The sequence below is a fragment of the Hydrotalea lipotrueae genome, from assembly GCF_019249625.1.
GTDB classification, from domain to species: domain Bacteria; phylum Bacteroidota; class Bacteroidia; order Chitinophagales; family Chitinophagaceae; genus Hydrotalea; species Hydrotalea flava.
On sequence record NZ_JAESDL010000012.1, the window covers coordinates 1 to 106,919 of the forward strand.

79 protein-coding genes and 1 pseudogene are annotated in these 106,919 nt (G+C 37.6%); 66 read left to right on the forward strand and 14 right to left on the reverse strand.

All coding sequences use genetic code 11. The annotated features are described in order from the left end of the window. Positions 1-237 precede the first annotated feature (237 nt). The 5 genes and pseudogenes from JK139_RS08450 (at position 238) to JK139_RS15860 (ending at position 10,317) form a co-directional block, all read left to right on the forward strand. The gene (locus tag JK139_RS08450; protein WP_218331064.1) at positions 238-2,019 is read left to right on the forward strand and encodes a glycoside hydrolase family 71/99 protein; all 1,782 of its coding nucleotides are present in this window, start codon (positions 238-240) and stop codon (positions 2,017-2,019) included. Positions 2,020-2,270: 251 nt separating this feature from the next. Continuing rightward, positions 2,271-3,989 (forward strand): discoidin domain-containing protein, encoded by a 1,719-nt coding sequence (locus JK139_RS08455; protein WP_218331065.1) that lies wholly within the window; start codon positions 2,271-2,273, stop codon positions 3,987-3,989. A gap of 615 nt (positions 3,990-4,604) precedes the next feature. After that, positions 4,605-7,322, forward strand: a complete 2,718-nt coding sequence (locus JK139_RS08460; RefSeq protein WP_218331066.1) for a glycosyl hydrolase — start codon at positions 4,605-4,607, stop codon at positions 7,320-7,322. 288 nt (positions 7,323-7,610) lie between these two features. After that, positions 7,611-10,184: pseudogene (locus tag JK139_RS08465) on the forward strand (family 78 glycoside hydrolase catalytic domain); the annotation flags it as partial. 85 nt (positions 10,185-10,269) lie between these two features. Next, the gene (locus JK139_RS15860) at positions 10,270-10,317 is read left to right on the forward strand and encodes a hypothetical protein (RefSeq protein WP_394369753.1); all 48 of its coding nucleotides are present in this window, start codon (positions 10,270-10,272) and stop codon (positions 10,315-10,317) included. A 267-nt stretch (positions 10,318-10,584) separates the two neighbouring features. Here JK139_RS15860 and JK139_RS08470 read toward each other — a convergent pair whose 3' ends face one another. Further along, positions 10,585-11,610 carry a GntR family transcriptional regulator gene (locus tag JK139_RS08470; protein ID WP_218331068.1) on the reverse strand — a complete coding sequence of 342 codons (1,026 nt, stop codon included), beginning with the start codon at positions 11,608-11,610 and terminating at the stop codon, positions 10,585-10,587. 144 nt (positions 11,611-11,754) lie between these two features. Here JK139_RS08470 and rhaT point away from each other — a divergent pair, with 144 nt between their 5' ends. From rhaT to JK139_RS08500, 6 genes are all read left to right on the forward strand, one after another. Further along, a complete protein-coding gene (gene rhaT / locus JK139_RS08475) occupies positions 11,755-12,834 on the forward strand; it encodes an L-rhamnose/proton symporter RhaT (protein ID WP_074420948.1) in 1,080 nt (359 codons plus the stop codon). A gap of 23 nt (positions 12,835-12,857) precedes the next feature. After that, positions 12,858-14,978 carry a bifunctional aldolase/short-chain dehydrogenase gene (locus JK139_RS08480; RefSeq protein WP_218331069.1) on the forward strand — a complete coding sequence of 707 codons (2,121 nt, stop codon included), beginning with the start codon at positions 12,858-12,860 and terminating at the stop codon, positions 14,976-14,978. A 92-nt stretch (positions 14,979-15,070) separates the two neighbouring features. Further along, a complete protein-coding gene (gene rhaM / locus JK139_RS08485; protein WP_228733177.1) occupies positions 15,071-15,448 on the forward strand; it encodes an L-rhamnose mutarotase in 378 nt (125 codons plus the stop codon). Positions 15,449-15,482: 34 nt separating this feature from the next. Then, positions 15,483-16,757, forward strand: coding sequence for a sugar isomerase (locus JK139_RS08490; protein WP_074421249.1), 1,275 nt, complete (start codon positions 15,483-15,485; stop codon positions 16,755-16,757). A gap of 129 nt (positions 16,758-16,886) precedes the next feature. Beyond that, a complete protein-coding gene (locus JK139_RS08495) occupies positions 16,887-18,272 on the forward strand; it encodes an FGGY-family carbohydrate kinase (RefSeq protein ID WP_218331070.1) in 1,386 nt (461 codons plus the stop codon). Positions 18,273-18,359: 87 nt separating this feature from the next. Beyond that, positions 18,360-19,520, forward strand: a complete 1,161-nt coding sequence (locus JK139_RS08500) for an alpha-hydroxy acid oxidase (protein ID WP_074420472.1) — start codon at positions 18,360-18,362, stop codon at positions 19,518-19,520. 398 nt (positions 19,521-19,918) lie between these two features. Here JK139_RS08500 and JK139_RS08505 read toward each other — a convergent pair whose 3' ends face one another. Continuing rightward, positions 19,919-21,571 carry a SulP family inorganic anion transporter gene (locus JK139_RS08505; protein ID WP_074420471.1) on the reverse strand — a complete coding sequence of 551 codons (1,653 nt, stop codon included), beginning with the start codon at positions 21,569-21,571 and terminating at the stop codon, positions 19,919-19,921. A 180-nt stretch (positions 21,572-21,751) separates the two neighbouring features. Here JK139_RS08505 and JK139_RS08510 point away from each other — a divergent pair, with 180 nt between their 5' ends. Then, on the forward strand, positions 21,752-23,206 hold the full coding sequence (locus JK139_RS08510; protein WP_218331071.1) for a gluconokinase: 1,455 nt from the start codon (positions 21,752-21,754) through the stop codon (positions 23,204-23,206). Between the two features lie 27 nt (positions 23,207-23,233). On the opposite strand, the gene JK139_RS08515 is transcribed toward JK139_RS08510, so the two are convergent. The 3 genes from JK139_RS08515 to JK139_RS08525 all read right to left on the reverse strand — a co-directional run bounded on the left by JK139_RS08515 (position 23,234) and on the right by JK139_RS08525 (position 24,950). Continuing rightward, positions 23,234-23,542 carry a YHS domain-containing protein gene (locus JK139_RS08515; RefSeq protein WP_218331072.1) on the reverse strand — a complete coding sequence of 103 codons (309 nt, stop codon included), beginning with the start codon at positions 23,540-23,542 and terminating at the stop codon, positions 23,234-23,236. A 20-nt stretch (positions 23,543-23,562) separates the two neighbouring features. Further along, positions 23,563-24,474: a hypothetical protein gene (locus JK139_RS08520; protein WP_218331073.1), complete on the reverse strand. Its 912-nt coding sequence runs from the start codon at positions 24,472-24,474 to the stop codon at positions 23,563-23,565. A gap of 107 nt (positions 24,475-24,581) precedes the next feature. Continuing rightward, positions 24,582-24,950 carry a hypothetical protein gene (locus JK139_RS08525; RefSeq protein WP_218331074.1) on the reverse strand — a complete coding sequence of 123 codons (369 nt, stop codon included), beginning with the start codon at positions 24,948-24,950 and terminating at the stop codon, positions 24,582-24,584. A 161-nt stretch (positions 24,951-25,111) separates the two neighbouring features. Here JK139_RS08525 and JK139_RS08530 point away from each other — a divergent pair, with 161 nt between their 5' ends. The 24 genes from JK139_RS08530 to JK139_RS08645 all read left to right on the forward strand — a co-directional run bounded on the left by JK139_RS08530 (position 25,112) and on the right by JK139_RS08645 (position 55,016). Then, a complete protein-coding gene (locus JK139_RS08530) occupies positions 25,112-25,687 on the forward strand; it encodes a helix-turn-helix domain-containing protein (RefSeq protein WP_074418608.1) in 576 nt (191 codons plus the stop codon). A 167-nt stretch (positions 25,688-25,854) separates the two neighbouring features. Further along, positions 25,855-29,166, forward strand: coding sequence for a SusC/RagA family TonB-linked outer membrane protein (locus JK139_RS08535; RefSeq protein WP_074420516.1), 3,312 nt, complete (start codon positions 25,855-25,857; stop codon positions 29,164-29,166). 17 nt (positions 29,167-29,183) lie between these two features. Further along, a complete protein-coding gene (locus tag JK139_RS08540; protein ID WP_218331075.1) occupies positions 29,184-30,794 on the forward strand; it encodes a SusD/RagB family nutrient-binding outer membrane lipoprotein in 1,611 nt (536 codons plus the stop codon). 16 nt (positions 30,795-30,810) lie between these two features. Continuing rightward, positions 30,811-31,647, forward strand: coding sequence for a glycerophosphodiester phosphodiesterase family protein (locus JK139_RS08545; protein ID WP_081298711.1), 837 nt, complete (start codon positions 30,811-30,813; stop codon positions 31,645-31,647). A 46-nt stretch (positions 31,648-31,693) separates the two neighbouring features. Then, positions 31,694-32,779, forward strand: coding sequence for an alkaline phosphatase family protein (locus JK139_RS08550; protein ID WP_074419668.1), 1,086 nt, complete (start codon positions 31,694-31,696; stop codon positions 32,777-32,779). A 5-nt stretch (positions 32,780-32,784) separates the two neighbouring features. Further along, a complete protein-coding gene (locus JK139_RS08555; RefSeq protein WP_074419667.1) occupies positions 32,785-33,372 on the forward strand; it encodes an HD domain-containing protein in 588 nt (195 codons plus the stop codon). A gap of 1 nt (position 33,373) precedes the next feature. Beyond that, positions 33,374-34,060, forward strand: a complete 687-nt coding sequence (locus tag JK139_RS08560) for an HAD hydrolase-like protein (RefSeq protein WP_218331076.1) — start codon at positions 33,374-33,376, stop codon at positions 34,058-34,060. Further along, complete coding sequence (locus tag JK139_RS08565) at positions 34,054-35,334, forward strand: DUF5690 family protein (RefSeq protein WP_218331077.1); 1,281 nt, start codon at positions 34,054-34,056, stop codon at positions 35,332-35,334. Before JK139_RS08560 ends, JK139_RS08565 begins: the two co-directional genes overlap by 7 nt. Further along, entirely contained in the window at positions 35,327-36,457 is a 1,131-nt protein-coding gene (locus tag JK139_RS08570; RefSeq protein WP_074419615.1) for a TIGR03364 family FAD-dependent oxidoreductase, read from the forward strand. Before JK139_RS08565 ends, JK139_RS08570 begins: the two co-directional genes overlap by 8 nt. A gap of 214 nt (positions 36,458-36,671) precedes the next feature. Then, positions 36,672-37,718, forward strand: a complete 1,047-nt coding sequence (locus JK139_RS08575) for a DUF6588 family protein (protein ID WP_074419614.1) — start codon at positions 36,672-36,674, stop codon at positions 37,716-37,718. A gap of 148 nt (positions 37,719-37,866) precedes the next feature. Next, positions 37,867-38,472, forward strand: a complete 606-nt coding sequence (locus JK139_RS08580) for an RNA polymerase sigma factor (RefSeq protein ID WP_074419613.1) — start codon at positions 37,867-37,869, stop codon at positions 38,470-38,472. A gap of 55 nt (positions 38,473-38,527) precedes the next feature. Further along, positions 38,528-39,415: a FecR family protein gene (locus JK139_RS08585; RefSeq protein WP_218331078.1), complete on the forward strand. Its 888-nt coding sequence runs from the start codon at positions 38,528-38,530 to the stop codon at positions 39,413-39,415. Positions 39,416-39,443: 28 nt separating this feature from the next. Beyond that, the gene (locus tag JK139_RS08590; RefSeq protein ID WP_218331079.1) at positions 39,444-42,800 is read left to right on the forward strand and encodes a SusC/RagA family TonB-linked outer membrane protein; all 3,357 of its coding nucleotides are present in this window, start codon (positions 39,444-39,446) and stop codon (positions 42,798-42,800) included. 51 nt (positions 42,801-42,851) lie between these two features. Next, the gene (locus JK139_RS08595) at positions 42,852-44,315 is read left to right on the forward strand and encodes a RagB/SusD family nutrient uptake outer membrane protein (RefSeq protein ID WP_068243655.1); all 1,464 of its coding nucleotides are present in this window, start codon (positions 42,852-42,854) and stop codon (positions 44,313-44,315) included. Between the two features lie 129 nt (positions 44,316-44,444). After that, positions 44,445-45,890 (forward strand): glycoside hydrolase family 30 protein, encoded by a 1,446-nt coding sequence (locus JK139_RS08600; protein WP_218331080.1) that lies wholly within the window; start codon positions 44,445-44,447, stop codon positions 45,888-45,890. A 27-nt stretch (positions 45,891-45,917) separates the two neighbouring features. Further along, positions 45,918-46,577: a GDSL-type esterase/lipase family protein gene (locus JK139_RS08605; protein WP_218331081.1), complete on the forward strand. Its 660-nt coding sequence runs from the start codon at positions 45,918-45,920 to the stop codon at positions 46,575-46,577. Between the two features lie 97 nt (positions 46,578-46,674). Beyond that, positions 46,675-47,688, forward strand: a complete 1,014-nt coding sequence (locus JK139_RS08610) for a family 16 glycosylhydrolase (RefSeq protein ID WP_218331082.1) — start codon at positions 46,675-46,677, stop codon at positions 47,686-47,688. A gap of 115 nt (positions 47,689-47,803) precedes the next feature. Then, complete coding sequence (locus JK139_RS08615) at positions 47,804-48,631, forward strand: glycoside hydrolase family 16 protein (protein ID WP_218331083.1); 828 nt, start codon at positions 47,804-47,806, stop codon at positions 48,629-48,631. A 91-nt stretch (positions 48,632-48,722) separates the two neighbouring features. After that, on the forward strand, positions 48,723-49,262 hold the full coding sequence (locus JK139_RS08620; RefSeq protein WP_218331084.1) for a hypothetical protein: 540 nt from the start codon (positions 48,723-48,725) through the stop codon (positions 49,260-49,262). A 100-nt stretch (positions 49,263-49,362) separates the two neighbouring features. Next, positions 49,363-51,696, forward strand: coding sequence for a TonB-dependent receptor (locus JK139_RS08625; protein WP_218331085.1), 2,334 nt, complete (start codon positions 49,363-49,365; stop codon positions 51,694-51,696). 11 nt (positions 51,697-51,707) lie between these two features. Then, positions 51,708-52,601, forward strand: coding sequence for a heme/hemin ABC transporter substrate-binding protein (locus JK139_RS08630; RefSeq protein WP_218331086.1), 894 nt, complete (start codon positions 51,708-51,710; stop codon positions 52,599-52,601). After that, the gene (locus tag JK139_RS08635; RefSeq protein WP_081298662.1) at positions 52,585-53,634 is read left to right on the forward strand and encodes a FecCD family ABC transporter permease; all 1,050 of its coding nucleotides are present in this window, start codon (positions 52,585-52,587) and stop codon (positions 53,632-53,634) included. Before JK139_RS08630 ends, JK139_RS08635 begins: the two co-directional genes overlap by 17 nt. Beyond that, positions 53,627-54,412, forward strand: a complete 786-nt coding sequence (locus tag JK139_RS08640; protein WP_074419343.1) for an ATP-binding cassette domain-containing protein — start codon at positions 53,627-53,629, stop codon at positions 54,410-54,412. Before JK139_RS08635 ends, JK139_RS08640 begins: the two co-directional genes overlap by 8 nt. A gap of 28 nt (positions 54,413-54,440) precedes the next feature. Further along, entirely contained in the window at positions 54,441-55,016 is a 576-nt protein-coding gene (locus JK139_RS08645; RefSeq protein WP_074419344.1) for a ferric reductase-like transmembrane domain-containing protein, read from the forward strand. A 12-nt stretch (positions 55,017-55,028) separates the two neighbouring features. Here JK139_RS08645 and JK139_RS08650 read toward each other — a convergent pair whose 3' ends face one another. Next, positions 55,029-58,187, reverse strand: coding sequence for a WD40/YVTN/BNR-like repeat-containing protein (locus JK139_RS08650; RefSeq protein ID WP_074419345.1), 3,159 nt, complete (start codon positions 58,185-58,187; stop codon positions 55,029-55,031). 268 nt (positions 58,188-58,455) lie between these two features. Between JK139_RS08650 and JK139_RS08655 the strand changes: the two genes are divergently transcribed. From JK139_RS08655 to JK139_RS08685, 7 genes are all read left to right on the forward strand, one after another. Then, positions 58,456-61,479, forward strand: a complete 3,024-nt coding sequence (locus tag JK139_RS08655; RefSeq protein WP_074419346.1) for a VPS10 domain-containing protein — start codon at positions 58,456-58,458, stop codon at positions 61,477-61,479. 41 nt (positions 61,480-61,520) lie between these two features. Continuing rightward, complete coding sequence (locus JK139_RS08660; protein WP_218331087.1) at positions 61,521-64,673, forward strand: WD40/YVTN/BNR-like repeat-containing protein; 3,153 nt, start codon at positions 61,521-61,523, stop codon at positions 64,671-64,673. Between the two features lie 263 nt (positions 64,674-64,936). Next, the gene (locus JK139_RS08665; RefSeq protein WP_074419508.1) at positions 64,937-67,855 is read left to right on the forward strand and encodes an FAD-binding and (Fe-S)-binding domain-containing protein; all 2,919 of its coding nucleotides are present in this window, start codon (positions 64,937-64,939) and stop codon (positions 67,853-67,855) included. 35 nt (positions 67,856-67,890) lie between these two features. Further along, positions 67,891-68,517 carry a class I SAM-dependent methyltransferase gene (locus JK139_RS08670; protein ID WP_074419509.1) on the forward strand — a complete coding sequence of 209 codons (627 nt, stop codon included), beginning with the start codon at positions 67,891-67,893 and terminating at the stop codon, positions 68,515-68,517. Between the two features lie 120 nt (positions 68,518-68,637). Beyond that, the gene (locus tag JK139_RS08675) at positions 68,638-69,012 is read left to right on the forward strand and encodes a YccF domain-containing protein (protein WP_074419510.1); all 375 of its coding nucleotides are present in this window, start codon (positions 68,638-68,640) and stop codon (positions 69,010-69,012) included. A gap of 145 nt (positions 69,013-69,157) precedes the next feature. Beyond that, positions 69,158-72,571 carry a beta-galactosidase GalA gene (gene galA, locus JK139_RS08680; RefSeq protein WP_218331088.1) on the forward strand — a complete coding sequence of 1,138 codons (3,414 nt, stop codon included), beginning with the start codon at positions 69,158-69,160 and terminating at the stop codon, positions 72,569-72,571. A gap of 57 nt (positions 72,572-72,628) precedes the next feature. Beyond that, positions 72,629-73,213 carry a methyltransferase family protein gene (locus tag JK139_RS08685; RefSeq protein WP_074418559.1) on the forward strand — a complete coding sequence of 195 codons (585 nt, stop codon included), beginning with the start codon at positions 72,629-72,631 and terminating at the stop codon, positions 73,211-73,213. Positions 73,214-73,295: 82 nt separating this feature from the next. Here the strand turns inward: JK139_RS08685 and JK139_RS08690 are convergent, their stop codons facing one another. From JK139_RS08690 to JK139_RS08700, 3 genes are all read right to left on the reverse strand, one after another. Next, positions 73,296-74,576 (reverse strand): M24 family metallopeptidase, encoded by a 1,281-nt coding sequence (locus JK139_RS08690; protein WP_218331089.1) that lies wholly within the window; start codon positions 74,574-74,576, stop codon positions 73,296-73,298. A gap of 151 nt (positions 74,577-74,727) precedes the next feature. Then, on the reverse strand, positions 74,728-76,485 hold the full coding sequence (locus JK139_RS08695) for a glycoside hydrolase family 2 protein (RefSeq protein WP_218331090.1): 1,758 nt from the start codon (positions 76,483-76,485) through the stop codon (positions 74,728-74,730). 165 nt (positions 76,486-76,650) lie between these two features. Beyond that, positions 76,651-77,031, reverse strand: coding sequence for a YidH family protein (locus JK139_RS08700; protein WP_074420806.1), 381 nt, complete (start codon positions 77,029-77,031; stop codon positions 76,651-76,653). A 680-nt stretch (positions 77,032-77,711) separates the two neighbouring features. Here JK139_RS08700 and JK139_RS08705 point away from each other — a divergent pair. From JK139_RS08705 to JK139_RS08740, 8 genes are all read left to right on the forward strand, one after another. Beyond that, the gene (locus JK139_RS08705) at positions 77,712-77,876 is read left to right on the forward strand and encodes a hypothetical protein (protein ID WP_218331091.1); all 165 of its coding nucleotides are present in this window, start codon (positions 77,712-77,714) and stop codon (positions 77,874-77,876) included. Positions 77,877-77,988: 112 nt separating this feature from the next. After that, on the forward strand, positions 77,989-80,979 hold the full coding sequence (locus tag JK139_RS08710; protein ID WP_218331092.1) for a PAS domain S-box protein: 2,991 nt from the start codon (positions 77,989-77,991) through the stop codon (positions 80,977-80,979). A gap of 88 nt (positions 80,980-81,067) precedes the next feature. Then, positions 81,068-81,283, forward strand: a complete 216-nt coding sequence (locus JK139_RS08715; RefSeq protein ID WP_218331093.1) for a response regulator — start codon at positions 81,068-81,070, stop codon at positions 81,281-81,283. 44 nt (positions 81,284-81,327) lie between these two features. Next, a complete protein-coding gene (locus tag JK139_RS08720; protein WP_218331094.1) occupies positions 81,328-81,492 on the forward strand; it encodes a response regulator in 165 nt (54 codons plus the stop codon). Positions 81,493-81,644: 152 nt separating this feature from the next. Continuing rightward, positions 81,645-86,021 (forward strand): PAS domain-containing protein, encoded by a 4,377-nt coding sequence (locus tag JK139_RS08725; RefSeq protein WP_218331095.1) that lies wholly within the window; start codon positions 81,645-81,647, stop codon positions 86,019-86,021. Positions 86,022-86,200: 179 nt separating this feature from the next. Continuing rightward, positions 86,201-86,626, forward strand: coding sequence for a response regulator (locus JK139_RS08730; protein ID WP_074419084.1), 426 nt, complete (start codon positions 86,201-86,203; stop codon positions 86,624-86,626). 14 nt (positions 86,627-86,640) lie between these two features. Next, entirely contained in the window at positions 86,641-87,786 is a 1,146-nt protein-coding gene (locus JK139_RS08735; RefSeq protein WP_218331096.1) for a hybrid sensor histidine kinase/response regulator, read from the forward strand. 18 nt (positions 87,787-87,804) lie between these two features. Further along, on the forward strand, positions 87,805-88,083 hold the full coding sequence (locus JK139_RS08740) for a sensor histidine kinase (protein WP_317196301.1): 279 nt from the start codon (positions 87,805-87,807) through the stop codon (positions 88,081-88,083). A gap of 66 nt (positions 88,084-88,149) precedes the next feature. Here JK139_RS08740 and JK139_RS08745 read toward each other — a convergent pair whose 3' ends face one another. Both JK139_RS08745 and JK139_RS08750 read right to left on the reverse strand, forming a co-directional pair. Further along, positions 88,150-88,401 (reverse strand): CBU_0592 family membrane protein, encoded by a 252-nt coding sequence (locus tag JK139_RS08745; protein ID WP_218331097.1) that lies wholly within the window; start codon positions 88,399-88,401, stop codon positions 88,150-88,152. 5 nt (positions 88,402-88,406) lie between these two features. Beyond that, on the reverse strand, positions 88,407-89,177 hold the full coding sequence (locus JK139_RS08750) for a biotin--[acetyl-CoA-carboxylase] ligase (RefSeq protein WP_228733179.1): 771 nt from the start codon (positions 89,175-89,177) through the stop codon (positions 88,407-88,409). Between the two features lie 175 nt (positions 89,178-89,352). Between JK139_RS08750 and rsfS the strand changes: the two genes are divergently transcribed. The 4 genes from rsfS to JK139_RS08770 are packed head-to-tail and all read left to right on the forward strand — an operon-like array spanning position 89,353 to position 93,320. Further along, entirely contained in the window at positions 89,353-89,760 is a 408-nt protein-coding gene (gene rsfS / locus JK139_RS08755; RefSeq protein ID WP_218331098.1) for a ribosome silencing factor, read from the forward strand. 47 nt (positions 89,761-89,807) lie between these two features. Beyond that, on the forward strand, positions 89,808-91,895 hold the full coding sequence (gene ftsH, locus JK139_RS08760; RefSeq protein WP_074419080.1) for an ATP-dependent zinc metalloprotease FtsH: 2,088 nt from the start codon (positions 89,808-89,810) through the stop codon (positions 91,893-91,895). Beyond that, positions 91,895-92,536, forward strand: a complete 642-nt coding sequence (locus JK139_RS08765; protein WP_228733180.1) for a LutC/YkgG family protein — start codon at positions 91,895-91,897, stop codon at positions 92,534-92,536. Before ftsH ends, JK139_RS08765 begins: the two co-directional genes overlap by 1 nt. 28 nt (positions 92,537-92,564) lie before the next feature. Continuing rightward, the gene (locus tag JK139_RS08770; protein WP_074419090.1) at positions 92,565-93,320 is read left to right on the forward strand and encodes a UDP-2,3-diacylglucosamine diphosphatase; all 756 of its coding nucleotides are present in this window, start codon (positions 92,565-92,567) and stop codon (positions 93,318-93,320) included. 672 nt (positions 93,321-93,992) lie between these two features. Here JK139_RS08770 and JK139_RS08775 read toward each other — a convergent pair. Then, the gene (locus tag JK139_RS08775) at positions 93,993-94,616 is read right to left on the reverse strand and encodes a hypothetical protein (protein ID WP_218331099.1); all 624 of its coding nucleotides are present in this window, start codon (positions 94,614-94,616) and stop codon (positions 93,993-93,995) included. Positions 94,617-94,632: 16 nt separating this feature from the next. Then, a complete protein-coding gene (locus JK139_RS08780; RefSeq protein WP_218331100.1) occupies positions 94,633-95,886 on the reverse strand; it encodes a hypothetical protein in 1,254 nt (417 codons plus the stop codon). Positions 95,887-96,276: 390 nt separating this feature from the next. Here JK139_RS08780 and JK139_RS08785 point away from each other — a divergent pair, with 390 nt between their 5' ends. Further along, on the forward strand, positions 96,277-97,386 hold the full coding sequence (locus tag JK139_RS08785; RefSeq protein ID WP_218331101.1) for a mechanosensitive ion channel family protein: 1,110 nt from the start codon (positions 96,277-96,279) through the stop codon (positions 97,384-97,386). Here the strand turns inward: JK139_RS08785 and JK139_RS08790 are convergent. After that, on the reverse strand, positions 97,383-97,973 hold the full coding sequence (locus JK139_RS08790; protein ID WP_081298630.1) for a MerR family transcriptional regulator: 591 nt from the start codon (positions 97,971-97,973) through the stop codon (positions 97,383-97,385). The two genes, JK139_RS08785 and JK139_RS08790, sit on opposite strands and share 4 nt — an antisense overlap. 75 nt (positions 97,974-98,048) lie before the next feature. Here JK139_RS08790 and JK139_RS08795 point away from each other — a divergent pair, with 75 nt between their 5' ends. From JK139_RS08795 to porG, 10 genes are all read left to right on the forward strand, one after another. Beyond that, on the forward strand, positions 98,049-98,900 hold the full coding sequence (locus tag JK139_RS08795; protein WP_218331102.1) for a 3-hydroxyacyl-CoA dehydrogenase family protein: 852 nt from the start codon (positions 98,049-98,051) through the stop codon (positions 98,898-98,900). Positions 98,901-98,939: 39 nt separating this feature from the next. Continuing rightward, positions 98,940-100,070, forward strand: coding sequence for a glycosyltransferase family 4 protein (locus JK139_RS08800; RefSeq protein WP_074419077.1), 1,131 nt, complete (start codon positions 98,940-98,942; stop codon positions 100,068-100,070). Positions 100,071-100,167: 97 nt separating this feature from the next. Then, positions 100,168-100,518, forward strand: a complete 351-nt coding sequence (gldC, locus tag JK139_RS08805; protein WP_218331103.1) for a gliding motility protein GldC — start codon at positions 100,168-100,170, stop codon at positions 100,516-100,518. Between the two features lie 33 nt (positions 100,519-100,551). After that, a complete protein-coding gene (locus JK139_RS08810; protein ID WP_218331104.1) occupies positions 100,552-101,004 on the forward strand; it encodes a GatB/YqeY domain-containing protein in 453 nt (150 codons plus the stop codon). A gap of 111 nt (positions 101,005-101,115) precedes the next feature. Then, complete coding sequence (locus JK139_RS08815) at positions 101,116-101,625, forward strand: CvpA family protein (protein WP_218331105.1); 510 nt, start codon at positions 101,116-101,118, stop codon at positions 101,623-101,625. A gap of 204 nt (positions 101,626-101,829) precedes the next feature. Next, complete coding sequence (locus JK139_RS08820; protein WP_218331106.1) at positions 101,830-102,609, forward strand: alpha/beta fold hydrolase; 780 nt, start codon at positions 101,830-101,832, stop codon at positions 102,607-102,609. Positions 102,610-102,639: 30 nt separating this feature from the next. After that, the gene (locus JK139_RS08825) at positions 102,640-103,299 is read left to right on the forward strand and encodes a CBS domain-containing protein (RefSeq protein WP_218331107.1); all 660 of its coding nucleotides are present in this window, start codon (positions 102,640-102,642) and stop codon (positions 103,297-103,299) included. A gap of 126 nt (positions 103,300-103,425) precedes the next feature. Further along, positions 103,426-104,826, forward strand: a complete 1,401-nt coding sequence (locus JK139_RS08830) for a POTRA domain-containing protein (RefSeq protein WP_218331108.1) — start codon at positions 103,426-103,428, stop codon at positions 104,824-104,826. 178 nt (positions 104,827-105,004) lie between these two features. Further along, positions 105,005-105,883 carry an NAD kinase gene (locus JK139_RS08835; protein WP_068243529.1) on the forward strand — a complete coding sequence of 293 codons (879 nt, stop codon included), beginning with the start codon at positions 105,005-105,007 and terminating at the stop codon, positions 105,881-105,883. 71 nt (positions 105,884-105,954) lie between these two features. Further along, the gene (gene porG / locus JK139_RS08840) at positions 105,955-106,806 is read left to right on the forward strand and encodes a type IX secretion system protein PorG (protein WP_218331109.1); all 852 of its coding nucleotides are present in this window, start codon (positions 105,955-105,957) and stop codon (positions 106,804-106,806) included. The last annotated feature ends 113 nt before the right edge of the window (positions 106,807-106,919 follow it).

Below are 106,919 nucleotides of genomic sequence, written 5' to 3' on the forward strand. Positions count from 1 at the left end.
ACCAAAATGCCTAACGTAACACAAAATCCAGGCTGGTAACAAATGAAAATTTAGAGGTAGGTATATTTAATCATTTTTATTGTTTCATGCCAACAAATATAGAGAGTTTAAATTACCAATACGCTTAATAGTTAACTGTATTGGTTTGGAGTAAAGATGTCGTGAATGATTCAATCTTAATGATTTTGGCTGTAAGCATTTGAAGTTATGGGTCTAATAATATGTAAATTTTACATTATGAAATATATTTTGTTTTTGATCCTTATTGTTTATTGTTTGAGATCGTATACGCAATCTCCCGGCATCAATACTGTAGCTACAGATGCATTAGGTAGAAAATTGCCGGACTATGCAGAAGTAGGCGGCCCCAAAAAAGATAAATTCGTTGGCATATTTTATTGGACCTGGCATACCCGGCAAGGCAAAAACAATCCACCATTTAATGTCACTGAATACCTTGCTCGCGACCCAAAAGCCAAAGAAGATTATAAAAACCCTATCTGGCCCAAAACGAAAAGTCCATGGTTTTGGGGTGAACCTTTGTTTGGCTATTATCGGGACACGGATGAATGGGTACTACGCAAGCATGCAGAAATGCTGGCAGATGCCGGCGTGGATGTTATCATCTTCGATTGTACAAATGGAAATATGACCTGGAAAGAATCTTATATAAAATTATGTAAAGTATTTTCAAAAGCACGGAAAGATGGTGTAAAAACACCTCAAACAGCTTTTATGCTCCCGTTCGGGTTCTCATCTGGAGGTAAAGAAATTATTAGAAAATTATACAGAGAGCTTTACAAACCAGGTTTGTATAAAGACCTTTGGTTTATTTGGAAAGGCAAACCTCTAATTATGGCCATGCCTGAGTTGGTTGCAGATGTGAAAGGGGCTGCTGATAGTACTAAGTTGAATCGGGAAATACGTAATTTCTTCACATTCCGGCCTGGTCAACCTGTATATAATAAAGGACCCGAAAGACCGGATCAATGGGGATGGTTAGAAATTTACCCTCAACATGGCTTTGGGAAAAATGCTAATGGAGGATTTGAGCAGGTGACTGTAGGTGTAGCACAAAACTGGTCAAAGGAAAGAGGTTTAACTGCAATGAATGCTCCAGGTACTTTTGGCAGAAGTTATACCAGTAAGCGAGGACAGATTACAGAGCCTGGAGCAGTAAACAATGGTTATAATTTTCAGGAGCAGTGGTATAGGGCATTGGAAATAAATCCTGAATTTGTTTTTATTACCGGTTGGAATGAATGGATAGCAGGCAGATATGAAATGTGGCAGCAGCAAACAAATGCGTTCCCGGATGAGTTTAATGAAGAAGGTAGCAGAGATATTGAACCAATGAAAAATGGCCATGGTGATGATTATTATTATCAGATGGTAAGCAATATACGTCGCTTTAAAGGTATGCCTGTTCTAGAGGCTATATCAGCTCCGGTTACAATTTCAATTGATGGAAATTTTAAAGAATGGGAACACGTTATGCCAAGCTATAATTCGTATAAGGGAAATACTTTACATCGCAACAGTGATGGTTGGGGGAGTCTTCATTATGCCAATAATACAGGCCGCAATGATATTGTGCTGGCAAAAGTAGCAAGGGACGACCAATTTGTTTATTTCTATGTAGAAACAGCTGGAAACCTAACACCAAAAACGGACGCTGGCTGGATGCGACTTTTTGTAGATATTGACAGAAATAAAAACACAGGCTGGGAAGGTTATGATTTTGTAATCAATCGGATTAGTCCAAACCAAAAAGCAATTTTGGAAAAAAGTGCATATGGATGGCAATGGCAAAAAGTTGGCGATTTAGATTATGCCTTGAAGGATAATAAGCTTGAGATCAAAGTTCCCAGATCCATGCTCGGTGTAAAAGATGATCTTGATTTCGAATTTAAATGGTCAGACAATATGCAGCGGGAAAATGATGTGATGGATTTTTGGGTGAATGGAGATGTCGCTCCAGCTGGCAGGTCTAATTTTCATTATAAAACAATCAGATAGTTTAGCGTAAAAAATCCTCCTGTTTACCGGCAATGTACTTTAAACCAAAGTACACTAGGATTAAACTAAAAAGAAAAATGCCACAGAAGTTTTGTAAGAGTGATATGTTATAGTCGTTTTAAATCAGAATGTGATGGAGCATCATACAAATAATTCTAAAAGAAATCCAGGAAAGGGCAGGACAGGATAGATTGGAAATTATTAATCTCTATTTTTGATTTATATGTTCAAACAATTAAATCGATTGCTATATGACAATTTTAAATTACCAAACAGTTTTATTACTTTCCTTTATGTATTTAGTCGGTTGCACTAAGGATAATACCAGTTCCAATCTAAACCGGATAGGTACACTTTCAACCACGAATGACATTTCAATTTCCACCGATATTTCTATACAAAGTGTTTCGGCTTCATCAACAACTGCAACTTTTCCGGTATCAAATGCGATTGATACAAGTACTTCGACTTTTTGGAGTTCAAGTGCGCATACCACGGCTTCAAATACGGAATCAATCAATTTTCATTTCTCAGGGTTTAATAATGTAAATTATGTAAGGCTTTTGCCAAGATATGTTGGATCGTCAGCCACCTGTTTCCCTGTTGACTTTAAAATTTATTATTCAACAGGATCCACTTGGGTTCTATTATCTTCATTTACAAACTTCCCAACACCTTTGGGACTTGGTGTGACGATACCAATCTCTAGTACCGTTAACACAGATGGGATTCAAATCGTTGCCACAACTTTAAGTTCGGATGGATCAAATTTTTATTTTCAGTTAGCAAATGTAGCTGCTGGATACGATTCGGGCTTTAATCATTTTCAATTACTTACTAATAATGGCGCATTTCAAAGAAATACCATTAAAAATGTAGGATCCGGGAGTTTTGATCCTAACAGAATTTCAAATTGGAATCAAGATGATCGAGATCCGATCATTGCCGCAATTCCAGGTGGCAATAGTAATATTTATGCCCCGAATATTGTATATAATAACGGTGCTTGGAACATTTATTTTGGCGGCTGGGATGGCACTACAGATGGACATGATCGTGTTTCAATAACTGTTTCAGGTGATACATTTTCTACTTTTGGCACGCATACCCTAATGATTGATCATGGAGTGTTTGATCATGTGAATAATGAAACTGTTATTAAAAAATCAGACGGGACTTGGCATATGTATTACACTTCACTTGCTTATGGTGGTTTAAATAAACCGGGATACGCCACTTCCCCTGATGGTGTTGCTTGGACCCCCTCATCAGGATTAACGAGTTATCTAATCAATATGTCAGGGTATAATAATTTTACTAATGCTGATGTAAATGGCGCTAATGTAATATATTACGACGGAGCGCTTTATCACTTATTTTTTGATGATTTTAATTCTGTCTCCAATGGATACACCTTTAATATTCATCATGCTACTAGTACTGATGGAATTAATTTTACTTACACAGGAGATGCATTAAATGAAAAATTAATAGCACAAGATGTTAAGCAATTTAATTACAATGGAACATCCTATTATTTGATGGGTTTACAGCTTAATTCAAATTTCGTGAGATATAGCATAGGTACAAGTCTTACAAATTTTTCTGGCAGTAAATTACTTTTTAATAATGCGGATACTGGTGATCAGTATATTACTTCTATGGGCTTCGTAACAAATGCAAATAAGCTTTTAGGTGTGATTTATGGAGCGGGTAGCGTGAGTACTCTTGATCATAATTCTTTACATGCTAGGTGGCTTACCAAAAAAGTTATATTTATTAGTGACAGAACTCAGGCAAGATGGGGCGATGTTGAAAGAGCTCATGGACCAGATGAAATCTATTTATATATGAATACCAATATCGAAACCGGGCATTTTTATATATATGATTCTGATGGCACTACTTTGTTATATACAAGCCCGCAGGTAACTATGAAATCAGGCGACGTTTGGTCATATTTACCATGAAAAAACTCTAAATCATGCGGATATTCAATAATTATTATCTGATTTTTAATAGTCGAGATTTTAGACATTTATTGGTGTCGTAGTGGATTTTGGGATTCCAACAACGTATGAACATTTCCAACTTTAGGTAAATATTTTTCAGATGACCGGGCAATTATTAGAAAGCATGCGGAGTGGCTTGCTGATGCGGGAGTAGATTTTATTTGGATAGATTGGTCGAATGATTTGGATTATCATACTACAATGGATGAAGTAGTACTTACTGATACGGTTAGGCCTGATTTTGCTATGATTGAGCGATCTACCTTTATATATTTGAGATATATTTGAGGAATATAGTAAAATGAGGGCTGAAGGAAAGAAGACACCCAATATTTCCATTTTTATCGGTAACCCGGTGCCTGGTCAGGATTCTGCGGTTTCTAACAGTCTTCTTACAAGAAAAGCGAACTAGGTAGACCAGTGGTTTTTGAATAATCCGGCCCATCCGGAATTAAAGCGCTTATGGAGCAATACAACGGAAAGCCTTTACTCGGTTGTTATGTAGGAACGCCCTACACCTTGGGCAAATGAAACCCCGCCCCATGGAGCGACAGCCGCTTTACAGTCAGGTTTATGACTGGCTTTGTTATTGAACAAAACATAGTCTTTTTAACAATATGGCCTGGATGGAACGGAAGTGGCGGGCCTTGGGTTGCTCCTGACCAGTCGATGCAACATTTGGTTTCCAGTACAATTTATGTTTCAGGACCAGGTAACCATAAAATTAAACTCCCCGTACCATTACCCAAAAAGCCATATTTTGGTGAAGGAGTGTTTTCTCCGGAATTAAAAAAACAATGGAATGATTTCTATAAAGATGTTGCCGTGCTTGCCTTTCCAACTCCTGCGCTTAATAAAAAAATAGAAGACATTGATGAAAAAGCACTTTATTATCGTGCTCCATTTAGCTCAAAACCAGGCGTTAAACCGTTTTTAGCTTCATTTAGTGATTATGCGGATGCACCTGCTGCAGACATCAAAAAAAATCAGATTATTGACCTTACGGATAAACTTCGGCCTGATGGAACATTAAACTGGGTAGCTCCTGTTGGTAACTGGACGATCATGAGATTTGGAAGTCGCAACAATGGGGCTGTTACCCGCCCCGCACCTGTCCAGGGTTTAGGATTTGAAGCTGATAAATTTGACACAGTTGCTTTAAATGCTCATCTTGAAAAATACGTAGGTACCATTCTCAATAATATAGGAACTATTGATACAACAAAGTTCGGAGGGTTACATGTACTCCACATAGATAGCTGGGAAATGGGATCTCAAAATTGGACACCAAAATTCCGGCAGGAATTTATTAAAAGAAGAGGATATGATCCTTTGCCGTTTTTTCCCGTTTATGCTGGCAATATTGTAGAGAACCGGGAGGTAAGTGAACGGTTCTTATGGGATTTGCGGCAAACTAGTCAGGAATTAGTTTTAGCATATCATGCCTGGCAAGTAAAAAAATATGCGCACCGACACGGGTTGAGATTATCTATTGAACCCTATGATATGAACCCAACTGCAGACCTGGAACTTGGCTCAGTAGCAGATAATCCAATGTGCGAGTTTTGGAGCAAAGGGTATGGATTTAACTCTTCGTTTAGTTGTATAGAAGCCACTTCTGTTGCACACATTCAAGGAATCCCGGTCGTTCAGGCAGAAGCCTTTACCGCCGGAGGAAGCGAAGCGTGGAAACAATATCCCGGATCTATGAAGAACCAGGGAGACTGGGCTTTTGCAGCCGGTATTAATCGTTTTTTTTATCACACTTTTGAACACAAACCCTTAGCTGATTCATTACGTCCCGGCATGACGATGGGTCCGTATGGAGTTCGTTGGGATAGAAAACAGACATGGTGGCCGATGGTATCTGATTATCATACTTATATTTCCCGTTGTCAGTATATTTTACAACAAGGAAAATCAGTTGCTGACATTTTGTACTTAACACCAGAAAGCGCCCCGCAGGTTTTTCTTCCGCCATCATCGGCAATGGTGGGTGATTCTATTCTTCCCGACAGGCGTGGATATAATTTTGATGGATGTGCTCCCGGGCAACTATATTCTGCTTCGGTAAAGAATCATCAAATCATATTCCCAAGTGGTGCTACCTACAGATTAATGGTTTTGCCAGCTGTTGCAACTATGAGTCCAGCGTTGCTTGGAAAAGTTAAAGAACTTATTAAAGATGGCGCTGTTGCTATAGGCAATCCTCCCCGAAAATCACCAGGTTTATCTAATTATCCAGAATGTGACCACCAAGTAGGGGTAATGGCTAAAGAACTGTGGGGAAGTATGCAGGTTCCTGATGAAGTGTCTGATCGTATTTATGGAAAAGGGAAAATTATATGGGGTAAAAATCTTATCAATCAAAAGTTGGGGACGCTTTATCCTGATTATGATTTTACTTCCAACTTACTAAATAAAATGGATGTGAAAAAAGATTTTGAATCATCTGCATCGCTTCGTTATACACATCGAACCTCAAAAGACTGGGATATTTATTTTGTATCTAATCGTAGCAATCATCCTGTAAAAGCTAATTGTATTTTCCGTTCGAATAAGGGATATCCTGAACTTTGGGATCCTTTAACCGGCAAAACAAGGAGATTGCCTGAATTTTCTGTAAATGATGAACAAACCACCATGCCATTGCAATTTGATACTTACCAGAGTTACTTCATCGTATTTGCAAAAGGCTCAATAGGAGCAACAGTCCGGGGAAAGAATTTTCCTGAAATGGAAAAAATAGCAACATTAAATGGGCCTTGGATGTTAGCTTTCGATTCTAAATTGGGAGGACCTGAAAAAGTAAAATTTGATACCCTTATGGATTGGACTTGCCGCTCGGAAAATGGTATAAAATATTATTCGGGAATAGCAGTTTATCAAAAGAATTTTGATCTCCCTACAGCAGGCGATACCAGCAATCATAAACGGCTTTACCTTGATTTGGGAAATGTGAAAAACATGGCCCATGTAGTGATAAACGGACATGATTTGGGAGTGGTATGGACCGCCCCATGGAAAGTAGATATTACAGGAATAGTAAAACAAAAGAATAATCAGTTGGAGATATCAGTAGCTAATCTATGGCCAAACCGTTTGATTGGTGATGATCATTTGCCGTATGATGGTGTAAAAGATGGGCAATTTCCCGAATGGCTTTTAAAAGGTGAAAAACGAACAAGTGAAAGATATACATTTACAACTTATGACCCATATAACAAAAACTCCCCTTTATTAGAATCAGGATTGATTGGGCCGGTTATCATTCAAAGAGAGGTTTTTTAATGAATGTATTGGTGCGAAATAAAAACACGATTTTTTCATAATTAGATGATATGGTTTTAAAAGGGGTACTACTACTAAATTTAAAACAATTAATTTATTAGCTGTAATCCTTTATTGAAATGGGATACAGCTTAGTTAACCCCGATTTTAATCGGGCAACAATGATATTTTTATTTGCCAAATCTGAATTAATAAGCCGGATAGTGCAGGATGGTTATTATTAAATGTTAAACTAATTTCACTTTAGATTCATTATGTTTGATACTTCACTGTTAAATCTATTTTACGATGCTTAAAATATATTCACTTTTTCGGGTTTCTATTTTTCTGTTATTATTTTCTATTTTTCTTCTGTTAGTAAATACATCTGTGGCTCAGATAAAAGTTGAGAACCTGCTTACAGAAAACCTTACCAATCCTGTTGGCGTTGGTATTATACAACCACAATTGAGCTGGCAATTAAATTCCCCCAAAAGGAAGGTAATGCAAACAGCTTATGAAATAAGGGTGGGCGAAAACATATCCACATTGGAAAAAGGGAAAAAGTTGCAATGGAATAGCGGTAAAATCACTTCTGATCAATCAGTTCATGTAATGTATAATGGAGCAGCTTTGCAATCGGGGAAAAAATATTTCTGGCAGGTTCGGATTTGGGATAATGAAGGAAAATCTTCTGCATGGAGTGCCCCTGCATTTTTTCAAATGGCACTCTTAAATAATAATGAATGGAAAGCAAAATGGATTGCACCAGGTTATATAGAAGATTCCGTTCTGCGCCCAAGCCCCATGTTTAGAAAACAATTTAATGCCTCTAAAAAAATAAAATCGGCTACTGTCTATATTACAGCACATGGTTTATATGAAGCACAGATAAATGGCAAAAGGGTAGGAGATGCTTATTTTACACCCGGATGGACGAGCTACAACAAACGGCTTCAGTACCAGGTATATGATGTAACCGATTTGATAAAAAGAGGCGGTAATGTCATTGGTGTAACGCTGGGCAGTGGCTGGTACCGCGGGCATTTGGCATGGGAAAATAATAAGAATATTTATGGGAAAGACATTTCCCTTCTGCTCCAGTTTGAAATTGTTTATGCGGATGGATCTAAGCAAACCATACTTTCTGATGAAAGTTGGAAATGCTCCACAGGTAGTATTATCAGCTCCAGCATTTACAATGGGGAAACCATCGATGCCCGAAAAAATAAAGCAGGCTGGGAAATGCCCGGATATGATGATACAAAATGGAACGGCGTAAAAGTGGAGAATTTTTCCTACAGCAACCTCGTGGCTACTTATAACGAACCAGCAAAAAAACATGAAACTTTTAAACCCATCAAGGTTATCACTACACCCAAAGGAGAAAAAGTAATCGACTTCGGACAAAATCTTGTGGGTTGGGTAATGCTTCATGTGAAGGGGAATGCGGGTGATACGGTAGTGATACAGCATGCTGAGGTATTGGATAAGGCAGGCAACTTTTATACCGAAAACCTTCGGGCTGCCAAAGCCACTTCTACTTATATCCTTAATGGGAATGGGGATGAATTTTTTGAACCGCATTTTACCTATTATGGTTTCCGGTATATAAAAGTTGAAGGGATAAAAGGAGATCTGAATCCTGATGATTTTACGGCCGTTGCAATCTATGCAGACATGAAAGAAACTGGCACATTTACTACATCCAATCCCCTAATTAATCAATTGCAACATAATATTCAGTGGGGGCAAAAAGGAAACTTTTTAGATGTTCCAACTGATTGTCCACAGCGCGATGAACGACTTGGTTGGACAGGAGATGCCCAGGTATTTTCCAGAACGGCTGCTTTTAATATGGGGGTGTATAATTTTTTTGAAAAATGGATGAAAGATGTAGCAGCGGATCAATTGCCGGATGGTAGCGTTCCCTTTGTAATACCAAATGTGCTTGGCCCCAAATCAGCAGGCTCTGCCGGATGGTCTGATGTGGCTACAATTATACCTTGGAATATGTATTTAGCCTATGGCGATAAAAAAATACTGGATGATCAATACAACAGTATGAAAGCTTGGGTAGAATACATGCACAAAAAAAGTATTAATAATCTTTGGAATACCGGATTTAATTTTGGCGATTGGTTATTCTATCGTCCTGATGATGATAATGATGGCCGTGCTGCTGTTACTGATAAATATTTAATTGCACAATGCTTTTATGCACATTCCACACAATTATTAATAAATGCTGCAAATGTGTTAGGTAAAATTGAAGATGTTTCTTTTTATTCCGGCCTTTTGAAAAAAATAAAAGATGCCTTTATAAAAGAATACATGACCCCCAACGGGCGCCTTGTTTCCAGTACACAAACGGCCTATGTGCTGGCACTCAATTTTGATATGTTGCCAGAAAACCTGCGGGCACAGGCTGCAGAAAGACTGGCTGAAAATATTAAGAGTTACAATTTTCATCTTACAACAGGTTTCTTAGGCACGCCATACCTATGCCATGTGTTAACGCGTTTTGGTTATGATAGTATAGCCTATAAATTATTGTTGCAGGAAACCTATCCCTCCTGGTTATATCCTGTAAAGATGGGCGCTACCACTATTTGGGAAAGATGGGATGGAGAAAAACCTGGTGGAACTTTTGAAAACCCAGGCATGAATTCTTTTAATCATTATGCTTATGGTGCCATCGGCGATTGGATGTATCGCAAAATGGTGGGGCTGGATACGTATGAAGACGGAGTAGGGTATAAGCACATCAAAATAAAACCGCATATTGGTGGTGGTTTCAGTTTTGCATCAGCAAGCCTGATTACTTATTATGGAAAACTTAGTAATAGTTGGAAAATTGAAGGGGATAAAATAATCATGGATGTTGAAATACCAGCCAACACATCAGCAACAATATTTGTTCCCGCAAAAAATGGAACCACAATTTGGGAAGGCGACCTACCTGTTTCTGATTCAAAAGACCTTGAAATTATCAGCCAGAAAGGAGGATATATGATAATTAATGCAGGCTCCGGTCATTATCATTTTACATCTCAGCTAAAATAAATACTCCCTAATCCTATGAAAAGCAAGGGGGCTCATTAATCTTTTTTCCTTTAATTGTTAGGTTGTTGTAGTAGCCCCCTTTTTAAAATTTCAAAATTACATTCTGTTTAAATATTGCTGATAAAAGTTAATAGTTTTACCCCTACTACTAAATTAGGATGTTTACGCTAATATGCTTGTATTTCCATTTTGCTTACAATATTCAATTCATACAGTTTCACAAAGAATTTCTTAATGTTAATTGAAACGGAACGGCATAATGAGCTTGCTCTTTATTTAAAATAATCTCTGCCGCCTTTTCCCCCATCAACTTAAAATCTGTAGATATTGTAGTAATGCCGTTGAGAATAATTTTTTTTAAAGGTGTTTCATTGTATGATATAACGCCAACATCCTTTCCAATTACTTTTTCCCTGTCTATAATCTTTTCTATTAGCGTTACCAGATTATCTTCCATTAAACTAATATATACTATACCATCCTCAATATTTTCTTCCTCTATTTCATCAATAACATTGTGGTTAAAGGCATATTCGCTGCAAAACCTGGCAAATCCATTCAAAATTTCATTGGGGTGATAAGTGTAATTTGGGAATATTATTTTAATAGTGTGGTATTTATTGAGATGGGGAAGCGCCTCTTCCAATGCATTATAAATATCCTGTTCAAAATTTTCATAAACTGTACTGGCATTCCCACACATGCTGTCAATATTTTTATCTAATAAAATCAATTTCCCAGCTGGTATAAGTTTTAAAATTTCTGTAGATGTTTTATTGTCTTCTCTTAAATGAGGTATTATTACATAATGGGTATAATTATCAATACTTTTACTGAGTAATTCTTTAAATAAATTGAAATCATTGTTGTAAATATAAAAATCAACAGTAGCCGACTGGCCTAAGGTTTCAATGAAGGAGTCGTAAATGATCTTTTTATGGGTACTTAGTTTATTAAACAATAGGAAAATTTTATAAAACTGTAATAATTTTGAGTTTTTAATAAAATAGCCTTTACCTGCAATAGAAGCCAATATGCCAATTTTTTTTAGATAGCTGTAACCTTTTTCAATTGTATCCCGCGATACATCCATTTCACTACTAAACTCATTGATAGAGGGAAGAATATCATTGTCTTGTAATTTACCACTAATTACTGCTTTTATAATTGAATTAGCAATCTGCAAATATTTGGGTGTGGCAGATAAAGTATCTAATTCTATAAATTTAAAAAAGTAAGACATCTTTTGGTTAAAATAATATTTTAATACAATAATTAAACAAATATAAACTGTAAAAAGGGATGGATGCACGAATCAGCATAGTGCAGGACAGAGGTAAAAATGGATAGATTATTTTTACTTAAATTTAATATTCATATAGCTATTATGCAAATAATATTAGGCATTATTTTTCATTTTATTGGGGGTGGGGCATCGGGTAGTTTTTATGTGCCTTATACTAAAGTAAAAGGCTGGCATTGGGAAACTTTTTGGATAGTAGGTGGTTTGTTCTCATGGTTAATTATTCCACCCATTGCAGCCTGGCTTACCATTCCACATTTTGCAGAAATTATTTCACAATCATCGCTTTCTACTTTTAGTTGGACTTATTTTTGGGGAGTGCTTTGGGGTATCGGTGGCTTAATGTATGGTTTGGGTATGCGTTATTTGGGCATGTCATTGGGCAATTCTGTTTTACTTGGTTTTACTTCTGCTTTTGGCGCTTTGGCTCCATCTATTTATTATAACTTTTACCCGCAAGATGGCAAGACTACTTTCCATGACCTGCTAACTCAATCATGGGGGCAAGTTGTGCTGATAGGTGTAGTGCTTTGTTTAGTCGGTATTTTTATTTGTGGAAGAGCAGGTGTTTTAAAAGAACATGAATTATCAGAAGAAAAAAAGAAAGAAAGTGTAAAAGAATTCAACTTAGTAAAGGGATTAATTGTGTGCATCCTGGCAGGTATTCTTAGCGCTTGTTTTAATTATGGCATTGAAGCGGGTTCTAAAATGGCAGATGCTGCTAATGAGGCGTGGAAGGCATCCAATCCTTTAGAAACCGGTAATTTTTTATATCGCAATAATGTAATTTATATTGTTTTATTGTGGGGTGGACTTACCACTAACTTAATATGGACATTATTTTTAAATATTCGTAATAAAACTTTTGGTGATTACACCGATAAAAAAACGCCACTTATCAAAAATTATCTTTTCTGTGCATTAGCAGGCACACTTTGGTTTTTACAATTTTTCTTTTATGGCATGGGCGAAAGCAAGTTGGGTAACGGAGCCAGTTCATGGATTTTGCACATGTCGTTTATCATTTTAGTGGCTAATATGTGGGGTTTTGCATTGAAAGAATGGAAAGAAGTGAGTAAAAAAACCCAAACAACCATTATTGTTGGCATCATTACCATTATTGTTTCAGTTATTATGGTAGGTTATGGCAATTCAATCAAATAATTTAACGAAGAAAAAATAGTTTTATGGTAGAACCAACAATTGTATTTAAACATGTAAGTTATTTGTGGAATGATGAAGTGGCAGCTTCAATGAAAGACGATGAAGTGGCATTATTAATTTACCGGTCAAATTTATTAGGCGCAGATTTACGATTGACCAATTATGGCGGTGGCAATACCTCTTGCAAAACATTTGCAAAAGATCCGCTGACAGGCAACGAAACAGAAGTAATGTGGGTAAAGGGCAGTGGCGGAGATATTGGTACTTTAAAGAAAAGTGGTTTAGCTGCATTATATGTTGACCGCCTGCGTAACTTAAAAAAGGTATATCGTGGTATTGAGCACGAAGATGAAATGGTTGAGCTGTTTAATCATTGTATATTCGATTTAGCCTCTAAAGCGCCATCCATCGATACACCATTGCATGGCTTTCTTCCATTTAAACATATTGATCATTTACACCCCGATGCAGCTATTGCCATAGCAGCAGCCAAAGATGGTAAAAAAATTACCAAAGAATTATTCAGTGGAACAATTGGCTGGGTTGAATGGCAACGACCAGGATTTGATTTGGGCCTTAAATTAAAACAATGTTTAGATGAAAATCCTGGTATTAGAGGCATTATGCTCGGTTCACACGGTTTATTTACATGGGGCAATACGGCATACGAATGTTACTTAAATACATTAGATGTAGTAGAAAAATGTGCTTCCTATATCGAAGACCATTTAAAAAAGAACAAATCAATTTTTGGCGGGAAAAAATTAGAAGCCTTACCAAAAGAAAAACGGTTAATTCAGGCTGCACAATTAGCGCCGGTGTTACGCGGCTTTTGTTCATCACAAACCAATATGATTGGTCATTTTACAGATAATGAAAATGTGTTAGAATTTATTAATAGTAATGACCTTGACAGGCTGGCACCATTAGGCACTTCTTGCCCTGATCATTTTTTACGCACTAAAATCAGCCCCTTAGTACTGAATTTAGAACCAGGTGAAAAACTAAATGATGTAAAATCGGTCAAGGAAAAATTAGCCCCCTTATTTGATGCTTACCGGAAAATGTATGCAGATTATTATAATACTTGTAAGCACTCCAATAGCCCTGCTATGCGTGATGCCAATCCGGTTGTAATTTTATATCCGGGTGTGGGTATGTTCACCTTTGCAAAAGACAAACAAACCGCTCGGGTTGCCTCTGAATTTTATATTAATGCTATTAATGTAATGAAAGGTGCAGAGTCCATTTCTTCCTACACTTCATTGCCCCGGCAGGAAGCATTCAATATTGAATACTGGTTATTGGAAGAGGCGAAGCTGCAACGTATGCCAACCCCCAAAGCATTAACCGGCAAAATCGCACTGGTTACCGGCAGTGCCGGGGGAATAGGAAAAGCAATTGCAAAAAAGTTAGCAGAAGAAGGGGCCTGTATTATTCTGAATGATATTAATGATGAAAGATTATCCACTACTACAAAAAAGTTTCAAGAGCTTTTTGGAAAAGATAGTACCGCTTCGGTGATGTTGGATGTAACCAGCCAGCTATCAATATCGGAAGCATTGAAAATGGCCGCAATTACATTTGGCGGGATAGACATTGTAGTGAATAATGCAGGTATCAGTATTTCTAAACCCATTGAAGAACATAACACAGAAGATTGGGATAAATTATATGATATATTGGTGAAAGGCCAGTTTTTGGTTTCACAGTCATCAATCGACATGATGCGAAAACAAGGATTAGGTGGTGATATTATTAATATTGTTTCAAAAAATTCAATTGTTGCAGGTGCTAATAATGCCGCTTATGGTTCAGCAAAAGCGGCGCAGGCTCATTTATCCCGGTTAATGGCTGCTGAATTAGGAGGGGATAAAATACGGGTTAATATTGTGAATCCCGATGCTGTTATTAGCGATTCTAATATTTGGGCCAATGGATGGGCTGAAGGGCGGGCTAAAGCTTATGGAATTAAAGTAGAAGAACTTCCGGATTTTTATGCTAAAAGAACTCTGCTACATGAAACGATATTACCTGAAGATATTGCCAATGCCTGTTTTGCTTTTGTGAGCGGTCTTCTCAATAAATCCACCGGAAATATTTTAAATGTAGATGGAGGCGTTGCTATGGCATTTGTAAGATAATTTTTTTCGCATAAGCTAGTATCAAATCGTTGATGATTTTCTAATCTGTCAACCTTTTGATTCTTATGTATGCTTGTTTAATTAATTATAATATGCAAGTTAATAATGAAATACAAAATAATTCTACTCAAAAACAATCACCGGTGTATTCAGGAATCGTTAGGGTTGCTTTTAAAATGCAATTGAACAAAGGTTGTAAGGAAGAATATAAAAAAAGGCATGAAGCATTATGGCCGGAACTTTCGTTTCTGCTTAAATCTAACGGCATTAGCGATTATTCTATTTTTTTAGATGAAACAACTTATAACTTATTTGGGGTAATGAAAATGAATAATGCAGGAAAGCCGGATAATTTAGCATTGCACCCGGTTATGCAAAAATGGTGGAATTATATGAAAGATATAATGGAAACAAATACAGATAATTCTCCGGTTTCTGTCCCATTGCAGGAGGTTTTTTATTTGCCTTGATATTTTGAAAAAACGATAATGAAAAATTGCAGCCATGATAATCAACAAAACCTTAATACAGGAAAACAACAAAAACTACAGTCAAGTACATAAACGTAATTATGAATTTGTTGCAGCCGGCATATCCAACATAGACGAAATAATTAAAAAAATAATTGACTTTCAGATCGCTATTCCAAGTTGGGCATTAGGGACAGGAGGTACCCGGTTTGGTCGTTTCCCCGGAGGTGGAGAACCACGTAATCTCGAAGAAAAGATAGAAGATATCGGGTTGCTTCATGCACTAAATCAGTCAAGCGGTGCTATTTCCTTGCACATCCCCTGGGATATTCCCAAAAATGCATCCAATATTCAATTACTTGCAACACAGCATGGCCTAAAGTTCGATGCGATGAACTCCAATACCTTTCAGGATCAACCCCATCAAAAATTGAGCTATAAATTTGGTTCAATGCAACATGTTGATAAAGCTGTTCGCAAACAAGCCATTGATCACAACATAGAGGTAATACATCATGGCATTGAACTGGGTTCAAAATCGTTGACCGTTTGGCTAAGCGATGGCTCCTGTTTTCCAGGGCAGCTCAATTTTAGAAAAGCCTTCCAAAATACATTGGAAAGTTTACAGGAAGTTTATAGTGCTTTACCGGATGATTGGAAGATGTTTGTAGAATACAAAGCCTTTGAGCCTAATTTTTATTCAACTACTGTTGGTGATTGGGGACAATCGTTGCTATATACCTCAAAGCTGGGCAAAAAAGCATATACATTGGTTGATCTGGGCCATCATTTGCCCAATGCCAATATTGAACAAATTGTTGCACTATTATTAATGGAAGGAAAACTGGGGGGCTTTCATTTTAATGACTCAAAATATGGTGATGATGATCTTACTGTTGGAAGCATAAAACCTTATCAGTTATTTTTAATTTTTAATGAACTGATAGAAGGAATGGATGCAAATAAAATGAATCATGCTTCTGATTTAGCATGGATGATTGATGCATCACACAATGTTAAAGACCCATTAGAAGATTTATTGCAGTCAGTAGAAGCCATTATGATTGCTTATGCACAGGCATTATTGGTGGATAGAGAAAAATTAGTGGAAGCACAACAGTGCAATGATGTAGTAACCGCACAAGAAATTCTACAAAATGCATTTAGAACGGATGTTCGGCCATTGGTAGCAGAAGCAAGGGTACGGGCAGGTGGCGCCATAAATCCGATAGCATTGTACCGTAGCCAAAAGGTAAGGAAACAATTAATTAAGGAAAGAGGCATAAAAACTTTAGCAACAGGATTATAATAAGCTTTAAATATAAAGCCATTATAATGTAATAGTTTGTAAATTACAGAGAAGAATAGAACATTAATTTAAAGTTGTAATGCACTGAGAATACTTTTTAATATGATTTCTTAGATGACCCTAAACCATATGAACAAAAAAAATGTAATTGTAATTTTTGATGTGGGTAAAACTAATAAAAAACGATTGCTATTTGATGAACAATATAAACTGGTACAAGAAGAAAGTACCCAATTGAAAGAAATAAAAGATGAGGATGATTTTCCCTGCGAAGATGTAGAGGCGTTAACTAAATGGATTCAAATTTCTCGTAATGATATATTAAATGATAAAAAATATAAAATTAAGGGTATAAATATTTCAGGATATGGTGCCAGTTTTGTTTATCTGGATGTAGAATTAAAGATAATTCCTCCTTTATATAATTATCTGAAACCGTATCCTCCCAGCCTCAGAGAAAAATTTTATAAAACTTATGGTGGAGAAAATGCTCTGTCAAAACAAACTGCTTCGCCCATATTGGGAAATCTTAATTCTGGCATGCAGCTATACCGGATGAAATATGAAAAGCCGGAGGTGTTTGCCAATATAAAATATGCGTTGCACCTTCCCCAATATTTAAGTTTTATTTTTTCAGGCAATCTTGGCTCTGACATAACCAGTATTGGTTGCCATACCCATCTTTGGGATTTTCAAAATAATCAATACCATACCTGGGTAAAAGAAGAAGGCATTTTGCCTAAAATGGCACCTGTTATTGGTAGTAACAGTATTGCCGGATACATTAACAATACCATACCAGTTGGTATTGGTTTGCATGATAGCTCTGCGGCATTAATTCCTTATCTTATTTCGTTTAATGAACCATTCCTGCTTCTTTCAACCGGCACCTGGTGTATTACTTTAAACCCATTTAATCAAACTCCTTTAAGTGATCTTGAATTGCAACAAGATTGCCTTTGCTATCTTTCTTATAAAGGAATCCCTGTTAAAGCGTCTCGGTTATTCGCAGGATATGAACATGAGCAGCAAATAAAAACACTTGCGGAGCATTTTCATAAACCGTTGCATTATTATAAAACTGTTCAATTTGATTTGAACATATATAATAGTCTGAAAACTGTACATGGTTTTTCAGATAAGTTTACAGAGGAAGCGATGAGAGCTAAATCAGGATTTGATCAAAGAAACTTAAATGATTTTAGCAGTTATGAAGAAGCGTATCACCAGTTTGTGGCCGATTTAATTGTGCAACAAATAAAAAGTACCAATCTGGTATTAGAGAATTGTTTTGTAAAGCGATTGTTTGTAGATGGAGGGTTTAGTAAAAATCAGATTTACATGCATTTACTGGCAATGGCCTATCCTCAAATGGAGGTCTATAGTACCTGTTTGCCTCAGGCTTCAGCATTAGGCGCTGCCTTAGCCATACATCAACACTGGAATCCCAAACCCTTACCTACCGATATTTTTGATTTGAAATTATATTCCGGAATTCATGATGATAAAGTATAAAAGCAGTGCGATAATGCTTCAAAATAAATTGAATCAATTTTTTAATAATTGGGCAACAAATAAAATTTTAAAGTAAAATATTTTTAAATGAAATTTATTTATAATTCTAATTTTCCTTCCATTGAAGATTTAAGGGAAAAAGCAAAAAAAAGAATACCCCGGTTTGCCTTTGAATACCTCGATGGCGGATGTAATGAAGAAGTTAATCTTCAGAAAAATACCGCTGAAATCCGTGAGGTAGAGTTGCTGCCTGAATACCTTAAGAATTATGCAGGTATTAACATGAAAACAGAATTATTTGGGCATACCTATGATGCCCCTTTTGGAATTGCACCTATAGGATTACAAGGATTAATATGGCCCAATGCACCGGAAATATTGGCCAAAGCAGCTTTTGAACATAATATTCCATTTACATTAAGTACAGTAAGTACCAGTAGTATTGAGCGTATTGGTGAAATTACAGAAGGAAGAGCGTGGTTTCAGTTATACCATCCGGCAGAAAACAGTCTGCGGGATCAAATCATTAAAAGAGTTGAAGCTGCACAATATCCGGTTTTGGTTATTTTAAGTGATGTGCCCTCCTTTGGTTATCGTCCCAAAGAAATAAAAAATGGATTGGCCATGCCTCCGCGTATGACCTTAAACAATATACTTCAAATAATGGGCAAACCTAATTGGGCCATTAAAACACTGATACACGGCCAGCCTTCTTTTCAGGTGCTAAAACCATATATACCGAAAAAGATGAATATGCATCATCTGGGATTATTTATGAACAAGACTTTTGATGGTAGGTTGAATCAAGAAAAAGTAGCTGCCATTCGTGATCTGTGGAAGGGAAAGCTGGTTTTAAAAGGTATTGTAAGTGAAGCAGATACAGAAACAGCTATTAAACTGGGTATCGATGGTATCATTGTTTCTAATCATGGCGGCCGACAATTAGATGCAGGAGAGTCTTCTATTCATTCACTCAATAGAGTGGTTAAAATTTATGGAGATAAAATAAAAATTATGTTAGATAGTGGCTTGCGCTCAGGTCCCGATATTGCCAGAGCACTGGCTTCGGGCGCACAATTTACCTTTCTTGGAAGATCATTTATGTATGGTGTAGCAGCATTGGGCAAAGAGGGGGGCAATCATTCGATATCTATTCTAAAAACACAGTTGCAACAAGTAATGCAGCAAATTTGTTGTGAACGGGTAGAAGATTTCAGTAACTTCCTTGTTACAAAACGTTCATCTTAAAATAAAAAAATTCATTTGATAACCGTCCCTTTTTTCTCACTAATTTTATAGCAAACAATTGTATTTCTGGAAGCGATTTAAATTAACAATGCACCTGCCAAATAAATCTGTCTGGTTTTTCAACATATTCCAAAGCAAATACAAAAGTAGCAATTTCCCTGCCATTTTCGACACTGGTTCGATAGAACCTGCATAAATATTGGATTGTTTCGAAGATGTTTCGAATACCTGTCGAGGAAATTTAAAAAAAGCCCGAAAACACCGTCTTTGTCTTTCAGGAAAATGTGATTATGTTAAATAAAAGATGTGGGCGCCTTGTCAAAACGCAGGGTGCTTTGCATTTTGTATAGAAAATAAATCATTTTTGAACTTCGACACAGTTTTGTTTACAGCCTTATTTAGGACTGTAAAATTGTTCGACTTCTTTTTAGTGCTCCTTCAAAACTTTCAGTAACATTGGCTTTTCCAATTGCAAACAATAAACGGGCTGCTTTCATTTCTTGCATTACCTGTGCACTGGTTACTTCCGATAAAATGAGTTTTGTACCTCTGTGTTTCGATTCTTTATAAATTTCCTGTAATGTTTTAATGCCGGTAACATCAATCATGGGTACTTGCCGCATTCTAATAATAAGCACTTTAGGCGTTTTTTCTATGAATTTGATGGCATCTTTAAACTTATAAGTTGCGCCAAAAAATAAAGGCCCGGAAATTTCAAAAACCTCCACTTCTTTCGGTATGGAAAAATTACCAATGGAGGCATTGTCGGCATCAGTATTCTCCATTTCTTTTGGCAACAGATTTACTTCGCTAAACTGAATCATTTTGCGCATAAACAGAAAAGCAGCAAGTACCATCCCAATTTCAATGGCCACAGTTAAATCAATTAAAACCGTTAAGAAAAAAGTAGCCAATAAAACCAGCATATCGCTTTTAGGGCCTTTTAAAATAGATACAAAGTTTTCCCACTCACTCATGTTATAAGCAACAATTACCAAAATGCCGGCTAAGGCCGGCATAGGTATTAAAGCAGCCCATTTGCCCACCAGTACCAGAATTAAAAGAAGTGTAATGGAGTGAATAATACCCGCAATAGGTGTACGTCCGCCGTTCTTGATGTTGGTAGCTGTACGTGCAATGGCGCCGGTTACCGGAATACCACCAAAAATGGCTGAAAAGAGATTGGCGGTTCCCTGTGCAATTAATTCAGTATTGGAGCGATGGTTACCCCCTATCATGCCATCTGCTACCACAGCAGAAAGCAATGATTCTATTCCACCCAGTAAAGCAATGGTAAATGCAGGTTGAATTAATGCTTTAATAACGGAAAAGTTAATGGTAGGAATAATGGGTTCCGGTAAATGATTGGGGATAGCACCAAAACGACTACCAATGGTTTCAACCGGTAAATGAAAAAACTGCACTACAGTAGTAGTAAGAAGTATGGCAATTAGTGAGCCGGGTATTTTATGTGAAATACGCGGCCAGAAAATAATAATCAGTAGTGTTACTGCTCCAATCGCCAATGCATATACGTTAGTTGTGTTTATGTGTAAACTAAATTGATACCATTTCGATAAAAATCCTGCCGGTACGCTGCCCATGTTAAGGCCCAAAAAATCTTTTACTTCCGATGAAAAAATAATTAAAGCAATACCGCTGGTAAAGCCAACAATTAATGGGTAAGGTATAAATTTAATAACGGTACCCAAACGCACTAAGCCCATAATAATTAAAATAATGCCTGCTATAAAAGTTGCAATCACTAAGCCACTAATACCGTATTGCATTACAATGCCATATACAATTACAATAAAAGCGCCGGTAGGGCCTCCTATTTGCACTTTACTGCCACCTAAAGCAGAAACAATAAAACCACCAATAATAGCTGTATACAATCCTTTTTCCGGCGAAACTCCGGAAGCAATGGCAAAAGCTATTGCCAGGGGCAATGCTACAACGCCAACAATTAACCCCGCCAGTAAATCTTTTATAAATTGCTGTAATGTGTAATGTTGAAGCGTATCTAATATTTTTGGTTTAAAAAACATATTATAAAATTGATTTTAGAAATGATTTCCACAAAATTAGCACAGGCAGGCAGCTTTAGTGGTAAACCTTATCAATCAGTAAAGTGAGTTTTATCAATTTTTAAAACAGGGAGAACAACCATTTTGCCGGAATGCAATAACTTACTGTAAATTGTTTCCTGATTCATAAAGTTGGCAGATATGGAATATTTTTTAGGGATAGATATGGGCACCACCTCAATCAAGGCAGTTGCATTTTCAAAAAATGCTACAATGCTGTATCGTTATGCAATTGAAAATGAAACTTTATATCCTCAGCCCGGTTTTGCAGAACAGCATCCCGATAAAATTTTACAGGCCGTAATCAACTGTGTGTTGGAAGTGGCAGCTTATTTGCAACAGCCACCTTTGTGTATCAGTTTTAGTGCGGCACTGCATGGGCTCATTGCCATTGATGCCGCAGGTATACCCTTAACCAATTGCATTTTATGGAGTGATACAAGAGCTGCACAAGAAGCGCTGACCTTGCACCAAAACGGTATAGCAAGTGAAATTTATCAGAAAACAGGCGTTCCTGTACATGCCATGACACCGCTTTGCAAACTGTTTTGGCTTCAAAAAAACAATCCGGATGTTTTTAAAAAATCAGCCAGATTTATAGGAATGAAAGAATATGTACTGCATGCATTAACAGGTAAATATGCTATTGATACTTCATTGGCAACGGCAATGGGCTTGTGTAATATTTATTTGTTACAATGGGATGATAGTATTTTATCGCTGGCCAATATATCCAAACAACAACTTTCTGAAATTGTGCAAACAGATGCCGTTTTTTATGTAAAAAATGGAGTGCTCCCCAACTGGGCAAATGCCATTCCTTTGGTAATTGGTGCCGGAGATGGCCCGCTGGCTAATTTAGGAATGGGTATTATTGATGACCGGAATATAGCAGTTACTATTGGTACCAGTGCTGCGGCCAGAAGGACAATTCAATCTCCTCAGTTAGATGATGGCATGCAAACATTTTGTTACCATCTTCAACATACTACTTATGTAATGGGTGGTGCTTCTAATAATGGTGCCAGTGTTTTACAGTGGTTGAAAGAGGCAATATTGCAATCAAATAACACATATACTACACTTGTAGCAGAAACAGCAGCCATACCTGCGGGAAGCAATGGCTTATTGGTTTTACCTTTTATTGCCGGAGAAAGAGCCCCATTGTGGAATGCAAATGCTACAGCAGCTTTTTTAGGAATGACCCAACAGCATACCCGTGCTCATTGTATTAAAGCAGTAATGGAAGGGGTTTTATTGAATGTTTACACCATTATACTGGCTTTGCTAAAAACCAATAGCAATGTGGAAAGTATTTACGCCGGAGGTGGTTTTGCTGAAAGTGCTGAATGGGTGCAAATGCTGGCCGATATATGTGGATTACCCGTTCAATTACCTGCAACTGTTGAAACATCTGCCTTGGGTGCTGTTATGATAGGTGCCAAAGCTACCGGACATGCCAACGTAGCATCATCAAAAAATAATTTAACGGTCTATATGCCCAAAGCGGCTTCACATCAGATATACCAAAAAGTATTTTTGCAGTATAATGAAGCGCTGAAAAATTTGGGATTATTAAAAAAGCCGCTTGAATAAATGTTCAGCAGCTTTTATCCATACTATTTATTTTTTCTTTAAATCTGCTGCAGTTAAACCTTTTTCGGGGTCTTTCATAAATTCATCTTTACATTCCTTACTGCAAAAACCAATTATGTGGCCTTTATAATGCACGGTGTCTTCTAACCCTGCTCTGGCAGGCATGCCGCAAGAGGGGTCGCGCTGGTTATCTACCATATCTGCGGTAAACTTAGCCTGCATAGGCATGGGTGCCATGGCGGCGGCAGTATCTTTTTTCACTTCAGTTTTCTCGTTGTTGTTAGCACAAGCTGCTAAAAAAAGTAAAGCCGATGCTGCTACAATTAATTGCTTCATATTCATCGTTTTGGGTAAAGTTAAAAACTAAAACTTACATGTACATCACCTCTCCAATTTAATTTTGTTTGTCCTGCTGCATAATACTGGCTTACAGGGGCCATACAAGTAATGCCAACATTCATTTTTTTAATACCCACTTCTACTCCTGCCATGGCGCTGGTAATATAACCACCGGTAGCAGCTACGCTCATTTTACTGAGGGTATTGGCTGCAGTATTTTCGTACATCATACCGGCATTGGGCATTATGTTCATTTTCTTCAGCAAAATGTTGTAATAACCAATGGCGCTGCCGGTAAATTTGTTGCCAAACTGGTATTCGTTTTTTGCAGTATTTGCTTTGTAGGTTAGGGTGGAGTTAACGCCCCAGTTGCCAATACGAATATTGTACATGGTGTTCAACATAAAATCAATACTGCCGGTACCTAATTGTGCATTTACATCAGCTACGGTAATGTTTGGGTCTTTTAAATTTACATCCATTTTGCCGGTGGGTAGTTTTATACCTCCGCCAACCCACAACTGTTGCTCAATGCCAGCTCTGTGTTCGTAAGTTTTTATTTTATGAAACAACAAATAATTTGCCATGAGTGATGCATCGCCCAAACCATTTTTATTGGTAATACCATCATCATCTATTTGTTTGTTGAAATGAACTGGCACAATATATAATAATTGCCAACGCTTTGCTACATTAAACCCACCCCAAACCTGTATAGTATTGTAATAGTTATGACTGTACTGTGTAGGATCGTTTACCAATACCGTATTGTAGTTCATATACTGGTATCGGATGCCAATAAATTTGGTTCTGAAATGGGGCATTAACCCCAAATAAAAATTACTGCCGCCGCACCCGCAAATAGCGCATGCAAATGATGATGCAGTAATACATAAAAACAAAATTGTTGTAATGTATTTTTTGTACATAAATCTTTTTTTAGAAATTGAAATACAGGCAGTGTTGTAACTGTGTTGTACATCATTGCATGTAAAACAAACCATTACAAATATTGCTGAAAGAAAAAACAGAAAAATTATGCCCGCATTGCAGGTGGATGAAATAAAGGCACAGTAACGCCTTTATTGAGTGTTGCTGCATACAGAAAATATGAAGTTGCAGTATAAAAGGCGTGATTTATATGAAGCGGGTAATGCTGATAAGCAAATAAATCAATTGTTTTAAAACTTTTATTGCTATTAGTGGCAGGTTGTGCCGCTTTTTTAAGCTCTTTGGCCAAATGGCACTGGCCATTACAATGCATTTGTGGTTTATTTTTATTAACACAGTATTCCTGTGTAATGGCAGCAGTATTTAGTCTGTAATACAGTTCAATTAAGTTGGTTTGAAAGCTTTCTGCTCCAATACCAATTATCATGAAAACTATGATCAGGGGTTTCAACATCAGTGGCAAAATTATGATTAAACCTACCTAAAATTATGATGCTAAGCATAATTTAATAAGTAATGCAATAAAATAATGTGTGGTACAACTTGCGGAATACTGTTTAAAATGGATTAAATATATTACAGCCTTAAATTCAAACACAGGTTAAAATAATTGTCATGCAGGAAGATATTATTATCCAAATCAGTAACCGATTAAAAGAAATTAGAAAAGACAGAAATGTTACACTGCAGGAATTGGCCGAAAAAGCGGGTATCACTAAAAGTATGTTAAGTCAGGTTGAAAACAGCAGAAGTATTCCTTCGTTAAGTGTATTGCTGAATTTAATTAAAGGGCTTGAAGTTGACCTGAACGAATTTTTTAAGAATATCAATCTTCAATCCGGCAGTAAAGTAATTTTTAAAAAGAAATCAGCATATCAATATTTTGAAAAAGAAAACGCTGTAGGTTTTTACTACCAGCGCATATTCACAGCTACTTTTGAAGAGTATCATTTAGATTTTGTTTTGTTGCGTATAGAACCCGGTGCTCAGCGCCAGCCGGTGAGTACGCAGGCATTTGAATTTAAATATTTACTACAAGGCAATTTGTGTTATACCATTGGTGAAGATAATTATGATATGGAAGCCGGCGATTCGTTGTTTTTTGATGCCACAGAACTACATAATCCTGTAAATACCGGAAAGGAAGATGCATTGTTGCTGGTAGTGTATTTTTTTCTTCAAAAGGGATAATACCTGCCGATGTTGTTAACAATTAATTCATAAAAGTTTAATATTGGTTAACTGTATGCTTCATTTTGCTTCTTTTGTTAAATATTACTTTACTATTTGTTAATATTCCCGCAATAATTCCATAACATTGGCCGGATAGTTTTGCCTTATAACTAAACATATTGTTTATGAAGCAAATTGTCCCCAAATTTTTCAGGCTACTGTTGTTTGTAACAGTTGGTCTGCTCACTGCTTCTACCGTTCAGGCGCAGAGTATGGTGCTAAAAGGACGTGTTGTAGATGCGGTTTCACAAACACCTATTGAAGGTGTTTCCATTGCTGTTAAAAAAACCAATCGAGGCACTACTACCAATGCGGATGGTGATTTTAGCATTTCAGTTGAAAAAAATGATGTCATTGAGTTTTCTTATGTAGGGTTTGAAAGTAAAAGATTGGTAGTACACAATGGCGATGCCGTTGCCATTGCACTGAATCCGCAAAATGCCGATTTAAGTGCGGTAGTTGTTACTGCTACAGGTATTAAAAAAGAAGCCAAGCGTTTGGGTTATGCAGTACAAACTATTGATGCTACCAAACTTACCAAAGCAAGAGAGGCCGATCCTATTAATGCTTTAAAAGGCAACGCTGCAGGTCTTGCCATTAATATCAATTCAGAAATTGGCCATTCACCCGGTATTATTATACGTGGTGAGAATGGGGCCAACGATCAGCCTATGTATGTTGTTGACGGGGTACCATTTACGTCGGATACTTATAATATCAATCCCGATGATATTGAAACGATTACAATTTTAAAGGGTCCTAATGCCGCCTCTTTATATGGTTTTCAGGGAAAGAATGGCGCCATTATTATTACTACAAAAAAGGGTTCTAAAAACAAGGGCCTGCATGTAGATTTTAATTCAAGCACACAGATTAACAAAGGATTTATTGCTTTGCCGAAATACCAGGATTTATATGGCCCCGGTGATAATGGTAAATATGCATTTGGTGGTGGTGGTTCCGGTCCGGCTAACTATCGTGGCGGCGGTGCCATTGGCGTAGGTGTTAACGATTATGATTATGATGTTTGGGGTCCTCAATTCAGAGGGCAGTTATTGCCGCAGTACGATGGTACATACGATCCTACACAAAATTATACCACAACTTTTGCAGATGGCTCAACTTATATTGGCCATGTACAGCCTACACCATGGATTGCCCGTGGTAAAGATAACCTTCGAAAATTTATACAGGCAGGATTGCTTTCCAGTAACAGCGTTTCTATTTCTTCTTCTACCGAAAAAACAGATGTACGTTTCTCTGTAGGTAATACTTATCAAAAAGGGATTGTACCCAACACGCAGTTAAACAATTTTAATGTAACTGCAAGTGTTACACAACACTTCAATCCAAAATTAACATTGAGTAGTTACATTAACTACAGCCGACAATCTACTCCAAATATTCCGGATGTACAGTATGGTCCAAACAGCATTATTTATAATATTATTCTTTGGGGTGGTGCAGACTGGGCGATGAGTGATATGCGAAATTACTGGCAACCGGGTTTAGCAGGTATTCAACAAAAATACGAAGAGTTTTATCGATATAATAACCCTTACTTTATGTCGTATGAGTGGTTAAGAGGCCACTATCAAAACAACATGTATGGTTATGTTTCATTGAACTATAAACCCACCAAAAATCTTGAATTTCAATTAAGGCCCAGTGTTTCAACTTATGATATGTTCAATTCTGAAAAAATGCCTTATTCTGCCGGTGCTTATGGCAGAGAGTTGCGTATGGGCGATTACAGAGAAGACCGAAGAGGACAATACGATTCATATGTGGATGGTCAGGTACGTTATAAAAAGAATTTATTCGGATTTTTAGATGTGGAAGCTTTGGGTGGAGGAACAGTGCGTAGCTTTAATTTCAACTCCAACTTCACTTCTACCAACTATTTGAATGTTCCGGGTATTTACTCATTTTCAAACTCATTGTATCCTTTAACAGGAAGTACATTCCATTCGCAAATGAAAGTGTTGAGTGCTTATTATTCCGTTGATCTGGGTTATAAATCTTACCTCATAGCCAACGTAACAGGAAGGGTTGATAAATCATCTGCTTTACCTGCCAATAACAACAGCTATTTTTATCCATCATTTAACCTGGCATCAGTGTTATCTGATTACATTAAATTACCAAGAGCCATTTCCTTCTTAAAAGTAAGAGGTTCTTATGCTGAAAGTAAAAGTGGAGGCACTAATGCATTCTTTACTCCCGATATTAGTGCAACACCGGCAGCAGGTTATGGTTACAACTGGTATTCTCCCTATGGCGGCCCTAGTTATCAGTTCTCACAGCCTTATACTTTAAGCCCAACATTTACCAATCAGTTAAGCAATAGTGCCAGCTATACCAACCAAACAGTAAGTGCCAATATACAAACAGCTGAACGAAAAGCTACAGAATTTGGTGTAGACATTCGCTTCTTAGATAACAAATTAGGATTGGATGTAACCCATTATCACTATCTGAATACAGGTATTGTAAATCAGGGAACTTCAGCAGCATCCGGTTATTCTAGTTTCTTAACCAATGGTAATGCTTATACCAATGATGGATGGGAATTTACCATGAATGCCAACCCCATTAGCAATGCCAATGGTTTTAGTTGGAATGTAGTTGCCAATGTATCTACTTATGTAAAAAAATGGGTAAACAATTCTAATCCAAACAACTATTCAAAAAATGGTACCCGGGTTGATTTAGTTTACGGTAATGCCTTTGTGCGTACACCCGATGGTAAAATGGTGATTGATCCTGCATCAGGCCTTTATTTGCGTTTTTCAGATTTAGGTTCTTCTGCACAAAAAATTTATGGCCACTCTGATCCCAATTTTCAATGGGCAGCCATCAATACCTTCAGCTATAAAAACTTTGTCCTCCGCTTTCAGTTTGATGGAATGGTGGGAGGTGTAATGGAAGATTATGTTCGTAAAAAAACACTGCAGGGTGGAAGACATATTGAAAGTGCAACAGGTGCATTTGGTGTAGCCAGACCTTTTGATGAGGCCAACATAGCAGCCTATACCGGACAAGGCGTTAATTTAACCGGAGCACCAATTAGTTTAGACCCCATTACCGGGCAAATTAATAATATGAAAAGTTTAACCGAAACACAAAATACTACCAAAAGCCAGGTTCAGCCCTTTGTTACCCGTATGGCTTCTATCCCCGATTTAGATATTATTAAGAAAACGTATGCTAAATTAAGAGAGGTTACTTTAACTTATAACATTCCGGCAAACAAACTGAAACCTACTTCATTTATACGCGGAGCGAGTGTTTCACTGGTGGGTAGAAATTTACTGTACTTCTTCCCCAATCGGTATAAAGATTTAGATGTAGACCAGTATACACAAGACAGTGGTTCCGGTCTTCAAACACCTACCACCAGAAGTTATGGTTTTAATGTAAACCTATCCTTTTAATTCATAAAGCAAATTGTATGAAACAGATAAAAAATATTTCTCTTTTTTTATTGGGTGTTTTGCTGCTGGCTTCCTGTACTAAAAAAATTCAGGAACTTCAGGCCGACCCCAATAAACCTACCAGCGTTCCTGCGGGCTTAATTTTAGGAACGGTATTAACAGATATGGCCGGAAATGGCAGTGCCGGTTCTTTAGGTGGCCTCAATTCCTGGAATAATGTGCACAACTGGAACCAGTATTTCTGTAATAACTACGACTATTATGGAAATAATATTTACTCTTGGACCAATGGTTCGTTTGACCCCTACTTAGTTCTGAAAAATGTGGTACAAATGGAGCGTGAGGCTGTTGTAAAAGGCGCTTCATCTGTTAACCCTTATGAAGCAGTAGGCAGATTTATTCGTGCTTATTACTTTTACAATCTTACTTCTTTGTTTGGTGATGTTCCATTAACACAGGCTTTACAAGGTTCCGCAAATCCTACCCCGTCATATACCCAGCAACAACAGGTGTTTGCTTATATATTGAATCAGTTAGATACTGCCAATACACATTTTGCAACATTAATTGCCAATAACGATCAAACATTATCTGCCTCACAAGATTTGTTTTATCAGGGCAATTTATCAAAATGGCAAAAATTGGTCAATGCTTTTAAGTTAAGGGTGTTGATTCAGTTAAGTTCAAAAACATCAGATGCAACTTTAAATGTTGCTGCACAGTTTGCAAATATTGTCAATAATCCTTCCAAGTACCCCATCTTCACCAGTCAGGCAGATGATATGGCAGCAAAATATGATGCTACTTATTTGCAATATCCTTTCAATCCCAGCAATTTCGGTTCTATTGCACAGCGTAACAACATGGCCGATACTTATGTAAAAGCTTTAACCACTATCAACGATCCCCGTGTGTTTGTTACCTGCGAACCGGCATGGGCATTGGTTGGAAGCGATACCTTACAGCCTGCTAAATTTCAATATTTTGTGGGTGCCAGCACAGGTTTACCACTTTCAATTATGTATGGTAATGCTTCTGCCAATTTATACTCCTTTCCAAACCGTAAAAGATATTATTCAACTTTTACCGGTGAACCTGATGTATTGGTTGGTTTTAAAGAACAAAACTTCAATATTGCCGAAGGTATTGAAAGAGGTTGGGTTTCAGGAAATGCAGAAAGCTATTATAAAACAGGCATCATTGAGTCGATGAAATTTTATGGCATAGATGTAACACAGCCCGGCTTTAATGCTTACTTTCTTCCTCCGGGTAAAACATCAACCACACAGGTAACACCTTATAATGTTTCGTTCAACTTTGCCAATTATTATGCACAGCCTGCAGTACAACTTTCTTCAAATCCGGCAACTGCTATACAACAAATTGTATTGCAAAAATATATTGCCATGTTCCAAAATTCAGGCTATGAGGCATATTACAATTGGCGCAGAACAGGCGTTCCAGCTTTTGAAGGGGGCAGTGGTGTGGGTAACAATGGCATTATTCCAATCAGATGGGCTTACCCGGTTTCTGAACAGGCACAAAATGCCGCCAACTGGAAAACTGCACTACAAAGCCAGCAATTTTCAGCCGATGATTTGAACCAAAAAATGTGGTTGTTGAAATAACTTTTTTGATGCATTAATGATAAAAGTGAAAAATGTGTATCAATATATTGTACTGATTTTGGTAGTTGGTTTTAGTAGTAGTTTTTCTGTTCAAGCGCAGAAGAGGAATGGGGCACTACCTCATTCCTCAACTGCTTTTGTTGTAATAGCGCATAGAGGTAACCATGTGTTTTATCCTGAAAATACCATTTCCGCAATTCAAGCAGCTATAGAGGCAGGTGCGCAATATGTTGAAATAGATTTACGAGAAACCATTGATAGTGTAATGATACTCATGCACGATGCAACAGTTGACAGGACAACAAATGGTAAAGGTGCGGTGAGCAGTTTGGGTTATGCACAAATTAAAGCTTTACATACAACGGCTAAAGATGGGCAATTATATACTATCCCGTTATTTTCAGAAGTATTACAACTTTGTAAAAACAAAATCAATATTTACCTTGATTTTAAAAATGCCAATGTTGCAAAAGCATGGAACATGATACAACAGGCAGGCATGCAAAATCAAATTATTGTATATCCCAATACCTTACAACAATACCATGAATGGCAAAAGTTAGCACCACAAGTACCTATCATTACCAGCGTACCCAAAACAAGTTCAACAGAAAAAAAATTAAATAAATTTTTTATAACCATGCATGTAGCTGTTGTAGATAATTTGTATGATGAAAACTTAATTAAAATAGCCCATGTAAATCATGTAAAGGTTTGGTTAGATGTAGAAAGCCCACAAGAATCAACAGCAATTTGGGATAAATTTTTGAAAATGGGAGTGGATGGTTTACAAACCGACCACCCGCAACAACTATTGAAATACATAACTCAAAGGCAAATGGAGCTTGAATAAATTCAATGAACGAATAGCTAATATTTAATAACTTTAAAACGCATTTATGAAAAGAAGTATGATTTGTTTGGCAATTTTATTAGCGGTTTTTTGTACAAATCCGTTATTGGCACAACGTAAAACTGAAAATGTGGTTATTGTAACCTTAGACGGATTACGTTGGCAGGAAGTATTTAAAGGGGTAGATTCTTATTTATTGGCCGACAAAAACTATATGCACGACAGCGACTATATAGCTGAAAAGTTTACAGCGGTAACACCCGCTGAAAGCAGGGCTAAATTATTTCCTTTTCTTTGGTCTACTGTTGAACAACGGGGACGGCTTTATGGCAACCGTTTATATGAGAATGATATGAACGTAGCCAACCGCTACCATTTTTCATATCCGGGATACAATGAAATAATGACCGGTTATCCAGACACAACGGTTAATTCAAACGATAAAATCAAAAATAAAAACGAAAATGTTTTAGAGTTTTTGAATAAGCAGAAGGGATTCAACGGAAAAGTGGCTGCCTTTTCTACCTGGGATGTGTTTCCTTATATTTTAAATAAATGGCGGAGTGGCATTTATGTAAATTCAGATACAGATACCTTGCATTTTAAAAACAGTAACTTAGCATTAATTAATGATATGCAGTTTTTAACGGCACAGCCCTTGAGTGTGCGCCCGGATATTTTAACTTATATGGCAGCCCGCGAATATCTGAAAGCTTATCAGCCAAAGGTATTGTATATTGCTTTCGATGAAACCGATGATTTTGCACATGGCGGAATGTATGATCAGTATTTAAAAAGTGCACATGCCGAAGATGCCATGATACACGATTTGTGGAACTATCTGCAATCCAATCCTGTATATCGTAACAAAACCACTTTAATTGTTACCTGCGATCATGGAAGAGGTGATGTAAATAAAGATAACTGGCGCAGTCATGGTTCACGTATTCCGGAATCTTCACAAATTTGGATGGCGGTAATGGGGCCGGATATTACACCGGAAGGAGAAGTAAAAACACACATGCAATTGTATCAGGAACAAATTGCTGCTACTATTGCGGCTATGTTGGGATTTCATTTTACAGCCAATCATCCCGTTGCAAAACCAATTGAGCAACTGTTACAAAAATAAACGGCATGAACAAAGAACAAATTGAACAAATGGCCCATGAAATAATTGAGTTATATAAAAAATATGGGCATGAAGATTATATAGGTGAGCCGGTTTCACAATTAGAGCACATGTGCCAATGCGCTCAACTGGCTGAAGAAGGCGGGTATGATGATGAGGTAATATTGGCTGCTTTCTTTCATGATATTGGGCATTTATATGAACACATAATGCCCGAAGGGAGTGCTGCCGGCCATATGGATAATTTTGGATTGGTGGATCACGAAAAATTAGGTGCAGCCTATGTTTTGGAAATGGGTTTTTCTTTGAAAATTGCAAAACTGATTGAATCGCATGTAAATGCAAAAAGATACCTAACTTATAAAGATCCCGAATATTATGCACAATTATCTGAAGCCAGTAAACAAACCCTTCAATTTCAGGGAGGGGTAATGTTACCTGAAGAAGCTGCAGCTTTTGAAGCAGATCCCTTGTTTCCATTATATATAGCACTACGCCGTTGGGATGAACAGGCCAAAGTAACCAACAAATCATTACCCGATTTAGAAACTTATCAGCAGCGCATCATAGAACACTTAAAACAACAAAATTAATATGCCCATTCAATTAGTAGTTTTCGATATTGCAGGAACAACTGTAGCCGATCATGGCAACATCAATCAAACTTTTAGAGATGCTTTTCAGGCAGCAGGATTAAACGTGCAACCGGATGATGTAGATAAAGTAATGGGGTATAAGAAAATAGAAGCCATTGAAATTATTCTGCGCCAATATAAACAACCTTTATTGCCCGGCCATAGCATCGAATCTATTCATACCGATTTTACCAATCGTATGGTGCATTATTATGAAACAACACCATCCTTACAACCATTGCCTTTCGCAGAACAAATTTTTTCCTGGTTAAATAGTTTGGGTATTCAGGTTGCATTAGATACCGGATTTACCAGGCCTATTACGGATGCAATTTTAAACAGATTACATTGGAATCATCATCCCGATATTGCTTGTGTAGTTTGCAGCGATGAAGTGCCCGAAGGCAGGCCGGCACCCTATATGATACAATCTATTATGGAAAAAACCCGTGTGCAGGATGCTAAAAATATAGCAAAAGTAGGTGATACGAAGGTAGATGTATTAGAAGGGCGAAATGCAGAATGTGGTATTGTAATAGCCACTACAACAGGCACATATACCGAGTTGCAACTGCGTACCTATGCTCCCGATTATATCATTCATTCACTTAATGAACTTAAGGGAATTATACAACCGCAATGGTAGTAAATTATATTAAAAAGCATCGGGAGTTTTTTGTAGCCTTATATGCTGCCGTAATTACTTTTCTTACCTATGCAACGGTATACGCCTTCCGTAAGCCTTTTACAGCCGGTACATATCATGATATGCCTGCAATTTTTGGATTGGCGTATAAAGATGCATTAGTAATTAGTCAGGTATTAGGTTATATGTTCAGTAAGTTTTATGGTATTAAATTTATTGCCGAGCTTAAACATTTTGGAAGAGGCAAGTTAATATTAATGTTAGTAGGTGTTTCGTGGTTGGCACTTTTGCTATTTGCCATTGTGCCGGCACCATACAATATTCTTTTCTTATTCATCAATGGCTTCCCGTTAGGAATTATCTGGGGAATTGTTTTTTCCTTTGTTGAAGGAAGAAAGGCAACCGACTTTATTGGAGCAGCATTAGCAGTTAGTTTTATTTTCTCCTCCGGTTTTGTAAAATCGGTAGGTAAAACTTTGATGGTGCAATTTCACATTAAAGAATTATGGATGCCTTTTGTAACCGGATTGGTTTTTGCTATACCCATGATAATACTGTTATGGTTATTAGAAAAAATTCCGCCGCCAACAGAGGCAGATAAAGCACAACGCGTTATCAGGGCTTCATTAAACAAAGCAGAAAGAAAAATCTTTTTTAAAAATTTTAGTACCGGATTGGTGCTATTGGTATTAGTATATGTAATATTAACGGTGTTTCGTGATATCCGTGACAATTTTGCGGCAGATATGTTCCGCGAAATGGGTTTTGGTAAAAATGCTGCCGTATTTACTGAAACAGAAACGCCCATTTCAATTATTGTCCTGATTTTGATTAGCAGTATGATATTTATTAAAAACAATGCACGTGCTTTTTTTATAACGCATTATTTAATTATTGCCGGTTTTATGATAGTCGGTGTCAGTTCCTGGCTTTTCTTATATCAACATTTACCGCCATTGTATTGGATGACGCTGGTGGGTTTAGGTTTGTATGTGGGCTATATTCCCTTTAACTGTATATTATTTGATAGAATGATTGCCACTTATCGGTATATGGGTAATGTAGGTTTTTTAATGTATGTGGCCGATTCGTTCGGATATTTAGGAAGTGTAGGTGTAATTATACTCAAAACATTTTTTAGTGGACATATGGAATGGTCTGTTCTGTACGGAAACGGCGTTATTATTTTTTCTGTAATAGGTGTTGCAGTTACCGCCATTGCTTTGTACTATTTTAAATCGAAATATAATAAAATAAATATTGTGTATGCCTAATCAGTCTGCAATTGTAATTGGCGCCGGTATTGTTGGGTTGGCAACGGCAAGGGCTTTGAGTTTAAAAGGATATTCCGTTACTGTAATAGAACGTAGCGAAAAAGCAGTTGGTGCATCCATTCGTAATTTTGGAATGGTTTGGCCTGTAGGGCAACCCGATGGTGTATTGTATAACAGAGCCATGCGGAGTAAGGAAATTTGGAAAGAAGTGGCAGATAGTACCAATATATGGTATAGAGAATCCGGCAGTTTACATGTTGCTTATTATGAAGATGAAATGCAGGTGCTGGAAGAATTATTTGATACCTTTCATCAAAATGGGAGGCCGGTAGAGTTAATGCGTAAAAAAGATATTATTGAGGAATTTGAAGGCGTAGTTGAATTGGGTTTATTAGGTGGTTTATACAGTGCCACTGAAATGGTGGTTGATCCACGTAAAGCTATTGCAACCATACCTGTTTATTTATCAGAATATTTAGATGTTCAGTTTATTTGGAGCAAGGCCGTGAACCGGGTAGAATCGGGTAAAGTATGGATGGGGAATGAAACCCTGCAGGCCGATTTGGTGATGGTATGCAGTGGTGCCGATTTTGAAACTTTGTTTCCAGAGGCATTTGCGGCGTTGGCTATTACAAAGTGTAAGTTACAAATGCTTCGTTATAGTGCAGGTAATGATGGTATGCATATTGGTACTTCATTATGTGGCGGATTATCTTTAATTCATTACCAAAGCTTTAAAGCCGCCGCCTCTTTGCCACAATTAAAGGCAAGATATGAAAACGATATGCCCGAATATTTAAAATGGGGTATTCATGTAATGGTTTCACAAAATGATGAAGGTGAGCTTACTGTTGGTGATACACATGAGTATGGCTTAACACTCGATCCGTTTGATGCTGCACATTTAAACAATCTGGTAATACAATATTTACAACAGTTTGCTCATTGTACCAACTGGACATTATTGCAAAGCTGGAATGGCATTTATCCTAAAATGACCAATGGTGATACCGAAGTATTTTTTAAGGCCTTGCCGGGTGTATATGTTTTAAATGGATTGGGCGGAGCAGGAATGACCCTTTCGTTTGGTTTGGCTGAAGAGAAAATAAACGAAATTGTATAGCCTTAAGAAATTTTTATTGTTTTATAAAATATTTTTCTCTTTCAAGCAGCATAATACAGCTTGAATTTCTCTTTTTCATGTTATTTGCATAAAAAATATCAATAATCATCAATTTGTAGTATGTTTATCATGATATTTATTGCTGTTGAACTATTTTAGCGCTTTCATTTGCTGTATCAAATAAACACTATTTTTAAATTTTAAATGTGTTGATATGAAAAAGATAGCCCTGCTATTTATTACCGTTATTGCTATGTTGCCATCTCATGCACAAGGTGTTGCTGCGGCCATTGCCGATGCCAATAAATTTGTTGGCAATTATTTACAACCTTTTGGCGAAGGAGAAATTTACAATATGAATCGCGGCTGGTATAGTACGGCAAGGGCTCATAAACTATTGGGTTTTGATCTTTCCGTTAGTTTACAGGCTGCTGTAGTGCCAACCGATAAACAAAATTTTACATTTAATAATGCTGATTATTCAACCTTTAAATTAAATGGCGGTGCAACGAGCGCCAGTCTGCCCACGTTTATGGGAGGCAGCTCATCACAAAGCATTCATGTAAATGTTACCGAAAACGGACAGCAGGCGTACACCGATTTTACAACCCCAACCGGTATAGGAAACGATTTTAAAAAGAATATTTCATTTTTGCCGGTATCTGTTCCACTGCCGGTAGCACAGGTGGGCATTGGTATTTTTAAGCATACCGATTTAAAAGTGCGTTACTTCCCAAAAACAGATTTAAGTAATGTTTCAATGGGCATTTTTGGCATAGGCTTGCAGCATGAATTTTCTAATTACCTGCCATTTCTTAAAAAAGTGCCATTTCTGCATTTGTCGGCTTTGGCTGCCTATAACCACCTTTCAGCCGATTATTATCCTAATTTAACCAATTCCGGTTCTGTTCGAAGCAATAATGCAGATTTGAAGTATGATATCTCTGCCTATACTGTTCAGGCCATTGCATCTGTAAAATTTTCATTTTTAGAAATTTACACAGCTATAGGTTATAATTCGGGTAAATCTAATATCAATGTAAATGGTACGTATCAGGCTACACTAAATACCAATTTTCCACCGCCGAATAACACTGTTACCATTAATGCTACCGATCCATTGGCAATGTCGTATACAGCATCCGGTATTTCAAATACATGGGGGGTTCGTTTCAATTTATTTATTCTAAAAATTTATGCCGACTATACTTTTGCCAAATACAATGGTATTGGTGCAGGGGTGGCATTTGCATTTAGGTAATGAAAGCCGGTATTTATTTGTAAAATTTAAGTAGAGTTAAAATTTTTTGAAATTGAAATGGATGGGCTTGAATAATACAATGGCATTTAATATTGATTATACCCACGTATCGGTTTTATAAATAGAGAATAGTTACTTTTATCCTGTAATGCTGCAGGATAGTCATAATAACGAACAATTATTGCAATGGTGGAGGGCAGCCAGAGAAGGTGATGTGCATGCATTTAAAGCACTGCATCATCATTTGTTCGAAGGGTTGTATGCGTATGCCTTGAAGTTGCTGGATGATGAGACCCTTTCAAACGAAGCAGTGCAGGATTTGTTTGTGAAATTATGGGTCAAAAAAAAGTCACTTCATTCCATACAGCAGGTAAAGCCATATTTTTATGCTGCTTTGCGAAAGCAGATTTTAAATTATTTTCGCGATTTAAAATTAAAAAATATTAAAATACAATTCTTTCAACAACCCAATATTGAATTTTCTCCGGAAGAAATTATTGTAAAAAAAGAAAGTGATTTTATACTGCAACAAAAAATTTCAATTCTTTTAAATCAGCTGCCAAAAAGGCAAAAAGAGGTAATTTACCTTCGTTATTTCGAAAATATGGACAATCAGCAAATTGCTGAAATTATGGGAATTAATTATCAGTCCGTTTCAAATCTCACGCAAAAAGCACTGCATAAGCTTCGAGATGCTAAAATGTTATCTACCCTCATTTCATTATCTTTTCTTTTTCAGTTTGTGAAAAATTAATCCTAAAAAAAGGGTATAAAAAATAAAATCGAGTGTCTTACACTAAAAGATTGCTATGCCCGATAATTTTTGGGAAGAAAATAGTGGCGAAAATTTTCCTTTTCAATTCAGACACAAGCCTTCAACTGAAGCTCAGCGAAATGCCAACTGGTCATCTATCGAAAATAGAATAACCGGTCAGCAGCTTCGATCCATTTATCCTATGCTGAAGCACATTCTTATCGCTGCAAGTTTTTTTCTTTTAGTTACCCTTACTTATTTTTTTGTGAATCAAAATTTGCATAGTACTGAACAGTATGCTATTGTTCAAACCGGTTTTGGTGAAATGAAAAGAATTGTTTTGCCCGATAGTACTGAAGTAATGATGAATGCAAATTCAACTTTAAAAATTCCGGCAGTTTGGGCTGATGATGCGCAACGAGAGGTATGGATAAAAGGGGAAGCTTGGTTTCATGTTCGAAAAAAAACAGTAACAAAACAGAATTTTATTGTGCATACGCCACAAACCAATGTTGAGGTTTTGGGAACTATTTTTAATATAAAAGACCGCAGAGATAAATCAGTGATTTCATTAGAGGAAGGGTCTATACAATTAATTACCGACAAAAATAAAGTACTCACGAAAATTACTCCGGGACAGGTTGCTATTGTAACAAAAGATAAAAAAATGAGTGTAGCGTCTGATAATAATGTGCGCTTTAGAAGTAGCTGGCAATTTAATGAATATCATTTTGAGCATACCAGCATTACTGATATTGCCGAGATGATACAGGATAATTATGGATACCACACTGTGATTGATGCAAAACTTATTACAACAAAATTTTTAACCGGAGATCTTACAGCAAAAAGCATTCAGGATTTTATTAAGGTAATATCTGTTGCCATGAATGTAAATATTGAAATGAAAGGAAACACCATTTATATATATCCCAAACAATAAGCATTTTAATTTTTAAAACGATTGTATTATGAGAAAAAATGTAGGAAAACTACTGCTATTGCAGCTATTACTATTTTCCATGTCTATTGGCATTGCCTTTTCAGAAACGCCAGTTCCTTTTAAAAATGGTACACTTTACCATACAATCAGGAAAGATGATACCAATAATACTAAAATGTTGGTGGATGTTCTTTCGGAACTGCGAAAGGTTTATCAGGTTGATTTTGTGTATGAAAGTAATACATTGCCCGACACCAAAGTAGCTTTTTCAATTACTAAATTTAAAAATGTAGAACAGGCGTTGAACAGCATTTTAATACCATTGGGTATTCATTATAAAAAAGTTCTGGATCAAACCTATGTTTTATTTAGTAAAAACACTAAAATTGAAACGCTCAAAGATTTGATTAATAATCCACAAATTTTACAAGCCCTTTATCAGGATCCAAATTTTACAAATGCTTCGGTACAGGCCAATGTAATAACCGGTACCGTTACCGATGCAATTACACAACAACCTTTAATAGGGGTTAGTGTGGTTGTAAAAGGTACAAATAAGGGTACTTCTACCAACAATACAGGGCAGTTTACTATTACAGCCGAAAAAGGTGCTACCATTGTATTTTCTTATGTTGGTTATGCATCAAAAGAAATTGTAGTTGGCGCAACAAACACTATACAAGTACAGCTAACGCCCGTTGATGCTCAATTAGATCAGGTTGTAGTAGTAGGTTATGGTTCACAGCGTAAAAAAGACTTAACCGGAGCTGTTTCCGTAGTTACAGCAGCCGATATTGCCGACAGACCAATTGTTGATGCAGGAGAGGCATTACAGGGAAAGGCCGCCGGAGTACAGGTGGTTTCCAATTCAGGAAAACCCGGTGCTGGTTTATCTATCAGGATAAGAGGTTCTTCTTCCATCAGTGCAGGGAATGACCCATTATATGTTGTGGATGGTATTCCAATGACGGATATTTCTTCTTTCAGTCCGAGCGATATTGAATCTATTTCTGTTTTAAAAGATGCCGCATCGGCTTCTATTTATGGTACCCGGGCAGCAAATGGTGTAGTAGTCATTACTACTAAAAAAGGAGTAGCCGGCAAATCTAAAATTGAATTTAGTACTTATTATGGTACTACCTCTCCAACTAAAATGTTGTCAGTTTTAAATGCCAAGCAATATCAGGCTTACGCAAATGAACAGAAAGGGGCTACCGTTGTAACCGATTCAATGGTGAATGCAAATAACGTAAACTGGCCTAAAGAAATTTTTCAGGATGGCACACAGCAAAATTATCAATTGTCTATTTCTGGCGGTAACGATAAATCAACCCATTATATTTCTTTAAATTATACTGATCAGAAAGGGATGATTAAACCCGCAACTTATAACCGTTTAACCGGCAGGGTGAATTTAACAACCAAAGCTAGTAGTTGGCTTACCATCATATCCAGTACAGTTCTTTCACGTTCAAAAAGTAATGATGTTACCGATAACCAAAGTGTAGCAAGAGGCGGGGTTGTTTTATCTGCTTTGGAAACTCCATTTATTATACCAAAATTTAATGCAAATGGAACCATTGGATTTAATCCCCTAACAGGGTGGGAAAATCCATATGGCGCAATTTTGGGCAGATATAATAAATCAACTGCCGACCGATTATTAACGAACTTAGGTGCCGATGTTAAATTATTAAAAGGATTGGTATTTGAATCGAGATTTGGTATTGATTATGGGAACTATACCAGCACTTATTTTTTGGATCCTTTTCTTACCATTTATGGAAGACAAACCGGAGGTCAGCAATCCAGAACCAGAACCTATAATTTAACCTGGTTAAGTGAGCAAACTTTGCACTATAACAAAAATTGGGGTAAACATCATTTTTCTGCTCTGGCCGGCTGGACAGCCCAAAACTCACATACAGAGCAAACAACTATTTCCGGGTCATTCTTAAAACCGGAATACCGGTTACTGCCCTGGGATCAGGCGTATTTAAGAGATTCTATTAAGCAACCCGGAACCACCGGAATTGATGAATGGGCTTTGATTTCATATTTAGGAAGAATTAATTATGATTTTGATGGTAAATATCTGTTTCAGGCCAATATCCGTTCTGATAATTCTTCCAAGTTTGCACCAGGAAACAGAACAGCCGTATTCCCTTCTTTCTCTGCAGGATGGCGTTTGTCGAGAGAAGCATTTATGGAAAATGTACGTGCGGTTAACGATTTAAAATTAAGAGTAGCCTGGGGCCAAAATGGTAATCAGGAAGGAATTGGCAGCTATAGTTACCTGCCTTTGTCCAGTATCAATCCGGTTACGGGTGCAGTAACTCCTGTATCCATTGCGCCGGCCAGTTTAACATGGGAAACTACATCACAAACAGATGTAGGTGTTGATGCGAGCTTTTTAAATGGAAGAATTTCATTTACAGGAGATTTTTATGTGAAGAAAACCAAGAATGTATTGGTGAATTATCCTTTGCCCTCACAAGCAGGATTTGCAACTGCTCCACTCAATGCGGCAACCATGCAGAATATTGGAGAAGAGTTTCTTATTTCTACTAAAAATGTTGTAAAAGGCAATTGGAGGTGGAATTCAGATTTCAATATTTCATTCAATCAAAATAAAATATTAAATATTGGTGAAGGAGTAACCTTCCTGAATGCATTTGGCGGTGTTTATGCACGTGGTAACGCTATAGCATTGGCGCAAGGTTACGGACTCGGTGAATTTTATGGGTATGTAGCACAAGGCGTGGATCCAAATACCGGGCATGAATTGTATTTAACAAAAGATGGTAAAGCAACCGATAATCCCGCACCTACCGATAGAAGAATTTTAGGTAGTGCATTGCCCACTTTTATTTATGGGTTGAATAATACCGTTTCATTTAAAAATTTTACATTAACTGTATTTATTCAGGGTTCACAGGGCAACAAAATATTTAATGCAGGAAGGTTAGAAGCCGAGGCTATGGTAAACTCCGCTAATCAAAGTTCGGCTGTATTAAGAAGATGGCAAAAACCCGGCGATATTACTGATATTCCAGGCGTAAGTACCAATGCAACCATTAATAATTCGTTGATATCTACACGGTTTTTAGAAGATGGTTCTTATTTAAGAGTGAAAACAATTACACTCTCTTACGATATTCCAGCGAAAGTATTAAACCATATTGGTTTAAGCAGGGCTTCTGTTTATGTTTCAGGTAATAATTTGCTAACATTAACCAAATACAAAGGTTTTGATCCGGAAGTAAATTCTTATGGCAATCCCGGAAATTCAAACGACAATAGAAATATTTCATTAGGGTTAGATAATGGTGCTTATCCACAGGCAAAAATGTTCTTATTTGGTTTGAATGTTGCGTTGAAATAAAAATGATTTTCGTTGCTTATATGCCATTTTGAAAATTTAAAAATCAGGAATATGAAAAATAAAATAATAATAACATTAATTACTGGTTCGCTTGGTTGTTTCATGATTTTGCCAGGCTGCACCAAATTGTTAGATAAACAGCCCATTACACAAGTGGTAACAAATACAGGTACTAGTTCTATTACTGCTTCTCAAGCAGAAAATGCACTGTCTGGTGTTTATAATGCTGAAATTGGTTATAGTTATGGATTAGAGTTCAATGTGTTAGACAGAATTACCAATGCTGATGTTCAGTCTGATAATTGCTATGCAGGTGGTGATAATCCTGACAATATTGCCATCGATTTGTTTACAGCCAATGCAGCCAATGGCAATATCAATCGTGACTGGAAAGATGCATATGGTATTATAGCAACTGCTAATATTGCTATTGCACAGGTGCAGGCATGTACAGATCCTGCTTTGTCTGCAACCAGAAAAAATCAAATTTTGGGTGAAGCCAGATTTATGCGGGCATTTACTTATTTTGATTTGGTTCGTTTGTTTGGAAGGATACCTTTAATGTTAAAGCCGGTGGATCAAACCAATTCTGAAACACTAATTAAATCTACATTGGTGCCACAATCTTCTGCTGATACTGCATACCAGGCTATTTTACAGGATTTATGGTTTGCAAAAGATAATGTACAAAACGACAATACACCTCCCAATAAAATGGTGGTAACAAAAGGTGCTGTGAATGCAATTTTGGCAAAAGTATATGCCAGCATGCCTACTCCTAATTGGGATTCTGTTGCTTATTATTGCGACCAGGTGATACCCAATTATACATTAATGCCCAACTATACTTTTTTATGGGATAATAATCATAAAAACAATAGTGAATCTATCTGGGAATTTAATTATGTAGGCTGGAGTGTGATTGGCAATTGGATACCATCTCAATTTATCGGCAGCGGCTGGAAAAAATTTGAAACACCCACCAATGATTTGGTGAATACCTTTAGAACAGAGGGTGATTCTATTCGTTTACACGCTTCTATTACTTTTGTAAATTATGGATGGTCTGATCCATATTGGAAAGATGTCAACAATTATCCTATCCTGTCAAAATATAATGATCCAAACAATGGTACCAATGATTTTTATATGATTCGTTTGGCAGATATTATTTTACTGAGAGCTGAAGCTTACAATGCCAAAGGATTAACGACCAACGCAGGTGCATTGGTGAATTTAATTCGTGCCAGAGTTAATCTGCCTCCTACAACAGCAGTTTCGCAAGGTGATATGGCATTGGCAATTGAAAAAGAAAGAAGATTGGAGCTGGCATTTGAAGGCCATCGCTGGTTCGATTTAGTGAGAACCGGAAGAGCCATAACAGTGATGAATGCACAAAAAGATGGTGCAGGTAATAATTTAAATTACAATGTTAAACCTTATCAACTGGTATTTCCCATACCGCAAAATCAAATTGATAACAATGTTTTGTTGAAACAAAATTCGGGTTACTAGTCGTTTAGGTTACATACAAAAGCACCTGCAGATTTTTGTGGGTGCTTTTTTCAGTACATTACTCTATTTTTAGATAAAGCATTTTTCAGTAGGTTGATGCAATTTTTAAATTTTATATGAAATTATACAATGAAAAAACTTTGTAAATATTTTCTGCTTATCAATTGTATGATATTGGCCATGAGTTGTTCCTCGGCTCAAAAGTCGCCTGAAATGCCTAATAGGCCTCCAAATACGGTTGTTAATTTAAAAGATTCAATATCTGTATGGCTCACCAATGCCAATGGTTCTGTGCGTTTACAACAACAAACGCCATTATATTTCGATACTGTCAATAAAACCAATTTTATTATTGTGGTTGATAGCCTGCAGCGTTATCAAACCATGGATGGGTTTGGGTATACTTTAACCGGAGGTAGTGCAACTTTAATCAATCAATTACCCAGTACACAAAAAACTGCTTTATTAAAAGAGTTGTTTGGCAACGATAACAATAGTATCGGCATCAATTATTTACGCATTAGTATTGGTGCTTCTGATTTAAATAGCCATGTTTTTTCTTATGATGATATGCCTGTGGGGAAAACCGATACCACTTTATCTGCTTTTAGCTTAGGTGTTGATACGGTTGATTTAATTCCGGTATTAAAAGCCATATTGCAAATCAATCCCAACATTCAAATTTTAGGATCGCCATGGTCGGCACCTGCCTGGATGAAAGACAATGCCGGTACCGTTGGTGGCAGTTTGCTTCCCGCTTATTATATGGTATATGCAAAATACCTGGCAAAATATATCCAGGCCATGCAACAGCAAGGCATTACCATGCATGCTATTACCATTCAAAATGAACCACTCAATCCCAATAACAATCCCAGCATGGTTATGCAGTCTGCCGATCAGGCTAATTTTATTCAAAATGCATTGGGCCCCGTTTTTAAAAAAGAAAATATTACAACCAAAATATTGTTGTATGATCATAATTGCGACAGGCCCGATTATCCTATCGCCATATTAAATAATCCTGCAGCAGCACAATATGTAGATGGCTCAGCTTTTCATTTATATGCCGGAAATATTAATGTACTATCTCAGGTGCATGATGCCTTCCCTAATAAAAATGTATATTTTACGGAACAATGGGTAGGTGCTCCCGGTGATTTCCCATCTAATTTAACATGGCATGTAGAGAATTTAATTATTGGTGCGCCACGCAATTGGAGTAAAACCGTATTGGAATGGAACCTGGCTGCTGATGCACAATATGAACCACATACTCCCGGTGGTTGTACCCAATGTTTGGGTGCATTAACGATTCAGGATAATAGCATTACGCGAAATGTGGCTTATTACATTATTGCACATGCTGCTAAATTTGTACCTTACGGTTCGTATAGAATTGCTTCAAATATGGTAAATGGCTTACCCAATGTGGCTTTTCTTACACCGGCAGGGAAAAAAGTTTTAATCGTTTTAAATACCACTGCAACAACACAGGCATTTAGTATTCAGTTTAAAAATGTATATGCTTCATCAATATTAGCATCAGGCAGTGTTGCAACTTATGTTTGGTAATGATAATCGAACTTACAAAATATGTATATGAAAAAAATATTGTTTCAAACGCTTGTTTTTTGTTTATGGTGTTTTAGCGGTGCCATGGCGCAAGCACCACGCTTTTATCAGGAAATTCAGGTATTTAAACACCAGGATAGCTTGCATTTTCCTCCGGCCAATGCCATATTGTTTGTTGGTAGTTCTTCTTTTCAAAAATGGAAGGATGTTCAGGATTATTTTCCTGAACACACTATTATTAATCGGGGTTTTGGTGGTTCTACATTGCCGGATGTAATTCGGTATGCACCCGATATTATTTTGCCCTATCATCCCAAACAAATTGTAATTTATTGTGGTGAAAATGATATTGCGGAAGATACTTCCATAACCCCACAGCAGGTATTAAGCAGGGTAAAAACATTGTTACATATTATCCGGAAAAAATATAAAAATATACCTGTTGATTATATTTCTATTAAGCCCAGCCCAAGCCGCATACAATGGCAACAAAAAATGCTGGCATCTAATATATTGATTCAAAAATATTTACAAAAGCAACCCAATGCTCGTTTTATTGATGTGTATCATGCTATGTTAAACCCCAATGGCACCATTAACGAAACCATTTTTATACATGATGGCCTGCACATGAATGCAACGGGTTATCATATCTGGCAGAAAATATTAGAGCCTTATTTGTTATAGTTTAATTTTATTGATTTGTATCCTTGGTTTTGCAGTTAAATGAATGTATTATTTTCAGATAATAATTCTATTTGTAATTAATTTGTATATTACAAGCATGAATCGATTAAGCTTGCTTTTAGTAGTGATTACAATCACAAGTTGCCACAAAGCTTCAAATTCTACTCCTGCTATTGCACCTGGCAATGTGGTAATTAATGCTGTTGTTTCTACCGATAGTAGTGGCAATGTAAATTTTACTGCTTCAGCAAGCAATGCTGTATCTTATGATTTTGACTTTGGAAATGGCATTATTCAAACCATCCCTTCCGGAATAACAACTTACAAGTATACTGCTTCAGGAACCTATACCGTGAATGTAATTGCAAAAAGCGCATCGGGCCTTACTTCGTCTGCCAACATACAAATTACCGTAGCTGTAAAATTGAATTTGGTTTGGTCAGATGAATTCAATATACCCGGAAGTCCGGATCCTACAAAATGGACATACGATTTAGGAGCCGGTGGTTGGGGTAATAATGAATTGGAATATTATACTTCACGTATTGATAATGCTGTGGTATCAAACGGAACATTAAAGATTATTGCTAAGAAGGAAAGTTATTCAGGTAGCAATTATACTTCGGCTCGCTTACTCACCAAAGGTTTATATAGTTTTAAATATGGCCGGATAGATGTAAGCGCCAAACTGCCTGCTTCAACTGGTACCTGGCCGGCCATTTGGATGCTGGGTAATAATATTTCAACTGCAGGCTGGCCTGCTTGTGGAGAAATAGATATTATGGAACAGAATGGGAAAAATAAAAATATTATTTATGGCACATTGCATTATCCCGCACAGGTAAATCAATATGGTGATGGTGCTACTACCTCTATCACCAATGCAGCAACTACTTTTCATAAATATTCTGCTATTTGGTCGCCTGCAACGATTCAGTTGCTGGTAGATGATGTGGTTTATTATACCTTACCCAACAAAAGCAGTTTCCCTTTTAATCAAAATTTCTTCATTATTTTAAATGTAACAATGGGTGGTACATTGGGTGGAACCATAGACCCGGCATTTACCACCAACCAAATGGAAATTGATTATGTGAGGGTATACCAATAATTATTGAAATGCATTAACTTCCATTCATAAACATTGCTCTATACCAAACCTACATTCTCCCATTCAAAACCCCTTTCACCAACTTATGCAATCCTTATTTAAATGTATCGTTTTTGTGTTTTGTATACTGCATTCAGGAATAGCACAAACACAAAAAGCCCAGAAAGGAAAAGTAATTTTTTTTGATAATTTTAATACCAAACATTTAGATACGGCTAAGTGGAATATTGAAATTACCGGATTTCATGTAAACAATGAATTACAGGCCTATGTAGACTCTTTTAAAACATTGTACATAGAAAAAAACAAGCTGATATTGCAGCCATTGTATGCCCCGGGTTTTGTAACAAAAGATGGGCAACATTTTGATTTTATTTCGGCCCGAATAAATACCCGCAATAAATTTGAATTTGAATATGGCCGTGCAGAAGCCAGAATTAAATTAACCAACGGTGCCGGATTATGGCCTGCCTGGTGGATATTGGGTAATGGGCCTTGGCCGGCTACCGGCGAAATTGACATTATGGAAAATATTGGCGATGCTGCATGGGCAAGTGCTGCGGTGCACGGCCCCGGATACAGCGGTGAAACGCCATTTGTAGAACGTTACCATTTTCCAAAAAACAATGATGCTTCGCAGTGGCATGTATATGCTGTAAACTGGACGCCTGATGCAATGGTTTTTGAATATGACGGTAAACCCATGTACCGCGTTACAAAAGCCATGACAGATAAATATGGACAATGGGCTTTTAGCAATAAAAAGTTTTTGATTTTAAATTTTGCTTTGGGCGGTAATTATCCCGCAGGAGTGAATGGCGCAAAAGAGCCCTATTTTGGCCTGCCTGAAAAAACATTACAACAAATTAAGCAAAATAAGGCAAAAATGGTAGTTGATTGGGTAAAGGTTACCCAATTGGATGCACCAAAGCCTTCTGAATAAAAAAATGAGCAGTAGGAGTAGTATTCGATAAAGCGTTTATCTAAAATATTTGCACGGCATAAATGGTTTCACTAATTTTCATGCCTGCAACATGAGAAAATGCTTATCCATATTACTCCTAACTGTGCTCCTCACTTATATGGGTGGTTACCATTTGTGGTATGTGCTGTATAAAGTGCATTTAAAAACGGAGATGAAGTTGTTTATTGCTTCTCATCCCGATACAAAAGCTGCCTGTCATTTTCAATGGAGTATAGATGCAAACGGAAACATTACTGACCCCTCATTCTCCTGGGAAGAAAAAAATCATGAATTTAAATTGAATGGCTTATTGTATGATGTGGTTCATATTCAATATAACCAAACAACGGTAACCATTTGCGGTTTGCCCGATAATGCTGAAAACAGCACAGATTTGCAACACTTTGCCCTTCAAAAAAACAAACAGGATGCAGGCAAACAAAACCGGCTAAGTTTTTCTCAGATATTCTCATTCTTTTATCAACCAGAACTTTTTCAAATCTTATTTCCTGAACCCGTCAATATTTGCTGGTCTACTTTTCATTCATATTATTTGCATTACATCGCACTTTCTGTAGTGTTACCTCCTCCCCGATTTACAATCTGTTAGTCCTTCTTCATTAAAATGGCATTCGTTGTTGGAGTGCTATTGAATTCTATTTATTTAGGTAAATGAATTGTTCATTCCATTCATCATTATATATTACATTATGAAAAAAACTATAGTTATATTCCTTTTTCTGTTTTCATTGCAACAACTGCAGGCACAAAATATTCAGGGCCGTGTTGCCGATAATATCACCAATCAGCCATTAGTAGGTGCAGTAATTACATTACCAAACGGCCAAAAACTAATTACGGATGATAATGGTAAATTTCAATTACATCAGATAACAAATAATCTTGTTGTTACCGTTAGCAGCTTGGGCTATGAAACCCAACAGGTTACCATAAAACCTGCCAATAAAGAGTTGTTGATTTTATTAACTCCTACTACCGATAATTTAAATAAGGTGCAGGTTACGGGTTGGGCAACGGGTAAACGCGATAACCAATTAACCGAAGCACAATCGGTAGGTGTATTAACATATCACGATTTACAACGTGGCAATGGTTTATTTCCTGAAACCCAAATGAACACTATTCCGGGTGTATTTATGCAAACCAGAGGTATTTCCGGTGGCCAGCGTATCATCATCAGAGGATATGGCAATACCACTAATTTTAATGGCTTAGGCTATCAGTTTTTTTTAAATAATATTCCATTAACCGATGCCACCGGTGTAACCATATTAGATGATATTGATTTTTCTACCATTGGTAGAGTGGAGGTGTTTAAAGGGCCGGAATCCAGTTTGTATGGTTCGGGTATTGCCGGTGTGGTTAAATTGTATTCTATTCAACCCAAACCCAATACCACAAAAATTTTGGAAGAAAATACAGTAGGTAGTTACGGTTTGTATAGAAATAATACACGTATTGAATCGGCAGGCAGTAATTCTGTTTTGTTTTTTAATTACGGCCATCAAACGTCAAATGGTTACCGTAGCCATAGTGCATCAGCAAAAGATTACGCTTCCTTTAAAGGCGATTTTTATGTAGGCGATCAACAAACCATTTCAACCTATTTGTCATATAGCCGTTCTTATGAAGAACTGGCCGGCGAAATTCCAGGTGATACATTATACCGCCGTATCACCTGGAGCGATCCGAAATATGTTAATAACAATGCCCATGTATTAATTGAAAGTTTTAGAGCAGGTATTACAGATGATATTAAAATCAATCAGCACTTCAATAATCAAACCACCGTATTTACTTCAGGATATACATTGGATCAGCCATTTGCCGCAGGCCTTAACTCAAACGCAGTATTAACGTTTGGCGGCAGAACGGGATTTATTTATAATGGAAAGTCGGGTGCAGTGGGCATTCATGGTATTATTGGCGGACAATTTGAGAAAACGCTTTCTTTTAATAAAACCTATAATTTAACCAATGGTATAATGGGTGGCATTAGAGGCGATTTGCAAATACAGGCATCTACCTACAATCTATTTACCGAATGGAAGTTGAATTTGCCTGCTCAAATTATGCTCACAGCAGGAAGCAGTGTTAACTTTATTGAATACAGTATTCGCGATATGCTTACGAACAGTGCCAACCCAACACATGCCGACCAGTCGGGTTACAAACGGTTCACCCCCGTACTAAAACCACGCATTGCAGTTTTAAAAATGTTGAATAAAAACAGTTCGGTATATGTGGATGTAAGTACCGGCTATACACCGCCTACCACCAGTAATGTAGTGATACCGGCTATTGGAAAAGTAAACACAGGCCTGCAACCTGAATTGGGTATTCAATATGAATTGGGTACCAAGGGTAGCTTTTTCAATAATAAATTATCTTATCAAATGGCATTGTTTCAGTTAGATGTAAGCAATAAAATTGTGAATCAGTCGGTAGCTGCTACACAAACCACGCCTTTTTATACTTTTGCAGTAAACGTTGGCAAACAACGAAATAACGGGGTAGAATTGTCGTTAAACTATCTTGCCCTACAAAGTAACCAGGGTTTTTTCCGTTCTGTAAAACCATTTGTAACCTACACGTACTCTAATTTTAAATATGTAGATTTTAAGAGTGATAATAATAACAATGCCAACACCCTTAATTTTTCAGGTAATAAAGTTGCCGGTGTAGCACCTAATTTTTTAAATATTGGGTTGGATGTGGTAACAGCGCCTGGTATTTATTTCAACAGTACGTTTCAATATGTTGATAAAGTGCCTTATACTTTCGATAACTTGAATAATGCAGCAGCTTATCGTTTATTGGGTGCTAAGTTCGGTTATCGCCAAACGCTGCATCAACATTTTGATGTGGATGCGTTTATAGGTGCAGATAATCTGTTGAACAATACTTATTATACCTTTTTATTTTTATCACCTACATTAGCTTCACAAACCGATCCGCACTTTATACCCGGGCCATATACTGCCATATGGTATGGCGGATTAAAACTGGCTTATCATTTTTAAACAATTGATGTATGATTAGAAAAAATATAATTCGATGGCTGCCTGTAATAGTATGGCTGGCCATGTCATGTAAACAAGGTAAACAGGAAGAGATGAATCCTGCCAATGCCAAACGAATTGTTTCTGTTTCAAAACAATTAACAGAAATGATGTTTGCGTTGGGAAAAGGAAAAGATATAGTGGCCTGCGATTTAACCAGTAGTTATCCCAATAGCGCAAAATTATTGCCTAAAGTGGGTTACCATCGTTTGTTGAGTACAGAAGGAATTGTATCCATGCGGCCCGATATTGTAATTTATAGTCAGAATATTGGGCCTGCCACAGTCATTCCACAATTACAACAAGTGGGGGTACGTTGTAAAGAATTTTTTGAATCGAATACTTTGGATAGTGCACAGCTTTTATTAAAAGCATTGGGTACTTATTTTGGGGTATCTGCTGTGGCCGATTCACTCAGTCATCAACTACAACAACAAATGCAGGTAGTATATGCTGCACAAAAGCAATGCGTAGATACACCAAAAGTAATGGTAATTCAATTTGGCCAGGCCAACAATGTTTTCTTTGTGATGAGTGGGAGGAATGGTCCGGCAGATGCCATGATACGTATGGCAGTTGGAAAATCCGCAGTATACCAGGCAAAAGGAGCCACGCAGTTAAGTGCTGAAGCCATTGCTGCGGCCAATCCCGATATTATTATTGTTACTGATTTTGGATTTGATAAATTGGGTGGCATGGAAAGTGTGAAAAAATTACCGGGTGTTGCCTTAACCAATGCAGCCAAAAACAATAAAATATATCGGTTTAATGAACATGATATTGTATATTTTGGTCCGCGAAGCGCTAATAACATTTTATCACTCATGAAAATATTTCATCCCAATATTCATGCAACGCTACCCTAAACTGTACTTTAGTATTTTAATATTGTTATTGGTTGGTACCATCATCATGGCCATTGATTTTGGCGCTGTGCCTATTCATATACATGAAATGTACAGCGCATTACTACATGCAATAAAGAACGATGCTCCTTTAAATATTCATGAAGCTGTATTTCTTGAAATTAGGTTGCCACGTGTATTGCTCTGCGCCATTACAGGCGGTATTTTAGCAGCATCCGGAGTAATGATGCAGGGCTTATTTAGAAACCCAATTGTAGAGCCGGGCTTAATAGGAACCAGTGCCGGTGCTGCTTTTGGTGCTTCTTTTATATTTGTTTTATCAGATATTTTGCCCTTTTGGTTGCAGCGTTTTTCCGGCATACTGCTGGTTCCGGTATTTGCGTTTGTGGGTAGTGTTCTTGCAACGGTACTGGTATATACATTGGCTAAATCGGTTAATCGGGTTTCGGTAACCAATTTGTTATTAATTGGTATTGCTGTGAATGCTATTGCTTTAAGCGGAACCGGATTTTTAAGTTTTATTTCCAGAGATCCGCAGGCAAGAAGCATTACCTTTTGGAACCTCGGCAGTTTTGCCGGCGCATCCTGGCTGCAGATATTGATTACTGCTATTGTTACACTTCCGGTAATGATTCTTTTATTGCGCTATGCCAATCAGTTGAATGCATTGATGTTGGGCGATAAAGAAGCCGGCTATTTGGGCGTACATACAGAGCGTTTAAAATGGCAGATTTTATTGCTCAATACTGCCATGGTTGCTATTGCAACCGCATTTGTTGGTGTAATTGCTTTTGTGGGATTAATTGTACCGCACATGATGCGTTTATTGATAGGTGGAAATAACAGAACTTTATTACCGGCTGCTTTTTTATCTGGCGCAATTTTATTGACGGTAGCTGATATTGCTGCCCGGTTATTGATTGCTCCGGGAGAAATTCCTATTGGTATCATTACTTCATTGGTGGGGGCACCCGTATTCATTATTTTATTGAAACAAACGCAATTGCTGCAAAAAGGAGGGAGCTATGATTGAGGTAAAAAACTTAAGTTATGCCATCCACAATAAGCAATTGTTACAAGATGTAAATCTAACCATTCAAAAAAACAGTTTTACCGTTATTATGGGCGCAAACGGAGCCGGCAAAACAACACTCTTGCAGTTAATGGCCGGAAGTTTAATGCCATCTTCGGGAACAATTGCCATAGATGGTAGTAATATAGCTTCCTTATCGCCAGAGATGCTTGCAAAAAAAAGAGCCGTTTTATCACAACGATATCATTTGCCGTTTACATTAACTGTTCGTGAAGTGGTAATGATGGGTCGTTATCCTTTTTTTAGAAACCAGCCTCATGCTGTTGACGTTGCAATGGTAAATCATGCCATGCAACAAATGCATGTTACACATTTAGCCGATACACTCTATCAAAACTTATCAGGAGGTGAGGCACAAAAAGTACAAATGAGCCGGGTGTTGGCTCAAATTTTAGAAGCCTCTGAAACTCAGGAAAAATATTTGTTTTTAGATGAACCGGTTTCTCAATTAGATATTAAATATCAGTACCAGCTAATGCAAACAGCAAAATCGTTAACACGGCAACATGTAACCGTTGTGGCAGTATTGCACGATATGAATTTGGCTTTACAATTTGCAGATACCCTGCATTTTATGAAAAGTGGTCAGTTGCTATACTCATTACAGCAGCCTGTTGATATTGATGCTGCATTAATAAAAAATATTTTTGATGTGCATGCCATAAAATTGGAACAACAAAATTTAGATCATCCTTTCATTTATTTTCAACCCGAATAAATTTTCTATTTATAAAACAACCCTATTCGTGCAAACCATTGATATATCTGGAACCATTGGCCTTATAGCTACCGCTGTTTTAACTTTGAATATTTTGCTGGGTATGCTGCTTAGTTCAGCATATAAAAAATCTGTTTATTGGAAGTGCGTTCCTGCCTTTATTCAAAAGCTGAATATTACTGATATACATAATTATACCGCCTATTTGGCTTTGTTATTGGTGTTGGTGCATATTGTATTAATACCTATTGATTCTGCTTCTAAATTTTCGTGGTTGCAATTGCTATGGTCATTGAATGCTCAACACCAGCCATATATGGCTTTGTTGGGCAGTTTGTCATTCTATGCACTTATTCTGGTAATTATTACCACCCAAAAAATTATTAAAAATAAAATGAGATTTCGCTTTTGGAAGAATGTACATTTAATTTCATACGGTACTGCCTTGCTGTTTATAATACATGGCATTTGGATGGATCCGGAATTAAAAGACCGGCCTGTCGATTTCTTAGATGCAGAAAAGCTGCTATCAGAAATTTGTGGGTTGGTTCTGATAGCAGCTTCTGTAATCAGGTTTCGCTATTTTATACGAAAACAATGCTGAAATGGTAAAGTTTTATTCTTTGTCTTCTTCCTTTTTAAACAAATCTAATTTTGAGGACTCTACCAAATTACGGAAGGCTTTCCATTTACTGTTGAAGAAGTTATCTGCTTTTTGCAATACCTGGTCTACACTTTCTTCTGCAACCTTATACAGGGTTTCCTCCTGTTCTCCGGGAGCTGCATTTTTATATAATGCCGTAAAGCGGGCATTTGCAATATTGCCATTTACAGTTACCTGAGGTACAGTACCATAACCCTGCTTTTCCTGTGGTTTGCCATTTAAAGTTTCTCTAATGTCTTTAATCGATTGCTCCAATGCTTTCATACTATGCCGTATGCTGTCTCTTCTGCTACTATCTATGTTGGGCAGGTTTGCTTTTATATTGGCCATAATGGAATCTGCATCTGTTAATCGTTCTGTTAACTGGTTTACTTTTACGGTTAGTGAATCTAATCTTGCATTGAAAGCACGTTGTGCTTTTCTTACTTCCGGCGAAGTAGGTGCATTGGGATCATCATTCACCACAACGGTTGCAGAATCTTTTAATTTGCCCCATTGCAATACGACGGTATAGGTTCCGGGATCTACCAGTAAGCCACCGGGTTCAGCACTGCCACCTCCAAAATTTCTTCCTCTTCTGCCACCTGCACTACGGATGCCTTTTCCTTCTAAGCCCCAGAAAAACCGGTTAAAACCCGTATCGGCTTTTACTACTAAATTGCGTACATTGTTGTGCACCGCATCGTATATGTGCACATGCACAGAGTCGGGCGTTTTTGATTTGCCGGTATCGCCGGCGGTTTTTTCGGTAAAGAAACTAATAGAGGCGCCAGGCTTTCTGTTTTCTCCTTCATAAGTACCCCAAATGCTGTACTCAATTCCGGATGGATTTTTTATTTTAGCCTGATATGCGGTGGGTATGGGGAAAGTTATTAATTTTTGCGGAAATGCCTTACCGTTATTTGCGGCTAATTTACGCAATGGCCTTATATCGTCTAAAATCCAGATAGCTCTGCCGAAAGTAGCAATGGCTAAATCGGCTTCTCTTTCCTGAATGGCTAAATCGTAAGTTGAAACGGAAGGGTAATTGTTTTTGAATTGTTGAAAATGATTGCCATTATCAAAGCTTATCCAAAGCCCCTGTTCCGTTCCTACAAAAATTAAATTGGGTTCTACCGGATCCTGAATCATACACAAGGCATATCCCGTTACTTTCTTTTCATCTACTATTCTGGTCCATGTTTTTCCAAAATCTGTGGTTCGGAAAATATAAGGTTTAAAATCGCCCAGGCGGTAGTTGTTACATACTACAAAAGCTTCGCCTGCTTTGTATCTTGAGGCTCTGATTTGCGGTATCCAACTTCCTTCTGGCATTCCCGGAATTTTTCCTCTGAAATTGGTCCAGGTTTTACCGCCATCTTGTGTTAATTGTACATTACCATCATCGGTTCCTACCCAAATTACCCCCCGTTGTACATGTGAAGGTTCAATGCATAAAATGGTACAATAATTTTCTGCTCCGGTAATATCAATCGATAAGCCGCCATTGTTGCTTTGATCTTCTTTGGCGGTATCATTCGTAGTTAAGTCGGGCGATATAATGCTCCATGAAATACCTTTATTGGTGCTTTTATTAACAAACTGGCTACCAAAGTAAATGGTATTATTATCAAATGGGTCTTGCGCTATGGCTGCATTCCAATTAAACCGATGCCGTAGAGTGCTGCCTACATCAGGTGGTTTAATGCGCCATTGTTCGCCGGTAGCTACATTATAACGGCCCAGTTCGCCTTCCTGACTCATGGAATAAACCCAGTTGTAATTATCCGGATCGGGTAGTACATCAAAACCATCACCACCGCCCACTTCGGTCCAATAACTGTTGCGAATACCTGATTTTATCCAAACATAAGCAGGGCCATACCAACTGCCATTGTCTTGTAATCCTCCCATAACATGATAGGGTAATGCATTATCTACATTAATGTGGTAAAACTGCCCAACAGGCAATTTGCTTTCAAACTGCCATGTTTTTCCCTTATCTTTTGTTATGGCCAGCCCACCATCATCGCCATCAATAATCAATGAAGGATTGAAAGGATGAATCCACCAGGCATGGTGATCGGGATGAATGCCACTGTACGGGATCAATATGCGAAAAGTTTTGCCGCCATCTTCACTAACACTCACCATTTGGTTAATGTTGTATAACCGGTTTTCATTCTCCGGGTCAACGCGTATATCCTGAAAATAAAAGGCACGATTGGTAACTACAGCAGGGTCGCTGTTTACCAATTCCCATTTCATGCCACCATCATCCGATTTGTATAAACCATTTTTGGTAGCTTCTACTAATGCATATACACGGCTGGGTAAGCTTCGGCAAATGGTTAAACCAATACGTCCGTAATTGCCATCTGGCAGGCCATCTGCCTTACCTAATTTTTTAAAAGTTTTACCTGCATCGTAGGTTACGTATAATCCACTGCCGGAGCCGCCGCTGGTAAAGCTCCAGGGTGTTCGGTGGTGTTGCCACATGGCAACAAGTAGTTTGTTTGGGTTACTTGGGTCTATCATCATATCTGCCACACCGCTGGAATCGTTGGTATGTAAAATTAATTTCCAGGTTTGTCCGCCATCGGTTGTTTTATACAATCCTCTTTCTCCATGCACACCATAAGGGTTGCCAATGGCGCCTGCATATACAACATCTGGATTATTGGGGTCAATAATAATTCGATGAATATTTTTTGTTTTTTGCAAACCCATGCATTTCCAGGTTTGTCCGCCATCTAAACTTTTATAAATGCCATCTCCCAGGCTAACAGAATTTCTCGGATTGCCTTCGCCGGTGCCTGCCCAAATAACAGAAGGATTGCTTTGCGTAATGGCAATAGCACCAATATTTAAAATAGGTTCCTTGTCAAATATCGGCTTCCATGAAGCGCCGCCGTTTTCGGTTTTCCAAACACCGCCGCTGGCACTACCTGCATAAATAATATTGGGATCGCTCCAAAGCGCATCAATTGCAGTAATACGACCGCTCATACCTGCCGGACCAATTGTGCGGGGTTGTAAATTTTTAAACTGTGTGGCCAGATTGATTTCTTGTGCCTGTGCCGTAAAATAACAGCCTGCAAAAAGCAGAATGCTGAAGTAAAATTTTCTCATGTTGCCTGAATTTTTAGTTGCAGATTGTAAGGTAATAAATTTTTTAAACAGCGGATGAATTTATGGATGAATATGTATAGGTACACCACCGATGGAATTTATTTTGAGTGAATAAGCCTTCATCCGTACCTTTTACCTCCATATTAAGCAAATTAATTGCACTGTTTGTAGTTGAATGAAGCATTGAAATTCAGGGAATGCACATAAAATAGAGATGATTATGTTGAAATATCAAACGGTTTTTTTTCAATTCTAAATAAAAAATTTTATGAAATGGCGCTTTCGTTTTTTGATGGTGGTATTACTTTGTACAATCTTCCAAACCCTTCAGGCACAGGTTTCTGCTGCTTTGTTTCAAGAAATGCAGTGGCGGATGATTGGCCCGCACAGAGGCGGTAGAACAGTAGGCGCAGTGGGTGTGCCACAACAACCCAATGTGTTTTACATAGGTGTAAACAATGGTGGTGTTTGGAAAACAACCGATTATGGCAGAACCTGGTTTCCAATTTTTGATGACCAGCCAACAGGATCAATAGGTGATTTAGCAGTAGCGCCTTCCAATCCAGATATTATATATGTAGGCTCTGGTGAGGGTTTGCAACGGCCCGATTTGTCGGTAGGTAATGGCATGTACAAATCAACCGATGCCGGTAAAACATGGCAGCATCTTGGTTTAACAGATGTGCAGCAAATTGGTGCGGTAGCCATTGATCCCACAAATCCCAATCGGGTATTCGTAGCGGCAATGGGGCATCCGTATGGCCCCAATACAGAGCGTGGCGTATTCAGAACTTTAGATGGGGGTAAAACCTGGGAAAGGGTTTTGTATAAAGATGAAAATACAGGAGCGGTTCAAGTAGCTATTGATCCTAAAAATCCCAATATTATTTTCGCCGATTTATGGGCAGGCCGGCAAGGCCCTTGGGAAAATGGAGAATGGAATGGCCCACAAAGCGGGTTATATAAATCGGTGGATGGAGGTAAAACCTGGACAAAAATTACCCGTGGTTTACCAACGGTTGAACAGGGTTTGGGAAGAATTGGATTTTGCATTGCCCCCAGTAACCCCAAAAGAATGTATGCCACTGTTGATGCAGGTGAATATGGTGGTATGTACAGAAGTGATAATGCAGGAGAAAGTTGGTATAGCATTAGCAACGATGGCCGTTATTGGGGCCGGGGCAGCGATTTTGCAGAAGTAAAAGCCGATCCTCAAAATGAAGACATTGTATACACAGCGAATGTGGTGGTATGGCGTTCGGAAGATGGTGGGCATAGCTGGAAAGATTTTAGAGGGGCACCTGGTGGAGATGATTATCACCGTATTTGGATTAATCCTGATCATTCAAACATTATTTTAATTGCAGCCGATCAGGGTGCAATTATTACCGTAAATGGCGGAGAAACTTTTTCATCCTGGTACAACCAGCCCACTGCACAATTTTATCATGTTAGCACTGATAATGCCTTCCCTTACAATGTGTATGGCGGTCAACAGGAAAGCGGCTCCGTTGGTATTGCATCCAGAGGGAATGACGGGCAAATTACTTTTCGGGAATGGCATCCCGTTGGTGTAGAAGAATATGGTTATGTAGCGGCCGATCCCTTAAACCCGAATATTATTTATGGGGGTAAAATAACCAAATATGATAAGCGTACCGGTCAGGTACAAAACGTTGCACCGGAAGCCATTCGTAGCGGAAAATATCGTTTTATCAGAACCGCTCCGGTTTTATTTTCGCCCGTCAATCCACATACGTTATACTTTGCCGGTAATGTGTTGTTTAAAACCAATAATGGGGGCATGAACTGGCAGGTAATCAGTCCTGATTTAACACGCAGTGAATGGGATATTCCGGCCAGTGTTGGTATCTATACTACGCCTGCTTTAAAAACAATGCCACGAAGGGGTGTTATTTATACAATTGCGCCTTCTTATAAAGACAGCAATACCATTTGGTGTGGTACCGATGATGGTTATATTCAAATAACCCATGATGGGGGAAAAAGTTGGATAAATATTACCCCTGCAGCAATTACATCTTGGAGTAAAATTTCATTAATGGATTGCGGACATTTTGATAATAATACGGTGTATGCTGCGGTAAACCGTATCCGTTGTGATGATTTACACCCACATATTTTTGTTACACACGATGGAGGAAATATCTGGCAAGAAAAAGTAAATGGCCTTCCCGATAATGAACCTATTAATGTAGTGCGGGAAGACCCCAAGGTGAAAGGCCTGTTATTTGCCGGTTCGGAAAATGCGGTCTATGTTTCGTTTGATGATGGTAACCATTGGCAAAGCCTTCGGTTGAATATGCCTGCTACCTCAATTCGCGATTTAGTAATAAAAGATGATGATATAGTAGTTGGTACACATGGCCGCTCGTTTTGGATTTTAGATAATATTACGCCATTGCGGCAAATTGCACAGCAACGCATTTCCGTTAATAATGCCTACTTGTTCAAACCACAAAATGCACTCCGTATTCGTTGGGATATGAATACAGATACCCCATTACCACAGGAAGAACCTGCCGGACAAAATCCACCAGATGGGGCAATCATTGATTATTATTTACCCGATAATGATACCGGTATAGTTAAATTAACCATTAAAGATGTTAACGGCAACATAGTACGGCAATATGCCAGTACTGATACCCCCTATCATATACCTAAAGTAAACATTCCAAAATATTGGATACTACCTCAACAAATATTATCGGCAAAACCGGGTATGCACCGTTTTTTATGGGATGTGCATTATACCCCCTTACCACTTCCTCCTGTTTATCCTATTGCAGCAATTTACGGCAATACAGCACCGTTAGCTACTTCGCCTTGGGTAATGCCCGGAAAATATACCGCTTTATTAGAAGTAAACGGAAAAACAATGCAACAGCAGTTTAATGTTGTTATGGATCCAAGGGTTGCTACTACTTCTGCCGATTTGCAACGCCAGTTTAATTTAGCCAATCAGTGTTATGAAATAAGCAAAACATGTTTAGAGCGGCTACAAATCATTCAGCAAATGATTCAAAATACAGAATCTGCTTCAAAAATAAATTCATTAAATACAATAGCAGGTAATGCTTCAAATGGCAGAAGGGTTATTAGTAATAAGAATAGCTATCATGATATATTACAACAAAGCAGAAATTTAATGAGCATGTTGGAAGAAGCAGATATGCCGCCCACTCATACCATTGGCTTGGCTGTTCAGCAATTAGCCACTAATTTTAAGTCACTGGAAAATCAATGGCAAATAATTATATCTGAATAGTTATATTAAAAATGATTACCCAACTTTTAAAACCAAATAGCATGAGAAAATTGTATGGCTTTTTACCATTGCTGGCAGGTATGTTTTTTGCCACGCAGTTAAGTGCACAAAAAAACGTTAAGAAAAATGTAGTGCAACAGGATAATACCGATTCTGTTTATTTTTCTGCGTTGAAATTCAGAGAAATAGGGCCTTTCAGAGGGGGCAGGAGCGCAGCAGTAACAGGTAGTTTTGCCCATAAAACTACTTTCTATTTTGGTGCTACCGGTGGCGGTGTATGGAAAACAACCGACGGTGGCAGTAACTGGAAAAATATTACCGATAAATATTTTGGTGGAAGTATTGGCGCAGTGGCTGTGGCGCCAAGCGATGAATCCATTTTATATGTGGGTGAAGGCGAAAATTCATTACGTGGCAATGTATCAGAAGGGATGGGTGGTATGTGGCGCAGCGATGATGGCGGACGAAGCTGGAAAAATATTGGCCTGAAAGATGGTAGGCATATCATCCGGATTATTATTGATCCAAAAGATCCGAATACTGTATGGGCTGCTGTAATGGGCCATACATTTGGTCCTAATGAAGAACGGGGCGTATATAAAACTACCAATGGAGGTAAAACCTGGAAACGCGTATTGTATGTCAATAATTTGACTGCCTGTTCTGATTTAGTGATGGAGCCGGGTAACCCCAATGTATTGTATGCAGGTATGTGGCACGTTGAAAGAACACCGTATAGCATGATAAGTGGCGGCGAGGGCAGTGGCTTGTACAAAAGTAAAGATGGTGGAGAAACCTGGGTGAATTTAACCAGCAAAAAAGGATTACCGAAAGGTGTTTGGGGTATTGTTGGCGTTGCAGTAGCACCATCTAATACTGATAAAATTTATGCCATTATTGAAAATGCAAAAGGCGGTCTTTTTGTAAGTAATGATGGTGGGGAAACCTGGAGCTTACAAAGTGGCGATAATAATATTCGCCAACGGGCATGGTATTATTCCAAAGTGTTTATTGATCCTAAAAATGAAAATTTAGTTTATGTATTGAATGTGGAAATGATGCGTAGCCGTGATGGTGGTAAAACTTTTCAGGCAGTGAATACGCCACACAGCGATCACCACGATTTATGGATTGATCCCGAAGATGGCAATCGTATGATTGTTGCAGATGATGGTGGGGCGCAGGTTTCATTCAATGGTGGACAAACCTGGAGTTCACTTATGAACCAGCCTACTGCACAAATTTATCGGGTATCTACCGATAATTCTTTCCCCTACAGAATATTAGGAGCGCAACAAGATAATACTACATTGAGAATTAAAAGCCGAACCAACGGCCCGGGCATTGGAGAAGCAGATTGGCAACCCACGGCAGGTGCTGAAAGCGGTTATGTGGTAGCCGACCCGCTTAATCCCGATATTGTTTACGGAGGTAACTATGGCGGCTATCTTTCCCGTTTAGATCATCGTACCGGCGAAAACAGGGCCATTAATGTATGGCCCGATAATCCCATGGGTTCCGGAGCCGATGTGTTGAAATATCGCTTTCAATGGAATTTTCCTATTTTCTTTTCTCCTACCAATCCTAAAAAATTATATGCCGCAGGTAACCATTTATTTGTAACCGAGAATGAAGGCCGGAGTTGGCAAATGATTAGCCCCGATTTAACTACTAATGATAAATCGAAGCAGGCTTCAAGCGGCGGCCCCATTACCCAGGATAATACCTCGGTTGAATATTATTGTACCATTTTTACTGCTGCAGAGTCGGCTTTAGAACCTGATGTGTTATGGGCAGGAAGCGATGACGGATTAATACATGTAAGTAAGGATGGTGGTAAAAACTGGCAAAATGTTACCCCACCCGATGCCGGTAAATGGATGATGTGGAACTGTGTAGAAACCGATGCTAAACAAAAAGGGAAAGCCTATTTTGCAGGAACCAAATATAAAATGGATGATTATACGCCTTATTTGTATAAAACGGAAGATTATGGTAAAACCTGGAAACGCATCACCAATGGCATACCGTTAAATTATTTTACTCGTTGCATTCGCACCGATAAACAAAGGCCGGGTTTATTATATGCAGGTACTGAATATGGTTTGTTTATTAGTTATAACGATGGTGAAAGCTGGCACCCTTTTCAACTAAATTTACCCAAAGTTCCGGTTACTGATTTAACGATTAAAGACAATGATTTAATTGTGGCTACACAAGGCCGTGGTTTTTGGGTATTAGATGATTTGGGTTTGTTGCAACAAAAAGATGCAGCTGCATTACAACAACCGATACATGTATTTTCTGTTTCAGACGCTTATCGTTATGCAAGTGGCGGCCGGTTTAGAAGAAGTTTTACTACCCACAACAGCAATATAGGAGCAAATCCACCTAACGGCGTGGTATTTAGGTATTATCTTAAAAATGCCTCTGATACTTCAAAGGTAACTATTACCATTTTTGATAAACAGGGCAAACCCATTGAAACCTATGGTACCAAAAAATTACCGGTTGAAGTAAATGAGGGTATGAATGAATTTGTATGGGATATGAATTATCCCGGCGGTAAAAAAATTGATAACATGATTTTATGGAATGGTACCATTGGTAATGTAAAAGCTGCGCCGGGAAGATATACCGCGAAATTTAAATTCCTGAAAGATTCAGTGGAAGTGCCTTTTACTATTAAGGGGATACCCGATCAGCACATGAGTCAGGAAGATTATGATGCACAGGTAAACTTTTTATTGCAGATAAAAGATAAGTTTAATGAAGTGCAAATGGCAATAGTACATGTTCGTGAATTACGTGAACAAATAAATGGGTTTGTTGAAAGATTAGATACCGCAAAATCAAAATCTTTAAAAACGGTTACTGACAGCATCAATAAAAGGCTAACAAAAATTGAAGAAGCATTGTATCAAACCAAAGCGAAAAGCAGTCAGGATGTGTTAAATTACCCTATTCGCATTAATGATAAACTGGCCGGTTTGTTTAATGTGGTTGCCAGCGGATACACTGCGCCGAGCCAACAATCGAAAGAAGTGTATGCCGATTTAAGAGTACAGGCCGATCAACAGTTACTATTATTAGATGATATTTTGAAAAAAGATATACCTGCATTAAATGCGTTGATTAATAAAGAACAGTTGCCGGTAATAGGAATTAAAGAAAATGATTCATATCTGCAGTAGCAGATGGTGCATGAATAGTTGCCACACATGCCTTACTTTTATTAAGGGATGTGTGGTTTTTTGTGATGATTTATGATGAAATGTTGATGGGATACGGGATGGAAGCGGTAGCCCGCAACGCAGTGAGGACAACAAGCGAACAGCCCGAACAGTAGCCGAGTAGGCATTTCAGTTTAAAGCCCCCTCATTCTAAAACAAGAGATAAAGCGACAATCAGAAAACTTTAATTTTACAGTATTATTGAGTCACCAATTGAAACTAAAATGAACCAGCACTTAGCAGCTTTATCAGGGCAACTAACCGGCGAATTGTACTATGATACCACTATGCGTACTTTGTATGCTACCGATGCATCGGCCTATCGTGAAATGCCTTTGGCTGTCGCTATTCCCAAAAATGTAGCGGATATCAAAAAACTAATTGCATTTTCTTTGCAACACAACACTTCATTAATACCTCGTACCGCAGGCACATCGTTGGCGGGCCAGGTAGTTGGCAATGGTATTGTTGTAGATGTATCTAAATACTTTACAAAAATAATTGAAGTAAATGCTACTGAAAAATGGGTACGTGTTCAGCCAGGTGTTATTAGAGATGATTTAAATGTGTTTTTGAAGCCTTATGGATTGTTGTTTGGTCCTGAAACATCTACCGCAAATCGTGCCATGATTGGAGGAATGGTGGGCAACAACTCTTGTGGCTCTAATTCTGTGGTGTACAGAAGTACAAGAGAACATGTTATTGAAATAAAAGCTATTTTAAGCGATGGAACCGAGGCTGTGTTTGGTGAAACAGATATCGATAATTTTCACGCAAAATGCGAATTAAATACTTTAGAAGGAGCCATTTATAAAAATATTCGGCATTTATTGAGTAATGTTGATAATAGGATAGAGATAGAAAAAGAATTTCCTAAAAAATCTGTTGAACGGCGAAATACCGGTTATGCCATTGATTTGTTGATGCAAACTGCGCCATTTATGGCAGGCGGTCCAGATTTTAATTTTTGTACCCTCATTGCCGGCTCAGAAGGCACGCTGGCATTTATAACCGAAATTAAATTAAATCTGGTACCATTACCTCCTAAAGAAACAGGTTTGTTGTGTGTGCACTTTAATACCATTCATGAATCATTATTAGCGAATTTAATTGCTTTGCAATTTGGCCCTACTGCCAGTGAACTGATTGACCATTATATTTTAGAGTGCACCAAAGGCAATATTGAGCAGCAAAAAAACCGCTTTTTTGTGCAGGGCGATCCTGGTGCTATATTGGTAGTTGAATTTAAAAAAGATACTCGCGAAGCAATAATGGCCATTGCAAAAGAAGTAGAACTGGCTATGCGTGAAAAGGGTTTGGGCTATCATTTTCCTTTGTTGTTTGGAAATGACACTAAAAAAATATGGAACCTGCGAAAAGCCGGATTGGGGTTATTAGGTAATATGCCTGGCGATAATAAAGCCGTTCCCGTTATTGAAGATACTGCGGTTGATGTAAATGATTTACCTGTATATATTGAGGAGTTTAATGCCATATTGAAGAAGTACGATTTATATGCCGTGCACTATGCCCATGCAGGCTCTGGCGAATTGCACCTGCGGCCCATTATTAATTTAAAAACGGAAGAAGGGAATGCTTTGTTTAGAATCATTGCAACAGAAGTAGCTGCATTGGTAAAAAAATACAATGGCTCTTTAAGTGGCGAACATGGCGATGGTAGATTACGCGGCGAATTTATTCCGCAAATGATTGGTGCAAAAAATTATACGTTACTGCAGCAAATAAAAAATAGTTGGGATCCGCACCATATTTTCAACCCGGGAAAAATTGTAGATACTCCCCCTATGAACAGTATGTTGCGGTACACGCCGGGGCAAAAAGATCCGAATGTTGCAACGGTATTTCGTTGGAATAACCAAACCATTTTACAACATGCCGAACAATGCAATGGTTCAGGAGATTGTAGAAAAACACACTTATCTGGCGGAACCATGTGCCCTTCTTTTATGGCTACCCGTAATGAAAAAGATACTACCCGTGCCAGAGCTAATATATTACGTGAGTTTTTAACCCACTCAACTGCAATAAATAAGTTTAACCACAAAGAAATCTATGAAGTAATGGATTTGTGTTTAAGCTGCAAAGGGTGCAAATCTGAGTGCCCATCGAATGTTGATGTGGCTAAACTTAAAGCAGAGTTTTTACAGCAATATTATAATGCAAATGGGGTTCCGTTAAGATCTAAATTAATTGCCCATTTTAATACTATAGCAAAATTAGGTTCTGTTTGGCCTGGTTTGTATAATGCATTAGTTACAAATGCATTTACCGGAAGCCTTATTAAGAAAATGGCAGGTTTTGCAACAAAACGCTCCATGCCTAAACTTTCTTCAATTACCGTGCAGCAATGGATGAATAAACGAAAAAAACAATTATTTGCTGGGAACAATCAAAAAATTGTGTATTTATTTTGCGATGAATTTACCAATTATAATGATGCTGAAATTGGTATTGCTGCAATTCAATTATTAGAAAAGTTGGGCTATACAGTTTTAATACCCAAGCATGTGGAAAGTGGAAGGGCAATGTTATCAAAAGGCTTGTTGCTTGAAGCAAAAAAAATTGCACATCAAAATATTGATTTATTAAGTGCTGTTGTAACAAATGATACACCTTTAATTGGTGTTGAGCCTTCTGCCATATTAACGTTTAGAGATGAATATATTGACTTGGTGGATGATGCCCATTGGGAAGCCGCTAAACAATTGGCTAAAAATGTTTGGTATATCGATGAATTTTTAGCTCGAGAAATTAGAAATGGCAATATCTCTTCCGCATCTTTTACGAAGGAGCAAAAAAATATTCAATTGCACGGCCACTGCCAGCAAAAAGCATTAACTAATTTGAATGATTCTGTTCAGGTGCTTTCTCTTCCTGAAAATTATACGGTGAATACGATTCCATCCGGTTGCTGCGGTATGGCCGGCTCGTTTGGATATGAAAAAGAACATTATGATTTATCCATGCAAATTGGTAGTTTGGTTTTATTTCCTGCAGTTGAAAAAGCAGATACGATTACTGAAATTGCTGCTCCCGGTACCAGTTGCAGACACCAGATAAAAGATGGAACCGGTAAAAAAGCCAAACATACCGTTGAAATTTTATTGGAAGCATTGGTTTAAATAATGATTGTAATGAACTGCCAAACGTATTTTTTATGAGTATACAACATGCCTATAATCAATGGGCAGAACAATATGATTTCAACGATAATAAAACCCGCGATGCCGAAGCAGAGGTTCTGCGTAAATTGTTAAGCCCAATTACATTTAATGCCTGTTTAGAAATTGGTTGCGGTACAGGTAAAAATACGCAATGGTTGTACACAAAAGCATCTACGTTAATGGGTGTTGATTTTTCAGAAGCTATGTTACAACAAGCCCGAAATAAAATACAAGATCCCAATGTACAGTTTGTACAAGCGAATATTTTAGAACCTTGGTATTTTGTACAGCAGACGGTTGATATAGTTGTGTTCAGCCTGATATTAGAACATATTGAAGATATAGCTGCCATTTTTAAAAAAGCTGCCAATACTTTACAACCCGGTGGATATGTGTATGTGGGCGAATTACATCCCTTTAAACAATATACAGGTTCAAAAGCAAGATATATCAATGAGGATGGTTTGCAAGTGTTAACTTGTTATGTGCATCATGTTGCTGATTTTATCAATGCAGGTATTTCATGTGGTTTTGAAGTGAAACAAGCGTATGAATATTTTGATGAAGGAGATGCGAATACTGTTCCCCGTATTCTCGCTATTTTATTTCAACTCAAATAAAAACAGAATAAAAATCATACGCTATTGTTATAAAGCGATAAAAATACCATACCGCCTTTTATTTTAACCATTGATAACAATGGCGTATCATTAAAAATTAGACAATGGTAACTTTCCTACATGAATTTAATCGGCAATATTATCTGGCTCATTTTTGGTGGCTTTTTGGCTGCTTTAGGCTATTTTTTGGGCGGCATTGTATTATGTGTTACCATCATCGGTATTCCTTGGGGTTTGCAATGTTTTAAAATTGCAGGTATAGTATTGGCCCCATTTGGGAAAAAGGTGGTTAGCAATTCCGCCCATCAGGGCTGCTTTTCGGTTTTCTGTAATATAATATGGTTGCTTTCAGGTGGTCTGGTAACTTGTATCATGCATGTTGTAATAGGCGCTTTATTGTTTGTAACCATTGTTGGAATTCCCTGGGGTAGGCAGCATTTTAAATTAGTGGAATTATCATTAATGCCTTTTGGGAAAAAAATAGTAGATGCTTAAAAAACAGGGTAAGCAGTGATCTGGTAATGGCTAATTGTTGAATGTCAAAAATTCTTCTGTTTTTTTGTTGCATCTGCATTATCAGTCTATTTTGTTCTAATTTGCTGTTTGAATCATTTCATTTGTTCAGCAAATTGGTAAAATCATGTTTTCGTACTTCCGTTCTTTTGGTATTTGTATTATTTTGCTTGTATTGCTTGCTATACTTCCTGTGCCATCAAAATCGCAACAACATCTAAATATTGATGAGGGTTGGAAATTCCACTTTGGTAATGCAGCAGACCCATCTAAAGATTTTAATTATGGCGTAGCCAATATTTTTGCTAAAACAGGTGGCGCTTATGGTACTGCTATTGATCCTAAGTTTAAAGATAGTGCCTGGCGTTCTCTCAACCTTCCCCACGATTGGGCTGTGGAGTTGCCTTTTGCACAGGTTGATAATTTTGATGTAGAATCGCACGGGTATAAACCAGTAGGTGGATTATTTCCGGCCACCAGTATTGGCTGGTATCGCAAACATTTTACGGTATTGGCTGCCGACTCAGGCATGCGTTTTCAATTGCAATTGGATGGTATTTTTCGCAAAGCCAGTATTTGGGTGAATGGCATTTTCGTGGGCACCAATATGAGTGGGTATGTTGGTGTTGATTATGATATCTCTGATTTCTTAAAATTTAATGCTGACAATGTTATTGTAGTACGGGTTGATGCAACACAATATGAAGGCTGGTTTTATGAAGGTGCCGGTATTTACAGGCATGTTTGGCTCAATAAAATGAATCCGCTTCATTTTGCTGCCAATGGTGTTTACATACATTCGGCAGTAGCAGCAAATAAAGCAATCGTTTTTGTAAATGCCACCATCAGCAATGAAACTATGGCGCAAAAAAATGCCGTAGTATATACCTATTTATCAGAACGAAATGGAAAACTGGTGGCACTGTCGGCTAAACAAACCATTTCTATTACGGCGGGTGGCACTTCTGTAATACAGCAATACATTCCCGTTATACATCCGCATTTGTGGTCTATTGATGATCCGTATTTATACCGGGTAACCACAATCATTCAATCCGGCAATGTAATGATCGATTCTGTTACATATCGTGTTGGTATAAGAACGATTCGTTTTGATGCGGAAAAAGGATTTTTTCTCAATGGTGTTAATATTAAAATTCATGGAACCAATAACCATCAAGATCATGCCGGCTTAGGCAGTGCACTGCCCGATGCCATGCAATATTATCGTATCCGTTTATTGAAAGATATGGGCACTAATGCATACAGAACCAGTCACAATGCACCAACCCCCGAATTGTTAGATGCTTGTGATAGCTTGGGAATGTTGGTATTGGATGAACAACGTTTACTCAATAGCAGCCCGGAATATATGCATCAGTTTGAAACGTTGATAAAAAGAGACCGTAACCATCCTTCGGTTTTCCTATGGTCAATCGGGAATGAAGAAGGCTGGATTCAAACTACCGATGTTGGTAAACGCATGGCATCTACATTATTGGCAAAACAAAAAGCACTTGATCCTTCCAGAACCAGTACTTATGCCGCCGATTTGGGCAATGTATTTCATGGTGTAGATGAAGTAATTCCTATCCGGGGATTTAATTATCGCCAATTTGCTGTGGCCGATTATCATAAAGACCATCCTACACAACCTGTTATTGGTACTGAAATGGGTAGTACCGTTACCACAAGAGGTGAATATGCTGTTGATAGTATTAGGGGTTATTTACCCGATGAAGATATCACAGCACCTTGGTGGGCAAGTACAGCAGAAACCTGGTGGAAGCTGGCAGCCGAAGCACCTTATTGGATGGGCGGATTTGTTTGGACCGGATTCGATTATCGGGGAGAGCCTACTCCTTTCCGTTGGCCCAATATTAATTCGCATTTTGGGGTAATGGATGTGTGCGGCTTTCCTAAAAACATTTATTACTATTATCAAAGCTGGTGGACTGATAAAGATGTATTGCATATTGCACCACATTGGAACTGGATGGGCAAAACAGGAACGCCTATTGATGTGTGGGTATATTCAAATGCTGATGATGTAGAGTTGTTTTTAAATGGTAAAAGCCTTGGCAAAAAAACAATGCCGCGCAATGGGCATTTACAATGGTCGGTACCCTATCACCCGGGTACCTTATCTGCTATTGCTCATAAAGCAGGCAGGGTTTTAAAAACAGCCATTGAAACTACAGGTGTACCTGCCGAAGTAGTGCTATCGCCTTCTTCAACAACTATTTTGGCCGATGGTAAATCCGTGGCCGTTATGAATGTTTCATTAGTAGATAAAGAAGGAAGAGAAGTGCCCAATACCGATAATATGATTCGTTTTTCTGTTACCGGTGATGCCAAGATTATTGGTGTTGGAAATGGCGATCCCAGCAGTCATGAACCTGATCAATGTATGGATGGTGCCTGGCAACGTAGTGCCTTTAATGGAAAGTGTCAGTTTATTGTACAGGCCGGGAAAGTACCCGGAATGATAAAAGTAGAAGCAACAGCTGCTGGTTTATGGCCGGGTTCTACTGAAATAATAACGGTTCCACCAACAAGCTTACAAAATAACCACATTGATCCAAAATATACTTTATCTGCTACGGAAAGCCAACCACGTAATTCGGGTAAAATGATTGGTGCCGATATTTCTTTTCTTCCACAGTTAGACGCTGCCGGTAAAAAATTTTACGATGGTAATACTGAAAAAGATGCCATACAAATTTTAAAAGATCATGGTTTCAATTATATCCGATTACGCATTTTTAATGACCCAGCAACCGATAGTGGTTATGCTCCCGGAAAAGGGTTTTGCGATTTAGCTTATACTTTGCAAATGGCTCAACGCATTAAGGCCGCAGGCATGCAATGGCTACTCGATTTTCATTACAGCGATACCTGGGCCGATCCCGGTAAACAATTTATGCCTGCAGCCTGGCGCCATTTGAATTTTCAGGAATTGAAAGCTGCTGTGTATCAATATACCCGGCAAGTGTTACTGGCTTTAAAAAAACAGGGCACACTACCCAATATGGTTCAGGTAGGTAATGAAATTAATCATGGTATACTTTGGCCGGCGGGCAGTATACAACACCCGGATAGTTTGGCACAATTGCTCAATGCAGGAATTGCAGCGGTAAAGTCGATTGACCCTGAAATGTTAATAATGCTACATATTGCTTTGGGCGGACAAAATGATGAATCAGTTTTCTTTCTCAATAATATGTTGGCCCGAGGGGTTCATTTTGATGTAATTGGATTGTCATATTATCCTAAATGGCATGGCAGTTTAGATGATTTAAGGAATAATTTAACCGATTTGGTACAGCGGTATGGAAAAGATGTTGTGGTAGTAGAATATTCTGCCCGAAAAGAAGCGGTGAACAATATTGTGTTCCATTTACCTAATGGAAAAGGGAAAGGTACTTTTATTTGGGAACCATTGAATACCTGGGAAGCTTTGTTTGATAAGGAAGGTCACTCCAATCAATATTTACTTTTGTATGATACATTGCACAATTTGTATTTAATGAAGCATTAAAAAAGTGTGCAATAACTTTTTTTTGAAATAAATGTTGCTTAATTCATCATCAATTACATGAACCAATCACTCTGGATATTAATGATTGCATGGCTGCTCTTTGCCACCATACATAGTCTTACTGCGTCATTGCAGTTTAAGCGTATCATGCAAAAGTGCATGAGACAATGGTTTCCATATTATCGCCTGTTGTATGCGCTGTTTGCATTATTCAGTATGAGTGGTATTTTGTATTATCAGTTTCATATACCTGCTAAACCTATTGCATTGCATCAATACATACGTTATACTTTTGGAATGTTAATGGGTGTTGCAGGCTTGACGTTAATGAGCATCACCATCCGTAAATATTTTTTTTATCTCAGTGGTATTGATGTGTTTTGGAAGAAAAAAAAGGAAGCACATTTAGATACTACGGGTATTCATCAATTTGTACGCCATCCCTTGTACTTAGGAACACTCTTGTTTGTTTGGGCATGGTTTCTGTTTTCACCATTGGTAACTAACTTAATCACTTGTATCATGATTAGCTTGTATATTTGGATTGGAATGTATTTTGAAGAAAAAAAATTAGTACAGGAATTTGGTGCTGAATATATTTCCTATCAGCAACGTGTTCCCATGATTATCCCCTTTTTATAAAAACAATTTTCCTATGCATGAATCTTGGGCGTATTTACCAACATGCATTTAAAGGTATATCAAAGCAACTCAATGATTTTATTTAGGCAAAAGGTGTATCAATACTATGTGCAGGTTTAGAAAACCAGTGTGGCCCGTCTTCCGCTATATACGCACAATCTTCTAATCGCAAACCCATTTCGCCGGGTACAACAATGGTAGGCTCTACACTGAAACACATGCCCACCTGTATGGGTTGTTGATTACCATTTACCATATTGCCCCATTCGTGTCCATCCATGCCAATGCCATGTCCGGTTCTGTGCGGACAACCGGGTAATTGATATCCCGGCCCAAAACCGGCATCTATTAAAACTTTACGTGCAGCATGGTCTACCTTTTCGCATGGCTGCCCAATTTGTGCAGCCGCAAAACCTGCCGCCTGTGCTTTCTTCTCTAAATCCCAGATAGTACGTTGTCTTTGTGTGGGCGGTGCAGCAAATACAATGGTACGGGTAATATCAGATGTATAACCTTCAACTAAGCAACCACAGTCCATCAATAAAATATCCCCTTTCTTTAAATGCTGCGGTTGTATGCTGCCATGTGGCAAAGCAGAGGCGGGCCCAATTGTAACCAAAGCGCCATCTGAAGATGCACCCATTTTGCGCTGTGCCTGGCCAATAATGGCGGAAATATCATTGTTCGACATGCCTTCTTTAACATTGGCTGCTGCAAACTGTATGGCTGCAAGGGTAATGTCATTCGCTTTTTGAAGCAAGGCAATTTCTGCAGGTGATTTAATGAGCCGGCATGGAATGCTGATTGGGTCACCACTAATGAAGTTCATATTCGGTGCGGCTTTTCGTAGACCATCCAATATAAAAAACCGCAAACGTTCTTCCATGCCAATACTACCACCGGTAATGCCTTTCTGTTGCAATACCGCAACTATTTTTTCATAAGGGCTTTCATCTTCCTGCCATATATGTACACCCTGACCAATGGTAATTAATTCTTTCAATCGGTCTGCTTCAAAAGCAGGGCTCACATAAGTCACTTCCCCTTTTACAGGAATAATGGCTACCATGGTTCTTTCACTGGGCCACCAGCGTATTCCTGTAAAATAATTTAATGAGGTACCTGCATCTAAAATCAATGCCTGTATTTGGTTGCTTGCCATGAGTTGTTGTGCCTTGGCAATTCTTTGTTGTCTTTCGGCAACGGTAATGGGTTTTACATTTCCCGTCATATTGTGTAACTGACTCCAATCGGGGTCATTGTATTCAGTTTTTTTAGTAAAGGCAATAATGCCCGAAAAAAATGAAATGGAAGCAGCACTTCCGGCTGAGTATTTTAAAAATTTTCTGCGTTCTATGCTCATCTTGATGCGTTGAATAGTGAAGAAATTATTTTGCTATACACAACTTAAAGTTATTAAAACAGAACTGTCTTATGAATATAATGTATTGTATTTGTAAAAAACGGTTTGATTAAAAAATCAGAAAATTTTTTTGTACTTTGATACTGGTTAATCAATTAAAGTTATTTTGTCCCTTCTCCTCATAAAATACCCGCATAATATACCAGGCTTTCTTTTTATATCCCTTATCCGATAATAATCCTTTTCTGTTCCAGCCTTGCTGATACACGGGTTGTAGCCGACTGGGCGAACGAAAATCGGCCAATACCCAGGGTGTGGTGCCACATAAAAAGGGTATATTTTTAAACATAGCTACCTGATCTTTATACAATTGCTCCTGATATTCTTCACTCCAACTACTGGCGGTATCTTTTGAACCATGATGGCCATATAATGCTTCACCTCCAAATTCCGACATAATCAGAGGTTTATTGAATGGGTTTTTCCAAACCATGTTATTTGGTGGCGCAGGCCATGGTGTGTACCAGCCAATGTATTCATTTACACCTACTACATCTAATACTTTACTAAGGCTGTCATCAATGGTAACGGTATTGCCTTTGTAAGCAACATGATTGAAGGCTGAAGTAATGAGCCGGGTAGGGTCTAATGCTCTTGCATGTGCTGCCATTGCGGTTAAAGTGGTATCTCTGCTTTCAGAGGAGGTTGTTTCATTAGATAAGCTCCATAGTATAATGGCACTGCGGTTTTTATCGCGTTCTATCATTTCATCCAACAACCGGTTGGCTTTGGCTAATATAACAGGGTTACTAAATTGTATGCCCTGCCAAAGCGGAATCTCTTCCCATAACAATATGCCCATTTTGTCGGCCATCCGCACCATGTGTTCATTGTGCGGATAGTGGGTTAACCGTACAAAATTGCAACCCAGTTCCTTTGCCCAACCCAATAGCATGGCGGCATCTGTTTCAGAATAAGCCCTGCCGGCACGTTGTGGTATTTGTTCATGAATATTAATGCCGCGTAAAAATATCGGCTGTTCATTTAATACAATTTCGGTGCCTTTTACTGCAATAGTTCTAAAGCCAATGGCTTCTACAACAGTATCTGTGGCTGTAGCAATTTGAACAGTATATAAATGCGGATGTTCGGGGCTCCATAATGCAGGATGTGCTGCAATACTGATATTGGCCCTGCCTGCTGCATTGGTTTGGGTAGTGTAATGTATGTGTAAATCAGGAATATGAATGCTTACTTTTTGCAGGCCATTGCTTCCTGCAACCTGTACCCAGCCTGCTATATGGCTAGTATCATTTTTTTGCAATTGAATAAAATAATCCTGAATATAATTGCCCGGTGTAGTTACCAAATCTACATCACGGGTAATGCCGCCATAATTCCACCAATCGTAGTTCAATGCAGGAATGGCATCTGCCCTGCGTTGATTATTCACCCGAACAATTACCTCGTTTTCGCCCGCTTTTAACAAGTGCGTTACATCAAACTGAAAGGGGGTAAACCCACCTTCATGGCTACCGGCTTTTTGTCCGTTGCAATACATATCTGCTATATAATTGGCCCCGCCAAAACAAAGAAAACTGCGCTGGCCGGGCTGCGGTTGGTATTGAAAAGTTTTTTTATACCATACTGTTCCTTCATAATACACCAAATCGTTGCGTTGCGAATTCCAGTCGCCAGGCACCTGTAATGTAATGGTATTGTCAAATGCATATTCAAAAAAATCATGCGCACCGGTAGCATGCTGGTCTTTCCAAATGGGTTTCCAATTGCTTTCTCCTACATTAAACGGGTCTACAATAACCGCCCAGCTTCCGTTTAAGCTTTGGGTATTCCTTCCGGCCACATTCGCTACCAACCATTGTGCCTGAACTACTAAGGCTAACATCATGCCAAGAAAAAATAGCGTTAATTTTTTGAGTAGCATGTTTCTAAAATGGAATAACATGATAAAAAGTTGTGAGGTTTAAAAAATAGTGTATTCAATTGTTTTTGTGCAATCAGTGGGTCATCTACTATAGCAGCCTCAACTGTTTATTGCGCCGTTCATCAAACATTAAATGCTGCCCATCAGATAAATCAGTAATAAAATGCTCACTAAAAAAATACCAATGGTTAATATACTCACTAAGCGCGATGAGTGGCGATACTGCCCATTGATTAACTGCTTTTCTATTTTCTTGTAACGTACATACGACAACAATAATATCCCTGCGCCAACTGCTACCAGCACTATACCAATGATGCCTGAAGAGCTACCTGTTGGGGCAGGGGCTGATTTGCCCAAAATGAGTGAAATTTGTTTGACAAACAGGCTAAATTTTACTACTACAAAACCAAAAGCCATGATGCCAATACTGGTGCGTATCCAGGATAGAAACGTTCTTTCATTGGCCAGATGGTCGGATGTATTTGAGGTTGATGTGGTTGGTTGCATATGTTTTTATATTCAAAAAGTGCGATACTTTCTATGTCTGAATAAAAATGAAATGAAAACCTATGAAGTAGCCTTTCAATTTTTTTAGTTCGTATAACTAAAAAAACAAGCTTCAAGTTACAACAATCTATTCTTTGTTGCAGCACAAATTTGATATAGGGCTTGTTGGATGGCCGATAAAATAACTATGATTGAGTAGGGAATAAAAACTGCCATTTCTTAAATATTACAAAATAGTTGATGGATGGATAGTTTGACAAAAGTTGGGCTTCACCTATCTATCTCTATGAAAAAAATCTTCAAATACTATGATTAGCCACTTATTATTCGTGCCAATATAATATAGTTAGGTTTATTAGTGGCTTATGAGCAGCTAATCTCCGACTTATCAAAACATTTTTCCTTTATAATTATCCTTTTTTTATGGTAAGGCATTTTAAAAGTGTATGTTCGCGCTTATAAAACACATTATTTTAACCTTCATTTTCATCTATTTTGCCTTGTTTAATCGTTTAATGGCCAGATTGGAATGGGATAATTTCTTTTTTTGGGTACCAATATGTATTTTTATTTAGTTGTGGTTACCTTTTTTAACAGCAGTCTAATCCAATATAATTATGACCAATAACCAAAAGATTTGGCCGGTATTTTCATTTTATGCCAACAACTTTTTTTTATTCATGTATTATAGTATTATAGCCAATTTTGGTATGTTAATCAGCAAAACATACCTTCCATTGGTGGTAATTGATTTGCGTATGGGATGTTTTACTGCTGCCGGGGAAACAAAGTTTTCATTGGCTATTTTTACACATATTGAGTTTAAAAATGTTCTTTACCAGTAAAAAATGAAGTAGTCTAAAATATCCGTAGGATAGAACAATGAAAAGCATCCCGGATATTTTGGTTTAATTATTGAGTGGAAGGGTTGTACATATATTAATAAACGCAAAAAAAATGTTTCCAAACGAGGCAGAACAGTTATTACATTTTGGAACCTGGGAATTTAATCTGGTTACGCAAGCCATGGTTTGGTCAGATGGCATATATCGTATTTTAGGTTATGAGCCGGATGAATTTGAATTGAATTTTGATAAAGTAATGTCTTTGATTCATCCTGACGATAGGCAGGCATCACTGGAGCAAATCCAGGCTACTATTGCAAGCGGGCAACCTTATTCCATGCAAAAGCGCTTCATTCATAAAAACAATCAAATCATTATTGTCCTGTCTGTCGGTAAATTGGTATACGATGCAACCGGAAAAAACTTACAATTATGTGGCATTTTTCAGGATATTACCCAACAAATAAAAGAACTGGAACGCTTAAAATTATTAGAATCGGTTGTGGTACACACCAACGATGCAGTCATTATAACAGAAGCAGAACCTATAGATGCTCCCGGACCGAAAATCTTATATGTCAATGCTGCATTTACCCAAATGACGGGCTATACGGCAGATGAGGTATTGGGTAAATCACCCCGTATTTTGCAAGGCCCCAATACCGATAAAACAGAACTGGTAAAGTTAAAAAAGGCACTAAAAAGCTGGCAATCTTGCGAAATAACGGTATTGAACTATAAAAAAAACGGACAACCTTTTTGGTGTAATATGCAAATAAAGCCTATTGCCAATGCACAAGGCTGGTTTACCCAATGGATTGCAGTGGAGCGGGATGTTACTGAACAAAGAAAATTACAAACGCTGTTAGATGAATCGAATGAACTGGCCCAAATAGGTAGTTTTGAAATAGATGTAATAAATAATAAAGTTTACTGGTCGCCTATAACCAAACAAATTCGCGAAGTGCCCCCCGATTACGAACCCGATTTACAAACCGGCATAAGCTATTTTAACGGCGAAAAAAATCAATCTGTTATTGCGCAACGGGTATACAATTGTATTGAAAAAGGAACACCCTGGGATGAAGAATTGGAAATTATTACCCAGAAAGGCAACCCCAAATGGGTAAGAACCATTGGCCGTGGCGAGTTTCAGAATGGAAAGTGCGTTCGGGTGTATGGCAGTTTTCAGGATATTGATAAACGAAAACGAACAGAACAAGAATTGTTGAAATTGTATGAAGAAAGAAACACTATTTTAGAAAGTATTGGTGATGGTTTCTTTGCTGTGAATGCAAAGTGGGAAGTGCTTTATTGGAACAAAATGGCCGAAAAGTTGCTAAAAGTGCCTAAAACCCAAATAGTAGGTAAAAATTTATGGGATTTATTTTCCGATTATAAAGATTCACCTTCCTGGCACAATTATCATAAAGCATTTGCTGAACAACAATCTGTTCATTTTGAAGATTTTCATTACGGATTACAGAAGTGGTTTGATATTAGTGTTTATCCAACTTCAAAAGGGCTCTCGGTTTATTTTAGAGATATTACCCAATCTAAAATAGCACAACAGGCTATTGCTTTAAGCAATGAACGTTACGATTTACTTTCCAAAGCTACCAACGATTGTATATGGGATTGGGATTTGGAAAAAAATATAGTGGTACGCCCCGGTAAAATATTAGAGCAATTATTGGGCTATGAACCCCTCTCACCGGAGGAGGTAGACCCATTTTGGGCATTGCATGTGCATCCCGAAGATTGGAAGCGGATAAGTGACGAACGTGCTGCATTGTATCAAAACCCTAATGAAAACTTTTGGGAAGATGAATACCGTTTCAAAAAGCCCGACGGGCAATATGCTATCATATATGACAGGGGCTTTATCATCAGAAATAAAGAAGGGAAAGCCATTCGTATCATTGGGGCATCTCGCGATATAACCCGCGAAAAAGAACATACCAATGAAATTAAACGCATACAACATAATTTAGATGCACTCATCAATGCTACTAATGATTTTATCTGGTCGGTTGATGTAAACTTAAAATTGATTGCTGCCAATAATACCTATAGCCGCTTTATTGAAGGCATGGAAGGATTTGCACCTAAAGAAGGCGATGACGTTATCCGGTCATCTTTTAGTGATGCCATGAAACAAAAATGGGAATTACTGTACCGGCGTGCCTTAAAAGGTGAAGCATTTAGTTTTGAAGAATCAGTAACTCACCCAATTACAGGTAATCTGATTTATACTTTGGTATCATTAACCCCTATAAAAAAAGCCAATGGCGAAATAACTGGCATAGCTTGTTATGCCAAAGATATATCAGAAGTGAAAAAAGCCGGCATACAATTAGAATTGTTGAATGAAGATTTGAAAAAACAGGCTGTTGCTTTAGCCGCATCCAATGCTGAATTAGAACAGTTTGCCTATGTAGCGTCACACGATTTGCAGGAACCTTTAAGAATGGTTACCAGCTTTTTAACCCATTTAGAAAAAAAATATGCCAAACAATTAGATGAACAGGCTAAAATATACATTCACTTTGCAGTAGATGGTGCCAGGCGTATGCGGCAAATTATTTTAGATTTATTGGAATACTCACGTGTTGGGCGGATGAAACAAAAAGCAGAATCAATTTCAGTAAAATCATTGATAGATGAAATTAAACTATTGTACCGAGAGCAAATTGAACAGAAACAGGCGATGATTCTGTACAGCCATTTACCGGTATTGTTTCAGCCAAAAGCACCCATGAGGCAGGTATTTTTAAACCTCATTCAGAATGCACTAAAATACAGTAAAGAATCTGTTCCGCCGGTTATCCGTATACATGCTACCAATATGGATAGGTTCTGGCAATTTAGTATACAGGATAACGGAATAGGCATTGATGCAAATTATTTTGATCAAATATTCATCATCTTCCAACGTTTGCATAACCGCGATGAATATGATGGCAGTGGTATGGGTTTGGCCATCACCAAAAAAATTATTGAAAATATGGGGGGATCTATTTGGTTAACATCAAAACCTGGAGAAGGTAGTATTTTTTATTTTACCATTCCTAAATCGGCTTTGCAGTCAAATGATAATTAGAAAATGTGTTTGGTAGGTTAACAGTTTTTGAATAATGAAATAACAACCTTACCAATGGCAAGGGTATTGATGAACAAAACCTGAACACATGAAACCCATCAACATCTTATTGTTAGAAGACAATGAAGGCGATAATGTGTTAACGATGGAAGCTCTTCGGGAAGGTAAAATCAGTAATACTATTTCGGTGTTGCGTGATGGTGAGCCGGCCATTCATTTTTTTGAATACGGATTACTAGAAGACTTTCCTGATTTAATTTTATTAGATATTAACCTGCCCAAAAAAACGGGCATCAGGTATTAAAATTCATTAAAAATACAGAACGTACCAAACAAATACTCGTAATTATGCTCACCACATCTGCTTTAGAAGCAGATATTAAAAGCACATACCGCAAATATGCCAATTGTTATATTATAAAACCCATTGAAATAGCAGATTTTATGGCTGCTGTATTGAAAATAAAAGATTTCTGGATTAATTTGGTGCAATTGCCTGCGCAGATGGGTTAAGCAATGCTGTTTCATAACAGCACAAACGGGAAATAGGGTACTGTTTTTTTCTAAAAAAAGGGAATGATGTAATTTGTAGTGGTTAAAATAGCATAAATGTTTTGGTTATTACCACTCCAATTTTTTTATAGGCCATTCATAAGCAATATACAATGGATAAAAAAAATACGAAGCCTTTAACCGATTTAACTGCTCGAGAAAAATTATTGTTGGCACAAACCGAGGAATTGGCCAAAACCGGAAGTTGGGAATTAAATCTGGTTACCAATGTTTTGTATTGGAGCGATGGTGTATTTAAAATATTAGAATATGAACCACAGGCATTTGAAGTAACATTTGATAAAGGGATAGAAATGATTCATCCCGATGATCGGCAAGATGCCTTACATGCCATACAGGAAGCTATTGAAAACAGTAATCCCTATCAAATCGAAAAGCGATTTGTTACTAAAAATGGTCATATAAAATACATACGTTCTACAGGAAGAATATTATTCGATGAAAAGACTACCCCTATAAAAATGGTGGGTGTGTTTCAAGATATAACTGCCACTGTGTTGGCAGAAAATATATTGAAGGAAACCAATGAACGGTTGGAGATGGTTTTGCAGGCGGGCTACGAAAGTGTTTGGGATTACAACCCGTTAACCCATGCAATGTATTTAAGCGAAGATTTTGCTAGGAACTTTGGATTGCCTAATCAGGAAACAGTAAGTAATAATGATTACTTCAATTCATTGTATCATCCTGAGGAGCGAGAGGAAATTTTTAGCGATTTCAGGCAGAAAGTATTTCATACCAACGAAACCAACTGGCTCAAAGAATTTCGTTTTAAAAAAGCAAATGGAGAATATGCCTTTGTTCGCGACAGGGCAATCATTAAAAGAAATGAAGCCGGTGTGGCCATCAGAGTAGTAGGCGCTATTCAGGATATGACAGTGGAGCATTATTACCGTGAATTGGATAGAATTGAAAAAGAAGCAATGACGCTCAGTTTTCGGGAAGATATAACGGTGCCGGATTTGCTTTCAAAGTTTTTATTGCAGTTGGAATCTGTTTTTCCTAACCTCAAAGCATCTGTATTAAGGGTATTAGATGGCAAGCTATTCAATATGGCTTCGCCTTCTTTGCCGGAGGCCTATATTGCCACCATCAATGGCATGGCCATTGGCGATGAATCGGGCGTACACACAAATGCCGCTACTGCTCAAAACAAAACAACTGCTACTCACCAGCTTACTGAGGCGCACTGGGCAAATTTTACCGGTTTGGCACAGCAATTCGGTTTGGGCTCTTGTTGGGCGCAGCCGGTATTAAATGCCAAAGGGAAACCTATTGCAAACTTATTGGTATATTTTGATAGTAATAAGGGAGTAACGAATATTGAAGCACAAGCCATTAGCAGGGCACAACGCCTAATCAGTGTATTGCTGGTAAAGTTTGAATATCTGGAACATATTCAAAAAACGAATGAACGTTATGAGTTAATGAATAAAGCCACCAACGATGCTATGTACGATTGGGATGTTCAAAATGATGTGTTTTATTGGGGCGATAGTTTTTACCGCATTTTTGGGCATTCGAAAAAAGAACAATCTTTCCGGCTGATTGACTGGGCTATCCTGATGCATCCTTATGATGCAGAAATTCACCAGGTCGGTTGGGAAGGGTTTTTAAAAGATCCAAATCAGGATCGCTGGCAAAAAGAATTTCGCTTTAGGCGTGCTGATGGCTCTTATGCTTTTGTAGAAGAAAATGGCTATCTGGTTCGTAATAGTCAGGGCCATCCCGTTAGAATGATTGGCGTTTTACGTGATATTTCTGAATCTAAAACAACTGTTATACAACAACAGGTGCAACAGCAGGTGGCACAGTTCTTTAAAATGCACTTAAGCTTGCAAGAGCAAATGCGCCAGGTATTGCGATACCTGGCAGAATTTGGCAGTTTTAAAACTGCAGAAATTTGGTTGCTCAATTATAATCAGGCTTTTTTGCAACTAACAGCAAGTTTTCCAGCCGATGAGCAGTCAGCTTTATTTTATACGCATGCAAGTGGCAAAAAAGCATTCAAAAGAGGAGAAGGAATTCCGGGTTTGGTTTGGGAATCAGGACAATGGCAGTTGCTAGATAATATAGATGAAAATGAGTCTTTTGTTCGCAGAGAAGCAGCCAAACGAGTCGGACTGAAATCGGCTCTGGCACTGCCCTTATTTGATTTTGATCAATTGGTTGGGGTACTCTTGTTTACCAGTAACGTCAATATTAAGCAACAAGATATTAAGCTAAAACTATATAAGCCATTAAGCCATTTTTTGGGAGCAGAAATAGTGCGCAGGCAACAGGAAGAACAACTGGAATTGTTTTTTGAAACGGCAACCGATATTTTGGCCATTGTGGCACCTAATGGCTATTTTGCAAAGGTAAATCCGGCATTTTGTGCTTTATTGGGTTATACAGAAGAAGAACTAACTACCCAGCCATTTTCAGAATTTATACACCCAGATGATTTGAAAGCAACCCAACAGGACTTTTCAGAAACCATTTTGGGTAATCAAAAATCTAATAATTTCATCAACCGCTTCCGAACCAAATCGGGAAACTATCGTTGGATTTCCTGGAACTCATCACAACCCTTTGGAGAGGATGGTCTGGTGTTTGCGTATGGCCGCGATATTACCGAAATGCAGCATCTGGAAGAATTATTGCAGTTGGCAACACAATTATCTAAAGTGGGGGCATGGGAGTTGGATCCCATACATCACAAACTGCAATGGTCTGAAATAACCAAAACCATTCATGAAGTACCGCCCGATTATCAGCCCGAGCTGGAAACAGCCATTGGTTTTTATCGTGCAGCGTATCAGGCTGTTGTCAGGGAAAAAATCAGTGAAACAATGGCTAACGGTGTACCATTTGATATACAAGCACCCATTATAACAGCCAAAGGAAATGAGCGTTGGGTGCGTGTTATTGGACAGGCAGAAATGTACAATGGCCAATGTATCCGTATGTATGGCAGTATACAGGATATTCATGACAGAAAAATGATTGAATTGCGCCTTAAAAATATTTCTGATAATGTACCCGGTGTTATTTTTCAATATCATTTAAAACCCGATGGAACAGATCAGTTGTTATATGTAAGTGAGGGTGCACATCGTATCTGGCGTGTTGCACCTGAGGAGTGTATGGCAGATATCCAAACCATTTGGAAAGGCATTATAGCCGGCGGAGATATTGAGGCAGTAAAACAATCTATTATACAATCAGCTACCCATTTAACCCCCTGGCATGCCACCTGGCGGTATGTGTTAAATGATGGAAGCCTGCGTTATCATGAAGGTTTTGGGAATCCACAAAAACTAACCGATGGTTCTATTGTGTGGGATTCAATTATTATGGATATTACTGAAAAACACAATCTGCAGGAACTTGCAAAGCGAACCTCACGAATGGCGCGAATAGGCAGTTGGGAGTTGGATTTGATAAACGATACTAACGATAGCATGTTTTGGTCGGAAATTACCCGGGAAATATTTGAAGTGCCGGATAACTATAAGCCATCTGCTTCAAAATGTATTCAATTCTTTAAAGGGGATAGCAGAATGAAATTAGAACAGGTAGTGCAGCAACTCATACAACATGCAACAGAGTTTGATGAGGAATTTTTTATTACTACTTATACAAACAAGTCAAGATGGGTACGTTGTATTGGCCGTTCAGAATGGACTATGGGAAAATGCGTTAAAATTTTTGGCAGTATTCAGGATATTCATGCCCAAAAAACGGCAGAACAATTGCTGCAACAGCACGTGCATGAATTAGCCATTAGTAATCGGGAACTGGAGCAGTTTGCCTATGTAGCTTCACACGATTTACAGGAGCCGTTACGTATGGTTACCAGTTTTTTAGGTTTTTTGGAACAAAAATATAAAGACCGGTTAGATGATCAGGCAAAACAATACATTGGCTTTGCAGTAAATGGCGCCAAAAGAATGCGGCAATTAATATTAGATGTACTGGAACTTTCAAGAGTAGGAAAAAGTAGGGCAAAAAAAGAGAAAATTGATATGAATGCGCTGATGGAAGAAGTGTGTATAATGCAAAGAGTACAAATTGAAGAAACCAGTGCTATAATAAAAATTCATGCTTTGCCGGAATTGAACAATTACCGCAACAGTTTGTTACAGGTGTTTAATAATCTGCTGAACAATGCAATAAAATATCGAAAAAAAGATATTATTCCAGTTATTGATATTACTGCAACCCAAGAAAAAAACGGTTGGCTATTTGCTGTTACTGATAATGGAATTGGCATAGAGCAGGAATATTTAGAACAAATATTTGCTATTTTTCAAAGGCTGCATACGCACGAAAATTATTCTGGCACAGGAATTGGGTTGGCCATTGTAAAAAAAATAGTAGAACATTTAGGAGGAAAAATATGGGCCACATCTACCCCCGGTATCGGCAGTACTTTCTATTGCTGGCTGCCGGAAGCGGAAAGTTTATCTGATTCAATATTTTAATTGCCCATTCGTATCTTACACTTAATCAGTAAATTCAATGATAGAATTGTTGGAATGAATCCTTTATAAAAGAACCGGTAAACTATATTCATCCTGGTTAACAATACAAAATAAATATAAAGTATGATATATCCTGATGTTATATATTCCATATATTTACCTTACATAAATTCAGCCCAATGAAAAATTTGCATTTGTTGTTGGTAGAAGATAATGAAGGAGATGTATTGTTAACCACCGAAGCCTTGCGTTCGGGTAAAGTAATCAATCAGATTAGTGTTGCCAAAGATGGCAAAGCGGCGATTGATTTTTTAACCCGCGAAGAGGCACTGTTCAACAATAATTTGCCCGATTTAATATTGCTGGATATCAACCTGCCAAAAAAAAGCGGGCACCAGGTATTGCAATTCATTAAAAATACCGATTACTTAAAACAAATACCGGTTATTATGCTTACTACCTCTTCATCTGATACAGATGTGGAATTGGCCTACAAAAACTATGTAAATTGCTATATTACCAAGCCCGTCGAAGTGCAGGAATTTATGAATGCAGTACGTGAAATTGAAAATTTTTGGATGAATATTGTAACGCTCCCGGAATAAATAAGAAGAAACCTATGCAGAAGCACACAAAATCAGTTACATTATTGGTGATAGAAGATAATTCCGGCGATTATTTATTGCTGGATGAATACTTACGGGAGCGCTTTGACGAAGTAACGGTTACAAGAGCTATTACCTGTAAAGAAGCTTCGGCTTTATTACAACAACAACATGTATTTCAGGTGGTGTTGCTCGATTTATCATTGCCCGATAAAACTGGTGAAGCATTGGTAAAAGAAATCATGGCCATAGCCGGGGATACACCAGTTATTGTTTTAACCGGATATGCCGATATAGAATTCAGTATTACATCCCTTTCATTTGGTATTGCCGATTATTTATTGAAAGATGACTTACAAGCCGATGTTATTTACAAAAGCATTGTTTATGCTATTGAACGTAAAAAAGTATTAAGCCTTTTACAGGAATCTGAAAAAAAATACAGTAATCTGTTTCAGTTAAGTCCGCAACCCATGTGGGTATATCAACCCAACACGCTTGAAATATTAGAAGTGAACAATGCAGCCGAAGTTGTTTATGGATATAGCAGAGATAATTTTTTGAAACTGCATATACCCGATATTTTTTTGGGGAATGAATTTGCAAAATTTGCTTCGGCTAATATACCGAATGCATCTCTGGAAAATAAATTGGATGCTCCAGTGGTAATTAGTCACCGTAAAAAAAATGGAGAAATCATACTGGTGAATATCCTTACTTCCGGTATTGAATATAATGGTATCAACTGCGCATTAATGGTAGCACACGATGTAACAGAACAAACCTTACTCAAACGCTCCTTAGAAGAAGCTTATGCCAATATTGTTTCGGTAGAAGAACAGGAAAGGGAACGTTTTGCCGCTGATATACACGACGGAGTAACACAAAATTTAATTGCATTAAAAGTCTATTTTTCTTTCCTGAAAAAAAGCATGGAAAAAGAAAATAATGTAATTACAGAAAATATTGTAGACTTATTAGAAAAATCTATTCGTGATTGTAAAGACATTGTGAGCAATATAAGGCCAAAGGAGTTAATTGATAAAGGATTATTTGCCGGATTAACAACACTTGTGCAAAATGTGGCCGAGGCCAGCGCTATTCATATTGATACGCATGTTGATTTGTCGTTAGAACATTATTTTGATTTTAATGCATAATTAAATATTTACCGGATTATACAGGAGTGTATCAACAATCTGTTAAAGCATGCACAGGCAACTGCAGCCGTACTATCTATAACCCGTGAAGACACACACATGAAAATTGTTTTTTCCGATAACGGAAAAGGCATTGCTGAAGAAGTATTAACCCGGCAAAGTAGTTTTCTTTCCATGAAAAGAAGAACGGCTGTTTTAAATGGCCGGTTTCAGGTACAGAACAATAAAAATACGGGGGCGCAGTTTACTTTTCTTTTTCCTTTAAAAAATATACCCCATTCTTCGCGTTCATTTTAATGAATATGGGTATTAAAAAAATACACTAATGAAATGGGTTCTTGTTTTGTATGCATCATTCATTCATTATATGGAATAATTCTTTTTTCTAAATAAGGCTGCAACTGAGACCAACATCCAGGTAGCTTCTAAAATAATAAAGGGCAGATAATGAATCAAAATACTGGCTAAGCAGGAAAGGCCTGCACCTATGATATTCATCCACAAATACAAAAGGCTGTCTTTGCCAATGGTATTGCGCAATTGTAGTAAATAGGCTATCAGCAGTATGAAAACACCGGTAAAGCCAATCCAATCGTTCAAATTAAAACTTGCCATGCGCGTTATTTTGTTGATATTATCCATTCTACCTCACCAAAACTAAAACTATTGGTAAAGGTATTGCCGGTGAGTAAATTACCTGATTGATCAACACCCTGAATAGTGGTGGTAAAAACGGCATTGTTTTTTTTTAGTTTTACCATCGCTCCTTTTTTATACAGGTAGTTGTTGTATTGTTGCAATATTTCAGTAAAGGCGCCTGCTTGTAATAATCGATAATAATGGTTCAGATATTTGCACAATTCTTTTGCTAATTCCAAACAATTCAACCTTTTACCGGTAATCTGTTGTAAAGAAACGGGGTTGGGCAACCAATCTGGAAAATGGATTTGATTGATGTTTAAACCAATGCCCACCACTGCCCATTGCCAGCTGCCACTTCCGGAAATGATATTTTCAATTAAAATACCACCTGCCTTCCTGTCATTCCAGTAAATGTCATTTGGCCATTTTATGACAGTTTCATTTGCTGTATAATTGTTAAAAAAACTTTGTACAGCCAATGCCATTGCCGCACTAAAAACAAATTGTTGGTGCAATGGCAGAAATTCGGTTTGTACAATAACCGATAAAATCAGGTTGCTATTGGGTTCGGTTATCCAGGCTTTGCCCCGCTGGCCTTTGCCTGCAGTTTGTTCCTGCGCAAAAACAGCGGTACCATGCTCCGCCAAATTGGTCTTAATAAGGCCAAGGGCATAGTTATTGGTACTGTCAACCGTGCTGAGTTCAATCCAGCGTTGTCCAATGGCGGATATATTGCTGTTAGATGACAAAAGATTGTTACTTTTGACACAAAGATATAAACAGGCAGATGAAGCCTTTTAAAACAGTTTTTTTACAACAGTTTTCGATGGATTCGTAAATAGGTTGAACTGTTTTAGTTGTTCAGCTGTTTTGTATATATTCAACAAATAAACCTTTATTTCATAACTAAAATTTACCTGATTATTGGCACCTCTTTCAGCAATCAATAACCGCAAAACAAACAAAGTTTCCCGGCTTAACAGAAACTCAAAAATTTTTAAAACCATTATTGGGGCTATTCAGGAAAAGAAGGGCGTACATATTACCAGTTTAGACCTGCGTAATATACCCGAAGCAGTTGCAGATTTTTTTGTAATATGTGAAGCTACCAGTACCACACAGGTAAATGCAATAGCCGATTTTGTTACTTTTCAGGTAAAAGAAGTATGTAACGAATTGCCTTACAGGCAGGAAGGAACCCAACAGGCACATTGGATATTGGTGGATTATGTGAGTATAGTGGTGCACATTATGCAACCTGATGCCAGAAAATTTTACCAGTTGGAAGAAATGTGGAGCGATGCGGAAGCAACGGCTCACAGCGAAGTTTAACCCTAATATTTTTATAGAGAAACACTTAAAATTGAAGCGCAATTTATATGGCACAAGAAGATAATAAACCCAAATTCCCATTTACAGATAAAGGGGGTGATGGTAGTTCGAATAAAAAAACACCCAAATTCAATATTTATTGGATTTATTTAATTGTTTTCGCTGTATTAATCGGCTCTACTTTTTGGGGCAGGTTTACGCCTGAATCAGCTAAAATCAGCCAGCAGGATATGGAACAAAATATGCTGGCCAAAGGTGATATAGAAAAATTAGACCTGGTACGTAATAAAGAATTGGTGAGGGTATACATTAAACCCGATAGCCTGAGCAAACCATTTTATACCGAAAAGTTTAAGCGAAAACTGAATCCCGCCGACTTCAAAAATGTTCCGGTATTTGAATTTAAAGTAACCGACTGGAAAGTGTTTAACGACCAGATGGACCAATTCTATAAAACCCATCCGGAAGTACAACAAGTGCCCACCTACCCAACAGATGATGCCGACTGGTTTGGCGGTCCTATTTTCAGTACCCTCATTTCAATGGCATTGGTAATTGGAGTATGGATTTTATTTATGCGTAAAATGGGTGGCGGCGCTGGTGGTGGCGGTGGCGCCGGCGGTATTTTCAGCATTGGAAAATCAAAAGCCACTTTGTTCGATAAAGGTGCCAAAGTAAATATCAACTTTGGTGATGTAGCCGGGTTGGATGAGGCCAAAGTAGAAGTAATGGAAATTGTTGATTTCCTTAAAAATCCAAAAAAGTATACAGCGCTGGGCGGTAAAATTCCAAAAGGGGCTTTGTTGATTGGCCCTCCGGGTACAGGTAAAACCTTATTGGCAAAAGCAATGGCCGGTGAAGCACAGGTGCCCTTCTTTAGCCTAAGTGGTAGCGATTTTGTAGAAATGTTTGTAGGCGTTGGTGCCAGCCGTGTTCGCGATTTGTTTAAACAAGCCCGCGAAAAAGCTCCCTGTATTATTTTTATTGATGAAATAGATGCCATTGGCCGTGCCAGAGGCAGGAATGCAATTATGAGTAATGATGAACGCGAAAACACACTGAACCAGCTATTGGTTGAAATGGATGGTTTTGGGGGCGATTCTGGTATCATTATTTTGGCAGCTACCAACCGGCCCGATGTATTAGACAGCGCTTTACTGCGTCCGGGTAGGTTCGATAGGCAAATTACCATCGATAAGCCCGATTTAAAAGGCCGTGAAGCCATATTTAAAGTACACTTAGCACCCATTAAAGTATCTGAAACATTAGACATTTATAAATTAGCCGAGCAAACCCCGGGATTTGCAGGCGCCGATATTGCCAATGTTTGTAACGAAGCCGCATTGATTGCTGCCCGTAAAAACAAAACAGCAGTTGAAATGATTGATTTTCAAGATGCTATTGACAGGGTAATTGGTGGTTTGGAAAAGAAAAACAAAATCATTGCTCCGCATGAAAAAGAAATCATTGCCTACCATGAAGCAGGCCATGCTATTTGCGGTTGGTTTTTAGAATATGCTTACCCGTTATTAAAAGTTACCATTGTTCCCAGGGGCACTGCTGCATTGGGCTATGCACAATACACCCCCAAAGAGCAGTATTTGTACAACACCGACCAGCTAATGGATCAAATTTGTATGACACTGGGTGGCCGTGCATCTGAGCAAATTTTCTTTGGTAAAATTTCTACCGGTGCCTCCAACGATTTGCAACAAGTAACCCGTATTGCCTATAGCATGGTTACTGTTTATGGTATGAACGATAAAATTGGAAATGTTAGTTTCTACGACCCCTCACAGGAAAATACATTTACCAAGCCTTATAGTGAGGAAACCGGTAAAATGATTGATGAGGCAGTGCGAAAAATTATTGAAGAGGCTTATCAAAAAACCATTCAGTTACTTACCGAGAAGAAAGCAGAAGTAGAAAAATTAGCCAAAGCATTGTTAGATAAAGAAGTATTGCACAAGAGCGATGTGGAAGAACTAATTGGCAAACGGCCTTTTGAAGAAAAAAAGATATTGGATAACCCAATTGAACCTGATCCTATTGGCGGGGTGCCTCCTACCAATATACCAGCCGTAAGCAGTGATGGTATTGCAGGTAATCAGGAAGCAGAACAAAAAGAAGTATAATGATGCCAATTTCTTCCGCAAAAGAAAATATGCTTAAAAAAATAAGGCAGGCACTGGTACAACCGGTGCCTGTTCCCTTTCCGCATACTGAAGGCAGCGACCCTTCGTTTTCAACGCCAAATGAAGATCTGGAATTATTGTTTGCTGAAAATTTTTCACAGTTAACAGGTAGGTTTTCTTTTTGTGCCAACCTTCAGGAACTGGTAACACAATTACAAACCTTAGTTAATGCCCGCCAATGGCCCGCTTTGTATTGTAGAGAAGATGCATGGAGTGAAATATTGCAGCAACATGGGTTTACCCATTTGCAACAAAATAATTTAGCGAACTGCCCGGCTGGTATTACCGGCTGCGAATTTTTAGTAGCTCGAACCGGAAGTATTGTGCTGAGTAGTGCACAGCAAAGTGGTAGAACGGTAAGTGTGTATACGCCGGTACATATTTGTGTTGCCTACACGCACCAATTGGTGTTTGATGTAAAAGATGGATTGCAATTATTGAACAACAAATACAACGGCAATTGGCCATCGTTAGTTAGTTTTGCAACCGGCCCCAGCCGTACTGCTGATATTGAAAAAACATTAGTGGTAGGCGTACATGGTCCCAAAGAAGTGTTTTGTTTTTTGGTAGATGCCGGTTAAACATCCATTTTTTATTATCACAAACAGCATGAACGATTTCCCCAATAAAAAAATATTTTTTCTCTCCGACTTTCATTTAGGTGCACCGGATTATAACAGCAGCTTAATTAGAGAGAAGAAAATTGTTGCTTTTTTAAACAGCATACAAGCGCAAGCCGCACAAATTTTTATTATGGGTGATATTTTTGATTTTTGGTATGAATACAAAACAGTAGTACCCAAAGGCTATACCCGTTTATTGGGAAAACTGGCCGAATTAACCGATGCCGATATTCCGGTACATGTATTTGTGGGGAATCATGATATGTGGATGAAAGATTATTTTCAAAAAGAACTGAACATTCCTGTGTATTTTGAACCGAAGGTGTATGAGTGGAATGGCAAAAGCTTTTATATTGGTCATGGCGATGGCTTAGGCCCCGGCGATTATGGCTATAAATTCATCAAAAAAATTTTTCGTAATCGCTTGTGTCAGTGGTTGTTTGGGCAGTTGCATCCCACCTGGGGTATTGGCTTAGCCAATTATTTAAGCAGAAAAAGCCGCGCCAAAACAGGCAGTAGTGAGGATCATTTTTTGGGTGAAGAAAGCGAATGGCTCATTGTATATGCCAAAGAACTGTTGACAGAGCGGCATTACGATTATTTTATTTTTGGCCATCGGCATTTTCCTATTGATTATGCCTTAAACGAAAACAGCCGTTACATTAACCTCGGCGATTGGATACAATATTCTACCTATGCTGTTTTTGATGGGGCAACTGTTGCTTTGAAAAAATGGGAGTAATAGTTGAACAAAATACTTTTTTTGTTCTCCCAATTAATTATGTCATTATTTTTTTACTCACCTCCTTAACACAGCTCTAAGCTCTAATTCAACAGGCTTTTGGTAGTATTGGTTGTTTTGCGTTATGTTGCTATGTAATATTAATTTGACCTGTTATTGGGTTTGTAGTAGGTGGTGTATAGTACGACTGACTGTAGGCTTCCCCTTTTTAGTACAGTTCAAGAGTAGAATATTTTATCATTTTACTACTCAGTTTAAATCATTCGGTTGGGTGTAGTGAAGTGGAGGCATGCTAATACTAACATCCCAACCTCCATTATGCACTGGTTTTGTGGCACTTAAATTTGAAATATTGGAAATATCTCCCCAAAGAGCACATACTTAAAGATGTGCAACTTAGGCTTTAATAATATGCACTTTTAGACATCAGGAATAATTTACTCCATTTTTCCTTTTCTTTTTTATATATATATGTCCATTGCTCTGAACCTTCAGGTTTTACAACAGATCTATACGAAAATACACATAATGAATAATTGCATGAATTAAGATACTTGCCTTAAATTTCTGACTTGCAGCAGTGTCAAATTGGTACAATTGAATATAAGTTGTAATCTTCAAAATTTTGTTAACTGCTTTCCATTTTTTTAAATCCTTTATAATAATGTTTGTTTAGTTCTTAATCCACACCCAGTGTTTATTTCTTTTTTCAAGAATGTAAAGGTTTGTTATTGTATTTCGGGTTTCTTCATCATTGTAAACTGCACTAATTTGAATGGCACAATATTTGTTATTGAAAAAAATGGGTATATAAAAAATCCAGGATAGACCAGGATAAAACCAGTTTTTACCATTAAAAACATACTCGCTTTCTTTTATAAAATGTACATTTTTAATTTTATTTTTAAGCACAAAATAAGAGGTTGATGACCAACTGCCATATTTAGATTTAATATCTGTTTGCAAAACCTCACCTTTATAATGCAAAAATTTTTTTATTGAATCTATAACAATGGCCATATCTACATTTTTAATAAAACTGGGAAAAGCAGCAATATTATTTAAGTACATAAATGGTTTAAACAAGGTATCTCGAATATATTTTCTATTAGAATCGGTAATAATACCTGGCTTAGTAAAATTTTGAATTATTTTTTCTCCATGAAGCAAATTTTTACTTAAAAATCGTTCGATTTCAATATTATGTGATGAATCTATTTGACTAATAGCGGCTATTGGAAATACAATAGCAATAATGAATAAAATTTTTACATTTTGAGTATATTGTGTTAACATAAAATAAATATTTTATTTAATTGCATTTAGTGCCGGCTGAACCGCTTTGTAATGGTTGAATAAAAAAGCCAATATTTCTTGTGCTAGCCGGATCTGTATTAAAACCATAGCTCTCCAAAATATTATTAAAATCTTGGAAATTTTGGAGATCACCAAAACCGGCAATACAAAGCGCCCTTGCTTGATCTAATGTTATATTTTTATAAAAATCAAGCAATGATAAGGACATTTTTTCGATATAATTTTTTAACATTTCAGGGTGTTGTTGCATGTTTCCGCTTAAAGTTGTGTTAACATCTAAATAGGTATGAATAATTTCATGAATTAACAAACTTGCAATATATTCCTGAGAAGCATCATGTAATAAATTAGGATTAACATATACAATTTCATCTAAAATCCTATTTGAAAGTGTTCCTGGTTGTGTCCAGGCCTCTTTTTCTCTAGTTGTATTTTCTTGAAAGTATATATTCAATTTGTCGTTAACATTAAAAATATTTTGCAATATATCTGTAACGGTATTTTTGAAGGTACTAGTTATTAAGTTGTTTGCAACAGTATTTAAACATGGGTCTTTTAACTCGTTTTTAATATCAGCTAATAACATGGGTGGCGGTGGGGTAGTGATACTGCCTCTTCCACCTCCCCCACTATGTACCGGCGTTGTAGCCCCTAAACCTGAACTGCCGGAAGAATTACTTCCATTATCAATATACATAGCATTGGTTTGGCACTGCGTGCCTATTGCAATGCCTATACCTCCGTATGAATCTGCTGGATAAGTATAACTATAAGTCCAACAATCGGTAAAAACTGCCACATACATTTCTACATGCCTAAGGCTCATGGTAGCAGCATTCCTATTCTGGGTTTCTTGTGGTGCACCCCTATTTACAATATGCTTCCAATTAGATTCAATGGCATTGAAAATTCCATATAAAGTTGATTGTGTAAATGCAGTGGCTTTGATATCGCCATGTTTTGCCAGATAGTTTTGTGGAGTAGCTTTATCAATTAATCTAAAAAATGTATAATCCCTGTTCCTTTCAGAACCAAATAACAATGCCGTTACTTTATTTTTCGAATTAATAATGGGAGTAGCCAATGTAAAGGTTCCGTTTTTATCTTTTAATACTACGCTCAAATCCCAAAACGCTTTTCCATACTTGTTTTCAATTACAGCAATAATACCGGTTCTATTATCATCATCTTTAAAGTGGAGAATGGTTCTGTTCAGTAAATCTTCATCAGCTAAGCTTCCATTTATCAAACTATATACCTGCTTTAATGAATCGATTCTTTCAAAAAAAGTATTCTTTTGTTCGTATAACTTATCATTAGTTTGTTTGGTACAGGTTGTAAATAAAATGCAGACAGCAATGATGAACAGCCTTATTTTATTAACTTCAGCATCAACACCGCATTTATTCCATCGTTTTTTAAAAATAGTGCGGGGGGGGGTAAATATTTTTTCATAAGTAAATATTTTGTTATGCTAATATAGCTTAAATATGTATTATAAACAAAATATAAATAGAAAATTTTTGCTTGTGGTTGTTTTGGATTGAATATGTATTTTAAAATTTTGGTTTATTGATATTTACACTTGCTATATTTACTTTCCCTCTTTTCAGTAGATTTACAGCAATTATAAAAGGCTATGGAGCAATTTCTGAAACAAGTTTTTTTGGGTAATAGCATACGCAGTTATATGGTAGTGCTGGCTACTATTATACTGGCTTTTATTGTAAAACGGTTTATTTCTAAATACTTAGCCAAAATTATTTATCGCATTTTTACTAAAAAGGGCAAAATCAATCATCGCGATGCATTTATCAGTCTCATTTTACCGCCTTTAGAATTGTTTTTGTTGTTGTTTATTGCTTTTACTGCCTTTGATGCATTAAATTTTCCGAAAGAGTTTGATTTTCACATTTATAAAGTTACTTTTTTTGAAGCGATTGACAGCCTTTCCAATGCTGCACTTATTATTGTGTTTATCTGGCTCTGCCTGCGTATTATTGATTTTATTACATTGGTAATGGCCGATAAAGCAGCCACATCAAAAGAATCTGCAGACCGGCAGGTTTTATTGTTTTTTAAAGATTTTTTGAAAGTACTGTTGGTGTTGGCGGGTGTTTTAATGGTGTTGAAATTTTCCTTTCAACGCGATGTAAGCGGGTTACTTACCGGCTTAAGTCTGGTAGGTGCAGCTGTAGCTTTTGCTACCAAAGAAAGCATTGAAAATTTAATTGCTTCCTTTATTATTTTTTTCGATAAACCTTTTAGGGTGGGCGATTTTGTAAAAGTGCAAAGTTTTGCCGGTACGGTCGAAAAAATAGGGTTACGCAGCACCAAAATACGCTCGGCTGCTAAAACATTGCTCACCATTCCCAATAAGCAAATGGTAGATAGTGTGGTAGATAATGTTACATTAACCACGCAGCGTATGGCCGAATTGCGCATGGAGTTGGGCTTAACCACAACCCCAACACAGATGAATGATTTGCTGAATGCCATCAGAACTTACCTGCAGCAAAATAATCAGGTAGCCAGCAGTATGGTGAATTTGGTAGATGCGGGCAAAAAAGCACATATTATTAGTGCATTGTATTATGTAAAAATGCCACAGGAGTACAGCGATTTTTTATTGCTGTGCGAAAGTGTAAATTTATTTGCCATACAAAAAGTGCAGGAATTGGGCATTGATTTGGCGGCAGCCAACACAGAGGTGCATGTTAAAAACATAAGCAGTACACCACAGAACTAGCTGTTTAGGTTGGTTTGTATTTCTAATAAAAACTGCCGCATTTTTTCTAATAACTGCACTAATTCAAACTGTTCTGTAGCCTTGTTTTTATTGGCTTTTAAGTATTGTTTGGCCCCTTCAATACTTAGTTTTTTATCGCGCAGCAAATAATAAATCAGGGCAATGTTTTTAATGTCTTCATACCGAAAAAGCCTGTCGCCCTTTCTGGTTTTGCGAGGTTTTAAAATATCAAATTCATTTTCCCAATAACGTATTAATGAAGTGGTTACATTAAACCATTTGGCCACATCGCCTATAGGATGATACAATTTTTGCTGCAAAGTGGCATCGTCGGGCAATTCTATGGCTTCGGCTGCTGTTAGTAAAACTTTATATGATTTTCTTCCACGTTTATTTTTAGTAGTAGCCTCTACTAACGGTATCTCATTGTTGTTGGATTCAGAGGCGGTAGCTTCCGGCGTATCGGGCGAAAAAACTTGTTTGGCTTTTATTTTTACCTGAATTTTATCGTTGGCAAAAATTACCCTGCCTTTGCTGGTTGCATCGGGAACGGGGTTACCAAATAAATCTAACTGCTGTAAAGCCATGCAGTAAAATTAGCAACTATTATATAATTGTGCATCCTATGCACAATAAAAGATTGTAATTATCTTGCAGCATATATGGAAACAATTTCAACCATTGCAGTATGTGGCGCCGGTACTATGGGTAGTGGTATTGCACAGTTGTGTGCACAAAAAGGGATAGATACAATATTATTTGATGTAAATGAAACAATTTTGCAAAACAGCCGGCGGCGTATTTGGATGAATCTGGATAGCCTGCAACAAAAAGGTAAAATAGCAGGTGCAGAACTTGCCGCCATACAAAAACGATTGCATTTTACACATCAATTAAGCGATTGTGTTGCACCGGTAATGATAGAGGCAATTATTGAGCAAAAAGAGGTAAAAGCAACCTTGTTAAATCAGGTGCTAACCATCAATCAATACCAAACGATTCTTGCCAGCAATACCTCTTCTATTTCCATCAATGCGTTGGCAGCGGCGGTGTCGCACCCGCAATGTCTGGCCGGCTTGCATTTTTTTAATCCGGCTACCATTATGCAATTGGTAGAAGTAATTAAAGGAGAACAAACAGCACCCGAAGTAATAACAACATTGCTGGCATTAAGTAAACAATTGGGTAAAACGCCGGTTGTTTGCAATGATGCGCCCGGCTTTATTGTAAACAGGGTGGCAAGGCCTTACTATCTGGAGGCTTTGCGTTTGGTTGAGCAGGGACTGGCTACTGTTGAACAGGTAGATGCCGTGATGGAAGCTTCCGGTTTTAAAATGGGCCCATTCAAATTAATGGATTTAATTGGTATTGATATCAATTACAGTGTAAGTTGTATTGTTTGGGAAGCATTAGGAAGGCCTCCCCGGTTAACACCTTCTGCTTTACAACAGCAAAAAGTGGAAGTAAAACAGTTAGGAAAAAAATCAGGAACAGGGTTTTATCAATATCAATAATCATAGTGCTTAATATTCGCTTGCATTAATCAATTAGTTATGAAATGTGTTGCTTTGAATGCCCGGTTTTTAAGGGCAGATGTTTTGGAAGGATATGGAAATTATGTGCACGAAATATTCAAACGGTTGGTACTGCAACATCCGGAAACAAATTTCATTTTTATTTTCGACCGGCCTTATGATGAAGCTTTTATAACAGGCAGCAATGTAATACCGTTAGTAATAACCCCGGCGGCAAGGCATGCACTGTCATTTAAATATTGGTATGATGTAAAAGTGCCATTGGCTTTGCGAAAATATTCGCCCGATGTATTGGTGCAGCCCTATGGTTTTGCTTCGCTTACATCAAAAATACCACAATTGCTGGTGGTGCATGATTTGGCTTTTAAACACCATCCTTCCTTTATTCCAAAACATCATTTGTATTATTACCGCTATTTTACTCCCCGCTTTTTAAAAAAAGTACAAAGCATTGTAACGGTTTCTGAATTTTCGAAGGCTGATATTGCCCAACATTACCCATTTGCAGCAGCTAAAACTACAGTAGTGTACAATGCTGCCAAACCGGGTTTTCAACCTTTAGTATTTGCGGAGCGGCAGGCTATTAAAACGCAATATGCCAATGGTTGTGAATATTTTTTATTTGTGGGTGGTATTCATCCGCGTAAAAATTTGCTGAATCTGTTAAAAGCATTTACCATTTTTAAAAAATGGCAGAAAAGTAATATGAAATTACTGGTGGTGGGCCGTTTGGCCTGGCAATACAATGATATTATTGAAAAATTAGACAGCTACAAACACCGCGAAGATGTGGTATTGTTGGATTATGTAAGTGATGCGGTTTTACAAAATGTCATGGCCGCAGCTTATGCACTGATTTATCCTTCTTTTTTTGAAGGATTTGGTGTACCTGTAATTGAAGCTATGCAAAGCGGTACTCCGGTAATTTGCAGTAACACAGGTAGCTTACCCGAAATTGCAGGAAATGCGGCATTATTGGCTGCACCCGATGATGTAAAGGAGTTGGCGCAACAAATGCAACTGATATATAAAGATGAAATAAAACGCAACCAATTGATTGATGCCGGAAAACTTCAGGCCGCAAAATTTAGTTGGGAGGCAAGCGCAGAAAGCTTCTGGGAGGTAATGCAACAGCTTACAAAAAAATAATACATTTTAATATTTTATGCCAATGCACGGTTAATTGCATGTTGGCTTTAACCGAATATTGTATTTTTGCCACTTTATGCTACATAAATCAGCAATTATGCATCAATCAGATATTCACATTAAAGTTACCTTAGATGCCGATAAAATTCCGGCCAATATTCAATGGAATGCAAGTGATAGTACAGCAGAAGAGCCACAACAGGCAAAAGCCATGATGATGGCTTTTTGGGATGGGATTGATAAAAGTGCTTTGCGAATTGATTTGTGGACCAAAGAAATGATGGTAGATGAAATGGCCGATTTTTATTATCAAAACCTTATGTCAATGGCCGACACCTTTGCCCGTGCAACCCAGCAGAAGGAATTAGTAGAAGATATGAAAGCATTTGCCAAAAGCTTTTATCAAAAATTCAGAGAAATTCAACTGCAACAAAACAAGTTGGTGTAAGCATGATATTTTAAATTAAAAAACATTTACAATATGAACTTAGAAGAAAAAATAATGGCAGAAATGAAAGAAGCCATGAAAGCTAAAAATGAAGCCCTGTTAAGAGGCTTAAGAGCCATAAAAGCAGAAATCATCAAAGCAAAAACAGAACCGGGGGCCAACGGACAAATTTCAGGCGAAGCAGAATTGAAACTGTTGCAGAAGTTGGTGAAACAAAGAAAAGACTCTTTAGAAATTTATCAAAAACAAAACCGTCCCGATTTGGCAATAAAAGAAGAAGAAGAAATAGCCGTTATAGAAAAGTTTTTACCCCAACAATTATCGCCTGAAGCATTGAAAGAGGCCGTTCAAAAAATTATAGCTGACACCGGCGCTACTACTGCAGCCGATTTGGGAAAGGTAATGGGTGTAGCCTCTAAACAACTATCCGGACAGGCAGATGGAAAGTCCATTGCAGCCTGTGTAAAAGAATTATTGCAATCATAGCATGGCTTGTTTATTGTTTTCATAAATGTGCTGGTACCTTAATGGTAAACATGCTTTACTATAAATACCATTCCATTACAGAAAAATATTTTTTACTGAAAAGGATGTATCATGTTGATTGATGTGCCGGTAATAATGCTGCTACTGTTGGGTTTGTATAAAGGATACAAACGCGGCCTGATTGTAGCTGTATTTTCAATGGCGGCTATTATTGCGGGTTTGGTCATTGCATTTAAAACCTTTGAGTGGGTAGCTGTTTGGCTGCAAACGCAAACCACATTAAGTGGCCAGTGGATGAGTTTTGTAGCCTTTTTGATGGTATTGGCTATTGTAATGGTGGTGGTACATTTTTTAGCCAATTTGCTGCAACAAACCATTGAACTGTTGTGGATGGGTTTGTTGAACAAGTTATTGGGTATGGTTTTGTATGTATTTTTATATGTAAGTATTGGTGCCATTATTATGTATTATGCCGCTAAAGTGCATGTATTAAGCAATACAGTCATCCAAACTTCTAAATGCTATCCTTATATTCAAAAAAATGTACCTATATTACTGCACAAAGCAGGGATGGTGATTCCTTTTTTAGAACAAAGCATACATCAGTTAAGAACTATATAGCACATTTAAAATGGCAGATGCCCGCAACAACTTTTTTTCTTTATATTTAGGTATCTGTTCAGCTCAAACAGGAATATGATAACTTAGCGAATAGATTGCTGTTCTAAGTAGCAGCACAAGTGAGGAATGACTTTTATTTTTTCGGTATATTTTGCTTTTATTTGTAAACAAACACGCAGTAGAACTTGGTTTAAGTATCATAACATGGAGTATCAATTAAAACAAATAGATAAGTTTAAATTTCTCGAAGAGGGAGAAGGTGAACCATTATTGTTGTTGCATGGCCTTTTTGGTGCATTGAGTAATTTTACGTATTTGGTAGAGCATTTTCGAAAAACACACAAAGTTATTGTACCCATTTTGCCCTTATTTGAATTAGATATTTTTCATACCACCGTACATGGCCTTGAAAAGCATGTACATAAATTTATTGAAATGCGTGGTTATGATAATATTCATTTGCTGGGCAACTCGCTTGGCGGGCATGTTGCATTGGTGCACATTTTAAAACATCCTGAAAAAATTAAAACACTCACTTTAACAGGTAGTTCGGGGCTTTTTGAAAATGGAATGGGCGATAGTTACCCCAAAAGAGGTGATTATGAATATATTCGAAAAAAAGCAGAATTAACTTTTTATGATCCGGCCATGGCTACCAAAGAACTGGTAGATGAAGTGTTTGAAATTACCAATAACCGTTTAAAAGTTATTAAAATAATAGCACTGGCTAAAAGCGCCATCAGAAGTAATTTGGGTGAAGAACTAAGTCAGATTCAACAGCCAACCCTATTAATTTGGGGAAATAATGATACCATTACACCACCTTTTGTAGGCAAAGAGTTTAACAAGCTGATTCCCAATAGTGAATTGCATTTTATAGATAAATGCGGACATGCGCCCATGATGGAAGTGCCGGATGCATTCAATAAAATATTGGAATCCTTTCTGTTTAAAATAAAACAATCTGCCGAACAATTACGTTAATACAATATATTTAATACGTTACCAACTGGCATGTTAGCACAACAATTCATACATACCGATTATCCAATATTACAATTAACAGATAAAGCTTATAAAGCTTTAGAGTTAATGGAATCTTACGATCTGCGCCATTGGCCCCTTTGTGCGGATGATAAATATGTTGGCCTTATTTATAAAGATGCGTTGTTAGATGTAACCGACGATGCCATACTTGGCAACTTGCAAAACGGTTTACAATCAGTAGCTGTTAAAAGTACCGATTTCATTCTTACCGCAGTAAAACAGGCCGCTGCCCACCATTTATCTTTAATTCCTGTAGTAAATGAGCAGAACATTTTAGAAGGCATACTTCGTTCGGAAGATTTACTCGGCATTTTAGCACATTATATAGGCGTAGATATGCCTGGTGCTACCCTTGTTTTACAAATGGAAAGAAAAAATTATTCTTTTGGTGAAATTAACCGGCTGGTTGAAACCAATGATGCATTTATTACTCAACTCAACTCTTATTTTAATAACGATACCGGTCTTTTAGAGGTAGCTATTAAAATTAATAAAACAGAAATAAGTGATGTTGTTGCTACTTTTCAGCGTTATGAATATGCTATTCTCTATTACTTTGGCGAGGAATTATATGCCAACGAAATAAAAGACAATTACGATAACCTTATGGCTTATCTCAACGTGTAACATACCCTGCACAACCATTTCTTTGTATATTACGTATATGTATTGTTGTTAATTTTTTTAAGTGTTTTTACGCAAATAACAGCTAAACCTTACTTTTACCATCCGGCAAAACCATCTATTATTGTTATGCGCTATTTGTGCCTTGTTATTTTACTATTCTGCTTCATTCATATTCAGGCACAACCCATTGAAAGACTTCCTTTACAAAAACCTGTTGAATACATTATTGGGGGCATTTCTATTTTCGGAAATAAAAAAACAAAAGATTATATCATTTTGCGGGAAGCAACATTGAAAAAAGGTGACAGGCTTACCCCTGAACAGTTACAGCAAAAACTAATTGAGTCAAAAGAATTGATTTATAATACCGGTTTATTTGTGGATGATAGTGTTTATGTAGATCGTTTACAGGGTAATATTGCCTTTGTTCATATACGCGTAAAAGAGCGATTGTATTTTTTGCCGCTGCCTTATTTTCGGTTGGTAGACAGAAATTTTAATGAATGGTGGGTGCAGCAACACCGCAGTTTTAGCCGGGTGAATTATGGTATTAAATTTAATTATAACAATTTTACAGGCCAGAACGATAATTTAAATATCTGGTTGATTAATGGTTATAACCAACAGGTGGCACTGCGATACAATTTGCCTTTTTTCGATAAAAAATTAAAGCAGGGCATTAATGTGGGCTTTGCATACTCTAACCAACGTGAGGTGAATTATGCCACCAGCCTTACCAATCAGCAATTATTTTTTAAGAATGATAACAATTATGCCCGTACCTTTTACCGTTTTGATGCCACCTATTCTTATCGTCCCGATCAGTACCAGCGCCATTATTTCAGGGTTTCATATGATCATGATGCCATAGCCGATACCGTTGCGGCTTTAAATCCGCAGTTCTTCCCCAATGGGTTAAACCAGGTAAAGTATATTGATTTTTCGTACATCTATCAATATTTTAAAACCGATTATAATGTTTATCCCACAGATGGTTGGCAGGCACAAGGTAGTTTATATAAAAGAGGTATTGATAAAACTACCAACTTATGGCAGTTTGGTTTATATGGATTGTTTGCAAAACCCATTATGCCCAAAACTTTTATTGTTGCCGATGCTTCTGCTACTGTTAAATTTCCTTATAATCCCTATTTTTTCAGTCAGGCTTTATTGGGTTATGGCAGCTATCAAATGAGCGGATTGGAATATTATGTGGCAGATGGGATGGCCGGTGGATTGGCACATTTTTCTTTAAACAGGCAACTGTTTACCTATATTTTCAAAAATCCTATAAAAAGTAAAACACACGATAAAATACCTTTTCGGTTTTATGCCAAAATATATACGGATGTAGGGTATGCTTATAACCCTTATGTGAACAATAATTTATTAAACAACAAACTGTTGCATACATGGGGTTTTGGATTGGATATTGTATCTATTTACGATTTTGTATTTCGTTTTGAATACAGTTTTAATCAACTCGGAGGCAAAGGTTTATATTTACATGCCAATAATAGTTTTTAGCCGATGGCGTTGATGTACAAAATGGTGCAACCTGCCTTTGTTGACTGTCATCCCTAAAACTTAGAATTAAAAAATCACATCATTAATTGTAGCAGTTTTAAAAATCCAACCATTTCTTGAAAGCAAAATTTATACAAGTCAGGAATATTTCCTATTGTAGAAAATAAATAATAAACAAATGAAAGTAGCTATTTATAGCCGTGGTTTAGATATAGAACAGGGCAATCCATTGCAACTGCTGGTAGAATTATTAATACAGCAAAATATTGGAATATTATTATACCGGTCATTGTTAGGAAGATTTCCATTGCCTGCAGCCTTATTGCAACATATTACGCCTTTTCAAAGTGCAGATGATTTTGATGCAGAAGTAGAATGTTTAATCAGTTTAGGAGGGGATGGAACCATGTTAGATGCGGTTACTTTAATTCGCAACAGCAATATTCCTATTCTGGGTATCAATTTTGGTCGGCTTGGTTTTCTGGCAAGTATTAGTCCTGATGAACTTTCCAGTGCCGTAGATGCACTGATGAACCGCACTTTTGTAGTAGATAAAAGAAGTTTATTGCATATTGATGCCAATGTGCCATTATTTAACAATGCACCCTTTGCATTGAATGAATTTTCAATACATAAAAGAGATACTTCGCCCATGATAAAAATTCACACTTATTTAAATGGTGAATTTTTAAATACTTATTGGGCAGATGGCTTAATTATTGCTACACCAACGGGTTCAACAGGATATAATATGAGTTGTAACGGCCCCATTTTATTTCCCGATTCACCCAGTTTTGTAATTACCTCGGTGGCACCGCACAATTTAAATGTACGGCCCATCGTTGTAGCAGATACCAGTGTTATTTCATTTGAAGTAGAAGGCAGAACCGATCAGTTTATTTGTGCTTTAGATGCCCGAAAAGAAATTGTAGACATCAATACACAAATTGCCATTCGAAAAGAAAAGTTTCATGTAAACTTAATACGGTTAAATGAAAATAGTTTTCTTTCTACCCTGCATTCTAAATTAACCTGGGGGCTCGATAAAAGAAATTAGTAATGTTATCATTATTTTTTAATGAGGTTGTAATTTAAACTTATTTTTACATAAAATTATATTGCTATCTGATGATAAGAAAGTATTGGCTGTTATTCACCCTCTGCCTCGTATCTAACCTGCCTTTGCATGCGCAAATGTATGATAGCTTTGTGCACGACGGGGAGTTTGGGGCTTCCCTTGGGCTCGGTCATTATTTTGGTGATTTGAACCCTACCGGCAAATTGAATAAACCCAAATTTTCCGGCGGCTTATTCTATCGTAAACAAATCAACAATTACGTAGGAATTCGTTTATCGGGCAATTATTTGTTTTTGGGCTATTCAGATAAGTATAGCGATAATCCTTTTCAACGCCGCCGTAATCTGAGTTTTAATACAGATATTTGGGAAATGGCCATTAGTGGCGATTTTAATTTCTTTAAATTTTTGCCCGGTTTCCCTGAATATCGATTTACCCCTTATGTAAGTTTGGGGATTGGTATTTTTTCTTACAATCCTTACACTTATTTAAATGGAACTAAAGTTTATTTACGCCCATTAGGTACAGAAGGCCAGGGCAGCCCGCTATACCCTAATCGTAAACAATATGGCACTACAGCATTGTGTATTCCGTTTGGGTTAGGGGTGAAATATGCTTTAAATGAAAAAATGAACCTGTTTGCTGAAGTAACTTACCGGTTTACTAATACGGATTATATAGATGATGTAAGCACTACATATGCTCCCGATGCTTACCCTGCCGTAGGTGCCAATGGAAATCCAACCACCTGGTTTTTATTGCAAGACCGTAGTTATGAAACAGGCACCGTAATTGGTATTAAAGGACGCCAACGTGGCACCAGCTTGAAAAATGATTCTTATGTTTCTTTGCAAGTAGGAGTATCCTTCAATTTACAATCTTATAAATGCCCATCACATTAAGAAGGGGCTAATTTACAAGGTAGGAAAACTAAAAACAGCCTGTGATACCTATACTTTTTAGAGCAATAAAGAATTGCCGGATAAAAAAGCAATAAAACCTTGCTCCCTACTGC

What these genes read in the sequence shown, in the direction of transcription:
- JK139_RS08790 (WP_081298630.1), bottom strand. Translation starts at nt 97,973, where the DNA reads ATGGCTTTACAGCAGTTAGATTTATTTGGTAACCCCGTTCCCGATGCA.
- JK139_RS08690 (WP_218331089.1), bottom strand. Translation starts at nt 74,576, where the DNA reads ATGAGCATAGAACGCAGAAAATTTTTAAAATACTCAGCCGGAAGTGCT.
- JK139_RS08640 (WP_074419343.1), top strand. Translation starts at nt 53,627, where the DNA reads ATGATTGAGGTAAAAAACTTAAGTTATGCCATCCACAATAAGCAATTG.
- JK139_RS08515 (WP_218331072.1), bottom strand. Translation starts at nt 23,542, where the DNA reads ATGAAGCAATTAATTGTAGCAGCATCGGCTTTACTTTTTTTAGCAGCT.
- JK139_RS08575 (WP_074419614.1), top strand. Translation starts at nt 36,672, where the DNA reads ATGAAAAAGATAGCCCTGCTATTTATTACCGTTATTGCTATGTTGCCA.
- JK139_RS08460 (WP_218331066.1), top strand. Translation starts at nt 4,605, where the DNA reads ATGACTGGCTTTGTTATTGAACAAAACATAGTCTTTTTAACAATATGG.
- JK139_RS08570 (WP_074419615.1), top strand. Translation starts at nt 35,327, where the DNA reads ATGCCTAATCAGTCTGCAATTGTAATTGGCGCCGGTATTGTTGGGTTG.
- JK139_RS08565 (WP_218331077.1), top strand. Translation starts at nt 34,054, where the DNA reads ATGGTAGTAAATTATATTAAAAAGCATCGGGAGTTTTTTGTAGCCTTA.
- JK139_RS08660 (WP_218331087.1), top strand. Translation starts at nt 61,521, where the DNA reads ATGAGAAAATTGTATGGCTTTTTACCATTGCTGGCAGGTATGTTTTTT.
- galA (WP_218331088.1), top strand. Translation starts at nt 69,158, where the DNA reads ATGTTTTCGTACTTCCGTTCTTTTGGTATTTGTATTATTTTGCTTGTA.
- JK139_RS08730 (WP_074419084.1), top strand. Translation starts at nt 86,201, where the DNA reads ATGAAAAATTTGCATTTGTTGTTGGTAGAAGATAATGAAGGAGATGTA.
- rhaM (WP_228733177.1), top strand. Translation starts at nt 15,071, where the DNA reads ATGCAAGTTAATAATGAAATACAAAATAATTCTACTCAAAAACAATCA.
- JK139_RS08450 (WP_218331064.1), top strand. Translation starts at nt 238, where the DNA reads ATGAAATATATTTTGTTTTTGATCCTTATTGTTTATTGTTTGAGATCG.
- JK139_RS08700 (WP_074420806.1), bottom strand. Translation starts at nt 77,031, where the DNA reads ATGCAACCAACCACATCAACCTCAAATACATCCGACCATCTGGCCAAT.
- JK139_RS08605 (WP_218331081.1), top strand. Translation starts at nt 45,918, where the DNA reads ATGAAAAAAATATTGTTTCAAACGCTTGTTTTTTGTTTATGGTGTTTT.
- JK139_RS08625 (WP_218331085.1), top strand. Translation starts at nt 49,363, where the DNA reads ATGAAAAAAACTATAGTTATATTCCTTTTTCTGTTTTCATTGCAACAA.
- JK139_RS08545 (WP_081298711.1), top strand. Translation starts at nt 30,811, where the DNA reads ATGATAAAAGTGAAAAATGTGTATCAATATATTGTACTGATTTTGGTA.
- JK139_RS08825 (WP_218331107.1), top strand. Translation starts at nt 102,640, where the DNA reads ATGTTAGCACAACAATTCATACATACCGATTATCCAATATTACAATTA.
- JK139_RS08770 (WP_074419090.1), top strand. Translation starts at nt 92,565, where the DNA reads ATGAACGATTTCCCCAATAAAAAAATATTTTTTCTCTCCGACTTTCAT.
- JK139_RS08725 (WP_218331095.1), top strand. Translation starts at nt 81,645, where the DNA reads ATGGATAAAAAAAATACGAAGCCTTTAACCGATTTAACTGCTCGAGAA.
- JK139_RS08555 (WP_074419667.1), top strand. Translation starts at nt 32,785, where the DNA reads ATGAACAAAGAACAAATTGAACAAATGGCCCATGAAATAATTGAGTTA.
- JK139_RS08685 (WP_074418559.1), top strand. Translation starts at nt 72,629, where the DNA reads ATGAACCAATCACTCTGGATATTAATGATTGCATGGCTGCTCTTTGCC.
- JK139_RS08675 (WP_074419510.1), top strand. Translation starts at nt 68,638, where the DNA reads ATGAATTTAATCGGCAATATTATCTGGCTCATTTTTGGTGGCTTTTTG.
- JK139_RS08500 (WP_074420472.1), top strand. Translation starts at nt 18,360, where the DNA reads ATGAAATTTATTTATAATTCTAATTTTCCTTCCATTGAAGATTTAAGG.
- JK139_RS08745 (WP_218331097.1), bottom strand. Translation starts at nt 88,401, where the DNA reads ATGGCAAGTTTTAATTTGAACGATTGGATTGGCTTTACCGGTGTTTTC.
- JK139_RS08715 (WP_218331093.1), top strand. Translation starts at nt 81,068, where the DNA reads ATGAAACCCATCAACATCTTATTGTTAGAAGACAATGAAGGCGATAAT.
- JK139_RS08820 (WP_218331106.1), top strand. Translation starts at nt 101,830, where the DNA reads ATGGAGTATCAATTAAAACAAATAGATAAGTTTAAATTTCTCGAAGAG.
- JK139_RS08470 (WP_218331068.1), bottom strand. Translation starts at nt 11,610, where the DNA reads ATGTCTTACTTTTTTAAATTTATAGAATTAGATACTTTATCTGCCACA.
- JK139_RS08830 (WP_218331108.1), top strand. Translation starts at nt 103,426, where the DNA reads ATGCGCTATTTGTGCCTTGTTATTTTACTATTCTGCTTCATTCATATT.
- JK139_RS08795 (WP_218331102.1), top strand. Translation starts at nt 98,049, where the DNA reads ATGGAAACAATTTCAACCATTGCAGTATGTGGCGCCGGTACTATGGGT.
- JK139_RS08480 (WP_218331069.1), top strand. Translation starts at nt 12,858, where the DNA reads ATGGTAGAACCAACAATTGTATTTAAACATGTAAGTTATTTGTGGAAT.
- JK139_RS08765 (WP_228733180.1), top strand. Translation starts at nt 91,895, where the DNA reads ATGATGCCAATTTCTTCCGCAAAAGAAAATATGCTTAAAAAAATAAGG.
- ftsH (WP_074419080.1), top strand. Translation starts at nt 89,808, where the DNA reads ATGGCACAAGAAGATAATAAACCCAAATTCCCATTTACAGATAAAGGG.
- JK139_RS08610 (WP_218331082.1), top strand. Translation starts at nt 46,675, where the DNA reads ATGAATCGATTAAGCTTGCTTTTAGTAGTGATTACAATCACAAGTTGC.
- JK139_RS08810 (WP_218331104.1), top strand. Translation starts at nt 100,552, where the DNA reads ATGAACTTAGAAGAAAAAATAATGGCAGAAATGAAAGAAGCCATGAAA.
- JK139_RS08670 (WP_074419509.1), top strand. Translation starts at nt 67,891, where the DNA reads ATGAGTATACAACATGCCTATAATCAATGGGCAGAACAATATGATTTC.
- JK139_RS08665 (WP_074419508.1), top strand. Translation starts at nt 64,937, where the DNA reads ATGAACCAGCACTTAGCAGCTTTATCAGGGCAACTAACCGGCGAATTG.
- gldC (WP_218331103.1), top strand. Translation starts at nt 100,168, where the DNA reads ATGCATCAATCAGATATTCACATTAAAGTTACCTTAGATGCCGATAAA.
- JK139_RS08695 (WP_218331090.1), bottom strand. Translation starts at nt 76,485, where the DNA reads ATGATGTTAGCCTTAGTAGTTCAGGCACAATGGTTGGTAGCGAATGTG.
- JK139_RS08550 (WP_074419668.1), top strand. Translation starts at nt 31,694, where the DNA reads ATGAAAAGAAGTATGATTTGTTTGGCAATTTTATTAGCGGTTTTTTGT.
- JK139_RS08560 (WP_218331076.1), top strand. Translation starts at nt 33,374, where the DNA reads ATGCCCATTCAATTAGTAGTTTTCGATATTGCAGGAACAACTGTAGCC.
- JK139_RS08580 (WP_074419613.1), top strand. Translation starts at nt 37,867, where the DNA reads ATGCTGCAGGATAGTCATAATAACGAACAATTATTGCAATGGTGGAGG.
- JK139_RS08620 (WP_218331084.1), top strand. Translation starts at nt 48,723, where the DNA reads ATGAGAAAATGCTTATCCATATTACTCCTAACTGTGCTCCTCACTTAT.
- JK139_RS08835 (WP_068243529.1), top strand. Translation starts at nt 105,005, where the DNA reads ATGAAAGTAGCTATTTATAGCCGTGGTTTAGATATAGAACAGGGCAAT.
- JK139_RS08635 (WP_081298662.1), top strand. Translation starts at nt 52,585, where the DNA reads ATGCAACGCTACCCTAAACTGTACTTTAGTATTTTAATATTGTTATTG.
- JK139_RS08735 (WP_218331096.1), top strand. Translation starts at nt 86,641, where the DNA reads ATGCAGAAGCACACAAAATCAGTTACATTATTGGTGATAGAAGATAAT.
- porG (WP_218331109.1), top strand. Translation starts at nt 105,955, where the DNA reads ATGATAAGAAAGTATTGGCTGTTATTCACCCTCTGCCTCGTATCTAAC.
- JK139_RS08650 (WP_074419345.1), bottom strand. Translation starts at nt 58,187, where the DNA reads ATGAGAAAATTTTACTTCAGCATTCTGCTTTTTGCAGGCTGTTATTTT.
- JK139_RS08705 (WP_218331091.1), top strand. Translation starts at nt 77,712, where the DNA reads ATGTATTATAGTATTATAGCCAATTTTGGTATGTTAATCAGCAAAACA.
- JK139_RS08710 (WP_218331092.1), top strand. Translation starts at nt 77,989, where the DNA reads ATGTTTCCAAACGAGGCAGAACAGTTATTACATTTTGGAACCTGGGAA.
- JK139_RS08785 (WP_218331101.1), top strand. Translation starts at nt 96,277, where the DNA reads ATGGAGCAATTTCTGAAACAAGTTTTTTTGGGTAATAGCATACGCAGT.
- JK139_RS08655 (WP_074419346.1), top strand. Translation starts at nt 58,456, where the DNA reads ATGAAATGGCGCTTTCGTTTTTTGATGGTGGTATTACTTTGTACAATC.
- JK139_RS08540 (WP_218331075.1), top strand. Translation starts at nt 29,184, where the DNA reads ATGAAACAGATAAAAAATATTTCTCTTTTTTTATTGGGTGTTTTGCTG.
- JK139_RS08490 (WP_074421249.1), top strand. Translation starts at nt 15,483, where the DNA reads ATGATAATCAACAAAACCTTAATACAGGAAAACAACAAAAACTACAGT.
- JK139_RS08585 (WP_218331078.1), top strand. Translation starts at nt 38,528, where the DNA reads ATGCCCGATAATTTTTGGGAAGAAAATAGTGGCGAAAATTTTCCTTTT.
- JK139_RS08590 (WP_218331079.1), top strand. Translation starts at nt 39,444, where the DNA reads ATGAGAAAAAATGTAGGAAAACTACTGCTATTGCAGCTATTACTATTT.
- JK139_RS08775 (WP_218331099.1), bottom strand. Translation starts at nt 94,616, where the DNA reads ATGTTAACACAATATACTCAAAATGTAAAAATTTTATTCATTATTGCT.
- JK139_RS08535 (WP_074420516.1), top strand. Translation starts at nt 25,855, where the DNA reads ATGAAGCAAATTGTCCCCAAATTTTTCAGGCTACTGTTGTTTGTAACA.
- JK139_RS08495 (WP_218331070.1), top strand. Translation starts at nt 16,887, where the DNA reads ATGAACAAAAAAAATGTAATTGTAATTTTTGATGTGGGTAAAACTAAT.
- JK139_RS08800 (WP_074419077.1), top strand. Translation starts at nt 98,940, where the DNA reads ATGAAATGTGTTGCTTTGAATGCCCGGTTTTTAAGGGCAGATGTTTTG.
- JK139_RS08510 (WP_218331071.1), top strand. Translation starts at nt 21,752, where the DNA reads ATGGAATATTTTTTAGGGATAGATATGGGCACCACCTCAATCAAGGCA.
- JK139_RS08600 (WP_218331080.1), top strand. Translation starts at nt 44,445, where the DNA reads ATGAAAAAACTTTGTAAATATTTTCTGCTTATCAATTGTATGATATTG.
- rhaT (WP_074420948.1), top strand. Translation starts at nt 11,755, where the DNA reads ATGCAAATAATATTAGGCATTATTTTTCATTTTATTGGGGGTGGGGCA.
- JK139_RS08455 (WP_218331065.1), top strand. Translation starts at nt 2,271, where the DNA reads ATGACAATTTTAAATTACCAAACAGTTTTATTACTTTCCTTTATGTAT.
- JK139_RS08815 (WP_218331105.1), top strand. Translation starts at nt 101,116, where the DNA reads ATGTTGATTGATGTGCCGGTAATAATGCTGCTACTGTTGGGTTTGTAT.
- JK139_RS08525 (WP_218331074.1), bottom strand. Translation starts at nt 24,950, where the DNA reads ATGTTGAAACCCCTGATCATAGTTTTCATGATAATTGGTATTGGAGCA.
- JK139_RS08595 (WP_068243655.1), top strand. Translation starts at nt 42,852, where the DNA reads ATGAAAAATAAAATAATAATAACATTAATTACTGGTTCGCTTGGTTGT.
- JK139_RS08530 (WP_074418608.1), top strand. Translation starts at nt 25,112, where the DNA reads ATGCAGGAAGATATTATTATCCAAATCAGTAACCGATTAAAAGAAATT.
- JK139_RS08520 (WP_218331073.1), bottom strand. Translation starts at nt 24,474, where the DNA reads ATGTACAAAAAATACATTACAACAATTTTGTTTTTATGTATTACTGCA.
- JK139_RS08720 (WP_218331094.1), top strand. Translation starts at nt 81,328, where the DNA reads ATGCTCACCACATCTGCTTTAGAAGCAGATATTAAAAGCACATACCGC.
- JK139_RS08630 (WP_218331086.1), top strand. Translation starts at nt 51,708, where the DNA reads ATGATTAGAAAAAATATAATTCGATGGCTGCCTGTAATAGTATGGCTG.
- JK139_RS08505 (WP_074420471.1), bottom strand. Translation starts at nt 21,571, where the DNA reads ATGTTTTTTAAACCAAAAATATTAGATACGCTTCAACATTACACATTA.